This is a genomic window from Desulfofundulus sp. JL263-se, assembly GCF_056316025.1.
On the sequence record NZ_CM149993.1, the window covers coordinates 229,065 to 344,407 of the forward strand.

Sequence of the window (115,343 nt, forward strand, 5' to 3'; positions counted from 1 at the left end):
AAAGGATTTACGAAACAGACAGCTTGCCCGGCCGCCTGGAACTGCCGGAGGGTATGCGGGATTGGGCTGCGGAAAGGTTCGGCAGCGTGGAGGAAGTGGAAAACCAGAGGATTGTGCGGGTGACCAACCTGGTTACCGGTGAGGGGGTGCTGTTCAATCACCTCCGCGGCCGCCGGCCCCTGGGGGCCCGCCAAAGCAAGAACCTGGACTTCCTGGTGGAGGAACAAAGGCAGGGCTGTCCCTTTTGCGCGCCCGGGGAGCGTACTCCCCGGGACTTGTTCGGGCGCATTCGGGGGGAACACTGTATTACCGCGGCCAACGTGGCCAAGTACGACGGGTATCACGGGCTGGTCATCCCCCGGGAACATCATCCCTTAAAATTTGACGAGGCCATGGTGGAAGATTATTTTCAAGTGGCGGCCCGCTGGTTCTCGGCGGCCCACCGGCATGCCGCCGGGGAGGGCGACAGTACGGCCCGTTATCCCTTTCTCATGTGGAACTGCCTGTGGCCCGCCGGCTCGTCGGTGGTGCACGGCCACCTGCAGCTTACCCTCACCCGGGGGCGGCATTATCCCCGGGTGGACTGGCTGCGGCGGTGCGCCCGGCAATATGCACAGAATTACGGCGATGACTACTTCGAAGACCTGTTTGCCCTGCACCAGGCCCTGGGGCTGGGGTGGATGGAGAACGGCTGCCGCCTGCTGGTGGTACTGACTCCCATTAAAGAAAAGGAAACCTGGATTTTCCTGCCTCCCGGCCCGGTCACCCCGGAAAGACTCGGCCGGGCGGGCCGGGCAGTGGGCGGGGTGCTGAACCGTTTGATAAAGAAGGCCGGGCTCAACAGTTTTAACGCGGCCCTCTGCCTGCCGCCCCTGGCGGGAGATGACGGGGAATGGGCGCAATTTCCCCTTATCGCCCGCCTGGTGGACCGCGGCAGCGTATTCCACCGTACCGCCGACTTCGGGGCCATGGAGCTTTACGCCGCCAGCGTGATTGCCTCCGATCCCTTTGCCGTGGCGCGGCTGCTGCGCTTGGGGAAGGGTTAAAACGGAATTGTGCAAAACCCTTATATAGCAGGAGTTGTGATAATGGTGTAGAATAATAAAAAGAATTGTTGATAAATGTAATCTTTAATTGCTAAGATGTGGCCAAAGGTTGTTGAAAGGAGTTTACTTTATGAAGGCCTTTATAATTGATCATTTGGAAGAGCTGGTGGGCCTGCTTTCGTCGGGCTCTCAGGAAGAGGGGCATTGGCGGGAAATTTTGGTTAGTGCGGCGGAGTGCGGGGATAGCGACGAATTTGAAGCTAAGGTGCTGGAGCCGGTTACCCTCTTGCTGCACGAGCAGGGGGAGGAGGATTTTGCCGGCAAGGTGTTCAAGCTGCGGAAGCGGGTGGAAGGTTTTCCCATTGATCGCCTTTTGCGGGTGGCGTTGAAGCTTAGTGGGGAAATGCGCCTGGTTACCGCCCAGGACAACGAGCTCATGAGCAAGATGATTTCCGAACTGGCCACCCCGGTTATAGACATATGGGAAAATGTACTGCTGGTGCCCCTTATTGGTACCCTGGATAGTGAACGGGCCCAAAATATGGCGGAAAAGGTTTTGGTACATACCTCGAAGAGCGGATCCAAGGTGGTTATTATCGATATTACCGGCGTACCCGTGATTGACACGGTTACCGGAGGTTATCTTATCGAGATGTTCAACGGGATAAAGCTGTTGGGTGCCGAGGTCGTGCTTTGCGGCATAAAACCCGACATTGCCCAAACCCTGGTGAAGCTGGATATTGATCTCACTATGGTTACCATCAAGAGAAATTTGGAGGACGCCCTGTGGTATGCTACCGAGGCCACGGGATATTGGTCGCAGCATCCGATGAAGGAGAAAGGGGCATAAGAATGAAGCGGGTTGTGCCGACCATCAAGTTCAATCATTATCTTCTGGTTCCCATACAGATAGAACTGGACGACAGTACGGTAGATGCCCTGCAGGAACAGGTTTTACGCGAAATTGATGAATATGGTGTGAAGGCCATTATCATGGATGTAAGCATGGTCGACATTATAGATAGTTATATTTCTTTTAGTCTTTCCGAGACGGCTACTATGGCCATGATGATGGGATGTACCATGGTAATTTGCGGTATCCAGCCACAGGTGGCCCTCACCCTGGCCCAAATGGGTGTACAGTTGAAAAATATAAAAGTGGCAAGAGACCTGGAACATGCTTTAGAAATGCTGAGCGATACCGTCCCGGGGTATAAGTAGATGTAAGGGCTGGGAGTGGTAAACGTGTTTAAGCTTGATCCTTCCGAATACGATATTGTGGTAAAGATAAAGGGTGAGGGAGATGTAGCCATAGCGCGCCGTATGGCCAAACAGTTCGTGGAAAATGCGGGATTTTCCCTGGCTGACGTGACCAAGATTGCCACTGCAGTATCTGAGCTTTCCCGTAATATTTACCGTTATGCCGGCAGCGGCGAAGTTTATATGCGAAGGAAGGAAGTGAACGGTGTACCGGTGGTGGAGATAGCGGCAGCAGACCGGGGACCCGGCATTGAAGATGTAGATCTGGTGATGATCAGGGGCTATACTTCCTCCAAGAAGAGTTTGGGCTTGGGTCTTTGTGGTGTGCGCCGGCTCATGGACCATTTCGAAATTACCACGGGAAAGGGGCAGGGTACCCTGGTGGTGGTGGAAAAGAGGAGGCGCAAGTTTTGAGAGATTTCGGAAGGGTCAGGGTTATCTCCCGGGAGGACCTGGTCATCCTGGAGTACCGTCTGGCCAGTTTTTTTATGCCTCCGGGCCGGCAGCAGGGGCGGGAGTGCGTAGAAAAGGTCCGGGCGGTGGCCCGGTGTTTGGTGGAAGCCGGGATACCGGCGGATTTTTCCTTTAAAATTGAAAACTGCAGATTGGTATTGATAGTGGAGAGCCGGGAGGGACTTCCTCCGTCTGGTTTTTTGCGCATATTATGCAACGGTGGCTGGGAACTCGAAGTTAACGCTAGGGAAGAAGGGTGGATGGTAAAGGTAGGTTTTGAGTGTTTCAACCGCGTGACCGGCCAGTGGACGTGGGGGGTTGCCAGCAGGCCTCATTACAGGGAAACAGTGGGAGGAGACCTGGTTGTTTGCAGGCCCTCGGGTGCCGGTCTTCTGGTGGCGGTGGTGGATGTTTTGGGACACGGCAGGGCCGCTCACCGGGTGGCCGCTCAATTGGAGGAATATTTACAGGTTGCGGATGAGGATGTGAGAGGTCTATATTTGAAGCTGAGCCGGATATCGGCTGCGGGTGGCCGGGGCTGCGCCCTTTTTTTGGCGAACCTTGTGCAAGACACCATGTTCTATCTGGGTGTGGGAAACATCCGGGCCTGGCTGGTGGAGAAAAATGGCCATATCAGAGGTATCCCGTTGAAGGCCGGCGTGGTGGGGCGTTTCCAACCGGATGTCCGGGAATCCCGGGAACTGGTGCCGGTGCAGGTTACGCTGGTGGTGTGTACCGACGGTATCAAACGGGGTTTTACTCCCCTGGGCCTGGCCTGGGTAGGCCTGTTGGAGCCCGAGATGGCGGCCAGGCGCATCCTGGGTGAATACGGCATGAAAGAAGACGATGCCAGCGTGCTGGTGGTGAGGAGAGGGGAACCATGATCGACAGAATGTCTGATTTTGTTACCATGTACCGGGATTACCTGGAACGGTACATATTTGGCGGCGGAGCCGAAGACGTTTTGCTGGATGCTTATAACGCGGTGGTTAATTTTCTGGACGAGTCCACCGCCCAGGCGGCGAACATCCTGGATATCCACGACCTGGCGCTGAAAGACGCCCTGGGAGTACGGCGGGATAACGACAAGGTTCAGTGGATTTACATTCGCAGGGCTACTGAGTTTCTGGCTCAAATTCTTATCATCACCGACTCTTTCCTGCTGGCTTTGAGGGACAGCGTGGAGCGGGATCACCTCACCGGGTTGTACAACCGGCTGGCCCTGGAGAGGATTTTTCGCCGCCTGGTAATACGCAAAGGTATGTTTCTGGCCCTGGCCATGCTGGACATTGATAATTTTAAAGATGTTAATGACCGCTACGGCCACCTGGTTGGGGACGATGTGTTGCGCAGGTTGGGGGTCATATTGGCCGGGTCGTTGCGGGGCGACGACGTGGTAGTCCGTTTCGGAGGGGAGGAGTTTGTGCTGCTCTTTCCCGACACCAGTTACGAGCAGGTAGGAATACCTTTGAACCGCATTTTAAATAAAATTGCGGCCGAAGAATTTACTGAAGTGGGTTCCATTACGGTTAGCATTGGTGTGGCGGAACTGGTTGAGGATCAACCCTCAAATCTGAACGAATTATTATATTTTGCAGATAAGGCTTTGTACCGGGCCAAAGTAGAAGGTAAGAACAGGGTTATATACTATCGTAATGTACGGGAGTAGACGGGATGGATTGTCATGGACGTGTTTTGTGATCTAATCAAAACAATGGGTGTTGAGCAGGAAAAGGGCCGGGTTATTGCTGAATTGGATGAAAAGTTGGTAAGCGAAATCATTGTGGACTGTTACCGGGAGATTCTAAATTCTTTGGGCTGTTCGAAATTTGCCTCCAGGGAAGTGGAGCTTTTGGCCGACGGTATTTTGGAAGTACTGCGGGGAGAGCTTTCCAGCAGCGCCTTTGCCCGGCGGGTTAGTGCAGGCCGGGTTTTCGGCCGGTTGGGTTGCGGGGTGGAGTATCTCCCGGCGTTGTATACCAGGGTGCTCCAGCGTTTATCGGCTTTATTGTTGGAGAAAAAACTGAATTGCGAAAGGGCCCGGCCGGTGGTCGACGAGCTTATTAAGAGGTTGGGTTTGGACATGTCGCTTATCATCATTGGCTACCGGGACGCGGTATTGGCCGACGGCGAGCCCCTGTATCAGGTGGATCCGCTTACCGGGCTGTGCAATCGCATACAGTTTGAAAGGAAGTTTTATAACCTGCTTTCTTACTCCCGGTTGAAGGGAGAGCACCTCAGTCTGATTATTGTGGATATTGACGGCATTCGGCTGATTAATAACATTTACGGTTACCCCGTGGGTGATTTGGCCATCCGCGCCCTGGTGGAGACGGTGAGGGAAGTTGTGCCCTGGGCGGATCTGATGGCCCGCATAGGCGGAGATGAACTGGGAGTTGTTTTGTGTGGGGTAAACCTGGATGAAGGTCTGCATTATGGCGAGGAAATCCGCCGGCAGGTGGGGGAAATACGGCTTCGCCCGGGGGGGGACGAAGTGTATTTGACGGCAAGCGTCGGGGTTGCGGAGTATCCCTGTCACGGCGAGGGCATGGAGGATTTGATCAGTGCCGCCGAACTGGCGGTAATCCGGGCCAAGCGCCTGGGCAAGGACCGGGTGGAGACCATTCAGCACGGACGGGGGCCCGAGGAAGTGGCCCTGTTGCACGAAAAAGTGATATACCTCCGTGAAAGGTTACGAGAAAAGGACTGTGTTATCCCTTATTTCCAACCCATCGTAAATTTGGAGAGCGGGGATATTCTGGGCTACGAGGTGTTGGCCCGCATCCGGGACGGGGACAAAGTGATACCTGCCGCTTTGTTTATAGAGGCCGCAGAATACGGCGGGTTGGTGTCGGAGGTTGACAACGAGGTTTTATTTAAGGCCTTCCGAACTAAGCGAGAAGCGGGTCTTACAGGCAAGAAGCTGTTTATCAACGTATCCATGCGCGAGGTAGAGCGGGGGGATATATTAAAGCGCCTGGAGAAGATGGCTTTGTTTCACGACATTGATTTAAGGGATGTGGTGGTGGAAATTACCGAGCGGGAGGCTTTGAGGGACACCGCCCGGGCCCGGAGCTTTACGGAAGTCCTGCGCAAGCGGGGCATGCAGATGGCCATAGACGACTTCGGCAGCGGCTTTTCTTCTTTTTTGTATCTATGGATGTTCAAGTGTCAATACGTAAAGATTGAAGGAAGTTTGGTTAAGGAAATTTGCAACAACGAGAAGAGCAGAGTGATTGTCGAGCATATTGTAGGGCTGGCCAAAAGTATGGGCGTGGAACCGGTAGCCGAGTTTGTGGAAAATAAGCAAATTATGGAGACTCTGCTCGAGATGGGGGTAAAGTACGGCCAGGGCTACTACTTGGGGCGTCCCTCTCCGAAACTGGTAGGGGAGGTACGGGATATTTAGTCATCACTGGTTTCCTTTGACTCCCGCATGGCGTCCGGCCGGGCGGCCTGGGAGGTTCTTATCTGCTAATAGTTGACACACACGGGAGCTTAAAAAGGTTGCATTACAACTTGATATAAATGTAAAATATATAATTAAAAGCTGGCTATTTATGGGGTCGCCCAAAAGGTGCACTCGCAAGTAAGTAGGTTCCAGCAGGCAAGGCTTTGCTTAGCCGTTGTTTGCTGGAAATTTTTATTTTACCGGCAGCAACTCAATTGATTAGACATAATTTTGGGGGTTTCAAAATGGGTTGCAACATGAATTTAAAGTCGGCTGGGGAGCATAATTTTGAATTCAGGGAAGCATTGCACACCGCTTGCTTGATAGCCCTGGCAGTGTTATATATTGGTAGTCACCTGGTTACAAGTCATGTACTTACGACGGTTACGGAAATATTAGCAGTGATTACGTTAGCCGAGTCATTACCATTAGCCCGGGGTATTCCACGCAATATTTCCCTGATACTGTTGGTACTTGGAATTATTTTAATATATTCCAACGATGCCGGCTTGTTTACCTGGCTTAAAGCTTTCGGGCAAAATGTTGGCATAATTACATTACTTGTCCTGGTACCACAGCTGGCTATTCCTTTGCGGTGGGAACGTTATACACATGCCCTGGCTGACTTCTACCGTGCCAGTGTTAATAATAACTGGCGGCTTTACCTGTATTCCACTTTAATGACTCATTTCCTGGGTGTTATATTGAACGTTGGTTCAGTGGTAGTGATGTATAACCTGGTAAAAGATAAACTCTACGGAGACAACGGGCGCATAGTTTTAAATGCAATCAACAGGGGATTTGCCAATTGTGTCATGTGGTCCCCGTATTCTGCCATCATGGCAGTGGTTCTTGGTAAACTGCATGTGACATGGGCTTCGGTGGTGCTCGTGAACTTTCCACTGGCTATGATCGCTTTTGCTGGTGGGTTTTTAATGGTTTTTTTTGGGGGAATTTTTCCACGAAAAAATTACCTTTACCAGGCCAGGCTTGGCTTGGAAAATTTCCCCCAAAATTTTGGGGGAATTTTTCCACGAAAAAATTACCTTTACCAGGCCAGGCTTGGCTTGGAAAATTTCCCCCAGTGGAAAAACCAAAATTCCGAACAAATTAAATCAAAACTTAAACCAGATAATCGCGCCGTTTTATTAACAATGATTTTTACAGGAATGGGTATTACCGTGGCTATGTTATTGGTGGAATGGATAACCGGTTTAAATATGATTTTAATTGTATGCTTAGTTGCTACATTGTTTCCCTTGTTTTGGTCGTTTTTGCCCGGTCATAAAGAGATTTACAAGGAGGGGATGAGAAATTACTTCCAGGTTACTCTCCCCTTGTTGCGCGGGGAAGTGGTTTTGTTCTTAAGTGCCGGTTTTTTTGCTGCTTCCTTTGCTAACAGTGAGGCCGGTAAATATATTATCACCATGTTACAAGTAATGGCCGGTTATGGCCAGCTGGTAATAGAGTTAACCATTCTTTTGGCTATTGTAATATTAGCCATTGCTGGCGTTCATCCAGTGGTTTCCGCTAGTATATTAGCCAGCAGCCTTGACCCGCCGGCAATAGGCTTACCTGCTGAGAGCTTGGCGGCAATTCTTGTTATGAGCTGTGCCATTGCAAATGTAAGTTCACCTTCTACAGCTGTTAACATGATGCTTAGCAGGTTTTCGGGAAGAAACCCCATAGAAATAAGTTTGCGCTGGAATATACGGTACGTGGCTGTAACCGGTTTAATGCTCAGCTTTATTGTCAGTATAATATTTTAAATTTGGGCAGGCCCGGATCTATTAGGATAAGGTGGTGTCCGGTAATGGTAAAATATCGGGAAGTTATTTTGTAGACTTAATTAACTATAGTAAGATTGGTGATAGGGAAGTTGAATATGTTGACAATATAGTAAAACTGTGTTATGTTTTCTTCAAGTTAACTAACTATTTTACAAAAAATATTATAAAAGGAACAGGTGCTTTTACCGGAAGGTAAGGCTTAAAAGGGAAGCCGGTGCAAATCCGGCGCGGTCCCCGCCACTGTGATGGGGAGAGGTTTCACATCAAGTCACTGTTTGGTCCAGCACTCAACGGTTCGCAAAGTATTGTAACGGCGTTGGTTATTTTTTGGGTAATATTCACTTACTTTGAGTAACTAAAAGTATCATTGAGTGCTGGACTGGATGGGAAGACGTGAAATCTCGATGAACCTGAGCCAGGAGACCTGCCTGTTCCGCCAAACTGCCGGCGCCTACGGGTGATGGGGAGGTGGTTGTTTTTATGCCCAGTTAGGGATTGAACCCCCGGCCTTTTTGTAGGCCGGGGTTTTTTGATAGGGGGAGATACCTTGTTAGAGGAAATACCGTGGTTTAAAAAGCAGGTTTCTAGTTGGGGGTTAGAGAAATGTTACCAAGAAAAAATGTTCTTTTAACAGTTGTAGTAATATCAATTTTTTGCTTAGTATTTGCAAATAATGTACAAGCTGCAGATATTAGTAGTTTAACTCAGGAACGAATTGATAAGGCAATAGACTACTTATACGGACAATATAATGAAAATGGAGAGAACATAAGCGAACTGGCGGCGGAAGCCCTGGCGGCAGCCGGGGAAGACCTGGACAGCAGTGGGTGGAGTAAAACGCTAAAAAAACTAATTATCGAAGATGCCAAAAAGATAGATAAAAACAGCAAGGTGGCGACAATTGGCAAGACAATACTGCTGCTGAATACGCTGGGAGATACTTCCGGTGAAAAAGAGAGACTGGCAGGGCTTTTGAAGGATCTGCAGGGGGAAGAAGGAAACTTTGGCGCGACGGTATACGAGCACGTGTGGCCGGTAATGGCGCTATCTGAGATGGGGGCTTTGGACGCAGAGCATCTGGATGTGACAAAAGCAGAAGAATGGCTGCTGGGCCAGCGGCTCAACAACGGTACCGGCGTGTGGGGATATACCTATGGAGGGACAGAATATGAAGATGTGGATGCTACGAGCTGGGCGATAAGAGCGCTGGCGGGTTTTCCGGATGCAATGGAGCAGGGTTCGGACTGCTACCGGGCCATACAGGACGGTTTAGCCTTTTTAAAGAGCAAACAAGGGACAAAAGGAGAAATAAGCAACTGGGACCCGGGAGTATCCACAGCGGAAGCGGTGCTTACCCTGCTGAAACTTGGTATAGACCCGCAGGGAGAGAACTGGACGGTAACGGATGAAGTATACGGTGAAAAAAACCTGATTACCTACCTGCTAAGTGACGAGGCACAAAATGATGACGGCAGCTTTGGGCCATATGCTAACGTGATGGGAACCTTTGCCCCACTCAAGGCGCTGGCAGCGTTCAAAGTGTCAGAATTCAATAATGGAGATTTAAATAGTGAAATAGATACAAAGATTGCCAGTGCTATTTCGTACCTATATAAAAAATTCTGCGAAGACAGAACTAACATAAGTGAACTGGCGGCGGAAGCCCTGGCGGCAGCCGGGGAAGACCTGGACAGCAGTGGGTGGAGTAAAACGCTAAAAAAACTAATTATCGAAGATGCCAAAAAGATAGATAAAAACAGCAAGGTGGCGACAATTGGCAAGACAATACTGCTGCTGAATACGCTGGGAGATACTTCCGGTGAAAAAGAGAGACTGGCAGGGCTTTTGAAGGATCTGCAGGGGGAAGAAGGAAACTTTGGCGCGACGGTATACGAGCACGTGTGGCCGGTAATGGCGCTATCTGAGATGGGGGCTTTGGACGCAGAGCATCTGGATGTGACAAAAGCAGAAGAATGGCTGCTGGGCCAGCGGCTCAACAACGGTACCGGCGTGTGGGGATATACCTATGGAGGGACAGAATATGAAGATGTGGATGCTACGAGCTGGGCGATAAGAGCGCTGGCGGGTTTTCCGGATGCAATGGAGCAGGGTTCGGACTGCTACCGGGCCATACAGGACGGTTTAGCCTTTTTAAAGAGCAAACAAGGGACAAAAGGAGAAATAAGCAACTGGGACCCGGGAGTATCCACAGCGGAAGCGGTGCTTACCCTGCTGAAACTTGGTATAGACCCGCAGGGAGAGAACTGGACGGTAACGGATGAAGTATACGGTGAAAAAAACCTGATTACCTACCTGCTAAGTGACGAGGCGCAAAATGATGACGGCAGCTTTGGGCCATATGCTAACGTGATGGGAACCTTTGCCCCGCTCAAGGCGCTGGCAGCGTTCAAAGCGTCAGAATTCTGCGAGGGCGGAATTGACCAGGGAGATCAAGAAGGGGACAGTGACAGCAATGATAATTCCGAAGGAACAACTTTACCGCAAAGAACAGAGGTTTGGGTTGCCGTTGTAGGAAAACAGGGTAATTTTTGGTTTGCTCCCGGGAAAGTAATTCTTTATCCAGATAATAAATTTGGCATTACAGCAATGGGAGCTTTGGACGCAACCGGCCTGGATTGGGAGTTTTCAAACGAATGTTATGGCTTTGTTGTTAGAATAGAGAGTGATGAGAATGAAGGAATGAGCGGTTGGATGTATAAGGTTAATGATTCTGTACCAAATGTTCTGGCCTGCGATAAAACGATCGATGATGGAGACCGGGTTATCTGGTGGTACAGTACGGACCCAAGTTCCAGCGGCCCGGACTGGGACAGTTTAACCAGCGGCAGTTATAAAGTGGAAAGCCCGGTCACGCTGGAGGACGCTGTCGATAAGGCAGCCGATATACAGAACAGGCTTGCTGCTAAAACAATAAAGCCTTCCGCTGCGGTAAAAGAAATTAAAGAATTATTCAAAACCATAGAATATGAACTCCAGTCTACAGAGATAGATGCTGCAGATGCAAGTACAACGGTCAAGTACATTATGGATAATATAATCGCCTCTTTGCTTGAAGTCGATATTGACCAGGCTGTAGAGGCTTTGAAGTCAGTAATAAGCGAGGGGATAAAAGTTGTACTGGCCAGGCCCGATGCGGCTGATGTGGCAGGGGAACTCAAAAACAGCCTTGCCTCTCAGATCCAAAATATAATCACCAAGACAACTACAATTTCACCGTCGCAGCTGGAAATATCCGGCTCCGATATAAGTCTGCCCGCCGATATTTTGAGACAGAAGTTAGACCAAATTGACCGCCTGCAGCGGGAATTGCCTGACATTCTTAGCGACGGCTTGCAGGAATTGGCCGGGCTGGTCCAAACACCGGCCCAACAACTTGAAATGGATCTTGCCGGGGTTGCGGGACAGGAAGCAAAAATGGAGTTAATAATTGATGATAATGCAGCCAGGGAATTAGCGGAAAGCGGGTTAAAGCTGGCTGTCAGGGTGGACGACGGGCTTGCTATTATGTTGTCCGGAAAAGAGCGGGCTTTTCGTCAAACGGCTTTTATCAAAGATGAATGGATAAAACTGGCTGCCCGGGATGACAGCATTTTGCCCGGCTTGCTTGCATCTGGTCTTGTTTCCCGGAATACAGGAGGTTATGTATTGTCGGTGTCCCGGTTAGATTCTTCCGCGGCAGATAAATTGGCCCGGGATGCAAAAACCAATTCATCATCATACTTAACCCTGCGCCCCGTGGGTAAAGCGTATGTGATAAACATTAAGGACCCGGTGAGTAAAAAGGTTGTTAGAAAGCTGGCCGAACCTATAGAACTACAAATGAGTTACCGGGGATTAACCGAAAACCCAGAGATTACCGGCGCCTACAGGCATGAGGACGGTAAGTTTATATTCGTTGGGGCAAAGCTGGACAAATCCAAAGAAATAATAAGTGCTGAAGCCCGGGCTTGTGGTACCTATACTTTGCTGGAATATGATAGGAAATTTGCTGACCTCGCAGGTCACTGGGCTGAAGGGGATATCCGGGTATTAAGTGCAAGGCACATTGTGGGCGGCATTACTCCTTCTACTTTCGCACCGGCCTTGAAGGCAACCAGGGCACAGTGCGCTGCTCTGCTGGTTCGCGCGCTGGACGTGCCGGAAAATGATGTTAACCCTGGATTTACCGATGTTCCCGATGGTGTGTGGTATGCGGGTGCTGTTGCTGCAGCTGCCGGGGTGGGTATTGTAAAGGGAACGTCAGCCAATACGTTTTCTCCTGACAAGCCTGTTTCCCGGGCTGAGCTGGCAGTAATGCTCAGCCGAGTGCTGGAAAATAAAACAGACCGGGAGGTTCCTGATGTTAATGCAACATTGAGCCAGTATATTGATGCCGGCTTCGTTCCTGACTGGGCCAAAGAGGGAATGGCCCTTGCCGTGGAAAGCGGTATTCTTAACGGTCGCACGGCAGATACCCTTGTTCCGAACGGTATTGTTAATCGGGCTGAAATGGCCGTTGTAATAAGTCGATTACTTGAACAAATTGAATAAATTAAAAGAATTAAAGCACACTGCCAGCTGTATGTAGCTGGTAGTGTGCGTATTGATTCAGTTATTAATTCAGTTGGCAGGGGCGAATATTTTTTTTATAGGTGAGGGCCGGCCAAATCTTGAGTTTAGGTTTAAAGCGGGGAGGGTTAAAATGGACATATTGCCAAAACGTTATTACCGGGTGGTTATGCGCCATGATAACTGGGAAAAGTGGGGCAGGTGTATTCACCTGAGTTTAAGGAAACTGGTGGAAGAAGAAAAGCAGTATTATAAAGGGTGGGAAGATAAAGATGTGCCGACCCACCGGGTAGCTTTTTATGATTTTGAATTTTATCGCGTCTTGGAAGGAAGGATCAAGAAAGAAACAGAAAATATGCTGGTTTTCGATGTGGGCGGAGGAAAAGAGTATGAATTTTCGCTCTTTAAGCCTCTTTCCAGTTAGAAAAATTGACCGAACATGTTGGGGATAATATGCACATATTTCTTTACAATGTTCCGTTTACAAGACAGGGAGGAAACGAGGCAGGGATGAAACGAAATTGCTTGTTATTTTTGTTACCGATTTTCATATTATTAACTTTAACCGCTTGTACAGGTAAGGGACCCGTTGAGGAACCAGGCAGTGTAGTCATTGGTAAGGCGGGGGTGGAGGAAAAGTCAGGGCAACATGCACCCGGTGAAGCTGAAATAAAGGGTGATAGTGCCAGGGAAAAACCAGGTACCCCGGGTAACAATGATGATAAAGAGTCGGCTCAAGCAATAAACTCACGGGAAAAGAAAAACGGTATACAGGAGAAAAAAGGAGATTCCATAACAATTAAAGAAAATCTTCCTGAAAAGCCTGGGACCGCCGGGAGTAAAGTTCAAACTGCAACGGTTCCCAAAGGTGATAATGTAATCCTGTGGGTAACCAGGGATTTTGGAAGAAAATCCATTTTAAATAAAACGGTAGCACTGAAAAAAGATTGGTCAGTGTTTGATGTCCTGGAAGCAAATGCCCGGATAACCACAGCCCACGGCGGCGGTTTTATAGAGAGTATCAACGGGATAAAATCTGATTTCGGCGGTTTCAGCGGCAAGAAAAAGGACTGGTTTTACTACGTAAATGGAGTATTTGCCGACGTGGGGGCACTGGATTATTACCTCCGGCCGGGGGATGTTGTCTGGTGGGACTACCATGGGTGGGAGAGAATGTCTGTATTTCCCGCAGTTATCGGCTGCTATCCCGAGCCCTTTGTGCACGGGTACAGGGGGAAGGCCGGGCCCGCCGTTATCGCGAGTTCTGAAGGTAACAGGGACCTGGCCGGTAACTTGCAGAGGGCATTAAAGGCTCAAGGGGCGGCTTCCGTAAGCGTTAAGAATCTGGATGCCGGACTTTTAGAAAAAAGGCAGGGCCCAACCATTGTGCTGGGAGAGTGGAGTGAATTAAGCCAGGTTGACTGGCTGGCCAATCTAAACAAGGCGTATGCAAAAAACGGTACCTCCGTGCATTTTACCGGTGACGGGGTGGAGCTGCTGGATTACAGGGGACAGGTTGCCCGGACGGTTAAGGGGAGTGCCGGGGTTATAGTGGCCACCGGTGAGGGCAGTGGAGACGGGAATCCCCTGTGGCTGGTCGCCGGTACTGACCGGGAAGGCCTGTGCCGGGCAGTGGAGGTGCTGGTTAAAAGTCCCGGCAGGATTTCCAGAATGTACGGCGCGGTGATTGTAAACGGGGAAGTTATTCAGTTACCGTTACAATAAATTTTAAAGAAACGGGATGAAGCATATGCTGGCCTACCGTGAAAAGGATAACTTGCTTCACAAGCTCCACCCCCTCACGGCGGTGACCTATGTTGCCGCAATTGTTATTTTATCCTTAATTTTTTCCCACCCCGTTTACCTGCTGGGTCTTCTCCTGGCGGTGGGAGCGTCTATTGCCGCTTCCGACAATCTCCGGGAGTGGAAGCCTTACCTGCTGGTAAGCCTGGGAATGGTTGCGGTAATCATGCTGGTTAACGCCGTTTTTGTCCGGGCCGGTTCCACCGTGCTGCTTTACGGTCCGTGGGTTCCCGGGCTGGGTAAAATTAAAATAACCCTGGAGGCCGTATGTTTCGGTGCCGTCATGGGTGTCCGTTTGCTGGTAATTATCAGCGCATTTTGTCTCTATGCCCATGCCGTGCACCCCGATAAAGTATTAAAGTTATTCAGCAGGTTCGGCAGCAAATCCGTTCTGGCCGTAACTCTTTCCACCAGGTTATTTCCCCTGATGGCCCGGGATGCCCTTAGAATAGCCGAGGTACAGCGCTGCCGCGGTGTGAAGCTGGATACGGGCAGCCGGTGGCAGCGGCTTAAAAACCGGCTGCCCATAATAAATGTGCTTTTGTTATCATCTCTGGAGCGCTCCCTTCAGGTGGCCGAATCTATGCAGGCCAGGGGATATGGCAGCGGTAAGAGAACTTATTATTCCCGCGATTTGTGGCGGCCCAGGGATTTCTTGATCCTTTCTGCCGTGGCCGTTTCCCTGGTGGCCGGAATAATGGCGGCCCTGCAGGGGTGGTCCGGTTATACCTATTACCCCCGGTTGGAAGAGTTTCGTTTAGATGAACTCAAAATGGCAATTCTCGTAGCATTAACTTTAACAGTACCGGCGGTGCTGGGCTGGGGGTGGAAAAAATGGCCTTTATTAAAATCAAAGATTTAACGTATTATTACCCAAATACGGACAAACCGGCCCTGAATAAAATAAACCTGGAAATTCCCGGGGGGCAGTTTGTCCTGCTGGTGGGCGGGTCCGGCTGTGGAAAATCTACCTTAATCCGTGCCATAGCCGGCCTCGTTCCGGATTTTTACGGGGGAAGTTACGGGGGCAAGGTTTATATTAATGATAAAGAAGTTCGGCAAATGGAGCGGCGCAGCCTGGTTCAGCAGGTGGGGGTGGTGTTCCAGGACCCGGAGAGCCAGCTGGTCATGACCAATGTGGAACAGGAAATTGCTTTCGGGCTGGAAAACCTGGGCCTGCCCAACAGCCTGATGAAGCGGCGGGTAATGGAAGTTACCGGCGCCCTGGCGCTGTCCGGTTGTTTACACAATTTTATCCCGGAATTATCGGGAGGGCAGAAGCAAAAAGTCGCCCTGGCTTCCGTTTTGGCCATGCAGCCGGAAATACTGGTACTGGATGAACCCACCTCTCAGCTGGATCCCGTGGCCGGTGAGGAAATACTTACTATGGTTAAGCGGCTTAACGAGGAAAACGGCATTACAGTTATCCTGGTGGAACAGCGCCTGGAAAGGTGCTTTCACCTGGCCGACAGGGTGCTGGTTATGGAAAGCGGGCGCATTTTGTACGACGGTGCCCCGGATGCGGCGGCCCGGTGGGCGGTAAAAAACGATTCACCCTTTGTTCCCCCGCTGGCCAGGTTGTTTGCGGGCGCGGGTTACCCGGACGTACCGCTGACCGTTAAGCGGGGAAGGGAAATTCTCAGGTCTTATTACCCGCTTTCGGGCCTGAGTGTGCAGGCTTCAAAGATAAAAAACCCGGGACCGGGCGGGGATGAGTGCCTGGTGGACATACAAAATCTCTGGTTTACTTATCCCAACGGCAAAGAGGCGTTAAAGAATATAAATCTCAAAATCAGGCCCGGTGATTTCATTGTAATAATGGGAGGAAATGCAGCGGGGAAAACCACCCTGCTGAAAAATATAAACGGGCTTTTAAAACCCGGCAGGGGACAGGTGAAAGTTTTAAACCGGGATACCAAAAAGTTATCCGTGGAAGAACTGGCTTCCACCGTGGGTTACTTATCCCAGGACCCCAATGATTATTTATTCCTGTCCACCGTGCGGGAAGAATTGGCCTTTACCCTGAACAATTTGGGCCTGCCCGATAACGGGATCAGTAAAGAAATTCTTAGCCGGCTGCAATTGACTCCCCACGCGGGTGTCTTTCCCCGGGATTTAAGTGCCGGGGAACGCCAGCGGGTGGCCCTGGCTTCCGTTTTGGTAGCCAGGCCCAGGCTGCTGTTGCTGGATGAACCCACCAGGGGGCTGGATTACCGGCTTAAAGCGGCATTGGGAAATATCCTCCGGGAGTTACAGAAAGAAGGAACTGCCATTGTGGTTGTTACCCACGATGTGGAATTTGCCGCGGAATATGCCGATTGTATTGTATTAATGGCCGAAGGTACCATAGTTGCCGGGGGAAGCAAATACCAGATGCTCACCCGCTCCACTTTTTATTCACCGCAGGTTAGTAAGTTATTCAACAATATAGTGGACGGGGTGGTAACCCTCAAGGAGGGCTCCGAGGTACTGGCGCAACTGGTAAAGTCAAGGGAATGTCAAATCTCTTCTGGTTAAGGGGGTGTTCTTCGTGAAAACCGGGAAAAGTATCATTTGCATAAGTACTGTACTGTTGCTGGTTTTTACAATTGCCAGTGCTGCTCTGGCAAATAACCCGTTTCCGAAACAACGGGTCGAACAGAGCATTAAAAAAGCCGTAAACTACCTGCATAATATCCAAAATGATGACGGGGGGTTTCCGGTAACGGAAGGGCGCGGCAGCAGCCCGGCTGTAACTGCCTGGGTTGTGATGGCCCTGGCCGCCGCGGGGGAGGACGTCACCGCTAAAAAGTGGGTCCCTTCCGGGCGAAATCCCGTGGATTACCTGGAGAATTGCGAAGATTTCCCGGAGTCCACCGGTGACTGTGCCCGCACCCTGCTGGCCCTGACGGCTGCCGGCCGGGGTACGGTTTATAAAGGCGTGGACCTGGCCGAAAAAATTACCTCCTTTCAGCAGGACAGCGGCCAGTTTGCTCAGCCGGCCCGGGGAGAGCAGGGTTTTATAAACTATCACATGTGGTCAATTTTGGCCCTTGCCTCAGCCGGGTGGGAAATTCCGAACAGGGAGCGGGCCAGGGAGTGGCTGCTGGCCCGGCAGAACGAAGACGGCGGCTTCGGCTGGGCCGAGGGGGCGGACAGCGACCCGGATGATACGGGGGTGGCCCTGCAGGCCCTGGTTTTGCTGGGTGAGGACCCGAAAAGTTCCCCGGCTGTAAGAGACGCCCTGAACTATTTAAAAAGCTGCCAGGAGGAAGACGGCGGCTTCAGCTGGGAGGGTAATAAGTCCAATGCCGCCACCGGTGCCTGGGTGTTACAGGGGTTGCTTGCCGCCGGTGAAAACCCGGCCGGTGCGGAATGGTCCGTAAACGGAAAAAATGCTGTAGCCCATCTTTTAAGCTTACAGGGTTCTGACGGTTCCTTTAACTGGATGCCCGGGGTAAAATCATCACCGGTGATGATGACGGCCTATGCAATAATGGCTTTGGCCCAAAAGCCGTTTCCGGTAAATATTGATTACAGTGCGGGAATGCCTGAAGTTAAGGCCGCCGGAATATTTTCCGACCTTTCTCCCGCCCACTGGGCTTATAATGCCATCATGGAATTGGCAGAGGAAAAAGTATTAAGCGGGTACCCTGACGGGACCTTTAAGCCGGGGAAGCCGGTGACCAGGGCCGAATTCACCAAATATATGGTTTACGGCCTGGGGTATCAGAGTATAGAGAGTAATGCCGCCCGGAGGTTTACAGACGTGCCGGAGGGCCACTGGGCCCGCGGGGTTATCTCCGTTGCAGTTGATAAGGGATATGCCAGCGGCAGGCCGGGCGGGATTTTTGATCCCGGCGGCAAAATAACCGGGGCGGAGCTGGCCTCCATGCTGGCAAGGGCCTTGCCGCCGGAAAAGCGGGACGGAGTCAAGGCCGGTCCGTACTGGTACTCGGCAAGCGTGCAGTTGGCCGGGGAAAACGGGTTGTTGTATCCCGGCTTTGATGCCCGGGCCAATGCCACCAGGGCCCAGTGTGCCTACAGTATTGCCCGGCTGAGGCATTTATTGAGGGTGAGCCCGTGAAACAGGTATATTTTACCTTATTTATTATATTTACCGGACTGTTGCTGGTCTTAAGTGTAATCCCGGTCAACCCTTTATATGACATTAATTTGGGGGAATTTTTCCACGAAAAAATTACCTTTACCAAGCCAGGCTTGGCTTGGAAAATTTCCCCCAAAATCTGGGTTTTATTTTCTGCGGTGATTATTGGCCTGGCCGTGCTGGCTTTTTTTTGGCGCTTTGAAAGAAGCGGGGCAACATCAAAGGAAGTTGCACTTATTGCAACCATGGCTTCCCTGGCAGCCGTTTCGAGGATACCCTTTGCTGCCATAATGAGTTTTCAGCCTACAACTTTTATTGTCATGATTACCGGTTACGTTTTTGGTGCTCAAACCGGGTTTATGGTGGGGGCCGTTGCCGCCCTGGCATCCAATTTCTTTTTGGGGCAGGGCCCGTGGACGCCCTGGCAGATGTTCTGCTGGGGCCTGTGCGGGGTCTCGGCGGCAGCGCTGGCGGGCAGGCTGAGAGAGTTCAAACCGGGTGCTTTTGTGATTTTGGCCGGGTTGTGGGGCTACCTGTTCGGCTGGATAATGAATATATGGCACTGGCTGGGTTTTGTTTACCCCTTAACGATAAAAACTTTTGCTGCCACTTATGTGGCCAGTTTTTCCTTTGATACTTTACACGCTGCGGGAAACGTTATCTTTTCTGTTTTGCTGGGAAAATCTTTTTACCAAATTTTGATGCGTTTTAAAAACAAAATGTTTGTTACTTATTTTTGATTTTCTCGACAAAAAGAAGGATTTTGTTCATTAAATGACGAAGCATCACTTATTACGAGGACGCTGGATGACCGAAGTCGTCCCATTATACGGCCGAAGCCGGCTTGGTAAGTAATTTCCATAAAAAATCGCAAATTTCGAATAGCTAAAACCATGAAGGTTTTACCTCCAGAAGGGGGTTCCTCATGGTTTTCTTTTTTGGGGCAGTAATCTGAACTGATTAAAAAATCAGAAAATAAATATATGTGCATTATGTCAAAAATGGTTGCGTGCGGAAAAGGAGGCTGATCTAAGTGCTCAAAGCAATTGTAAATGGGTTTTAGTGGATATCGAAGCCGGTGTGGAACATTCGGGCGGGGGATACTGGAAGGCGTTGATGTGATATTGATGGCGGCAGATCCTTCTCACGAAGCAGTCTTGCTGGCCGAAAAGGCGAAGAAACTAGCCGAAGAAGTCCAGAAAAGCTTTAAAGTTGTTTTAAACAAAGCAGGTGATACAACGGAACCTGTTTTGCGCCGGGAATTGGCGATGCGCAGTATTGAGATTGGTTTACCCGGCCGGCATGCTGAATATACCGAGATATTTTTAAGTAAAGGAGAATGATTTATGCATGGTAAGTTAAAATGGTTAAGGCAACTTTTTGCCCTGGGCGTGGTCCTGGGTTTGGTGGTTTTTGCGTTTGCAGGCTGTGGTGCAAAACAGACCGGCAGCGAAAATGCTTCCAGAAGTGGAAAAATCGACGTTTATACTATCGCCGATCCGACCGGAGACTGGGGTTTCCCCTCGCCTTATGCCCATTATTCCCGGGGCCCGGGTTATGTGAGGATGAGCTATATCTTCGATACCCTGGTATGGAAAGACGATCAGGGATACATTCCAGCTCTGGCCGAAAGCTGGGAATATCTGAAAGATGAAAATGCTTACTTGTTTAATCTGCGTAAAAACGTCAACTGGCATGACGGGCAAAAGTTTACCGCCAAGGACGTGGTGTTTACTTTTGACTATACGAAAAAACATCCCTATCAATGGGTTGATCCGGGTATTGTAAAAAAGGCAGAGGCTGTAGATGATTATACTTTAAAGCTTTACTTAAGTAAGCCATATGCTCCGTTTTTACACGCTGTAGCCGGCACGATGCCCATCCTTCCTGAACACATCTGGAAGGACGTACAAAATCCGGAGCAGTTCCAGCAAAAAGAAGCCTTGATTGGAACCGGGCCGTTTAAGCTGGTGGATTACAATAAAGCACAGGGAACTTATCTTTACGAGGCCTGTGATAATTATTACCAGGGCAAACCAAAGGTTGACCGGCTCAAGTTTGTCAAAATAAGCGGAGAAATGGCCGTCAGTGCCTTAAGGCAAAAGCAGGTTAATGCCGTACAGGTACCGCCTGAACTGGTAAAAGAACTGGAAAAGGAAGGATTTAAAGTTCTTGTGGGGTCTCATGACTGGGTTGCCAAACTGATGATTAATCATAAAAAGGAGCCTCTGGCCAGCAAAAAATTTCGCCAGGTACTGGCTTATGCCATTGACCGCCAGGCGCTGGTGGATACCTGCCTGAGAGGTCACGGGCTGGCAGGAAGCCCTGGCTTAGTCCCCTCTGATAATCCCTGGTTCAATCCCGAAATCAAGCAGTACCCGTACAACCCGGAAAAGGCAGGAGAAATTTTGGCCCGCCTGGGATATGTTAAAAAAGGTAATTATTATGAAAAGAACGGGAAGGTTCTGGAACTCGAGCTTTTGGTCGGCGGAGGCGGAATTGGCGTTCCGGGCGCCCCGCGGGAACGTGAAGGCGAGATGATTAAAGAGCAGCTGGAAAAAGCGGGAATCAAGATAAATCTGCGCAGTTTGGAGTCCAAGACATTGGACAGCATGGTGAACGAATGGAGGTTTGACCTTGCTTTGAGCGGCCACGGCGGGCTTGGTGGAGATCCCGAAATTTTAAACAAAGTAATCACCGGAAAGGGATTTAACAGTGTCAGGTACCAGAAAAGTGAAGACCTTACTAATCTTTTGAAACAACAACTTCAGGAAATGGACCAGGAAAGACGCAAAACCCTGGTGGGTCAGATCCAGGAAATTTATGCACAAGAAATGCCCTGCCTGTGCCTGTATTACCCCACCTGGTATTGGGCCCATGACGGTCAGGTAACCCTTTACTACACCAAACAGGGAATTGCTAGTGGTATTCCAATTCCTTTAAATAAGATGTCGTTTGTAAAGTAAGGAGTCCCGGATTAAGATGATTACAAAGGAAATGACAATCCTCAAAATATAGTAGAAAAATACCCTGAAGCTTTAAAAGTGTTTAAGATTTACGATGAGCTTTTTAAAGTTTGTTTCTGCTGTCAATCACTTTTTGATACTCTGGAGCAGGTATGTAATATTTCCAGGGGGGAACCGGGTTATGAACAAAGCAGGTTCTGCTGCTAATTATCTGGTAGCATTTCTCATTATTCTTACCTTAAACTTTTTGTTGCCGAGGTTGATGCCTGGCGACCCGCTGCAGGCCATCTACGGGGATGAAGCGCTGATAGCCATGACCCCGGATTTAAAGGCGGAATTGATCCGGCGATTTTCTTTAGATCGCTCCCTGAGCGAGCAGTTTGGTGCTTATGTTTTGTCGCTTTTGCGGGGAGACCTGGGGTATTCATATTACTACAACGCCCCGGTTTTAAAAGTTATCCTTGGTTCCCTTCCCTGGACGCTTTTACTTGCAGGGCTGGCCGTATTGATTTCGACCACCCTCGGTCTTATTTTGGGAATTGAATCCGGGTACAGGCGCGGCCGGGCCTTAGATGGGGTTTTGCTTACGGGGCTGATGTTTTTGAGCGGGTTTCCCGACTTTTTTGTAGGGATTTTGATGCTCCTCTTATTTGGCGTGGTCCTGGGTTTAGCACCTTTAGCCGGCGCGCTGACCCCTTATGCCGGGAAAAGCGGGCTGGTGCTGGTTTTAGATGCTTTGCACCACCTGGCACTGCCGCTTGCTGCCCTGGTTCTCGTGCGGGTGACGGGTACATATCTTTTGACACGTAATACGATGATTACCACTTTGGGTGAGGCTTTTATTTTAACGGCCATGGCCAAGGGCTGTCATGAGCGGGCCATAAGGTATCGGCACGCCGGGCGAAATTCTCTTTTGCCGGTGGTAACTGCCACGGGTTTGCAATTGGCCCATTCGGTAACAGGCGCCTTATTTATTGAAATTGTATTTTCTTACCCCGGGGTAGGCTTACTTCTTTACAATTCTTTGCTGGCACGTGATTATCCGCTTCTTCAAGGGATACTTCTGATGGTTACGGCTGTGATTTTGGCTACTAATTACTTAGTGGATTTATTATACACAAGACTTGATCCGAGGGTTGCTTATGCACATTAATTACTGGCAGGAGGTAAAGCAAAACAAGTTTGGCAGGATAGGCATTTTGATAATTTTTTTGCTGGCAACTCTGGCCATCTTTGCACCTGTACTCACTCCTTACCGGCCGGTTACTTATACTGGTTCTATTTTCAGTCCCCCGTCAGTACAGCACTTGCTGGGGACCAACGATGTAGGACAGGATATTTGGACACGTCTTCTTTACGGGGCACGCACATCACTTGCAGTCGGGTGCGGAGTTGCTTTGCTGTCTGCATTTTTTAGTACACTGGCCGGGAGTACGGCTGCGCTTTTTGGGGGTCTTTATGATCGTATTCTGATGCGCGTGGTAGATACCTTGATTGTTATCCCACCGGTTATTGTGGTAATTCTGGTGGCGTCCTATCTAAAACCCAACATCTTTCTATTGATTATTTTGCTTTCTACCTTCCTCTGGCCCGGCGGGGCAAGGGTGATTAGGGCTCAGACGCTTTCTTTAAAAGAAAGGATGCATGTTGCGGCGGCCCGCACTTTTGGAGCCGGCTGGCTGCACTTGCTTTTTTACCACATAATCCCCGATCTCGGCCCGGTAATAGTTGCTGCCATGATCCACGATGCGCGCCGGGCGGTGTTCATGGAAGCAGGGCTTTCCTTTTTAGGCATATCCGATCCTGCCATAATAAGCTGGGGCAAAATGATGCAACATGCATTAAAATTTTCATATTTAGATGCCTGGAAATGGTGGCTTTTGCCTGCAGGATTCGCTCTTTCGCTGACCATCATGGCTTTTGCGTTTATTGGTTATGCCCTCGAAAAAGCACTGAATCCTCGCTTGCGAAAAGGGGTAGACCATGCTGGAGATTAAAAATCTGAAGGTTTCTTACAACGGGTTTCCGGTGTTAAAAGATATTAATTTAACTTTAAATAAAGGAGAGTCTTTGTCCATTATTGGGGAATCAGGCACAGGGAAAACCACTCTGGGGTTAAGTATTCTGGGGTTGGTGGAAGGCAGGTGCACTGGTGAGATTATTATTGGAGGCAAAAACATATTGTCCTTATCAGAAGAAGAGCGCCGCCGGATCCGCGGCCGGCAAGTAGCCATGGTTTTTCAAAATGTGGAAGATGCCCTGCACCCGCTTTACACCGTATACGAGCAGATTGTGGAATCCATTCTGGTTCACGGGCAAAAAGATAAGATTTTAGCCGGAAAACGAGCCCGTGATCTATTAACCTTCGTTGGTCTTGATAACCGCCGCGCTAACGCTTATCCTCATCAACTCAGCGGTGGTGAGAAGCAAAGGGCGCTCATTTGCATGGCTCTGGCAAATGACCCTGAAGTTTTAATTTTAGATGAACCAACTGCTGCCCTGGATGCTTTAACAAAAGCAGAAATTATCACGCTGCTTCAAGAAGTGACGAAAGATAAAGCCACGCTGGTGATCTCCCACGATATTTCTGCTGCTGCCAGGCTTACGGACAATATGGCTGTTTTATATGGGGGTAGGATGGTTGAATGGAGTTCCACAAAGGATTTGCTGGAAACTCCGCTTCACCCATATACGCGGGGCCTTTTGCGATCTTATCCGAATATGACTACAACCAAAGATTTGCAGGGGATACCCGGCCGGATGGCGCATACGGTAGCAGGTTGCCCCTTTCACCCCCGGTGCACCCAGAGGATAGCTGTTTGCCGTGAGGAGGTACCGGAACTACAGGCTGCAGGCGGGCGCTTTGTTGCCTGCCACCGGGGCGGCATTGTGCCCTTGCTGGAAATAAAGAAATTAAGCAAGAGCTTCGATCATGTTAAGGCAGTGCAGGAAGTGGGATTTACCCTTTATGAAGGGGAGACTTTAGCACTTGTCGGGGAGAGTGGTTGCGGCAAAACAACTTTGGCCAAAACGATTATTGGCCTGTTTGAACCCGATCAGGGAGAAATATTCCTTGAAGGAGAAAAGGTTGCCCAGAGAAAGAAGGATTTTTATGAGCGTGTGCAGATGATTTTTCAGAACCCCGGGGAGTCCATCAGCCACCGTATGAACGTTTTTCAGGCGGTAAAAGAGCCCTTAGATGTGCAGGGAAGAGGTAATGAGGAAGAGAAACTCGAAGCGGTCAGGCGTGTTTTGGACGAGGTGGAGCTGCCTGCCGGAGATGATTTCTTGAAGAAATACCCTCATCATTTAAGTGGTGGTGAGGTGCAGAGGGTTGCCATCGCCCGCGCCCTGATTTTAAATCCCAAGCTTTTAATTGCTGATGAGCCGACCTCGGCATTAGATGCCAGCGTACAGGCCAAGATTTTAAAACTTCTCCTCAATCTTCAAGAAAAAAGGGGTTTGGCCCTGCTCTTAATCACTCATGACATTGCCCTTGCAAGAAAGGTCAGCGACCGGGTGGCTGTTATGCTGAAAGGGTGTATTGTCGAAGAAGGACCGGCCAGTGAGGTAATAAGCAAGCCCCTGCATCCTTATACGAAGTGCCTGGTGGAATCTGCACCTATCCTGGCAAAAGAACGTTCAGATTCCCAAGTTCTAAACGCGCGAGAAAAATGCAAATGCAGCAAACAAGAACCGGGTGCTGGAAAAGGGTGCCCTTTTACCCGGCGCTGTCCCGGGGCCTTGCCCCGTTGCTTTGAAGAAAAACCCAAATTAAAGGCTTGTTCTGCGCGTCGGGTAGCTTGCTTTCTTATCGAGTGAAAGAGGAAGAGCAGGTGGCAGCCTGTACTAACCAGCGTTCTAAGTTGATCTTGTGCAGATTTTGCGTACCCGGACAGCCGCTCGTTGCCGAGCCCGTTAACCTGTGTCCTTTCTGCGTCCTGCTTGACAGCAATCCGGAACGCGGGCCAGGTGCGCAGTTTGCGCGCGGCCTCTGCGAAGGCTGCTGTGGCTGCAGGGGAGGGGGTTCTTTACACCTGTATGCCGGGCTGGTGTACCTGGCGGTTCTCCTGCAGGTGAGTGGAGAGATCGTAGCCGTGGTGCTGGGCGGCAATGTGGCCCTGCGGCCGCCGGCAGGGGAGGTGGTGGCGCGGCTGGTCCGGGGAACGGGCCTTGACCCGGAAAAGTTTCAGGCGGCATCCGGAGCGATACCCATCTGGCCGGAAGAACGGCTCCGGACTGCCATGGTGCTGGTACAGGCAGCAACGGACACCGTGCCCCGGCAGTCACTAAGGCAGCCGCGTTGAGCGGTGAGGGGGATTCAAAGAGGCTGTGACCAAAAATTGACAATGGATAAACTTTAAGATACTATATATTTATAAATTAGCTTCTCTTGACCAGAGATTTCTGTGGTCCTGCTTTTTCGAGAAGAGGTGAATTTTTATCTTGCTTTTGCAGGCTTTTGAAGAGTTTTTGCCCGGAGTACTGGAGGCCGTTAAGGAGGTGTACGGTGAAAGGCTGGTAACGCTGGCCGTATTTGGTTCGGTGGGCAGGGGTACACCGCGGCCGGACTCGGATATTGATATTCTCATTGTTGCAGAGAGACTGCCCCACGGCAGGTTAAAGAGGGTTGCCGAGTTTGAGCGCGTCGAAAAGGTTTTAGAGGTTTCTTTGAAAAGGCTTGAAGGTGCAGGTATTAACACGTTTCTTTCTCCCGTAATGAAGACCAGAGAAGAAGTTTTAGCAGGAAGTCTTATATTTCTGGATATGCTTGACGATGCCCGCATTCTTTACGATAGGAATAACTTTTTCAGGAATTTCTTGGAACGCTTGCGTACAAGGTTGGAAAAGTTAGGGGCAAAAAAAATAAGGCGGGGCGGTGCCTGGTACTGGGTACTCAAAGAAGATTACAAGATAGGTGAGGTTTTTGAAATATGACTAACCAAACCCTGGCGCAAAGCTACCTGCTTAAAGCAACTAAGCGGCTCAAGGTTTTGGATGTACTTTTGAAAGAAGAAGCCTATTCTGATGTGGTGCGGGAGGCCCAGGAACTGGTTGAGCTGGCTCTTAAAGGGATTCTTCGCCAGCTGGGGGTGGAACCTCCAAAACAACATGATGTGGGGTGGCTGGTAGTTGAATTCAAAGACAGGCTGCCTGCAGAAGTTTCCAGCCAGGCGGAGAGGTTAGCCAGAATTTCAAAGTGGCTGCGCAAGGAACGGGAGTTTTCGTTCTATGGGGATGTTGATTTTATACCTACCGAAGAGTATACTAAAGAAGATGCGGAGAGGGCTAAAAGAGATGCCTTTTTTGTTGTTTCTATGGCCCAAAAAGTTATTACCCTGGATTAATTAAAATTTTTTAAAAGCAGCAGGAATTGGGCCACTAATATTGAATAATAATTTTAAAGGGTGGTAGGAACCACCCGTTGGTTCAGTTGGCTGTTCATGAAGTAAATTATGCCATGAAGGCATTTTACCTGCAGAAGCAGGGGCAAGCTTTCATGGCATTTTTCATTTTAGGGCAGTTCTAAACCTTGGCACTTTGACCTCCTCAAAGTGTTTTCTACTACCGGCTTGGGAGGCGCCGGTAGTAGAAAAATTCCTCCTTTCGACCGGCGTATATAGGGCTAGTTACCCAAACTAGCCCTATACGCCAGGCTTTTTTCTTAACTGTTCTGTCAGGTGAGAGAAAGGTTGGTTTCGATTACCAGCTTTTTTTGTTTATAACTATTCGACTTTAAAATATAAAATCCTGCCAGGAACATTATTTTTTGGCTTCCGCGGCATTGTTATTGTCAAAGTTATTCACTTCATGGATGCTCTGGTAGAAATTAATCTTGCGGGGGAACATAATGGGTAAAAATAAGGTGTACCGCATAGCCGTCGTTGACGGTCAGGGGGGCGGTATAGGTGCTCAAATTGTGGAAAAGTTAGCCCTGGCGCTGCCGGCTGCAAGAGTGGAAATTATTGCCCTGGGCACCAACGCCCTTGCGGCCGGCCGCATGTATAAGGCAGGGGCCAATGAAGTGGCCAGCGGGGAAAACGCAATTATTTACAACGCACGGCGCGTGGACCTGCTGGTGGGCACGGTGGGAATGATTATGCCGTTTGGTTTCAGCGGTGAAATGACGACCGCTGCGGCCGAGGCAGTGGCCCTTGCCCCGGTACCCAAGTATGTTCTGCACCTTAATCGCTCCGGCGTGGAAGTAATCGGCAGTGTATCCGAGCCGCTGCCCCACCTGGTGGATATGTTAGTGGAGAAGGTGCGCGAACTGCTGGGTTTATGATATATAAAGTTTTTTAAATTTGGGTGCAGAAGTTTTTTTGCATAATATGTTATAATATTTCTTGTCTGGAAATCTTATCATGAATATTAATACTTGGGCCATGAAGGCCTTTCCCAACCTGAAGGTTGGGAAGGAGGTTTTTTGTGGCTTTTTTAATGGAGGCGATTATTTGGAGTTAACGGCAATAGGAGTAATTCACAGCCCGTATAAAACTAAAGAAGATGCACCGTGCCAGGGTCGTTTTGCTGAAGAAACAGTGGAACTGGAGATTTACAATGAGTATTCTGCAGGGCTGAAGGACATAGAAGAGGCAACACACCTGATTGTTTTGTACTGGTGTGACCGGTCGAGGCGGGATACACTGCAGACCAAAACACCTTACGGCCCGGAGATTCGCGGCGTATTTGCCTGCCGCTCGCCGTCCCGCCCCAACCCCATTGCCTTCTGTGTGGCCGAGTTATTGCGCCGGGAAGGCAACCGTTTGGTGGTGCGCGGCCTCGACGCAGTGGACGGCAGCCCTCTTATAGACATCAAACCGTATTCCTCTGATATAGACAGTGTTACCGGTGCACGGATAGGGTGGTTTAACAAATAGAATCAAGCTGTTTAAAACTTTGCTGCAAAATATTGAGATAGGAGGCCCTAAGGGATTTGATCTAACTGTCCGGGACGACGGTGAAGGTAATATATTGGAAGAAATTTTTTGAAACCAGTTGACAATAAGAAGGTGCTGCCCTACAATGAAAATGAAAATCATTATTATTTATTCACCATTTAATGATAAAGATTATCATTATCATTAGCAGGGGAGTGTTAATACAAAATATTGGTCATCAAGCCGAGGATAACAAAAGTACCGGAAAGGAGTGGGTATTAGAACATGAGCGTGCAAAAAAACAGTAGCAAATTGAGCGAACTGCCGCCGGGGAGCAAGGGGAAAATAATCCGCATCGGGGCAAAAGGTCCTTTACGCCGCAGAATCCTGGATATGGGCCTGGTTCCCGGGGTGGAAATTGTGGTTAAAGGCGTGGCCCCTTTGGGTGACCCTATAGAAATGCTGGTCAGGGGTTATCACTTGAGCCTTCGGAAACAAGAAGCAGCAGGTATTTTTGTAGAGGTGATATAAATGATGCCTCTCGGGTTTCTTCCCATGGGTTACACCGGTGTTGTAAAGGATATTATAGGGGGAAAAGGTGTACGCCAGAGATTGACGGGAATGGGGCTTGTACGTGGAGCAGTTGTACGCATGGTTAAAAATGATAACTGCGGTCCTTTGATCGTGGCGCTGAATGAAGGGCGGTTGGTTATTGGGCAGGGTGTTGCCCAAAAAGTAATGGTTGAAGAAGTTGGATAATTTTATTGGTTAGTTGGAAAATATTCCAAAGGGCGGGTGAGTTACTTGGAAGCAGCGCAAAAATTGGAAGCAACAAAAGAAATAGTTATTGCCCTGGCGGGCAATCCGAACTCCGGTAAAACGAGCATTTTTAACAATTTAACCGGGGCGCGCCAGCATGTAGGCAACTGGCCTGGTGTTACGGTGGAAAAGAAAGAGGGAAGGCTTATTTATCAGGGGGTGAGTCACAGCGTAATTGACTTGCCCGGCACGTACAGCCTTGGTGCCTACTCAGAAGACGAGGTAATTGCTCGTGATTTTGTTTTAAAAGAAAACCCGAACGTTATTATCAATGTAGTGGACGCTTCAAATCTGGAGCGCAATCTTTATTTAACCACCCAGTTATTAGAGATGGGCGCCAATGTTGTGGTAGCCTTAAACATGATGGACGAGGCTAAGGCCAGGGGAGTGAGCATTAATGCTCAAAAACTTTCCGAGCTGCTGGGGGTGCCGGTAATACCCACTGTTGCCACCAAAAAAGAAGGAATGAATGAGCTTATCGCTCAGGCAGTACAAGCAGCAGGTACGGGCAGGAAAAAACCTTTGAAAATAAATTACGGCAAAGAGGTGGAAGAAGAACTTAGTAAGTTGGAATCAATTATTTGGGCCCATGGCCGGCTGCCAGCAGAGTTACCCCCCAGGTGGCTGGCACTCAAGCTGCTCGAGGAAGATGAAAATATTTATAACGAAGTCAAAGAGTGGACCGGTACCGCTGAACTCACTGCCCAGGCTGAAAAAAGTATAAACCACCTGCTGGATGTTACCGGTGAGGATGCGGAATCCTTGATTGCCGACCGCCGCTACGGTTTTATCGGCGGGGTGGCAAAGCAGGTTGTTGCCAGGCGTGTACCGGCAGAGCAGAGGCTCTCTGTATCTGATAAAATCGACAAAATTGTAACCAGCCGTGTACTAGGAATCCCCATATTTCTTTTAGCCATGTGGGGTGTATTTCAATTTACTTTTACCCTGGGTGACCCTGTGATCGGCTGGATAGAAACCTTCTTTGAATGGCTTGGAGGGGTAGTAGCAGGCGGGCTTGCCGCAGTCCATGCCTCAGAGCTGATTATTTCCTTTGTGGTTGACGGGATCATAGGCGGTATTGGTTCGGTGCTGGTATTTATACCCAATATATTCCTCTTATTTCTAGCTATTTCCTTTTTAGAAGACAGCGGTTACATGGCCCGCGCGGCCTATATTATGGACCGTTTTATGCATTCGCTCGGGCTGCACGGGAAATCCTTCATCCCGCTGCTTATCGGATTCGGGTGCAACGTTCCGGCCGTTATGGCTACGCGCACGCTGGAAAACAAGCGGGACAGGCTGATAACCGTACTTATTAGCCCCCTCATGTCCTGCGGGGCCAGGATGCCGGTGTATGTATTGTTCGCCGGGGCATTTTTCAGCGCCAGGCAGGGCCTGGTAGTCTTTTCAATTTACATGATTGGTATAGTTCTCGCCATAATCATGGGAAAAATTTTCAAAACATTCCTTTTCCCCGGGGAAACATCCCCGTTTGTAATGGAGCTTCCGCCGTATCGTATTCCTACATTGAGGGGTACGCTTATTCATATGTGGGAGCGCGGCAGCGCGTTTGTCAAAAAAGCCGGAACCATAATTTTTGCCATAGTTATCATTATTTGGCTCTTATCCATTCTTCCCTGGGGTGTGGAGTATGCCAGCAGGGAAAGTCTGGTCGGCAGATTAGGAAGCTTTATAGCCCCCATATTTGCTCCCTGCGGGTTTGGCACGTGGGAAGCCGGTGCTGCTTTATTATTCGGGATACTGGCCAAGGAAGTTGTGGTAGGTACGCTGGGTGTAATTTACGGCGTTGGGGAAGATGGGCTTGTTGCAGCGGTGCAGCAATTCTGGACGCCCCTTTCGGCCTATGCTTTCATGGTTATGACCCTCATTTACGTTCCCTGCGCGGCCGTCATCGGTACCATTAAAAGGGAGACCAACTCCTGGAAGTGGACAGCATTTGCTGTAGGATATACTCTGGCCCTGGGCTGGCTGGTGGCATTTATTGTCTACCAGGGCGGGCGTCTCCTCGGCCTGGGTTAAAAAGGGGGCAAAGCCTGCATGGAAACGTTAATATTGGTAGGAGCAGGCATCTTTGCTGTGGCAGCAATAGCCCGGCACATATACAGGGTGGCAAAGGGTATAAGCTGCTATGAACAGTGTAAGGGCTGCACTGTCTGTAGAAGTAATGTAGATAAGAAAAACTTGTAATTATATTGTATCGTTTTTCTCTCCACCGGGGCGGACGCAGGATAAGCGCCCGCTCGCATTCTCCTTTTTGTGCTGTTCGAGGGAATTTTATCAAAAGTAGAGGGATGCCTGGGATGCCATGAGGTCCGACCGTGCCTGCCGCAAAGCCTTACCTGTTGAAACGGGCTTTACGAGAATTACGAGAAGGGGCGGGCATCCAGTTTGACCCGTGGATGGTTTAAAAGTTTCTTGAAATGATACAAGAGCAATCAGGTAGCGGCATGTTTCAGTAATACCAAAATTCAGGAGGTTGTAATGTGTCGGTATTTATTGTCGGTGGAGATGGGCTTGGCAATATTGGTGAAAATCTAAGACGGTTTGGTTTTTCTGAAATAATTCACATAAAGGGCAGAAAGAAGTTCAGCAAAAGCAACTTTTGGATTCCTGGAGAAGCCGGTTTGGTTATCGTGCTTACGGATTATATCAATCATAATATTGCAAAAATAATCAAGGAAAAAGCGAAAAACAGTGCTGTCCCCGTTATATATGCAAAGCGCTCGTGGTCCGCCATATCACAAAAATTAAAAAAATGTTGTATTGACTAATTAACTCGAGGAATTTGTCTTGTTCCAGGTACCATAGTTCTTCCGGGGCATAGCTTTTATGCGGCCGAATAACAGGCCGGCAACAATAGATGTGATGGGAATGGCAAGTACCAGGCCGATACTGCCGGTTAAGGCGCGTATGACTTCTGTAGCTATTAAATCCAGGTTAATTATTTTTAGAAGAGGTGTATTATAGGCCATGAATACCAGTATTAAGGGTATGGCCCCGCCGGTATAGGCCAGAATGAGGGTATTGGCCATTGTGCCCATGATATCTCGTCCCACGTTCATTCCTGCCCGGATTAAGGCGGCTGTTCCCAGGGTTGGGTTGACTTTCTTCACCTCTTCTATTGCGGATGCGATGGACATTCCTACGTCCATTACTGCACCCAGGGCACCGATAATCATTCCTGCAAATAACAAGCCGCGGTAATCGAAATTTACCTGTTGTGGAATATAAAGCAGCATATGCATTTCTTCGCTGCTGAAGCCGGTCAACTGAGCTGCTGTACCCACGAGCATGGCCAGTATTCCGGCTACCAGCACTCCGCCTGTTGTTCCGATAATGGCAGACAATGATTTAATGCTTATTCCTCCGATCATCACCATGGTTATGGTGGCCACTGCGGCAGAGACGAGGATAGTAAGCATAATGGGGTTATACCCCTGAAGCATTAATGGAAGTAAGACCAGAAAAACGCCTGCGCCGGTAATGGCCAGGGAGATAATCGATTTAATGCCTTTCAGGCCCCCTAAAACCACCAGGAGTAGAATAAAAAGTACGGTCAAGTAAAGTAATTTTTTATCCCGCGCATAATCCGTGATGTATGCGCTGCTAAAGGTGTTATCATCGGGTTGTATGCACAGTATCACTTCATCACCGGGATTTATTACAATATCATAGCCGGGCTGGTCCATTATTACATGGGGTACTGTAATCACTTCCCCCTGATATTTGCTGCCGAGTAACTTAACTGTAACAAGCTGTTCCTTTCCTTTCATAAATGAGCCTGAAGATGTTGATATGGAGTTTGTTTTATCTTCAACGTGCAGAACTCTGGCCCGGACCATTTGTTCTTTATCCCAGGATGGTTCTGTGCTATTTGTTTGACAATAAGCTTGTGGCATCTGGAATAAAGTGAAGACCATAATGGTTAGTAACAATAATGATTTTTTCATGAATATCGTTCTCCTTACGGGGTTTTTCTATAATGCCTTATTATAACATAATACCAGGTAAAACTTAGTGCAAAGAAGTAGAATTTACCAATTTTCTATTAGCTTTATAATATTTATAGGGTTCCTGAGCCTGATGTTCCACCGGTACCGGCATTGACCAGAACACATTATAAAAATAAACGAGGGCCCGGCCGAACCACCGAACCCGTAAATAGCTAATATTAATGCAAGCCGTGTTTGCCTGGAAAAGTTTCTCGTAGAGTATCCCAGAAATGATCCTCTTCGTATCCAAGGCGCCAGATGGCGATTCCCGCCAGCCGATATTTTTCCATTGTTCCCAGAGCTAACCCGGCAACCAGAACAATAAACCCGAGAAGTGCCAGGAAAAGAAGCCTTTTATTTTCCGTAACCCGTTCTATAATCCTTTCCATAACCCGTTCCTTTCATAATTTTCTCAGGATTATTGTATCCTGTTATGCAAATCTACCATAACAAAATAGATTATAATCTTGCCGGGGAATTCAGGAAATGAGTGCTGGTATTCCTGGGGTTGATTAACAAATTTTTATTTTTAATTTAAAAAATTTTATAAAGCAGGCAGGAATCAGGTTAGTAATGTTGAATACCAGTACAATAAGGTGGTAGGAACCATTCGTTAATTGCTGAAGAATGGGAAGTAAGAATTTTTAGGTGTTTAAGTTTTCTCAAAGTTAAAAGCTAATATTGTATTTAAAGAATAAATTAACCATGGAGGTTATGGTTTCACAGGGAGTGAAGTTTGCTTCATGGTTTTTATTGTTTTTTGGGATACCAGCGCCCTTGGGCGGGGCATACAGCTGAACAAAGTAAACAATCGTGCCATGAAGGCATTTTGCCTGCTGAAGCAGGTGCAAGCTTTCATGGCATTTTTCATTTTAGGGCAGGCCTGAACCTTGGCATTTTGACCTCCCCAAAGAGATTTCTACTGCCGGCCTGGGTGGCGCCGGTAGTAGAAAAATTCCTCCTTTCGACCGGCGTATATGGGGCTAGTTATTTAAACTGGCCCCATGCGCCAGATTTTTTTAATGCACGTTCGCTAAGAGCCAGATAAACCCCGGGAAATGCCTTATGTGCTGAAAACAGCCAGGCGGATCAAATTATTTCAGATGGGAGTGAGTTAAATGTTAAAAGGCAATGTTTTCCGCGATACCACTCATCTGATGGTGCAGGGCCATGAGGGGTGGCTGGAGGTCAACAAATCTCATTATCACACCGGTTCTTCTGTAGAAGTACCTTTTAAGTGGGGCCATAATATGCAGGTGGACGGGCTGTGCAGGAAAGACAGGCTTACGGCCCGGGTCTTTGGCCCGAAAGGGGACGTAAAAGAACTAAATATTGAAGATAGTGACGGTACATGTTACATAGTTTCTTTTATGCCGGAGTGCGAGGGATACCACCAGGTGGTAGTTGAGCAGAACGGGGTTGTCTCCATTACTAACGACGGGAAACACGTGCTGGCTCCCAAAAAAGACTGTGCCGATGTGTGCGAGTCCCTGGCCTTTACCCAGTTTGCCAAAGCTGTTGTTCCGGTGGGCCACCGTCTCCACGGCACGGTGCCGGCGGTGGGTAATACGCTGGAACTGGTGCCCCAGGGCGGGGTACACTTGGTAGCGGGCGATACCCTGCAGGTAAAGGTATTGTACAAAGGTGAAGCTTTGACCGGCGCTGAAGTTACCTTATCATACGGTGGGCCTTTGGAGGCCTGCGAGCCGGTGGTGGTAAAAACCGCGTCCGGCGGCCTGGCTGAGTTCATTCTGCCGCAGCCCGGCAAGTACCTGGTTTTGGTACGGCAGACAGACTACGATGATGTTGTGGAAGACCAGTACGACCGGAGGCAGTTTACAGCAACCCTGCCGGTGATGGCATCTTTGAGAAAGAAGGAAAACCATTCAGCGTAACTTTTGTTATATCAAGTCGTCTTCCGGAATGGAGGGCAATGAGTGAAATGATACAGTCACAATTAAAGAACGTTGGGATCGATGTTAACATCCAGGTGTTTGAATTGAATGCCGTTAGAGAGAAATGGAAAAAAGGCGATTATGAGTCGGTGGCGGTTACGATATTGTTTTAGCATCGGATGTATTTTACCGCCCTAAAGAAGCGGTTACCGGGGTTATGAGGAAGATTTTTGAGAGCTTAAATGATGGTGGGATTTTTATCCTCAAACAGTGGATGCTTAATGATGAAGGAACCGGCCCCCTAACGGCGGTGCTATTTTGACTTGAAGTTATCGCTTTCCAATAACCAGCACTATTTATATACAAAACGGGAATCCATTGATTTATGCTGGCAGGTTGGATTTAAAGATATACAGGTGATTGATATTTCCATCCCGGCAAAGCCATGTACATTAATTATTGCAAAAAGGAATTCGGAGATTAGTTAATTATTAATTTTTGTTATTTTATTTAAGGCTCAACAAAATCATAATATGGATAACCTGGACACAAAGGTCTTAACCCTCGCAAAAGAGGGGTGGGGCCTTCGTGTTTTTTATTTGAGGTTGCTTTCCTGTTGTTATAACAATTTGGCTTTACCTTGTTATGTGATCCTGGCTGCCGCAGGCCTGAGCTTTCTGGCTTGGGTGCCCAGCCGCCTACCCCGGTGCGGGGCGCCGTGTTGAATAGCGGCAGGGCCTTTATGTGCACGGCTCCTCACCTGACCGCTTTCCCCGGACTTTCCGCGCTCAACCTGCGGATGAGGATTTACGACAGCCTTGTTGAGCCGATGTGGATTCAGCATATTGTCAACGGCCGCCTGGAAGAGAGAAAAAAGGTTTATGAGCTTATTGACCTGGTAGGTCTATATAAGGAGAATTTAAACCGGTATCCCCATGAGTTTAGCGGCGGGCAGGTCCAAAGGGCAGTATTGGTCCGCATTCTGTCCTTGAAGCCGCGTTTCATAGTAGCCGATGAACCTACTTCCATGCTGGATGTTTCAGTGCAGGCACAAGTTTTAAAAGAAATCCAGAAAATGTTTAATATTGCTTATCTTTTCATTTCCTATGACCTTGAGGTAGTGCGCTGGATGAGCGATAGAATGGCGGTTATGTATTGCGGGAATATTGTGGAAATCGGCCCCGCTGAAGAGGTGGCTGAAAAATCCGCTGCACCCGTATACAAAGATGCTGGTAAGAGCCTTTTCACATATCGGCCGGGATATAGAAGTTCTAAAAACAGTACAACAAATAAATTCAGTTGTGGGTGATTTGGGGGCCGGCTGTAATTTTTATCCCCGTTGTCTCGAGGCCGGAAGTGCTTGTAAAATAAAACCTGAACTAAGAGGTTGAAAAAGGCCGTTATGTGGCCTGCCGGCAATAATAGAAAAGGAGGTGTAATTCGGTGGCTTCCGTTATTGAAGTGGACAACTTGACGAAAACCTATGCCGGAGGTGTTACGGCGGTAAAAGAAGTTTCTTTTAAAGTAGAAGAAGGTGAGATTTTTGGTTTCCTGGGCCCTAACGGGGCCGGCAAGTCTACCACCATTATGATATTAACTACGCTGGTTAAACCTACGTCGGGGCGGGCCAGTGTGGCCGGGTTTGATGTGGTCAGGGAACCCAATCAGGTTCGCCTGAGTTTGGGCTATGTATCCCAGGAACTGGCAGTGGATGATAACCTGACCGGCAGGGATAATCTCTTTATACAGGCCGGCTTTTATCACTTGCCAAGAAAGGAAATTGAGGCAAGGTGTGAGGAACTTCTAAAACTTATGGAGCTGCATGAACGGGCTGATGACCTGGTGGAAACCTATTCCGGCGGCATGCGCAAACGTCTTGATATTGCCGCAGGTCTACTGCACCGGCCGAAAGTTTTGTTTCTCGATGAACCGACTTTGGGGCTGGATATTCAAACTAGGCGCCAAATTTGGCAGTATATTAATTACCTGCGGGAAGAAGTGGGTATGACTATTTTTCTGACCACGCATTATATGGATGAAGCGGATGCCCTTTGTGACAGGATCGCCATTATCGATCGAGGGGTTATCAAGGTCGTAGATGCACCTGCCAAATTAAAAAGCCGGATCGGGGGAGATATTATAAATATCCGGTTTGCCGGAGCCGGGCGGGAGAAAATGGCTGCAGCTGTACGGGCTATTAACAGCTTGCCTGTTGTGGACAGCGTTAAGCCCCGTAATGGTGAGTGCATTGTGGTAGTAAAAAACGGCGATGCGGCAATTCCGGAAATATTCCGGGTGATACATCCGCTGGAGGTGTGGATAAGCTCGGTAACATTAAAAAGGCCATCTCTTGACGATGTATATTTGCATTTTACAGGGCGAGAGCTCAGGAATGAATTCGGCAGCAAGGAAGATGCCATGCGCTCGCGGGTGATAATGAGGAGAGTACGGGGATGAGCGGGTGGACCTGGATTTGGGGGAAATTTTCCAAGCTAAGTTCTATTTATATAAAGATAATTTTTCCGTGGAAAAATTCCCCCAAAATAAGTGATATCTACTATGTTTGCTGGCGGGAAATGAAACGCTATTGGGGGCAAAAAACCAGGATTATCATGAGTATTATCCAGCCGCTGGTCTGGCTGGTTCTAATGGGCAATATGATGTCGGGCTTGACAAGTAATCCGTTTGCCGCCCGCATGTTAGGCGTTGATGATTACATTGTTTTTATGACTCCGGGTATCATGATTATGACTACTCTTTTTGGCGGTGTCTTTGGCGGTGTTTCCTTAGTTTGGGACCGGCGCATAGGGTATTTAAATAAAATGCTGTCCGCTCCTATTTGGAGAGGGGCGATTCCTGTAGGTAAAATGACGGCCACGGCGTTGCAGAGTATCTTTCAGGTATTGATTATTGCTCTGACGGCGATGGTACTGGGTGTAAGATTTGCTTCAGGAATTTGGGGTCTGCTGTTGATGCTTTTAATTACAACATTATTTTGTTTTGCAATGGCGGGTATTTCTCTTTCTATTGCGGTGACGGTAAAGTCACACGAAGCGCTGTTTGCTATTATCAATTTTTTGACCATGCCGCTTATGTTTACGAGTAATGCTATCTTTCCGGTAGCTGCCATGCCCGCCTGGCTCAAGGTTATTGCTGTCTGGAATCCCTTGTCCTACGCTGTTACTCCCATGCGGGCCCTGGCCACCGAAGGATGGGTTTGGGAGAAAATCATTCCGGGACTGGTAGTGGTATTCCTGTTTGCGCTATTGATGGTATTCGTTTCTAACAGGCAGTTTAAGCGTTATATTGCCTAGCTTTAAGTTCATTCAGGAGGAGATTTTTCTTGATTTTGGGCATTTAATAACTCAAGCGAACAGGGGTCAAAAATTTTTTGCTAATTTGCAGGAGTTTCTTTGTATATGTCAAATTTGTAATATATCTTGTTTGGGGGAAATTTTCCAAGATAAGTCTTTCTTGTTAAAGGTAATATCTTTGAGGAAAAATTTCCCCAAACCGGGAGGCTTTATTACGAATATTTGGACTTGGGCCACGAAGGCCTTTTTTCCAACCTGAAGGTTGGGGGGAGGTTTTTTGTGGCTTTTTTGTTTTGATATAAAGCCGTATTCTTCGGACTTAGACAGTGTTACTGATGCCCGTATTGACTGGTTTAACAAATAAAACCTTAGGAGGTTGCTTAATGATGAAGAAAAAATTTTACATGTTTTTAATAGGGTTGCTGGTATTTGGTATAGCCCTGGCAGTTGCAGGTTGTGCAGGGGACGGTGGCAGTCAAACGGCGGCGGAACCTGAAGGTTCCGGAGTTGAGAAATTAAAAATAGTTACCACAACATCACTTATAGCAGATATTGTTAAGGCCGTAGGCAGAGACAAAGTAGAAGTGGCAAATATTATTCCCCCTGCTTCATGTCCGGGACATTTTGATGTTAAGCCCCGCGACATGCAGGTGCTGGCCGGTGCCAGGCTGTTTATGCTGCATAACTGGCAAGGGGAAAAGTTTAGTGATGATATGGTTAAATCCGCCGCAAACGAGGAATTAAAAAAAGTTCCCCTTGCCGTGAAAGGTAACTGGATGGCTCCACCGGTGCGGCTTATAGCCATCGATAAGATTGCGGCCGTCCTGGCTGAGGCCGATTCGGAAAATGCTGAGGCCTACAAAGCGGCTGCAGCGGACCTGAAAGATGAGGTGGAGCGCATAGGTCAGGAGCAGAAAGGAAGACTGGAAGAGGCCGGAGCCGGTAATGTAAAAGTCCTGGTCAACGACATGCAGGCCGGGTTTGTGAAATGGGCGGGAATGGATATTGTAGGAACCTTCGGCCGTGCCGAGGATATTTCGCCCAAGGAGATGGAAGAGTTAATTAACCTGGGGCGCGAGAAGGGCGTAACCCTGGTAATCGACAATCTGCAGAGCGGTGATAAGGCCGGGGTGAGTATAGCCAGGGAAATTGGTGCCCGGCAAGTGACCTTGAGCAATTTTCCGGGGGGACTTCCCGGTACCGATAACTGGGCCGATGCCATTACTAAAAATGTTGATCTGATTCTGGAGACACTTGAGAAATAACGGAGGTACACGATGTCTGAGGTGGCCGTTTCTCTGCGGGATGTAGTTGTTTCTTATCGCGAAGACGTGGCCCTGCGGGGGATTTCCCTGGAGATAAAAAAGGGGGAAATGATAGGGATTGCCGGCCCCAACGGGGCCGGCAAGACTACTATTCTTACGGTGGTAAACGGCCTGGGCCGCCTGGTGCGCGGTGAAGCAAGGGTGCTGGGTTACCTGATGAAAGCCGGGCCGCGCGGGCGAGATTTTCGCCTTAGTCCCAAGATAGCCGGGATGCGAAAGATGATCGGGTATGTACCCCAGGGAGGTTCTGTGGACCCGCGCGTGCCTGTCAGCGTGCGCGAGGCCGTTATGATGGGGCGTTACGGGCGCCTCGGGCTGTGGAGGCGCCCGGACAAACAGGATTGGGAAAAGGTGGACCGGCTGCTGGAAATGGTGGAAATGTCGCACCTGGCGGACCGGCCCTTCGGACATTTATCGGGGGGTGAACAGCAGAGGGCAGCCATTGCCCGGGCACTGGCGCAAGAGCCGCGCATTCTGCTGCTGGATGAGCCTACTACATCCCTGGACTGGCGTTCACGAACCGAAATACTTCGTCTTATTGAAAAAATACACCGGGAACATGATTTGACGACCCTGATGGTAACTCATGATCCACGGGAAACTTTCGATATTTGTGACCGGGTGTTATTATTAAAGAGCGGCCGGCTGGCAGCGATAGGTTTTCCGGGGGAGGTCCTGTCGGATGCCAATTTACGGGCTGTTTACGGAGGGAGCCTGTTCTGCTGCCGGGGAGGTCACAAGCATGGAAATATTGGGCTATGAGTTCATGCAGCACGCGCTGCTGGCCGGGCTTTTGGGAGGAGCCGCCTGTTCAGTAATAGGGGTATTGGTTATAAGTATGCAGTTGTCCTTTATTGGTGTTTCCATTTCCCACGCCGCCTTTGCAGGAGGTATTATTGCCGTCTTTGCCGGCTTTAATCCCTTAATTGGAGCTTTTATATTCAGCCTGGTCGCGGCGGCAGCCATTGGGCCTTTGGCCGATAGGGGAGAATTTAATCCTGATACGTCGCTGGGGATAGTTTTTTCCTTGATGCTCGGGCTTTCCTTTCTGTTCATGGGAATGATACCGGGGCCAAAAACGCAGGCCCTGGAACTGATGTGGGGAAGCATACTGACCGTCAGCGAACTTGATTTAAAAATCCTCATGGTGACGGCTGTCTTGGTGGTAGGTACCGTGGCCCTGTTTTATAAAGAGGTGCAGGCAATTATTTTTAACCGCGAAATCGCGCTGTCGGTGGGCCTGCCCGCGTCCTGGATTTTTTACGGCCTGCTGTTTTTAACGGGGATGACTGTGGCGGCGAGCCTGCGGCCAATTGGCGGTTTGCTGATTTTCAGCCTTATTCTCAACCCGGCGGCTGCCGCCTATCAATTGACTTATAATTTAAAACGACTATTTTTACTGGCAGTCTTTTTCGGAGTATTTTCCTGCTGGGCGGGTTTAGCTGTTTCCTATCTCTTTAACCTTCCCAGCGGGGCGGTCATTGTAGTTCTTTCTACTCTTATTTTCTTAGTGGTCAATGCTTTTTCACCCAAGCGTAAAGTTAAGCGTGTGAAATCATTGACGGAGGTAGAGGCCGGTGCTTCTGAAAGAGTATTTTAACCAAATGGCTGCCAAGTGGGATGAAATTATGGGGCCCGGGGTGACCGGCAAGCTGCGGGAGATCGTGGATAAGTGCGGGGTTAAAAAGGGAGCAAAGGTTTTGGATGTGGCCTGCGGGACCGGTATTTTAACTCCGATATTGCTTGAAGCCGTGGGAGAAGACGGCGAGGTGGTGGGAATAGATTTTGCTCCGGAGATGGTGAAGCGGGCCCGGGCCAAAAATTTTGGCCCCAACGCCCGTTTTCTGGTGGCCGATGTGATGGACATGCCTTTTGAGGACGAAAGTTTTGACCAGGTGTTCTGTAACGGTGCCCTGCCGCATTTCCCCGATATTCCCGCATCTCTCTCCGAAATGAAGCGCGTGCTCCGGGCCGGCGGGCGCCTGGTAATATGTCATGCCAGCAGCCGGGAGTACATTAACGAGATGCACCGCAGCATCGGTGAGCCGGTGGCCAATGACTTGCTGCCTACGGCAGCTGAATTAAAGGCAATGTTGAAAAAGGCCGGTTATGTTGATATCAGTTATGAGGATACATCGGACCGGTTTGTGTTTGTGGCGCGCAGGCATATATAAAGCGTGTTGCATGTCCCCGGTCTTTTTGTGGCCGGGGTTTTAAATACCGATTGAATATGGGGGAATTTTTCCACTTGTCTTGGAAAATTTCCCCAAATCAGGAGGGGATTTTTGCTGGAGGAAATATCATGGTTTAAAAACCAGGTTTCTATACCCGGAATAAATTTTTATATACATGAACAAAGAACATTTATTGTATCATCTATCAAGCCGTTAAAAGTGCTCGGTTCCGCCGTCCTGGGAGGAAATTTGCGGCAGGCCAGGTATATAATTAATCATACTGTTGATAAAAACTATCATGGCAGCGATCCCGAGCAAGATCTGAGGCAGGTGGCCGAGCATCTAAAATTGGGGCATGATGTCTTGGGCATGATGACGGCTGTAAACGTTACCTATACCTTTTTAAGTCACGGGAGGTACAGGGATCTTTCAGTAGCTGCCCTTTGTACGGTGGGAATAGGCAATCCGGGAGTGGCAGGTTTACCTGCCAGTAAGATTGCCGGTCAGTACCGGCCGGGCACGATCAATATTATTCTGTTAATTGACGGAAATCTAACGGATTCTGCAATGGTGAATGCTGTAATAACGGCTACCGAGGCCAAAACAAGGGCTTTATTCAAAGCAAAAATCAGCCTGCCGAACGGTGAGCGGATTACCGGTACCACTACGGATGCCATTGTGGTGGCCTGTACCGGAAGGGGACAGCCCATGCGTTATGCAGGTACTGCAACTTACCAGGGATATTTAATTGGACGAACCGTGTACGAGGCGGTTTTACAAGGGATTAATACCTATGTGTCATTATCCGGCGGGGAGTATAAGTTGAAAAGCAGGCATAAGTTTTTGAATTAGGCGGATAATATTCTTTCGGAAATGGGGAAATGGGGCCGCATGGGTACCCGCTAATTCCTGCTGCAGTGGTAATCAATCCCTTTATTTTTAATGCCGGAAAAGGATAGTTCGGAATTGAAGTTATAAATTATAAAATTTACAAAAGCGGCAGGAATTAGTTTAGGCAATATAGAAATAAAAGAACAAGAAAGAAATAACATGAAGGTAATAAATATAAGTAATTATGCCATGAAGGTATTTTACCTGCCGAAGCAGGTATAGCCTTTCATGGCATTTTTCATTTCAAGGAGGATCGCGGAAACCATTCTTGCTCACCGGGCGGTTTCTAAAGCAAAGGCATGATTTTAAGGTTAGAAGAGCCCGCAGCGGGAAAAGACCTGGTAATAAAGCCCGTAATCCTTATACGTGGGCCCTGCTGGCAGCGATTCCGGCGGCCTGTCATTATGTAAAAATTTGATGTTCAGATAGCTCGGGGGGTTAGGTTCGTGAATGTTAATGAGAACATTATTTTTACCGCGGCCAGTTCTTCACTTGTCCCGCAAATAAGGAAATTCATCTTTACAGTTATTACAGAAGACTTTGGTTACTGCTATAACCCGGTATGGCACTATGACCTGGACCATCTCGATGAGGTTTACATAAAGCCCGACAGGAATGTTCTCTTTCTGGCCCTCGGAGGCCTCTCCGGGGAAATTATAGGTACTTTCGGCATCAGAGCATTTGAACGTGACTTCTTCCGGGACCGGTACAGCATGGATACCACGGCGGAATTTACCAGGTGTTATGTTGATAAAAAACATCGACGGAAAGGACTGGGTTCATACCTGGTTGTGAAAGCAGAGAAATTTTGTAGAGAAAGGGGGTATAAAAAAGTTTACCTTCACACGCAGAAGACTGTACCTGGGGCTCTGGAGTTTTGGCTTCATAACGGGTATCAAATAACCGGTTACGGGGATAAAGCCCTTGGGACGGTCCACATGGAAAAGATTTTGCAGAAACCGGCCAGCGGCGATCAGAGTTTTTCAGCCGGGGGTGAAGGGAAAAATCAATTTAGATGATTAAGAAGGGAGAAGTGCAGCATGAAAAAATGGCGTACCGGTATTTTGCTTCTGGTTGGTTTTCTAATCATGGGGATACTAGCGGGCTGCGGCCAGAGGGTTTCCGAAAAAGCGGGAACTCAAGAAGAAACCGAAAAGAAAGCCATAGCTATCGGTGTAACTTTTGCTCCCGGTAACCTGGATCCTGCCCAAAATTATAACGGCTGGTATGTTGTAACATACGGTATAGGGGAAACTCTGGTGAAGACAGGTAAGGATATGAAGTTAGAACCATGGCTTGCTGATTCATGGACAAGAGTGGATGATATAACGTGGAAAATAAAAATCAGGGATAATGTGATGTTTCACAGCGGCAGAAAAGTTACCGGTGAAGCGGTCAAGGCTTCACTCGAACGTCTTGTCGAAATGAACACAAGGGCATCCGGCTTGCTTGACATTGCTTCAATAGAAGCAAATGGCAATGAAATAACGGTAAAAAACAATCACCCAAATCCCTCACTTATAAATGCCTTAGCCGATCCTTTCTCGGTAATAGTGGATGTAGACGCAGCAAATACAATGGGTGAAGAGTTTGCCGAGAAACCAGTATTGACCGGGCCTTTTAAAGTAAAGGAATATGTTAAAGATGTTCAGGTAGTGGTCGAACGAAATGACGATTACTGGGGAGACCGAGCAAAGTTGGATGAGGTTACCTTCAAATTCATTCCTGATGGTAATACCAGGATGATGGCATTACAGTCAGGGGAAATCCAGGTTACTGAGAACATTCCTATAGAGAGCTTAAAAACCTTTACCCAAAATAGGGATTATCAGGTGTTGAGTGAATCTTCTGTGCGCACCCATATGCTCATTTTTAATGTAAAGAGACCGGGTCTTGATGATGTTAACGTGAGAAAGGCTATTAATATGGCTATCAATAGGCAAGACCTGGCTGACAAAGTAATGGAAGGGTACGGCATTCCTGCGGTTGGTCCTTTCCCCCTGGTACTACCTTTTGGAGGCAATGAATTGAAGGGATATATCTATCAACCTGAGGAGGCCAGGAAACTTCTTGAAGATGCCGGGTGGAAACTAGGACCCGACAACGTTCGCCAGAAGAACGGGAATAAGCTGGAATTTACGGTTCTTTGCTATAAAAAGCGACCGGAACTACCGGTTCTACTGGAAACCATTCAGAGCCAACTGAAGGAGGTCGGCATCAAAATAGACATTGTCACTATGGAAAGTGTTACTAAAAAGCTGAAAGAAGGGGACTTTGACGCCAGTATTTACAGTCTGAACACTGCTACGACCGGCGACCCACAATACCTTCTGGAGATTATGTTTAGGACAGGGGCGAGATCCAACTTCGGAAAATACAGCAGTTCCAAGCTTGATGCCCTGACTGATAGACTGAAAACTACTTTTGATACTCAGGAAAGGAATTCTATTGCCCAAGAAGCTCAACAAGTGGTGCTGGATGACGCGGCCTTTGCTTTCTTAGTCTATCCCAAGAGAAATGTGGTCATAAATAATAAGGTCGAGGGTCTTGAGGTGTTTCCATGCGAGTACTATTTGTTGAACTCGAATGTAACTGTTACACCTTAATTAACCCAGCTTGAGGAGATTTTGCGGGCTTTGTATAATGTGCGCCGCGCCGGCGTCAGCGAAAGAATAACTGGCTATACCGTTCACCCTTCCGATTTTACCTGCTGCAGCCGGAGATAGGAATAAAGTAAGCCAATCTAACGATGATTTTTACCTGATTACAAGCAGAGGAGGTTAGTTATGAAAAATTTTAAAAAAAGAGGGTATGTTTTGCTTGTAATAATCCTGGCAGCGGCCGTATTGTTGGGGTGCAGCCAGGAGCAGGAAGCAAGTCTTCCCGCACAAGAGCTGGTAGTGGGTATTGGTGCTGATAATAATAAGCTAAAATATGGTGAAGTAGGTATTCTTTCGCCAAACGCTAGCATTTACGAGAGCCTGGTTAAGCTTAATGCTGATTATCAGGTAGAGCCGCTTTTAGCTACTAAGTGGGAGTACATAGGCAACAATACCTGGCGGTTTTATCTAAGAAAGGGGGTTAAATTCCATAACGGCCAGGGGTTTACCGCTGAAGCAGTCAGGTACACTCTGGAAAAGGCTATTCGTCCCAGTGGAAAATCTATCTTAAAGATAAAGGAAGGTTCTGTGAAGATAGTTGATGATTACACGGTGGATATTGTTACCACTGAGCCCAACATGCGAGTGCCGGAAATCCTGGCTCATCCGCTGTACGGCATCAGGGTGCCTGGGGTGGACCATACCCAAAATCCCACCGGTACCGGACCGTTTTGCTTTGTAAGCTACGAGAAGGACAAAGAACTGGTAGTAGAGCGCAACCCCAATTACTGGGGTATACCGCCTAAAGTGAGCAAGATTGTCTTTAAGTACATTCCCGACCACAACAGCCGCTTGCTGGCCCTTCAGGCGGGGGAAGTAGATGTAATTAAGGAGATCCCCCGGGAGATGATAGGGCAAATCAAGGCAATGAAGGGGATTAACCTATTAACTGCACCGATGGGGCCTTATGTAGCCCTTTCCCTGATGGTCAACGGAAAGCATCCTTACGATATTTTGCAGGATAAAAGGGTACGGCAGGCTATTGGGTGGGCCATTGACCGCAAGGCGATTATCGAAAAGGTATGGGAGGGTAATGCAGAAAGCAGCCAGACCGTGATTCCTTCCGGGATCTTAAGGGAGTACAAGGATGTAGTTAAAGGATTTACCTACGAGCCGGAAAAGGCCAGAAAATTACTGGAGCAAGCTGGTTGGCGACCCGGTCCTGACGGCATCAGGGTTAAGAACGGGCGGCGACTGGAACTCACCCTTGTTTCCGGTTTTCCTTCTGCCAGCGTGCTAAAACCGCTGCCGGAAGTCTTGCAGCAGCAACTTAAAGAAGTCGGCATCGCTATTAAATTGGTGGAGGTTGCGGATAGCGGGCTCTATTACGACAAACTGAAAGAGGGCGAAGGGGATCTGTGGCTGGAGCGAGGGAACCAGAATAACGGCGACCCCACTTTCCTGCCGGAACTCTTGTACCACAGCAGGGGGTATCAGGGGGCTACTTACAACAAGCCGTTTTGGCCTGGAGAGAAGTTTGACCGTCTGGTCGATGAAGCCCGGAATAACCCGGATATCCGAGAAGCTGCACGACTGATGGCAGAAGCTATGTATGTGCTGATAGATGAAGAAACGACGGTGATCCCTATTGCCTCTCTGTTTAATGTTTATGCTGCGCAGAATAAAGTAAGAGGCCTGGCTCCGCATCCGGCAGATGTCAATACGCGCTGGGATAGCGTTTACATTGCCCAGTGAGGAGTGGCACGGTAATGGAAAAAGAGATGTTAACGGAGCCATGTGCGATAGAAGTAAATATTCCCTCTGACGGTGTAACGCTTGCGGGCACGCTGCTTCTTCCTGCCGGCAAGGGCCCGTTTCCTTGTGTGGTTCTGGCGGGAGGAACTATGTCCCACACTCGCGACGGGATGATGGTCCAAGTTGGCCGACCTGTCCCCCGGCGGGATGCCCTAAAACGGCTGGCTGAGAGACTGGCGGCGGCCGGTTATGCCTCGATTAGATGGGATAAGCGCGGTTACGGCGGTACTCCGCCGGGGCCGCGCCCAACAACTAACGAGGACGAGACGGCTGATTTGATTGCCGTGATGCAGTTTGCCCGTCAGCACCCAAAGGTAGCGCGCGTGGTAGTGGCAGGAGAAAGCGCCGGAGCTTATTTTGCCTGCCTGGCGGCCAGGGAGGGGAGGCAGGCCGATGCTTACATCTTCCTGGGGGCTCTGTGCCGTTCCATTGAAAATCTTTACGCTTACAACTACGGCTGTTTACTCGAGTACGCCTCAACGAGTAAGGCAAACCTGCGCTGGGCGGAAGAGACGGCCCCTTTTGCCTTAGCTTTGGGGAAGCATTACAAAGATATGATTGCAGCTGCCCGGCGGGGGGAAGAGAGTTACCTGTTGAAATACGGGAACTGGATGCGGGTGATCCCGCTGGCCAGGATGCGGGAAGAGTTGCTGGAGCCACCGGACGAGCAGTTTCGCTTTATCACTGCTCCGGCACTGATTCTCCACGGAGAGTTGGATATGAATGTGCCGCCGGAGGACGCAGCGCGGGCCGAACAGATAATGAAAGAGGCTGGCAACGGCGATGTCACCCGTATCATTATCCCTCACGCCGACCACAGTTTTCAGGTAGCGGCTTCCGATCCGGAGACCAGGGTTCGCGAGCGGCATTCTTTTGCCAGCTTTCTGCGTCCTTACAGCGAGGATCTTTATGTAGCATTAATGGCCTGGCTTGAGAGGGTTGCCCCTACACCGGTGGAAAGCCGAAAAGCCACGCAATTGGTGGAGAAATGCGGACCGGGGGTAATTGCCTGGAAAGGTGTCCGGGTGGTGGACAACGTTACGGATGCCGCCAGAAATTCCGGTGTGGATACTCTGGAAGGGCGCATTGGCCCTCTCCTGAAGGGGGACGGCTGTAGTGCGCATTACATCGAGATGCCGCCGGGAATGTACTGCGCCGAGCACCCTCACGCCTCGGAGAGTTTTATTTATACCGTGCGCGGCCGCTGGGTATTGTGCAGCGGTGGTCGACGGCACCTGATGCGTCCGGGGTCGCTTTTCTGGTTCGGGGCAGGGATACCGACCGGTTACGAGGTCCCTTTTGATGAGCCGGCATTTATCCTGATCTTTAAAGGGCAGCGCGGAGAAAATGATGAAGTTTTCCTTGAGTACTTGCGGGAGCTTGCCGCCCGGCTAAAGGAGGAGCAGGCCGGGGGGCAGCCATTCCGGTTGGATCAACTGCCGTCCGAGCACCCGGCGCGGGTATTTGCCCGGCGGGTCAAATATGGGGGTGAAAAAACTGACTAGGGAAGGGAGCATTGCTGATTTCACGGCAGGTGCGCTCAAAGAATCCCGTTTCTGGGCGGGTGCCTGGAGCGGGGCACACAAAAATTCCCTGCAGGCCCGGCGCCGCCGCGACCTGGACTCCCTGGATTACTGGAACCGTCTGGCCGGACGGTTTGCGCGCTGGGCAGATCAAGAGCACACCAGAAGGCGCGTAGACAGGGTGTTGGCTTGGCTGGAGCAGCAGGATGTTTTAAATTCGGAAATGGAGGTATTAGATATCGGTGCTGGGGCGGGGGTTTTCACCGTTCCTTTAGCCCGCCGGGTGGCAAGGGTGGTGGCTCTGGAGCCGGCTTCGGCCATGCTGAAAGTGCTTAAAAAGCGGGTAGAAGCAGAAGGGCTGTCAAATGTCGGGTTTTTGGGCCGGGAATGGGAAAAGATTGACCCGGCAACTGAAGGGCTGGCCGCCAGGTTCGACTTGGTCTTTGCTTCCCTCACACCCGGAGTGCGGGATGTGGAGACACTCGAGAAAATGATGGTTTGCTCCCGCAAGTGGTGTTTCCTGTGTGATTTCGCCGGCCGGCGTTTAAGTCCGGCCCGGGAGGAATTGTGGCGGCTGATTTTCGGCGGGGAAATGCCCCTGCCGGGGCACGACATTATCTATCCCCTCAACTACCTGTACGTGATGGGGTACTGCCCTTCTTTACACGTGTGGGTGGACGAATGGGACGAGGAAATGTCTGTGGGAGAAGCGGTGTCCAGCTTGCAGGACCTATTCTGGTCCTATACAGAAATTACCTCGGAAATTAAAAAGATAATCGCCGGTTACGTGGAAAAGCACGCCGTTAAAGGAATCTTTAGAGAAAAGTACAGAGTACGTCTGGGCATGCTTCTCTGGTCGGTAAACATAACCATGTGATAATCAGACTGAAGGAAGTGTTGAGCCTTGCGCTGCAAAAAATCTGCTGCATTCCTGTTTTTAATGCTTCTTGTGCTGGCCGGCCTGCTTATTACCGGCTGCGGTGCTGAGGATCGGGCACAAACGAGAGCGCAGGAACTGGTAATAGGAGTTGGGCGGGATTTTTATTACGGTCCGGAAAGCAGTGATTTTGTTCACGGCAGTACGGGTGTATGGGAAAGTCTCACCTATCTCAACGAAAACCTGGAACCCGTGCCGCAGTTGGCTGAAAAGCTTGTCCCGGATGCTGTGAACAAAACATGGACGGTTTACCTGCGCCGTGGCGTCAAGTTTCACGACGGTACGCCGCTGAACGCTGAAGCGGTGGTAAAGAGCGTAAAGCGGTTAAAAGAACACCCTAAGTTTGATAATTATGGTACGTTTATGCACCTGGTAAAGGTGGAAACCGTGGGCGAGTATGAAGTAAAATTCACCTTTAGTAAACCCGAGCCGGCTTTTCCGGCCAAGGTAGCCTACCACGGCTGTCCTATATTCAGCCCGCAAAGTTTTGATCCTGAAGGCAGGATTATTAGCCCCTGCGGCACAGGGCCCTTTAAGCTTGTCGGGTACAAGAAGGGTGAAGCCCTGGTGGTAACCTGTAATGATGACTACTGGAAGGGTAAGCCCAAACTGGAGAAAGTTACTTTTAAGATTATACCTGACCCTTCTACTCGTCTAGCTGCTTTAAAGACTGGTGAAATTCAGGCAGTGGCTGATGTAGGCGGTATCCTGCCGGAGCAGGCTTCATCTATCAAAGGAGATGATAATCTGGTTTTGCTGTCCCGGCAGGTGACCACGACCCATTACCTCCTCTTCAATAACAAAAAACCGCCTTTTAATGATCAGCGCCTGCGCCAGGCGGTGAGCCTGTCCTTGGACCGCCTGCAACTAGTTAGAGAAATACTCGACGGTTACGGTGAACCGGCGGGTGCTATCTTTACTCCTCTGGCCGGGACGTGGGCGGTTAAAGGATTGTGGACAACGGATAAAGATAGGGCCCGGGAACTGGCCGTACAGGCAAAGGCCGACAGGCCGCACAAAGTGGTTTTTACCGTCAACTCGGCTTTGGCCAACCGCTGGCCGTATAAACCTATTGCGGAGATACTGCAGTCGGAACTTAAAGATCTTGGCTTTGAGGTGGAGTTGAAGATGCTGGAAATGGGAGCATGGAAGGAGGCCTTGAAGCACGGTGAGTTTGACCTGACGCTGACGCCGTATACTTTGATGACCGGCGATCCGGACTTTTTCTTCGGCCGCTGGATTCATTCCCAGGGGCAGATGAATATACAACGGGGTATCGGGTACAGCAATCCTGAAGCAGATAAGCTGGTGGAAACAGCTGCTGCCGAGCAGGATGGGGCCAAAAGACAGCAGTACTACCGTGACCTGCAGCAGTTAGTGGCGAAGGACGTGCCGCTCTGTCCGGTTTACCACGATGTGTGTTTGTACGCCACCCGCAAAGAAGTGCACGGTCTAAAGCTCGATCCTTTTTTCAAGCCAAGCCTGGCAGCAGCTTGGATTGAAAAATAGGAACTGAGAGCCGGGACGGCAGATTTAATCGTCATGATTTAATTTGTACGCCGGTACCCGTAATGTTACGCGCGTTGTAATCCCGCACGCTGCCTGTAGTTTTTAAGTGACAGGCCCGGACCCGAGGCTCGTATTCGTGGGCGGCACTCCTCTGCCGGTTTTACCCGCCCCTGTAATGCTGATTACCTGGCTTCGCCGCATGGTTCCAACGCCAGTAAGGAGGGAGAGAGTATGTGGTCGATAATACGGAAATCGGTAATGTTATCAATATCTGTATTTTTGACGTTAATATTGATAATTAATACAACCGGGTGTACGGTTACCAATAATGAGTCCAACCGGAAAGCTGGAGTTCCGCAGGAATTGGTAGTAGGAGTGGATGCGGACGGTTATAAAACAGAAGGGGACAGGGCAAATTTGGGGGCGTATCCCCTTAATGCAAATATCTATGAACCTTTAGTAAGGTTGACTTCTGATTATAAAGTGGAGCCGCTCCTGGCTACCAGGTGGGAATACCGGGGAGATAATACCTGGCGGTTTTACCTGCGTAAGGGGGTGAAGTTTCATGACGGGCAGGATTTTACCGCAGAAGCCGTTAAATTCACCCTGGACCGCGTAGCCCGGAGAGGCGGTTCCTTTATCTATATAGGTGAGAATTCCGTAAAAATTATAGATAATTATACTATTGATATTACTCCAACTAAGCCAAATATGCGTTTGGTTGAAGGTTTGACCCATCCTTCCTTTGGGATAATGGCTCCCGGTAGCGATCCCGGTAAAGCGCCGGTAGGTACCGGGCCTTTCAAATTTATATCTTACGAAAAAGGTGTACAGCTTGTTGTCGAGCGCAATCCCGATTATTGGGGCACCAAGGCCAAGTTGGAAAAGATAACGTTTAAATTTATTCCGGATAATGCTACCCGCATCATGGCGTTGCAAGCCGGAGAAGTGGATATGATTACAAAGGTGCCGCGAGAATCTGTTGCCCAGCTTAAAGCCAGTACAGGAATACAGGTGTTAACATCAGTACCCGGTTCTTATTCTGCCATTTATTTCAATATTAATGGCAAAAAACCTTATAACCTGTTAACTGACCGTAAATTACGCCTGGCTTTGACTCTGGCTGTAGACCGCGAGGCCATTGTAAATAAAATTTGGGAAGGTAATGCGGAAGTAAACCAAACGATAGTACCTCCAAGTGTTCTCGGTTCAGAAAAAAATAAGGTTAAGGGATTTAGTTTCGACCCGGATAGAGCAGCAAGGCTTCTGGATGAAGCCGGTTGGAAGAAAGGACCGGACGGCATTCGCATGAAAGACGGGCAGAAACTAATCCTTACTTTGGTTTCCGGTTTTCCCTCTGCTGAAAGACACAAACCGTTACCTGAAGTACTCCAAAGCCAGTTACGGGATATAGGAGCGGACTTAAAAATCGTAGAGGCTGGTGATACCGGAGTATATGAGGACATGCTCAAGGAAGGCAAAGGAGACATGTGGCTTGAGGCAGGAAGCCAGAATACAGCTGATCCCACCTTTTTGCCGGAACTGCTTTTCCATTCCAAGGGACTATATAGCACGTTATTTAATGCTCCGTTTGTACCCGGTGGGGAATTTGACCGGCTGATTGATGATGCGAGGTTAACCTCGGATCCGGCGGAAGCTGTGCGACTGACAGCTAAGGCAATGCACGTGCTTATAGATGACAAAGTAGCTGTAATACCCATTGCTTCCATTTATAACATTTTTGCCGCAAGGGATAAGATTCAAGGTTTTGAGCCGCATCCTTCCTGGGTTAATACAAGTTGGACAGGGATATTTATCAAATAAAAATAACTGGGGGGAAGATTTCTTTGGAATCACGTGTTTTTGCGCATTGTGAACTTGATTTTTGGAAGCAGGCCTGGGAGGAGGCTATAAATTCTTCACAGTATGTGAGCAAAAGGATTCGTGATGAAAACGAAGCCATTAAATTTTGGAACAAGTTGGCGCCGAGTTATGGACAGCGCTCCTCTGGGAAGGGGTGGGAACATTTAGAGCAAATTATTGACTTGCTTGAAGAAGAACAAATTCTTACTTCGGAAACAGATATCCTGGATGTCGGTTGCGGGCCGGGGGTTTACGCTTTACCTTTTGCCAAACGTTTTAGGTCTGTTACGGCTCTGGACGGGGCTGAAGAAATGTGTATAATCCTTAAGAAAAAGGCAAAGAAGTCGGGATTAGATAATATTACTGTTTTTGTGCGTATGTGGGAAAAGGTAGACCTGGAAAAAGAAGGCATGGCTCATTCTTTTGACTTCGTTTTTGCTTCTATGCCCCCGGCAGTTGGTGATTGCGAAACCTTGATGAAATTGAATCAGGCTTCGAGAAAGTTTTGTTGCCTTATTTCATGGGCCGGAAAACCTTTCAATCAAGCCAAAGAGGATCTTTGGGAAATTCTTTTTGGAGAAAAAGAAAGTGGCCGGGGTTACGATATTATTTATCCTTTTAACATTTTATATAGTTTGGGGTATTATCCTACCTTGCGGTATTTCGATTCCGGTTGGGTGCAAGAGGAGCCTGTAGAGCGGGCTGTAGGCAGTTTGTGTCATTATTTTTGGTTATATACCGAGATTACCCCTGAGGTAAAAGATAAAATAGCCAACTATGTTCATGAACGGGCCACAAACGGTATCTTTCGCCAGGAAATTAAAGCCCGCCTTGGTGTTATGCTCTGGCGGGTCTAGAAATGAAGTGAAAATAATCATAGTTTGTTGAATAACTGATAGATGTAACGAGTAGTTGATTTTTCTTGGTGTTACACCTGGTGGTGGTTGATGGTGAAGTGTTATCTCCTCAAGCGTTTACTTTGTCTCCTGCCGGTAATGTTGGGGGTTTCCGTCATTACCTTCGGGCTTATTCGCCTGGCTCCCGGAGACCCGGCTGAAATTATCCTCCGGGCCGAAGGAGTGGAGCCAACTCGCGAAGCCGTGGAGGCCTTGCGAGAAGAACTTGGCCTCAATGACCCGGTTTACGTTCAGTACTTGCGCTGGTTATGGAATGTCCTGCATTTTAACCTGGGAACCTCATTTCGCACCGGCCTGCCGGTAGCGGAAGAACTTTTGTCCCGCTTTCCTGCTACTCTGGAGCTGACCCTTGCGGCATTGGCTTTCATGGTTTTGCTGGCTCTGCCCACGGGAATCCTGGCTGCCTTGTACAGGCGTACATTTATAGATCATTTTAGCCGGGTAATTGCCTTAATTGGAGCCTCTATGCCTAATTTTTGGCAGGCGCTTATACTCATTTACTTTTTTGCCGTTGTTTGGGGCATTTTCCCGGTAATGGGAAGGGGCGGGCTGAATCACCTGGTTCTTCCGGCTGTAACCCTGGGTTTTAGCATGGCCGCCGTTTATACTCGTATTTTGCGGGCCAGCATGCTTGACGTGCTGGGGCAGGAGTATATCAAGGTGGCCCGGGCCAAGGGTTTGAAAGAGAAGTGGGTGATAGGGCGGCATGCCCTGAAAAACGCCCTTCTCCCGGCGGTGACCCTTTTAGGTATGAGCATCGGTCACCTGCTGGGAGGTACGGTCATTGTAGAAACCGTTTTTGCCTGGCCGGGGGTAGGTAAGTTTGCAGTGGATGCGATTTTTAACCGGGATTACCCGGTTATCCAGGGCTATGCACTGTTTATGGCACTGGTGTTTGTGCTGGCCAACTTGCTGGTTGACATATCTTATGTATTCCTGGATCCCCGTATTCGCCTGGAGAGGGGGCGCTGAAGGTGAATAGCAGCCTGCGGAAAGAGGGTGGCGTTCTTGCCGGAATACCCGTTCAAAAAAAGGCGGGTCGGTGCCCGAAGAGCGGTGAGGGCCTGCTTGGCTCGGCGCTGAAAAGGTTGCTGGAGGACAAGCTGGCCTTGCTGGGATTGGCTATTATTGTTGCTGTGGTAATCGTTGGTCTTATGGCACCGTACCTGGCGCCCAATGACCCTGAGAAAGTAGTGCTTACCCAAAAACTGGCTTCCCCTTCTGCGGCATATCCTCTGGGTACCGACCACCTGGGACGCTGTCTTCTTTCTCGCCTCATTTACGGGACCCGGGTTTCTCTGAGTACGGCAGCTATCGCTTTAGCGACAATCATGCTCATCAGTATTCCGGTTGGCACCGTTTCCGGTTATGTGGGTGGGCGCATAGACAATTTAGTTATGAGAATAATTGATGTTTTGCTTGCTTTTCCGGGTCTTGTACTGGCGCTTGTTATTGCCGGCATGTTGGGGCCGGGCTTATTGAACGTGATGATTGCCGTTGCATCGGTATGGTGGGTCGGGTACGCGCGGGTTATTCGCGGCATTGTCCTTTCCGTTAAGGAAAAGGAATTCGTACTGGCTGCCAGGAGCAGCGGCACCTCCCACTTTGGTATCATTGTTCGCCATATATTACCCAACGTACTTTCACCCGTCATCGTTTTGGCCACCCTGGATATGGGCAGCCTAATTCTTGCCATTTCGGGGTTATCCTTTTTAGGCCTGGGGGCTCAGCCGCCCACCCCGGAGTGGGGGGCCATGCTTAATGACGGCAGGCCTTACATGCAGGTGGCACCGCAGTTGATGCTCTATCCCGGCCTGGCCATTATGATAGTTGTTTTTGCCTTCAACTTGCTGGGAGATGGATTGCGCGATGCCCTGGACCCGAAGGGGACTGTTAGGAGGTAGAAAAATGTTGGGTTCTATACCTTTTTTGCCAGGAGGTCTTTTTAATGGTCAACTCCGAAAAATTTGGGGGAATTTTCCCACGAAAATATTATCTTTTAATAATAGAACTTAGCTTGGGAAATTTCCCCCAAATGATGGAGGTTTAGTGAATGCCCGACAAAATCGTCCTTAAAGTAAACAATCTGACTACCCGCTTTACTACCCCTTACGGGGTGGTGAAGGCCGTGAACGGGGTGAGTTTTACCGTGAGGACCGGGCAGACCCTGGGTATTGTCGGGGAAAGCGGCTGCGGGAAAAGTGTTACCGCGCTTTCCCTCTTGAGATTGATAGAACCTCCGGGCAGGATTACCGGCGGAGAGGTTTGGCTTAACGGGTATAATCTGCTGGAACTTTCCAAAGAACAGTTGCGGCGTGTGCGCGGAAAAGAAATCTCGCTGGTTTTTCAGGACCCAATGACTTCGCTGAACCCTGTTCTGACTGTCGGCAGACAGGTTACAGAAACCATTCTTGCCCACCGGGCAACCGGTAAAGAAAAAGCACGCCAGGAGGCACTGGAACTTTTGGCCAAAGTGGGGCTGCCGCACCCGGAAAAACTTTTCCACCGCTATCCCTTCCAGCTTTCCGGGGGGCAGCGGCAGCGGGTGATGATTGCCATGGCCCTTTCCTTAACCCCCAAAGTTTTAATTGCCGACGAACCCACCACTGCCCTGGACGTTACCGTGCAGGCGCAGATTTTGGAAGAGCTTTCCCGCTTGAAAAGAGAGTTTAATACCGGGATTATCCTCATTACGCACGACCTGGGTGTTATTGCCGAAATGGCTGATGACGTTGCAGTGATGTATGCGGGTTCTATTGTAGAATACGGCCCCGTGCTTAATATTTTTGAAAATCCTGCCCATCCTTATACCAGGGCCCTTCTCCATTCCGTCCCGCGCCTCGGGAGGAGAGACGAAATGCTCGAGCCCATCCGAGGCCAGCCGCCCAGCCTTCTCGACTTACCCGACCAGTGTGCCTTTGCGTCCCGCTGCCCGCAGGCAGGCAGGAAGTGCACGGAAGGAAAGCCTTCCTTGAGAATGGTTTCCCCCGGCCACCGGGTAGCCTGCCATTATGCAGATAGCCGCCCGTTGGAGGTGATGCCGGTATGAGTCTTCTTGAAGTAAGGAACCTGGTAAAGCACTACCCGGCCGGAACCGGAATCTTTTCCCGGGGGAAGGAAAAGGTGCGGGCAGTGGACAGGATATCCTTTTCGCTTGGCAAGGGGGAAACCCTCGGGCTCGTTGGCGAAAGCGGTTGCGGCAAAAGTACCCTGGGCCGGCTGATTTTAAGGTTAGAAGAGCCCACAGCGGGAAAAATTTTCTTTAATAATATTGATATTACCGTCTTACCAGGCAAAGAGTTGAGGAAATTACGAAAAAAAATGCAGATAATCTTCCAGGATTCGTATTCTTCCTTAAACCCCTGCCGGACCGTGGGCTCGATTATAGGTGAGCCCCTGGCCAATTTCAATGTGGGGACAAAAAAAGAGCAGAAGGAAAGGATATGGGAACTGCTGGAAATAGTTGGCCTTGAGCCTGAACATGATTTCCGGTACCCGCACGAGTTTAGCGGGGGACAGCGGCAGCGCATTAACATTGCCCGGGCCCTGGCCCTTCAACCTGAGCTTATTGTTTGTGACGAGCCGGTTTCTAGCCTGGACGTTTCCATCCAGGCGCAAATTTTAAATTTGCTGAAAGATTTAAAAAAGCAATTTGGCCTGTCCTATATATTTATCTCCCACGACCTGGCGGCCGTGAGTTATATCAGCGACCGGATAGCGGTAATGTACCTGGGTAAAATTGTGGAGATGTTCAAAAGTGAAGACCTGGTGAAAAAAGCCTGTCATCCCTATACGCGGGCCCTGCTGGCAGCGATTCCGGCGGCCGACCCGCGGCGGAGGAGTGGGCGTCAAACTATTGTAAAGGGGGAGCCACCCGACCCGCTTAATCCACCTCTCGGGTGTCGCTTTCATCCCCGCTGCCCGTTTGCGGAGGAAAAGTGCCGCCTTCAAGAGCCACCGTTGAAAGCTGTTGGGGCCGAACATTTGGTGGCCTGTTACCTGGCTGTTGAATTAGGATCGGGAACATTCCGGTGGAAGATGCATAACCTTGTTAAAAAGTTTCTTTGAACGGAAAACATGTTTGCTTTGCCAGTGGATTGGAAAAACCTGTCGCCAAAGAAATCGGCGTGGTTCCCCAGCATATGAGTCTTTTAGCCAGGAACTCACCGCATGGGATGCTGGCCCAGGCCAACCGGGGTATTCTCTACGTGGATGAAGTTAACTTACTGGATGACCACATAGTTGACGTACTCCTGGACTCCGCTGCCCAAATTGCCGTTGAAATGGGAGTGGATCATTGCGAGAGCGGCCGCGGAGGTCTGACTCTTCCAAGGAGGGGTGGGCTTTTCGTGTTTTTTTAATATAGTTTAAAAAAATTTTATAAAGCAGGCAGGAATAAGGTGAGTAATATTGAATACTAATACAATAAATAAGGATGGTAAGAACCATTCATTAAGTCGCTGAAGGATGGTAAGAATTTTTAGGCATTTTAAGTTTTCTCAAAGTTAAAAGCTGCTATTGTATATTTAAAGAGATAAGTTAACCATGAAGGTTATGGCTTCACAGGAAGTGAAATTAGTACTTCATGGTTTTTTGTTATTTTTTGGGGTGCCAGCGCCCTTGCGGAGAGTACTATACAACTGAACAAAGTAAACAACTATGCCATGAAGGTATTTTACCTGCCGAAGCAGGTGCAACCTTTCATGGCATTTTTCATTTTGGGAAAGGCCTAAACCTTGGCAAGGCCTTTGACCTCCTCTAAGTGATTTCTACTGCCGGCCTGGGAGGCGCCGGTAGTAGAAAAATTCCTCCTTTCGACCGGCGTATATGGGGCTGGTTGTTTAAACTAGCCCCATGCGCCAGACTTTTTTCTTAATGTGTATTCGCTAAGAGTCAGATAAACCCCGGAAGTACCTTAATGTGCTAAAATAGCCAGGCGAATCAAATTATTCCAGACGGAGTGTTTGGGGGAAATTTTCCAAGCTAAGCGTGGCTCGGCAAAGATAATTTTTCCGTGGAAAAATTCCCCCAAAATAGTGTGGGGTCAATACTCCCATTTTTTTATGTCCCACATTAAGTCAAATTTCGCTTTCATTTTAACGGGAGGGCCAAGGTTTTTTAGCTTTAACCAAGTGGAAAGGACGGGTCCTGTGGACAAAGGATATAAGCGGGGAAAATCTGGCGAACGAGTACAAGTAGCGCTGATTCATGCAGCTGTGCAATGGAAGGATAAACAGAAAAACCTCGCCAAGTTGCTGACCCTTAATGAAAAAGCTGCCCGGGCCGGCGCTCGGATCATTTTAAACACTGAACTGGCTACTACCGGTTACGCTTTTGAAAGCAGAGCTGACATTGCCCCACTGACCGAAACCATTCCCGGCCCGGCCACCGAGGTATTTGGTGAAATTGCGAAAAAGTATGGATGTTATATCTGCATTGGTTTGCCGGAGGTGGACCCTGAGACGGGTATTTTTTATAATGCGGCTGCTTTAATTGGGCCGGCAGGACGGGTTGTAGGCAAGTCCCGCAAGTTGGCACCGGCCTTTAAAGAAAACTTGTGGGCTGCAAGGGGGAACCTTCCCGTACTGGTGGTGCAGACGGAGTTTGGCAAGTTGGGGGTGTTGATTTGTGCCGATGCCTATTCTTATAAGCCGGCAAGGGTAGCTGCTTTGAAAGGTGCTCGGCTCCTGCTTATTCCGGCCAATTGGCCTCCTGAACATCACAATCCGGAAAAGTTCTGGCGTGCCCGGGCGGCGGAAAACGGGATTTACGTCCTGGTCTGCAATAGAACGGGAAAGGATAAGACCATGGATTGTCGTAAGGCGGAGTCCTTCATTATTGATACCGGTGGAGGGACGGTTAGGCAAATCAGTTCACCGGATGACATAATCGTTTTCGGCACGCTGCCCCTTAAAGGTGGAAAGTTTGTCTCATCAACGGCGGAGGACATTCTGCGCCGAAGACGTCCTCATTGTTACGGGAACATATCTTTGGATACTTTTTCTCATATTAATCCGGAGATGTTGCTCAGTTTACCGGAACCCGCGGATGTCACCGTAGCTACTCTACAATTCCGACCCGCATCCCAAAATTCGGCGGCCAACACGGAGAAAATGCTCAAGCTTATTGATGAAGCCACAGCTGTGGCGGTAGTTCGGGGGATGTCGCTCGATCTGGTTGTTCTTCCGGAATTATCTACCACGGGGATTATTTTTGAGCGGTGGGAGGCGGAGAAATGTTGTGAAGAAATCCCCGGTCCCACTACTAACAAATTTATCCAAAAGGCCAAACAAAAAAATATTTTTATTGTTTTTGGGATGGCGGAGAAACGTGCTGGAAGATTTTTTAATACCGCCGTGTTGATCGGTCCCAACGGGGTGCAGGGGACGTATAGAAAGGTTCATCTACTTCCTTGCGATCAGAGATGGGCGGAAGCGGGAGAGAGCGGTTTTCCGGCTTTTGACCTTCCTTTTGGCAGGGTTGGCATGTTGCTCGGCTACGACCTAATGTTTCCTGAAGGTGCTGATTGCCTGGCTAAATGGGGTACGGATCTTCTCTGCGTTCCCGCCCTTTGGGGGGACCGCGGGAGTAAGTTTATCTGGGAGGCCAGGCTGGGGGAGCAGATGCACCTGGTCATAGCCAATCAGTGGGGTGATTTCGGTAAATTTCATGCTCTGGGGGGGAGCCTTATCTGTAGTTACTCCAGGTATCCAGAAAAACGACTCAAGTTACAATCTGCAGCGGAAGGCGATGAAATTAACATAATGAGGCTCAGCGTGAAAGATGTCAGGGAAAAAAGGTTTATGGAGAATATAAATTACGGTGTTCTGCTGGATTTGGGCGGTTTGGTCTAAATTTGCTTAAAAATATCTCGACAGGAAGGAATTTGGGAGCCGTCGGCGAACTAATTGTTTCAGGTGGCCGGAGCTACTTGGTAGCGGGGAGCTTACATCTGCCCAAAGATAACCTTGGATATTAAACCACGAAGGTTTATTCTTCCTGTCGTAACAGAAATAAGCCTGGCGTGGTTTTTCTTTTTTGAAGGAGGTTTTCTATGATTACCTTCCAGCGAATTGTCTATCCTTTCACTGCCATTATCGGGCAAGAAAAAATGAAAAAAGGCCTGATTTTGAACGCCATCAATCCCCGCCTGGGCGGCATACTGGTTCGTGGGGAAAAAGGTACTGCCAAATCCACTGCCGTGCGGGCCCTGGCGGCCCTGCTGCCGGAAATCGAAGTGGTGCTGGGCTGCCCGTATAACTGCGACCCCGGTGACCCCGCTCGCCTTTGCGACCTCTGCCGTGCCCGCCTCAAAGCCGGGCGCCGGCTGGAAACAATTCGCCGCCGAGTGCAGGTAATCGACCTGCCGGTGTCCGCTACGGAAGACCGGGTAGTGGGGAGCCTGGACTTCGAACATGCCATTAGATACGGAAAGCCGCAATTCGAGCCGGGCATACTGGCCAGGGCCAATCGCGGCATTATTTACATTGATGAAGTAAATCTGTTGGATGATCATATCGTAGACGTACTCCTGGACGCAGCTGCCATGGGAGTTAATGTAGTAGAGCGGGAAGGCATTTCCTACTATCACCCGGCGGAATTCATTCTCGTAGGCACCATGAACCCCGAAGAAGGGGAGCTGCGCCCGCAGCTAATGGACCGCTTCGGCCTGTGTGTGCAGGTAGAAGGGGTGGCGGACCCCAAAGAGAGGGTAGAAATTGCCAAGCGGCGGGAAGCCTTTGATGCCGACCCCCTCGGATTCATTGCCCGGTGGGCGGAGAAAGAACAACAATTAAGAGAGCGCATCGTTGCTGCCCGGCAGCTATTGCCCGAAGTAAACATTTCCCCGGCGCTGCTCGACCTGGTTGCTAAGCTGAGCCTGGAAGCACTGGTGGCCGGGCACCGCGCCGACATCATCATGGAGGCAGCCGCCCGCACCATCGCGGCCTGGCACGGGCGGGCGGAAGTAACGGAACAGGATGTATACGAGGCTGCCGAACTGGTCCTCTTCCACCGCGTCCGGGAGGCACCGCCGCCTCCGCCGGAACAGCCCGAATTAGAACAAGAACCGCCGGAACAGGAACAGGAAGAACAAGAAAAACAGCAGCAAGATAATACCGACCAGCCGGAAGAATTACCTCCTCCGCCGGAGCAGGCAAGCGCGGAACCGGAAGAAACTGACCAGCAGCAGGAACAGGATAAGCAGGAAAATAAAGAACAGCAAAACCGGAACACCCTTCCCCCGGTAGCGCCCCGGGAAACAATTTTTGCCGTGGGCCGGCCCTTTCCGGTTAGGCGCATCACCTATGAACGGGACCGGATACTGCGCAAAGGCTCCGGGCGGCGCTCGCGCACCAGGACTGCCTCTAAGGCGGGGCGCTACGTGCGCAGCACCATGCAGCGCAGAAACAACGACCTGGCATTTGACGCCACCATGCGGGCCGCGGCCCCGCACCAGGTATACCGGCGCCGGGAAGGAGTGGCCATTGCCATCGAATCCAGCGACATCCGGGAAAAAGTGCGGGAAAAGCGCATCGGCAACTTCCTGCTCTTCGTGGTAGACGCCAGCGGGTCCATGGGGGCCCAGCAGCGGATGGTGGAAACCAAGGGGGCCATCCTTTCTCTGCTCCTGGATGCCTACCAAAAGCGGGATAAAATCGGCATGGTGGCCTTTAAAGGAAACACGGCTGAACTTCTCTTGCCGCCCACTAACAGCGTGGAAATGGGGCATAAATTACTGGAAGACCTGCCGACAGGCGGGAAGACCCCCCTCTCGGCAGGCCTGGCCAAGGCCTACGAGGTGGCCAAGGCCCACCTCTACAAAGACCCCAACATTTCGCCACTGCTGATTATCATTTCCGACGGTAAGGGCAACGTAAGCATGGGCAGCGACAAGCCCCTGGCAGAGGCCCGGCGCATGGCCGAAATAATCCGCAGCGAGGAAGGAATCAAAACACTGGTTATCGATGTAGAAAAAAACAGCTTTCTTACTTTCGGCCTGGCCCGGGAACTGGCTGCTGCTTTAGGTGCAGATTACTATAAAATCGATGACCTCAAGGCGGATACCTTGGTACAGGCTGTCAGGCAAGTAGAGTAATGCAAATTGCTTTTAAGTAACCACCATCAAGAAGGTGAGGAATACCGGACAGTGATTGTACTTCAACAACTGGCCAAAACCTATGGAAACATACAGGCCGTCGCCGGGCTGGACCTGCAAATTGCCCGGGGGGAGATCTTTGGCTTATTAGGGCCCAACGGGGCCGGTAAAACCACCACCATAAGAATGCTCACCATGTTAACCCGGCCTACCTCCGGCAGAGCGCTGATAAATGGGTACGAAGTTACCCGGGATCTGGGCAGGGTAAAAAAAGAAATCGGCGTGGTTCCCCAGCATATGAATCTTGACCAGGAACTCACCGCATGGGAAAACCTGGAGCTGCACGGCCGCCTGCACAAGATGTCCAGGGCGGAGCGGTACCGGAGAATCGAGGAACTGCTCGAATACGTTGGGCTGGCCGGTAGGGCCAAAGACCTGGTAAGCAAGTTTTCCGGCGGGATGAAGCGCCGCCTGATGATAGCCAGGGCCCTGATGCACTATCCCAGTGTACTGTTTCTGGACGAGCCCACAGTGGGGCTGGATCCCCAGACCCGCCGCAAAATATGGGACCTGATCAGGAAGATGAACGGCGAAAACATGACCGTCCTCTTGACCACCCATTACATTGAAGAGGCTGAAGTGCTCTGCCACCGGGTCGGCATTATGGACCGGGGGCGGCTGATTGCCTTGGGCACGCCGCAAGAACTTAAACAAAGAGTCGGGGAAATAGTGGTGGAAACTTTACACCAAGGCAATACCAGCTACAGGTTTTTCAAAAGCCGGGAAGAAGCTCTACAATATGCCGGCGCGCTGGCAGGCAACGTGGCCATCCGGGAATCCAACCTGGAAGACGTATTTGTAGAACTAACTGGGCGCAGGGTAGGTGATGAGCAATAGACTTCTACACGGTATTTTGGCGGGACATGCTGGTTTTAAAAAGAACCTTTTTTAAATTTTTTGCTTCACGGCTGGTGGCCCCCCTTCTTTACCTGGTGGCCTTTGGCTGGGGGCTGGGGCGCAGCATTCAAATGAAGAGCGGCACCTACCTGGAATTTGTGGTCCCAGGAATCATCGCCCTGAGCGCCATGAACACCAGCTTTAACGGCGTCGGCACTCCGCTTAACATGAGCAGGCTTTACCACAAGACCCTGGAAGAATATCTGATTGCCCCCATCAGTGCGTTTTCCTTTACTCTGGGCAAGGTACTGGCAGGCAGCGTGCGGGGGATTATTGCTTCTTTAATTATCCTGGTTCTGGGCTTTCTCTTTGGGGCCGAAATAATTCCGGGCTTATGGTTTTTCCTGGTAGTGCTGCTTACCTGCTTTCTCTTTGCCTCGCTGGGAGTGGTGGCCGCCATGACCATCGATTCCCACGAAGACATGGCCAATTTTACTACATTTATAATTCTTCCCATGTCTTTTCTTTGCGGCACCTTCTTTTCCCTGGAGAAAATGCCTAAGGCCATTGCCTGCCTTATTGAGGTTCTGCCGCTGACCCATGCCAGTTATTCCTTGCGCACCCTGGCCCTGGGCGGCAAACTGCCCTGGATTTCCATAGCGGTGCTGGCAGGTTATGCTGTGGTTTTGTTTGTAGCCGGTGTTATTGTGGTACGAAGGGTAAGATAACATCAACTTAAAATACGGGTACTTGATAAAGTGATGGGCATATTAATTTAGATTTCTTAGAAAAATTAAAAAAAGCAGGAATTAAGTTAATTAATGTAGAATAATAAAAAAGAGTAGTAAGAACCAACCGTTAGGCCGCAAGAGAACGGCTATAATGAAAAAAAACTAAGTCAAGTAACCAGCTATGCCATGAAGGCATTTTACCTGCAGAAGCAGGTGTAGGCTTTCATGGCTTTCTTATTTACAAAGGCTTAGCCTTGACAGAACATTAACAATACTTGAAAAGGTGGCTGAAAAATGACCGGTATAAAAAGAGTTTACCCCTTTGCCGCCATTGTCGGCCAGGAAGAAATGAAAAGAGGACTTCTGCTCAATGCCATAAATCCCAAACTTTCCGGCATTCTAATCCGCGGCGAAAAGGGCACGGCCAAATCCACTGCCGTGCGTGCCCTGGCGGCGCTGTTACCCGAGATAGAAGTGGTTTCCGACTGTCCCTTCGGCTGTGACCCCGGTGACATAACCACCATGTGCGCGCAGTGCCGGGAGCGTGCAGAGGCCGGTGAAGAACTACCCCGGGCCCGGCGCAAAATGCGGGTAATCGACCTGCCCGTATCCGCCACCGAAGACCGGGTAGTAGGCACCCTGGACATTGAACAGGCCATCAAAAAAGGGGAAAAACAATTTGAGCCCGGGGTACTGGCCCAGGCCAACCGGGGCATTCTCTACGTGGATGAAGTTAACTTACTGGATGACCACATAGTTGACGTACTCCTGGACTCCGCTGCCATGGGTGTAAACACCGTGGAGCGGGAAGGAGTTTCATTTACTCACCCGGCCAACTTCATTTTGGTGGGCACCATGAACCCGGAAGAAGGAGAGCTGAGGCCCCAGCTTTTAGACCGCTTCGGGCTGTGCGTGAACATTACCGGGATTTCCGACCCGGCCCTCAGGGTGGAAGTTGTCAAGCGGAGGGCCGCCTTTGAAGAGGACCCGGAAAGATTTGCCCTGGAGTGGGAGGCTGAGGAAGAGAAGCTCCGCCGGCAAATCGTAACCGCCAAAGAACTGCTGCCGCAGGTGAACATATCCGATGAAATGCTTTTCCTGATTGCCCAAATTGCCATTGAAATGGGAGTGGACGGGCACCGGGCCGACCTGGTAATAATGAAGGCGGCCAAGACCACGGCGGCATTGAACGGCAGAACAGAAGTTACCGAAGAAGACGTGCGCCAATCGGTTGACCTGGCCCTGCTGCACCGGATGCGGCGCAAGCCCTTCCAGGAGCTGGACATTGACCGGCAAAAGCTGGAGAGTGTGATGGGCGGGCACAGCCGCGCTTATACTCATGCACACCCGCATACTCATACCCATAGCCATGCACACAGCCATATTCACAGCCATTCCCATATACACTCTCATCAACATAATCACCATAAGTAACCAGCGGCCACGAAGGTCTGACTTCCTCCAAGGAGGGGGTAGACTTTTCGTGGTTTTTAAATTGTTAGGGGGGTGAAATGCGGCCGGTGCTTGTTTTGTTAATGAGTGGAAACCAAGACATATATGGTTTCAAAACTAATTTTACACAGGGGGGAAACAAATTGTATAGAATTCGCAATAAACGCTTTTCACTGCTGCTTGCCCTAATATTTGTGGTGACCGTAATACTGCCGGCAGGCACGGTGTTTGGCGCTTCAAGCAAGGTTGATATTTACGGCGGCCCTTACAAGTGTGTAAGTACCGGAGACGGAATTGAGGGCAGCACGGTAACCGTAGTTTATAAAAATGACTTTACAGATGTTAGCGGTTTTGACGGTAATCACAATGATCTTGGCGAACTGGTAATTCAAGTAAGCCTGCCGGACGGCGTGGAATTTGCCGGGACCCCGGATAAAGATAATATTGGTGAACTTGTTACGTATGAGAATCTTTCAGATGGAGTGACCTTTATAACCGCTGACTCAAACTATTGTGAGATTGAAACCAATGCTGCTGACTGGAAAGAGGGCAGTAAAGTCAAATTTGACTTTAGCAAAAACGACGGCCTGGACATTGCTGATGACTTTACCGGTAATGTCGAGGTGACCGTGGAAGTTACTTGTTTTAATAAAAACGGCGAAATTATCTGGACCGAGGATGAAGATGACATAATCGTTGCCAAAGTATCCGGCACTACCACCTCTATAACCGCCGGTGAACCCGAAAAAATAACCTGGGGTGCCGGGCGTGAACTTGCTAAAATCACCCTGCAAGAGGGACAGGCAGGCGAATTCAAGGACGGCGAAGAGATTTACTTCAAAATTCTAACTGATGACGTAACTTTTAGCAACAATATTGGCCAGGTTAACACTGCCAGAGTTAGAGTTATCCAGCAAAAAGACGACGACCAAACCGTTTGTTTAAAAATTTTTCAAGTCTCTGAAGGCCTTCCGGGCAAAATAGAATTTACCCCCGAAGTAGACATTTGCCCTACCGTTAGCGGCGACATCAAGATTAAAGTCTACAGCAATCATGAAGATACCGAATTAGACGATGAAAAGTTAGTTATTGGCAAGGTAATTAATGAAACCGGAACCGTTGAAGAACTTGAAGACAACGACACCGTTGTCTATGCCGGTACTGACAAGAAAAAGCTGGGTGTCAGCTTCAAATACTGGCCGGACGGAGACATCATTACCCTTACCTTGAACAAGGGCAAATTTGTCAGCCCCTTGCCCAAATTTGATGGTAGTAACAGCAATGTTCAAGCCTATAATAACGGCCGGTCCGTATACTATGAGATTGATTCTGACGACGGGGGGCCCGTCGAGATAACAAAAATTCATATTGCGTGCGATAACGACGTTGAACCCGGAGATATTAAACTGATCGTCGGCGGTAAAGATGGGACCGGGGAAGAGATAGTCATCGGAAAAATTGACAAGCCCTTCACCGTAACGGCTGAAAAGCCCGAAATTCGGGCCGGTGCTTTCAGCCAGGCCGCCGGCAACCTGGTCATCACCGAAGCTGAGGACGGAACCATCAGCGAGGCTGTCTACATGGAACTGCCCTCCGGCATTGAATTCAGCGGGACGCCCTCCGTAAAAGTAATCCAGGGAGACATTGACGTAAGCGTCAGCGTAAAAGACGACAACATTCTCGTATTAAGCGTTAGCGAAGAAAGCTCAACTGCCAGCACCATTGAAATTTCTGACATCAAGTACGATACCGGGAGCCTTGCCCTGCCCGGCGATGTGGAACTCAGCATTTATACCGAAAGCGATGACTCCTTGTTCTTCAAGGTAGCCAACGCTACCGTTGTTGACGGCAATGTAATTAAAGTTTTCTTTACCGTTGGAAATGAAGGTGTTCACGTAGTAAACGGCCGCACCCTGGTACAGGTTAACCTGCTCTGCGACCTTCTCGGGCTGCAAAAGAGCTGGGATCCTGCTACTAAAACTGCGCACTTCATCAAGGGCGGCAAGGTTATAGCCTTTCCCGTTGGCGAGAACAAAATATTAATCAACGGTGTAGAAGTGCCGGTTGACCAGGGGGCCAGGATTATAAACGACTATACCTGTGCGACTCTCCGCGGCCTGCAGATGGCTTTCGGGGGAAAACTTGACTGGGATAACGATAATAAGGTGGCTGCTTTTAATTTCGTTAAGTAGTTAGCTTTATTATCACTGCAATCCAGGCGTTAAAAACCGGATTGCAGGTTAGGAGGCAAAAATGATGAAGAAAGTATTTCCGGCTTTAATTGTCATTTGCCTTATAGTTTTTTTACTTGCCGGCTGTTCGCAGACAGTAAAAGAGGGAAAAGAAGAGGTAAAGCCAAAAACTATAACTATCATTTATCATTGACTCGACGTATTGGGGGCCGAAGACAAGATCGTAGGGGTAGAGGATGGTGCAGTAGATTATGAGGATATAGGATCAAAATTTTAAAGATATACCGAGTGTTGGACATTTTAGTGAATTTAATGTGGAAAAGGTAGAGCTAGATCCCGATGTAGTTTTGGGATATGAGACTTCTATAGAAAAGGGCCTTGTAAAAAAGCTTGAGAAATTTGGTATTTCGTTTGTTGTTTGCCCGTCATTTGAAAGGGATATTAGGGTGTTAGGCAAGATAATGGGCAAAGAAAAAGAGCAGAAGAATTCCTTGATTTTCATAACAAAATAATAAATTTGATAACTGATCAAACTAAAAAAGTTAAGCCACCTGAAAAAACGTGGGTATACCTGGAGTGTTCGTGGAAACCGTGGTGCACCTACGGTAAAGACAGATATATGTTATTACCTCGATATCATTGGAGCCAAGAATATCGGTTTAAAGTTATCCGGTGAACTTGTAGAGGTAAGCCCTGAGTGGGTTTTAACGAAAGATCCCGAGGCTATTTTTATTGCTCTTCCAGTAATAAAGTAGGACCTGACCCAACCTCTCTTAAGGAAATACGAAACGAAGTCATGCAGTGGCCGGCTTTCCAGAAAGCAAACATTATTGCGACCGAGAAAGGCAATGTGCATGTTCTCGGTTGGAGAGTGTATAAGGGAGCAAGATTTGCTATTGGGTTACTTCGCATGGCTAAGTGGTGTCACCCACAGTTGTTTACCGACGTCGAGCCTGAACAAATTCACGGGGAATTGATGCAAAGATTTATGGGCATAGAGCTGGAGAATGTTTGGATTTATTAGGGTGAACCCTTAAACAGGTTAAAAGCAAAAGGGTAAGGGGGTAAAGAGTGTGGAGTTGCGGAAAGAGATAAGGAGAAAATTTATGCCTGTTATGGTGATATGTATAATCGCCATATTTGTAAGTTTTACTTTTTCTTGTACCCCGGCGAAGGAAGAGAAAGCGCTTCAAGAGGTTAATACAAACTACCCCAGAACAATTGTTGATTCTCTTGGGAGAGAGGTAACGATAGAAAAGCCTGTAGAAAGGATAATTGTTCTTGGTAATTACCGCTGTGAGGCGGTTAAAGTGCTTGGAGCAACTGACAAAATAGTGGGCATAGATACAAATTCAAAGGAATACAGCCCTTATTACTTTCCCGAACTGCTTGATAAACCGGATGTTGGAACTTGGTATGAGCCTAACGTTGAAGTAATTGCTAGTCTATACCCGGATATAGTCGTTACTTCTGCACCCCAGGAACGGCTTTTAAAACTTGAAGAAAAGCTTAAACCTTTTGATATCACGGTAATTGGGCTAGATTTCTATAGGGATAATCGTATCAAAGAAGAAATTAAAAAGCTGGGACATCTTCTGGAGAAAGAGGACAAAGCGCGAGAGTACCTTCAGTGGCGGGAACATTATGAAAAGATAATCAATGAATATATCAAGGGGTTCAGCGAAGGAGAGAAGCCGAAAGTATACATGGAATGGGGACATGAAGCAGGAAGGAGTTACGGCAGGGGTTCCAGTGGGCAAACCATGTGCACCTTTGCCGGCGGCAGAAATATAGCTAGCGAACTATCTGAATTTCCGACTGTGAGCATGGAGTGGGTGGTAGAACAAAATCCCGATGTGATAGTAAAAAGCATCAACTTAAACGGAAGATGGGGTTGGGATAACAGAGAAGAGCCAGAGAGGATAATTGCTGAGCTTAAGAGCCGCCCCGGTTGGAACGTTATATCTGCCGTTAAGAATAATAGAGTATATATATTCAGTTCAGAGATTAGCTGGGGATTGGATAGTATTGTCGGCACTGCTTATTGGGTTGAGTGGTTCCACCCAGCATTGGATATAAATCCACAAAATATTTACAGGGAATATCTCGAACGTTTCCTCGAAGTCGAGTACCCACAAGATTTAATATTCGCTTATCCACCGGCAGGTTAATTAGAAAGAGTAGATAAGTTGATGTAGAGAAAGCCAGAAAGTTCGAGTGAGAGCTCAAGGAACTCTGGGGAACTCAGCGGACTTTCGAGGAGGAATGGCAGGTATTAAAGAAAGGCTGTAAAGTATATGTTGATAGATACCATGGGCCAGGTCGGTAATTCACAATGCTATAGTTGTAATCTTTATTGTTGGCTTGGTTGTGTTCTGGTAGGAAAAAGAGCGCGGATTTTTTGCCGGCGATAATATTTCTTGGCAGGCATTAGGGGCCCGCCCGAAAAATTATTGACATTAATTTTTAAACCCGGCAGGAATTAAGTTAATTATTAAAGAAATAACAATAAAAGTGTGGTAACCACTTATAGGCCGAAGAAGGGTGGGAAGTTGGTTTAATTTGCTTCGCAGGGGGCGAAGCGAAACTTAAAAATTGACCTAAACAATTAAAGACGGAAAAACAATGCCATGAAGGCATTGTACCTGCAGAAGCAGGTATGAGCTTTCATGGCATTTTTTGTTGGCAAAGAACTCTACGCCAAGTTTAAATTGAGGGAGGAAAAAAAGAAATGAAAATAAAGAAAATGATATCTATAATAGCAATAATGATAATTGCCTTGCTGGCAACTTTTACCTCCTCTTGCACTTCAGTAAAAGAGGAAAAAGCACAGGCAAAGACTATTACCATTACGGATTCGGCGGGGAGAACGGTAGAGATACCTCAGCCTTTGGAAAGAATTGTTGTCCTTTCTTTTGACCACGCCGTGGCCTTGAAGTGCATTGGTGTGAGCCCTGACGAGGTTGTCGGAATTAGCAAGTATATGGCTGGTGATGAGCCAATTTTGCCCGAAATTAGTAAAAAACCCCAGGTAGGTTCAAGTTTTGAGCCGAACCTCGAGAAAATAGTTGAGTTAAAGCCGCAAGTAGTGTTTACTTATGTGAAATGGCCGGATCCGGAGAGACTGGAGAGAAAACTTCCCGATGAAATAAAAGTGGTGCGTCTCGATCTTTACAATCCGGAGACAATGGAAAGAGAGATCAAGTTGTTGGGAAGAATTTTTGGAAAGGAAAAAGAGACAGAAGAATACGCTGAATTTTGGTTCAGCAAGATCAGGGCGATCGAGGAAAAAGTAAAAGATTTGAAAGAAGAAGAAAGAGTCCGTGTTTATTATGAGCACGGATCAAAACCATATCATACTTGTTCTCAAGGTTCAGGATACCACCAGTTGATAGAAATGGTTGGAGGTATCAATATTGCCCGTGGTCTTGTTGGAGGTTATCCCGAGGTTGATCCTGAGTGGGTAATTCAACAAAATCCCGATGTGATAGTTAGGGATCTTTATGAACATAATGGTTTTGGGAATCCTGATCTTCAGCCTCTTCAGGAAGCAACCGAGAGCTTAAAAGAAAGACCGGGATTTGGTGAGATCAAAGCAGTAAAAGAAGGGAGAGTTTACACCTTTGCTCATTCGCTTTGGGGTGGAGCCTTTAAGAACATTGGGGCTTGTTTCTTAGCGAAGGTGTTTTACCCTGAGCTTTTTAAAGACCTCGATCCGGAGGAGTATCTCAGGGAACACCTGGAAAAATATCTGCGAGTGGAATATGAAAAAGTAAAAGGGGCTTTTATATATCCGGAACTTAAATAAAAGGAGACAAGCCTATGGCAACGGAAGTCAAGGAAATTGAAGTCCCTGAAATAAAGGAGCTTTACTCCAGGTTCACCGCCAGGAAGGTTATTTTTATCCTGGGCAGCCTTGGTGTTCTTATAGTTTTATCCTTATTTGCCACTACTTTAGGTGCTGCCCGTTTAGGAGTAAATGAGGTTTCCAACGCCATCATGGCCAGAATTGTTCCCTTTGCCGGAATTGAAACAACACGTTTTGCCGATGTTGTGGTATGGAATCTAAGGCTTCCCAGGATTGTTATGGGAATTGTTGCCGGGGCAGGTCTTGCCGTATCCGGTGCAGCGATGCAAGGGATAATGCGAAATCCTTTAGTAAGTCCCTTTACCATAGGAGTTTCCTCCGGTGCGGCCTTGGGGGCATCTCTCGCCGTCGTCCTTGGATTTAATCTTGTCGGGGGCGAAAAGGCCGTAGTAGTAACCAATGCTTTTATCTTCGGCCTGCTTACCGCTTTTCTGGTTTATGGTCTTGCCAGGATGAGAGGGGTGACCGGGGAGACTTTAATATTGGCCGGAATTGCAATAATGTATCTTGCGAGTGCTGCTACTTCGCTGCTCCAATACATTGCTACCGAAGAGGAACTTCAGGCCGTGGTCTACTGGCTGTTTGGCAGTCTTACGGGGGCAAGCTGGGGAAATATATTGGTAGTAACTGTAATGCTCTTTTCTTGCCTTCCCCTTTTGATGAGGTACTCCTGGGATTTAAACGTAATGGCCTCCGGGGGAGATGAAGTTGCCACAAGTCTCGGTGTTAATGTACCCCGGGTGAGGGTAGTAACCCTCATTTTGGCAACCCTCATTACCGCCGGGATAATCTGCTTTACGGGAATAATAGGTTTTGTTTGCCTTGTCGCTCCTCATATAACTCGTTTGCTAATTGGTGCAGATCACAGGTTTCTAATGCCTTGCTCTTGCATTCTCGGAGCCATTCTCCTGGTCGGGGCCGATACTATAGGAAGGACTGTTTTTTCACCTGTCGTCATTCCGGTAGGAATTGTACTTTCCTTCATTGGCGTTCCTTTCTTTATTTTTCTCCTTATGACCAGAAGAAAGGAGTATTTCTCATGATAATTGAGGTCAAAAGGCTTCACTTCAGTTACGGGAGCCGCCCTGTTTTGGAGGATGTAACCCTGGAGGTAGAAAAAGGGGAAGTGGTAAGCCTTGTGGGGCCCAACGGCTCGGGGAAAACCACCTTGCTGAAGTGCCTCAATAAAATTCTGAAGCCAAAGATGGGGACATTGCTCTTATCAGGGAAGGATATAAGCAAAATGAAGTTAAAGGAACTTGCCCGGCTTTCAGGCTATGTTCCTCAAAATACCGCCCGGTCCTTCCCTTCTACCGTCTTTGACACCGTCCTTTTGGGAAGAAGACCCCACATAGGGTGGGGAGTAAGCCCCAAGGATAAGGAAATAGTCTCGAACTTGCTCAAGTTAATGGGCCTGGAAGAAATGGCGCTGCGAGATTTTAACGAGCTCAGCGGCGGAGAGAAACAAAAGGTTCTTTTTGCCCGGGCTTTTGCCCAAGAGCCGGAAGTCCTTCTCCTTGACGAACCTACCAGCAACCTTGACCTGAAGCACCAGCTGGAGGTCATGAATTTAATCTCTTCCACGGTGAAAGAAAAAGGCATAGCAGCAATAATATCAATACACGACCTGAACTTGGCTTCCCGCTTCTCCGATAAAATGATTTTTCTGTGTAAGGGGAGGATTTGCGCCGCCGGCAGGCCTGAAGAGGTACTTATCCCTGAAAACGTAAGGGCAGTTTACGGCGTGGAAACAGTTATCAATAAAGATTTGGGGAAGCCTCATATTATACCGATTGCACCTGTTCAAGCGTAAAATTGGGAAAAAGCGGGCGCGGTTATTTTTGGGGGAAATTTTCCAAGCTAAGCATGGCTTGGCAAAGATAATTTTTCCGTGGAAAAATTCCCCCAAAATCCTGAAACGGTAAGAAAAGGGGGGAAGATACATGAAAAAGATTACCGCTGTTATGTGGCACAGCCATACCACTACCATGCGGCGGGCCAGGGAGCTAGTGAAAGATGTGCTGGAAGTGAAAGTATACTCGGCCCGCTTTCTGGATGAAGGTAAGGAGGATCTGGCGGGCGCGCTTGAAGATATGGCCCAATCCGACTTGATCTTTTTCTACCGGTCTGCATCTGAAACTATTTGGGTCGAGCTGGAAGAGGCCGTTAAAAAGATGGATAAGCCCGTTATTTGTACTGCCCATGACCCGGCCTTATGGGGCCTTTCTACGGTGGATGCGAAGATCATTTCCCGGTGCTACACGTATATAGCTTACGGCGGGGCGGAAAACTTCGCCCGCATGCTCCGGTACGTGGCGGCCGGGGTTTTGGAGATGGATGTAACCTATGATGAGCCCCTTCCCCTCCCGTGGGAGGGCATCTATCACCCCCGGGCTGAAGATTACTTCACCAGTGTAGAAGATTACCTGGCCTGGTACAAGCCCAAACCCGCCCCTGCGGTAGGGCTGCTTTTTTCCCGGGGCCACTGGGTTAACGGGAACGCAGCGGTGGAGGATATGCTGATACGCCTGCTGGAAGAAAAGGGGTATAATGTTATTCCGGCCTTTTGCTATTCTCTGAAGGACGCCGATTTGGGAACAAAAGGTTCGGGGGAGGTAGTGCGGGAGTACTTTTTCGATGCGGAAGGACGTCCTCGCATAGCCGCCCTGGTGAAGCTGGTGGCCTTCTTCCTTGAGGCCGGGGCGAAAAGTGATGATTTCCTGCAAGAAAATGTAGCTTCTGCAGGGGTGACTTTGCTGCAGAAATTGGGTGTTCCCGTCTTTCAGCCGGTAACCTCGTTTTACCGAACGGTGGAGGAATGGGCGGAGGACCCGCAGGGACTGAACCGGGATATCTCGTGGACCATTGCCATGCCGGAGTTTGAAGGCGTTATTGAGCCCATCTTTATTGCCGGGGCAAGGCGCGAAGGGGAACTGGAGATACGGATGCCCGTTGAGGAGCGGTGTCGGCATTTAGTTGACCGGCTGGCCAACTGGATAAAGCTGGTCCAAAAGCCGGTGAACGAGAGAAAAGTAGCCTTTATCCTGCATAACAACCCCTGTGCTTCGGTGGAGGCCACCGTGGGCGGCGGTGCCAACCTGGATACGCTGGAAAGTGTGGCCAGGTTGTTGCAGCGGATGAAAGATGCGGGTTACCGGGTAGAGCCGCCGCAAAACGGCAAAGAACTCATTGATACCATTATGGACAGAAAAGCTATTTCTGAATTTCGCTGGACCACGGCGGACGAAATTATCAGCAAAGGCGGCGCCTTAAAACTCATTCCGGTAGAAGACTACCGGGCCTGGTTTGACACATTGTCTGCCCGGGTGCGCCGGCGGCTGACCGAAGCGTGGGGAGAGCCCCCGGGAGAGGAAAGGAACGGGGTGCCCCCGTCTATGGTGTATGATGGTAAGATTATCGTTACCGGGGTATCCTACGGAAATGCCGTTGTATGCGTCCAGCCGAAAAGAGGCTGTTCCGGGGCGAGGTGCGACGGGCAGGTTTGCAAGATTTTGCATGACCCGGATATTCCGCCGCCGCACCAGTACCTGGCCACCTACCGCTACCTGGAGCGGGATTTCGGTGCAGACGTGCTGGTACACGTAGGTACGCACGGTAACCTCGAGTTTCTGCCCGGCAAGGGCACAGGCATGTCCGGCGACTGCTTCCCGGATCTGGCCATAGGTTCTCTCCCGCACCTGTATATTTATAATGCCGACAACCCGCCGGAAGGAACCATTGCCAAGCGGCGCAGTTATGCTGTCCTGGTGGATCACATGCAGACCGTGCTTATCCAGGGCGGGCTTTACGATGAGCTGGCCGAGCTGGAGCGCTATTTAGAAGAATATGAGAAGGCCAAAGTTGCTGACCCGGCGCGCGCCCATACTTTGGAACACCTGATCATTGAAGAAATCCAAAAGACAAACCTGGATAAACAAATACCGGTAAGCCATAATCACGGCTCCTTTGCCGGGATTGTGGAAAAGGCCCACGCGGTGCTTTCCGTGATCCGTAATACGCAGATTCAAGACGGCCAGCACATCTTCGGTGAAATTCCTACCGGAGAGAGGCGGGTGGAATTTATCAATTCCATCCTGCGCTTTGACGCTGGGGAGCAGGTTTCCCTGCGCCGCGCGGTGGCCGGGCTGATGGGGCTTGAGCTTGGCGAGCTGATAGCCGACCAGGGGCGGGTTTCCTTGCGCTACGGCAAGTCCCACGGCGCTCTCCTGGAAGAGATCGACGCGGCCGCCAAAGCCTTTATCGGGAGGTTCCTCAAGGGTGAACAAGTAGATGCCGGCTTTGCGCAGGAAATCCTGAAAGACAAGTTCATTTGTCCCGAGGTCCTGTCCGAATTAAATGCGGTATTGCCCCGCGTAGCCGACCTGGATGCCCGCATCGAGGCGTCCCGGGAAATTGAGGCCCTGCTTTCCGGCTTTGAGGGAAGATATATTCCTGCCGGGCCCTCCGGCCTGATAACCAGGGGCCGGGACGATGTCCTGCCCACGGGAAGAAATTTTTACTCCCTCGACCCCCACCGGGTGCCTACTAAAGCTGCCTGGGAAGTGGGCAGGCGTTTGGCCGAAAAGGTGCTGGCCAAGCACCTGGAAGAAGAGGGCCGTTATCCGGAAAACATAGCATTTTACTGGATGTGCAACGACATCATGTGGGCGGACGGCGAAGGGCTGGGCCAGATGCTTTATCTCCTCGGCGTGCGCCCGAAGTGGCTCCCGAACGGGCGCGTGGCGGGTATCGAAGTTATCCCGTTGGAGGAACTGGGGCGCCCGCGGATTGACCTGACGGTACGCGTATCGGGCATCACCCGCGATAACTTTCCCAATTGTATCGAGCTCCTGGATGAAGCCGTCCAGGTGGTGGCTGCCCTTGACGAGCCGGCGGAGCAGAACTTTATCCGCAAGCATACTCTGGCCCAGCTGGATGGGGAAAGCAGCCGCGAGGCCTGGCGGGATGCCACCCTGCGCATATTTGCCTCCAAGCCTGGCACCTATCAGGCTGGTGTTAACCTGGCTGTTTACGCCTCGGCCTGGAAAGATGAAAAGGACCTTGCCGATATCTTTGTCTACTGGAACGGTTACGCTTACGGCAAGGGCGTGTTCGGCAAGGAGGCCTTCCGGCAGCTGCAGTCCAATCTGAAAACGGTGGACGTTACCTATAACAAGGTGGTTACTGACGAATATGACCTCTTCGGTTGCTGCTGCTACTTCGGTACCCACGGCGGCATGACCGCGGCGGCGCGGGTGTCTTCCGGCAAGGATGTAAGGACTTATTACGGCGACACCAGGGAGCCGGGGCATGTCGAGGTGCGCACCCTGGCTGACGAAGTGCGGCGGATAGTCAGGACGAAGCTCTTGAACCCGAAGTGGATTGAGGGGCAGAAGCGCCACGGCTATAAGGGGGCCGGGGACATCTCCAAGCGAGTCGGCCGGGTCTATGGCTGGGAGGCCACCACCCAGGAGGTTGACGACTGGATTTTTGATGATATTACCAGAACTTTTATCATGGACGAGGAAAACCGGCAGTTCTTTGAAGAGCATAACCCCTGGGCCCTGGAGGAAATTGCCCGCCGCTTGTTGGAAGTCCACCAGCGCGGCCTCTGGGATGCCGACCCTGAAGTACTGGAAAGTTTGAAGGAATACTACGTGGAAATTGAAGGCTGGCTGGAAGAAAAAATGGGCGACGTTAAAGGTGAATTTCAAGGTGGCGCCATTGACATTCTCACTGCTGAAGAGGTGGCCGATTGGGGGGTCAAGATGCGGGAGATTAAGGCCAAGCTGGGGGAGTGAATCGAAAAAGGGGACGGGTTACTTTTTCATCACGGAGGGTCTGCTTTAAAGTTGCGAGGTGGCGAGATGTCTGCGGCGCCCCCTGCTGTAATGGAAATAGAAAATGTAGTCAAACGCTGCGGTAATATGACGGCCGTTGGACCAACCTGGAAGATGTTTTTGTGGAGCTAACGGGGCTTACGCAAGACCTTGGAATATGAAGTTCGGGGGACTGGCGGGTGGAAGTACAGCTTCAAAGATAACAATGTTATAGAATAATATAGCGAAAAATTTTTAACAGTGAGGAAGGAATTTGTGAATTAATATAGAATATTAACAAAAATTAGGATAACGGCGGAATGGATCCGTCATTTTTTAACAAAAAAGTTGGCGTTAAGACAGGTAAAATAAGGAGAGGAAACATACCACGGAGGTATTTCCCTGCAAGAAGCAGGGAGTGCTTTCGTGGTTTGTTTTTTTCCAGCGCTGGAATTGAATTGATCAGGGTAAGTGCCGGTGACCGGTAAAATTACATCGGAGGAGGCAAAGATATGAAGAGATTGCTTTTCGGCGCAGTAATTTTCATCTTTTTGGCGGCTGTCCTTTCCGGCTGTGGTAGCGGCGGCACGGGCGAGCAGCGGGGCGGAGAGAAAACTGAAGTAGCGAAAACCGGAACATTGCAGTTTACGGCCAACGGTGAAGATTTTATCAGGCAGGGCTTTACCTCCAAGGACGGCTGGGAACTTACTTTTGACCATGTGTACGTCAACCTGGTTGATGTTACTGCTTACCAGGCCGACCCCCCTTATGACGCCGATAAGGGCGGCGAGGTTCAGGCCGGGACCAAGGTCGGCCTTCCGGGAACCCATACCGTGGATTTGGCAGAGGGCGATGAAAATGCCCCGCCCATTCTGGTTGGTGAGGTAAAGGACGTGCCTGCGGGCCATTATAATGCCATTTCCTGGAAAATGCTAAAGGCAGCGGAAGGTCCCGCCAAGGGCTATTCCCTGGTTATTATCGGCAAGGCTGTAAAGGACGGCAAAACTATTAATTTCACCATAAAGAATGAGCAAGAGTACAGGTATACTGGCGGGGAGTACATTGGTGACGAGCGCAAGGGTATTGTTACAGAGGGCGGTACTGCAGATTTGGAGATGACCTTCCATTTCGACCACATCTTCGGTGATGCCGGGACGCCTGCCGACGATGAGCTCAATGTGGGTGCGCCGGGCTTTGAGCCCTTTGCTTCCCTGGCCGAAGACGGCGTTGTGGATGTTAACATGGCCGAGCTCAAGGAAAAACTTTCACCCGAGGCTTATCAGAAGCTGGAGGAGATGCTGCCCACTCTGGGCCACGTGGGTGAGGGCCACTGCCATTGTGAGGTACTATAAGTAATTTGGAGCGGGTGTGCACGTACTAAAGTAGGTGACTTTTGGGCCCTTGAATTAGACGGGATTAACAGGATATACAGGATTATAAGTAATTATAAATTTTGTAACCCCCTTTAAAATATCTTGGTTTTTTAGAAATAAATTAATTATTTAGCTAAATCTTTATCTTTAGCTGTTAATCCCGTCTGAAGTATTTTATTTATGCTCATTAAAAGCACTAATTGGTTATTTTTTATCCTTTGCCCGGCCGCGAAGCGGCAGGGTGGACGAGGAGGTTAGGTAATTAGACAATGAAAAACAGATTTTTTATTATTTTATCGGTTATTTTGCTTACCCTGGGCCTGCCCGCGGCGGCCTTCGGTCACGGGGTAGAAATTAACTACCAAACTACAAAGGCAATAAAGATAACAGCCGCTTACGACACAGGGGAGCCGGTGAGTGAGGGCCAGGTGATTATCTACGCCCCGGATAATCCTTCCGTCCCGTGGGCTACGGGAAAGTGTGATGAAAAGGGCTGCTTCACCTTTACCCCGGACCCGTCCAAGCCGGGGACCTGGGATGTGCAGGTGCGTAAAGCCGGTCACGGCGGAATGATTCATATTCCGGTGGGTGAGGATGAAGTGGCTGCGGGGAGCACCGGTTATACTACACCGCAAATTATACTGATGGTAGCCTCCGTCACGTGGGGGTTGATAGGTACTGCCTTATTTTTTTCGAGGAGGAAAAGCTGATGCATATTCCGGACGGTGTTCTGCCTACTGCAGTCTGTCTCGGCGGGTATGCCACTGCCGGGGCCGCCACCTGGTTTTCGCTCCGTAAAATCAGCCAAAAAGAAAATCCCCGGGAAGGTATTCCCAAGGCGTCACTCCTTACCGCTGCTTTCCTGGTGGCCTCCTGGATTCACATTCCCGTACCTCCTGCCAGCGTTCACCTGGTATTAAACGGGCTTTTAGGGGTGGTGCTGGGCTACTACGCCTTTCCTGCCATTCTTATCGGCCTTTTTTTCCAGGCGGTGATGTTTCAGCACGGCGGCCTGACGACTTTGGGAGTAAACGCTACTGTCATGGGGGTGCCGGCTCTTTTGGCCTATTACCTGTTCCGGCTCCGTAATACCTTTGGCAAGGACAGTCGGGTGGGGACCGGTCTTTTTGGATTCCTGGCTGGTGCCGGGGGGATAGGGCTTGCAGCCGTTACCGTCTTTGTTCTTCTTGTTACTACCATACCGGCCCATATGGATGTGGAGGCGGAGCGGGCAAGTATTTATGCCCTGACCCTGGCGCACATCCCGGTCATGATTATAGAAGGTGTTTTTACTGCCGTACTGGCACTTTTTCTGCAGCGGGTTAAGCCGGAATTGCTGGAGGGTGACTCATGAAACTTCAGCTGGACGAATATGCATACCTGAATACTCCCCTGCACCGCTGGGACCCCAGGTATAAACTTACGGGCTTTATGATCTTGATCTTTGCCTTTTCCTTTGTACACTCTTTACATCTTTTACCGGCAATGGTGGCGGTGAGCGGCACCCTTTACATTGTTTCCTGCCTTCCCCTTTCGTTTTTGCTGGCCCGGCTGTGTCTGCCCGGCTTTTTTCTTTTAATGATGGCCGTTTTACTGCCCTTTCTCTCGGGGCAGACTGCCCTGTTTTACATAGGCCCTCTGGCTGTAAAGCAGGAGGGGTGCCTGGATCTGCTCTTGATTTCAGTTAAATTTTTATGCATACTTACCTTGGGAATAATTCTGTTTGGCACCACACCTTTTTTAACCAGTGTTAAAGCCATGCGGGCCCTTGGACTTCCGTCCATACTGGCCGATATGATCCTTTTTTCTTACCGGTATCTCTACGATATTGGCGACAAGCTGAAAACCATGGAAGCGGCCATGAAATTACGGGGCTTTCGCGGGCGTAACCTGAAAAGCCTGGGCACCCTGGCTTCTCTGGCTGGAACCATACTGGTGCGCAGTTACGAGCAGTCGGACCGGGTCTACAAGGCCATGATTTTAAGGGGCTACGGTCAGGCCGGCGGTGCCCGGGGCGAGCCCCGGCGGGACGAATTTCAAGCCTATCCCCGTGACTTGGCCGGGCTGCTGGTTCTCGTCACGGTGGCCGTATTATTTGTTGTTGCCGAAATTTATTTGCCCTGAATCGGAGGTTTGTCAATGAACTCAAAGGAGCCGGTACTATTGGTTTCCAACTTATCATTTAGTTATCCGGACCGCTCCCTGGTGTTGAAAGATTTAAATCTAAAAGTGTGGCCGGGGGAGCGGGTGGGCATTATCGGTCCCAACGGAGCGGGGAAAACCACCTTTTTTATGTTAATTTGCGGGGTGCTCAAAACAACTTCCGGAGAAATCCGCCTTTTCGGGAAGCCGGTGGTGCCGGGAGAATTCCGCCCTGAGGTGGGGCTGGTTTTCCAAAACCCCGATGACCAGCTGTTCTGCCCTTCGGTAAGGGACGATGTGGCCTTTGGCCCCAGGAATTTGGGGTTGCCGGAGGAGGAGGTGGAGGCCAGGGTGCGGGAGGCCTTTGCCGTAACCGGCATTCAAGAATTAGGTGATTACCCGCCCCACCATCTTTCCGGCGGCCAGAAGCGGATGGCGGCCATCGCGGGGGTACTGGCCATGCGCCCCAGGCTGGTAATCTATGATGAGCCTACCTCTAACCTGGACATCCGCTACCGGCGGCGCCTTATCCGTTTTCTCCGGGGTGCACGGGAAACCATGCTTATTGCCTCCCACGACCTGGAATTTATCCTGGAGGTGTGTGATCGCGTTATTTTGATAGATGAAGGGCGAATTGCTGCTGACGGAATCCCCCGGGAAATAATGGGTGATGTGGACTTAATGGAAGCCCACGGCCTGGAAAGGCCCCATTCGCTTGTTCCCCACGTTGAGCCGCACCACGGGTAAAATTTGTTAAGGGGCGGTCTCCTTTTTAAAATTGTTTTGCCTGTAATAATATGGTATACTAGGCCCACGGGGGTGAGGTAAATGACCGTGGTGAACCCGCACATTAAATTTACTTACGATGATTACTGCCAGCTGCCAGAGGACCGGCGCTGCGAACTTATCGGGGGAGAGTTTTTTGTGGTTCCGTCGCCTTCCGTTATTCACCAGCGGGTAGTCGCCAATTTAGGGGACCTTTTACGTCGATATGTTCAAGAGAAGGACTGCGGGGAAGTTTTATACTCGCCCCTGGACGTGGTATTGTCCCCCCAGGATGTGGTTCAGCCCGATATAATGTTTATTTCCCGCCAGCGCTCCCATATTGTTACCGATGCCAATATTCAGGGAGCGCCGGACCTGGTGATAGAAGTTCTTTCCCCCTCCACGGCGGAAAGGGACCGCACCCTTAAGAAAAAGCTTTACGCCCGGCACGGGGTAAAAGAACTGTGGCTGGTCAACCCGGGGGCCCAGACCGTGGAGATATTCTCACTGGCCGAAGGGGAGGAAAAGCCGCCGCGTTTGTATGCCCGTGCCAGCCGCCAGCCCGTGCTTTCACCTTTGTTGAAAGATTTATCCATAGACCTCGACCGGGTGTTTTAAATGAATAGAGAGAGACATATTATAAAACACCGTCCGGTATGGGCGGTGTTTTAGTATTTTAAACCAAAGTAACCAGATATTTTTTGCTGTATATTTTTGAAATTCAGCAACTAATACTAAAGAAAAAAAACATCCGTGGTTGCTTATGAAAAATTTTGCCGCAATTGTCGCTGCCATGATTTTCATTTCTGCCCTTTATGCCTGCAGCCAGGGGGGTAAAATTCAAAGGATCAATGATAAGCCGGCAGATGCGCCTCCCTTGGTGGGAGCGGCAGTTGCAGAGGGCATTAAGCTGGTGGGCGGCAATAAAATTTACCTGGTAGAACTTAAACCTGAATTAAGGCTGCTGTCTTATCCCAATCCGAGGACCGGCGGGGACAAAATTATCATTGATAAAAGTAAAAATATCCTTTATTTGTACAAAAGGGGCGAGTTATATAAAACTTATCCCGTGGCCACCGGCAAGGATCCCGATTACACGCCGGAGGGGAATTTCAAAATTGCCAACAAAATCGACGGCCGTGAAAATGAGTTAGAGCCGCAGCTGGGGGAGCGCTGGATGGGCCTCAGCGTACCCTGGGAAAAGGATAAGCGGGCCCGCAGGGATAAAAGGGCCCCGGCGGGGCACAAGTACGGCATTCACGGCACCGATGAGCCGGAATCCATCGGGAGACACGCCTCCGGCGGGTGTATAAGGATGAACAATAAACAGGTTATTGAACTTTTTGATTTGGTGGAAACAGGTACGCCGGTGGAAATCCGGGGAAATTCCAGGTAATCTTTCCCTGAAAAAATTCCCTCAAGCCTGACCCATCCATTGCACCAAAGGCTTGAACAATGCTTCAACGAGCTTGCTGGGGTTGGGCACGGCAATGCCCAGCACTTGCGGGATGCTGAGGGCCATGCCGGTTAACAGGAGTACGGAAAAGGCTATTAATTCCCGCCACATTTTCTTTTTTACCAGGTCCGGAACTTCCAGCCAAATGATGCTCAGAAATAACAGGAGCAATAAAATAATCATTATGTTACCTCCCGAATACCCGTTATTACCTGGGAACGGAAACTCTTTTAGTTGCCAGCCCGGTGTACCTTATATGAGCTTCCGCGGCAATATTAACATCAACACCGGTAAATACTTCGTTCCACCGGTCTTTTATAGTGTTCCACTCTCGTTTATATTTCCTGTGAAAGGCCTCTCCGAAGTCAAAAATGTCCACTCCGTAATCAAATTGAGCTTTTTCCAGGGCACTCCGGGCCCGGGCCTCAATGTCCCGGGCCACTTCATTTTCAATGGTTTTAAATACGCCGGGATCGGTTAAATCCTCTGTGGATTGTTGTTCCAGCAAATCCCCTGCTATGTTCATTTTTACATCAAACCAAATATTTTGCCCGTCAAAAAAAGGTTCCACCTCCGTAATGCCCCGGACCAGGCGTACGGAGATGTTTTTATCCGGGTCGGTTGGGGAAGGGACGGTAATTACCCCTTTTTCCGTCAGGCATTTCAGCCACAGCATCCCCCTGGTTTCTGAAATATTAAGCCAGCCTACCAGTTTATCGTCTTTAAATACTCCCGTTCCGGTGACGGTAATCTCTGCGTGTCTTATTTCTGATGGTTCCTTGGGCTTTGGGACACCTGGTATATTTTCTTTCATTCCTGCCCCCTGGGGAGTGCCCGACGGGGTCAATTCGATGCGGGGCAGCACCAGGTTGGTTCCCTTGCTCGCCAGCATCATTCTCAAGTCCTTTAACGTTACCGGCGCCCCTACAGCCATCCTGGCCATGGCCCCTGCAGCTTGCGCCGAGGTATTTTCCAGTTGGGAATGGCTGTCTAAAAGTTTTTCTGCTTCCCCCCGGGCCAGAAACAGCCAGGTGGTTTCCCGGATCGCCGGGGAACGGGAGAAAAAGTTTATAACCTTGCGTATGCCTTCCCTGGCTGCTTTCTCGCCGAAAACCAGGATAATATTGTGGCCCCAGTAAATTTCCCGGGATAACTTTCTTTCCAGCGATCTCTGGGCGTCGAGCACTGTCCGGCCCGTTCCGGAAACCACCCAGACATTATTTTCCTTGGGGGCGCCGGCCTGCTTTTCCGCGCCGCCGCCAAAGACCCGGGGCCTGACTATTTGTAAGGTCAGCCGGATATTGTCGCCGGGGGCGCTGTCAACTCCGGCCGCCAGGACTATGGCCAGTTCGCTTAATTCCCTGCGGTCCCAGCAGCCGGCCTGGGAAAGGCAGCAAGCAACCAGCAGCAGACAAATACTCTTTTTAATCACTTGCCGTTTCCTCCCTGTCGCCTGAACAAGGCAATAATCAAAAGGACGAGGGGGATGGCCCCTTCAAAAAAAGAACCGTAAAAGGGGAAAACATAGGCAATAAAATGAATTATTTCCAAAATATTTTCCCCGACAGCTATGGAGAGGGAAACCAGGAGCACTCCCATGGGCATTACCAGGGGGCGGGAATCTTTTAGTTTAAGCCACTGGGCGCTGCCCAAAACCGCTATGTAATAGAAAAAAGTAATTTTTACAAAAGCCCCTGTTATCCATAAAGCCATTATCAGAGGTTCCGGCCGTTCTATAAATTTGGCAATGGCGATTAGCCTGGTTACATTTAGGAGCGGGTAAGGCATGGAATCGATAATGGGCCCGAAGATAACCAGGCTGCCAACGATCAGGAATATGAAAATCAACCCCACTGCAAGCGTGGATTTTATTGCAATTTTCCCTGCTTCTCCGGGCTTGTTCAGGAAGGGAATGATCATCGCAAAGGCGAAAATTTCTCCCTGCCATGCCGCCGGGGCGAAGGAGCCCTTAAAAATATTAACGATACCGGTGTCAAAAACCGGCAGGAGCCTTTTAAAATCCATTTCCGGCAATACCAGTAAAAGTATCAGGACAATGGAAAATAAAATCAGCGGTAAAAAAATCTGGTTAATCCGGGCCAGTACTTCCAGCCCCTGTTTAACAGTGTAGGCGGCCATAGCTATTATCACCATGTGTAAGACTATAAGGGGAGTTTTCGGCATAAAAAGTTCATTCAGAAAGTCACCGAATTCCCTGACCATATACGAACAAATATGAACAAAATAAAACAGGTAGAGAAAGCCGAGAAGCTTGCCCGGCCACCGGCCCAGTATGTCTTCCAGGTATTCAATGAGGGTTTTCCCCGGAAAGAGGGAACTGAGCTTTACCGTAAGCCAGGCTATGGCCAGCCCGAACAGTGTGGCCAGCAGAGAAGATATCCAGCCGTCCTGCCCGGCCTGGGCGGTGACAATAGCGGGAACCCCGAGGAGGGCAGTGGCTATAATATAAGTAATGTTAAGATATACGGCTTGCCTGCCGTCGATTTTGCCGCCTTCCGGCAACTTTCTCACCCCTTTTGGGGGAACTTTCCCACGAAAGTATTATCTTTAATTAAGTAAGACTCAACTTGGAAAATTTCCCCCAAATTACCGCCGCCGGGATCCGGGCGGTTCCGGCTTCAGCCCGGGAACCTCCCGCCGCGGGTTATTTTGCCCCACCAGCCGGGGGCGCCTTCCCATTGCCCACCAGGGCGCCCGTACTACGGAATCCTTCAGGTCCCCTGGGACGACCGGGGCCACCGGTTCCAGGTAAGGTGTCCCGAAGGAGCGCAGGGAAGCCATGTGTACCACCATGACGATTATGCCGCAAATCAGCCCGAACAGCCCGAAAGATGCGGCCAGGAACATAAGGGGAAAGCGCAGCATGCGAAAAGTGAGGCTCCCGCTGTAATATACGGTAAAAGAGGCCATGGCCGTAAGGGCCACCACGATGATGGTGGATGCGGCCACCAGCCCGGCCCGTACCGCAGCCTCGCCGATAATCAATGCTGCCACGATACTTACCGCCATGCCTACGGGGCGGGGCAGGCGGATACCTGCCTCCCGGATAATTTCAAAGGCGATTTCCATGAACAGGGCCTCTACGAATACCGGCATGGGTGCCGCTTCCCGCTGGGCCGCTATGCTCAAGAGTAGGGGTGTGGGCAGCATTTCGTGATGAAAGGAAATAACGGCTACATACAGAGAGGGCAGCGTAAGGGCCAAAATGAGGCTCAACACGCGCAGTCCCCGTACCAGGGACATAAAGATTGCGCGTTCATAATAATCTTCCGGCGTGTGGATGGCTTCCATAAAAACGTGGGGAGCCGTCAGCACGTCGGGGGTCCCGTCGACCAAAATGGCTACCCGGCCCTCCAGCAAATGGGCGGCCACCCTGTCTGCCCGGTCGGTGTGGGCAACGGTGGGGAAAGGGCTGTAAGGATTATCCGAAATGAATTCTTCAATGTAGCCCGATTCCAGGATGACGTCGGTTTTAATCCTGGAGAGCCTCTCTCTGGCTTCTTTCACCAAGCCTTCATTAACAATCCCTTTTATGTAAACCAGGGCCACATCGGTCTTGGTAATTTCCCCCAGTTTTAACATTTCTACCTTTAAGTCGGGGTTTTTTATTCTCCTCCGGATTAAGGTAATATTAGTTTTCAGCGTCTCTACGAAGGCTTCGCGGGGGCCCCGCACCACCACTTCTTTTGACGACTCTTCAATACTTCGCGACTCCCATTTCCTGCTGTCGTTGATCAGGGCAGTGGTATGACCGTCCACCAGCAGCACGGTGTCTCCAGACAAAACGGCGTTAACCACATCTGCTATCTTTTGGCTTTCCTTTACATCATGCAGGCACAGGCCCCTCATTTTAACATAATGCAGGGCGTTGGCCCTGGTAATCCCTGCATTGGACGTGGCCATGGGCACTTCCAGGGCCAGGGCCTTCATAACCTGGTTACTCACCTGGCTTTTATCCGCCAGCCCGTCGGTGTAGACCAGGGCCAGCTTTATTTGTTCCTTTTGGGCAAAAAGAAATTCCCTGAACACTACATCGCTGCAGTCCTGGAAAATGGCTTTCAAGTATCTTAGATTTTCTTCAATGTCGTCGCTTAAAAGCGAGTCCTGGGATAGTAGAGTAGCTTCCTGGATATCATTAGCCAGCTTTTGTCTGTTTTTCCGCCACCTGCGCATTTTAATCCCTTTCATAAAAAAGTATTTGCAGTTATTTTGTTTATTTTTTGTTTATTTATGAGCTTTTTGACTAAAATTTGGGGGAATTTTCCCACGAAAATATTATCTTTTTAAGTAGAACTTGGCTAGGGAAAATTCCCCCAAAACACTATCTTTAATAAGTAAGACTTAACTTGGAAAATTTCCCCCAAAAAAAAGGGGGTAGTCCATTTAAAAAATGGACTACCCCCCTTTGCCCGGTAGCGGGCGGTTAAATTTAATTTTTTATTGATATTATTCCGAATATTTAATACCAGGATATGTAATAACTAAAAACAGCAGCCTGTCGGGGCCGCTGTTTTAGCTTGCGCAGTTGGAGAGGGTAAGCACCATATTAACTTCTCCCTGCTCCTTGGCCGCATTAAAAAGGGATTTCAGGCCGTTCCATACTTCTTCCTCCGTCCCCTGTATGCGCGTGGAAATAGAGCCTATATTGGTTTGTAGATTATATTGTTTCAGGGATTCCAGGGAACTGTTAATAATCTGGCCGGCATTTGTAGTTTTTTGCGGGTAAAGGGATACTTCCGCCGTGAGCAACGTTTTAACACCTCCGTATTTGGGGGAAATTTCCCAAGCCACATCCTGCTTATTAAAAGATAATGTTTTGGGGGAATTTTCCCCAGCCAGGTTCTACTTAATTAAAAGATAATGTTTTCGTGGGAAAATTCCCCCAAATTTCCCCCAAATATTGCAGTATTAATTCTATTGTGTAAAAGGCGGTACTTTTTTATGCATTTGGGAGATAAGACTAACCTGGATATGATTAGGGAGAAACTGAGTGACAGCATGAACCTTACTACCCGGGAGTTTAAAGTAGGGGGGTCCGGGCAGCGTATATTGAGGCCTTCATCGAGGGCGCCGTTATAAAGAGGGCGTGTTGGATTTTTTAATAAAACTTATAAGTTTAACATAACCATTATAAAAGTCCCTGGATTTCTTTGCCAGCACCGGGCTGACAAAGGTCAGCAGTAGGACGTATAGGGCGGCAAAGGCGGGGAGAATTTGATTTACCCCGGCGGAGGCAGCCAGGCTGGCCGCGATAATGGCGAATTCTCCCCTGGCTATAATGGTGAAGGCCACGTTGAAAGCGCGCCTGGCCTTATACCCGGCAACCCACGACGCCAAAAGTCCCGTTAAAACATTGCCCGCTACGGTCATAAGTACCGCGGCCAGGGTGATATATGCGGCCCCCCCAAAAAGTTTGTAATCGATGCCCAGCCCGAAGGAAAAAAAGAATACGGCGCCGAAAAGGTCCCGCATTGGCGTTACAAATTGAATGACCCGTTTGGAATGGACGGTTTCAGCCAAAACCAGCCCCAAGAGCAGGGCCCCTATAGCCTCGGCGATGTGTATGGTTTCCACCAGAATTGCGGTCAGTAATAAAAGAGTGAATACCATTACCACGAAAGCCTCGGCGGATTTGACGGAGAGCCGCGGTTCCAGCAGGGCCCCGATGCGGCGCCCCAGGACGATAATGGAAATAACAAAGCCCAAAATAATGATTACATTCGGGATTATCTCCCTGATGTTTATATCACCGCCGCTGAACAGCAGCCCGGAAAGCACCGAGAGATAAACGGCCAGGAAAACATCTTCGAAAACCATTATGCCTAAAATAAACTCCGTTTCGGGGTTGGCGGTTCTTTTAAGGTCCAGGAGCAGCTTGGTAATGACGGCGCTGCTGGATATTCCCGTTATGCCGGCCACAACGAAGGCCTCCGGCCAGGCGCCGAAGAACACCCAGCCAAAGACCAGCCCCCGTACGAAATTAAGTCCCACGTACACGATACCGCCTTTAAACAGGGAGGGCCCGGAGGAAGCCAGTTTTCCGGCGGAAAATTCCAGGCCCAGGTAAAAAAGCATCAAAAGAACCCCCAGGCGGGAGAGAAGCTCTATGGATTCCGTTTGACTGACCAGGGATAGAGATATCCCTTGAATTTCAGGGGCGTGGGGGCCCACCAGCATACCGAAGAGGATAAGAAAGGGTATGGATGAAAACTTTAATTTTCCCGCCACATAAATGGCAATGCTTATAAAAGTAAAGGCCAGGCCGAGGTTAAAAATCAGGTCAGGGCTCAATTATCATCTTTCCCTTCGCTTTCCCCCTTGTGGCCGAGCATTTCCTCGAAAAGCTGCATTTTTTCCTTGGTTCCCGCCGCCACCACGGTGTGGCCGGGGGTAAAGACATAACCGGGCCCCGGGTTGATGCGGGTGTTCCCCTTGCGCATTTTTTTGCTCTCAATGGCGGCAATTATAATAATGCCGTGTTCCTTTCTGAGTTTCAGCTCACCAATACTTTTCCCGGCAAGCTCGGAATTTTCTTTAACCTTAATCCACTCGATATGCAGGTCGGCAACCGCCGCTTTCAGTTTTTCCAGCATTTTGGGCTGGTAGAAGGACCCTCCGATGATGGAACCAAGTTGCCTTGATTCCTGGTCGGTCATGGTTATTACCGATGCCGGATCCTCTTCTCCCTCGGGGAAATAATATATTTCCCTGGTCCCCTCGTCGTGGATAATTACCGTCACCGCATCTCCGCTTTCCAGGGTAACTTCAAATTTTTTCCCCAGACCGGGTAGTTCAGCTTCTTTGATGACGGACATTTTGAAACCTCCAGGGTGTAGATCTTTTTTGGAATGTTTTTCTTCATTATCATATCATATGCTTGCCCAAAATGCAGCGATTTTTCACCAGCCGGATTGAAGTGGAAAGTTTCCTTCAAAACCGGAAATCCTCCAGATCGTTATCGGAAAAATATACTCCGCTGGCGGGCACCAAGGCATGGTCTCCGAAATTATCTCCCACACCGCGGTTCACCTTGTTATGGCTGCTGGTTTTCGTGGGAAGGTTTATGCCGATGTTAAGCATGGAGGCGGTTTGTATCACGTTTATTTTAATAATGCCAATGTTGATCACCGGATACGGAATAAAATTTCTCATAATAATCATTTCCTTAAGGAACGTTTAAATCATTGTCGTTCGCTAAGTAATCAAAGAAATCATTATCTATCAGGACGGAGCATATTTTCGGCACAAGAGAAGCATCCCCGAAATTGTCTCCCAACCTGTTCACCTTGTTATGACTGTTAGTTCCTACCGGAACATTGAATGATGATATATTTACCATACCGCTGGTTGCTACCTGATTTATTTTTATGATCGGGCACGGCAGGGCCAAAATTATTCCCCCTTAAGTTACTTTATAACCATTTTATGATTGGCCCGGCAAATAGTGAAAGGAACCATTATGTTAACTTACTAAAATTTACATAGTATAAAAATGCCACCCGCAAATTTGGGGGAATTTTCCCACGAAAACATTATCTTTTAATAAATAGAACTTAGCTTGGGAAATTTCCCCCAAAATTTGGGGGAATTTTCCCACGAAAACATTATCCTTAATTTAAGAAGGATTTATCTTGGAAAATTCCCCCCAAATAGGGTGGCAAGCAGTCCCACATATCACTTTGGGCTTGACATCTTTCCGTAATTGTAGAGCTCGTCGAAGCACGCCCTGAAGAATCCCTTTGTTTTTTCGGTCCGGTGCTTGAAGCGCACCCCCTGGGTGACGATGACGGTGGGAGTGGTGTCGCTTTTAACTTCTTGCACTTTAAATTCTACAAGGGTCATGGCTTTGTTGGCATCCATGGGTTCCTTGGCGACCCTGGCCGTGCCCTTTATGCCCACCGCTATATCTTCGCCGTCCAGGGCGGTTATCATGGCCTTACCGTTGTTCTTGATGTTTTGCGTTGTTTGGTGATTTTTTACCAGGGCCATGAGCACGGTTTTTTCATCGGGCGCGCACAGCAGGTGTACCGGCATGGCGTGGGGGTATCCTTCCGGGGTTACGGTGGACAGCACCACGCTGGTGGTTTCCTGGTTAAAGAGGTCCTTGACTTCTGCAGGCAGTGTATTTCCGAGGATTTTGGACAAGTTATTCTCCCTTTCAAAGTAAATTAACTGAGGCTTAGTTTTAAGGGTTACCGGAACAATACCGGTTTTCTTTTTTATATTTGATATATAACCTTATTTTTCCTTGGGAATTCATGTCGAATTTTAAGATTTTTTATAGTTTGCGGTGGTCTATAACCCGCTTGGCCTTGCCTTCACTGCGGGGAAGGGTTTTGGGTTCCACAAATTTAATGCGGGCATTGATATTTAAAACGCTCAATATCCTGGAGCGGATGCGGTTTTCCAGTTCTTCCAGATTGCGGACCGTATCCGAGAACATTTTTTCCGAGAGTTCCACCTTTATTTCCATGGTATCCAGCTCGCCCTTCCGGTAAACTTCGATCATATAATGAGGCTCGGTTTCGCCGAATTCCAGCAGGACGCTTTCCACCTGGGAGGGGAATACATTTACGCCCCGGATGATGAGCATATCGTCGGTCCTGCCGGTTACCCGCTTCATGCGCACATGGGTTCTCCCGCAGTCGCACTTTTCCGCGTGCAGGGTGGTTATGTCCCTGGTCCGGTAGCGAATGACCGGCAGGGCTTCCTTGGTGACGGTGGTTATTACCAGCTCCCCTTCCTTCCCGTAGGGGAGGGGCTCTCCGGTATCGGGATCTATAACTTCGGCGATAAAGTGGTCCTCGAAGATGTGGGCACCTTGCTTGGCCGGGCATTCCATGGCCACTCCGGGGCCCATAACCTCGCTGAGGCCGTAAATATCCAGGGCCGTTATATCCATTTTTTCTTCAAGCTGTTTTCGCATATTTTCCGACCACGGCTCCGCGCCGAAAATACCCGTTTGCAGGGGAAGGGAACGAAAATCTATTCCCATCTCCTTACCCGTGTCGGCCAGGTAGAGGGCGTATGAAGGGGTGCAGGCGAGGATGGTGGTTCCGAAGTCCTGCATCAACATTAGCTGCCGCTGGGTATTTCCGCCCGACATGGGAACCACGGTGGCGCCCAGGCATTCGGCCCCGTAGTGGAGGCCCAGGCCGCCGGTGAACAGCCCGTACCCGTAGGAGACTTGGACGACACTTTTTCTGTGCCCGCCTCCCATGACCAGGCAGCGGGCAATCAAGTTGGCCCAGGTTTTGATATCCCGCTCGGTATAACCCACTACCGTAGGTTTTCCGGTGGTTCCTGAGGAGGCGTGCAATCTTACTATTTCGTCCATGGGCACGGCAAACAGCCCGTAGGGATACTGGTCCCTGAGGTTCTGCTTAGTGGTAAAGGGCAAATGTTTAAGGTCGTCAAGGCTTTTAATGTCTCCCGGCTCCAGGCCCTTGTCCTTGAATGTTTCCCGGTAAAAGGGGACTGCGTCATATACCCTCTGAACGGTTTCCTGCAGGCGTTTGAGCTGCAATTTTTCCAGTTCTTCCCGGGACATGGTTTCATGCTGTTTATCCCAGTATTTCACGTGCCTCACTCCTCTGTTTTTGTCTAAACTAAAAAAGCCCGTAACCTTCAAGGACGAAAGTTACGGACTTCCGCGGTACCACCTTGGTTGGTAATATAATAACCCGCTCTTTAGGGGATTTGGGGGCCCCAAAAAAGGAACTTTTTGGGGGGAAGTTAAACATTATCTTTTAATAAATAGAACTTAGCTTGGGAAATTTCCCCCAAAATTTGGGGGAATTTTCCCACGAAAACATTATCTTTTAATAAATAGAACTTAGCTTGGGAAATTTCCCCCAAATCGGTGACCTTACAATTAAAAAAGCTTTTCATCCCAAGGGACGAAAAGCTTCGCGGTACCACCCTTGTTGGCTAAAAAAGGCCCGCTCCTTATACCCCCTTCCTTTTAACGGTGGAAGTTTCCGTCCGGACCTACTTTCCCTTGAGGGTTTCAGCCCGGCAGCTCGGGGGAGAACTTCAACGGGTCATTCCCTGGAAACGCTTCCAGTCGCGGCGCTTCCTCCCTGGAGGGATGGTGCCCGCCTACTTTTCCCCGTCATGGCCTTTACTTATATTTGTGGCTAATGATACAGATATTCGCCTTCCATGTCAATGATAAATTTTGGAAAGGGGACGTTACCCGGCCTGTCGGCCGGGTATCCGTATTATACCACAGGTGATTCTGTTAGCTATGCTTAGCAAGATGGACAAAACAGGTGTTCCCGGGCTGATTTGGGGTGTTAACGGCGGATTACGAAAATGGACTCCGGCGCAGCTTGGCATGTAAAATAGAAGGGAACATAGGTTTGGCAAAAGGAGGTGCTTTTAATGCCCGGCAAAAAAATCCGCCAGTTGAGAATATCCCGGGGACTTACCCAAAAACAGCTGGCCCGGGAAGTGGGCTGTACCGACAGCCACATAACCCAGATCGAGCGGGGACAGGTAAACCCGTCCTTGAAACGCCTGCGCATGATAGCCGGTGTTTTGCAAGTGCCGGTGGCCAAGCTCCTGGAAGAGGAAAAGGGTGACGGGGGAGAGTGATGGCTATGGATAAAAGTTCGCTCAGGCGGGATTTGGAGGAGGTATGTCCCCTCCGGGCCCGGGCCGTGATGGATGAACTGGAAAGGGGCGGTTCTTTGGCGGCCGCCCTGTCCTGTCTGAAGGCGGCTGAGGATGATCTCAGGTTTTTCCAGCGCCACGGCTGCCTGCCTGTATGGCCTGAAACTTTGCAATGTTTATACTTCGCCCGCCGTCTTTTAGAGGAGGGGCTTAAAAGGGGCGATTTCGCTGAGCGAAATTATCTGAACAGCCTTAAGCCTTGACATGGCCTAACTAATTATAATTTGGGTATTGACATCATGCTATACAGGTATTACGCTATTGCTAGAGCCGGCGAAATTAACACCGGTACCGGTCTGGAAAGGAGGGACATGCTGTGGCAGTGGTAAGCGTACCGTCCGAATCAGTGCTGCGCCTGCGGTTTCAGGTGGGGGTAGACGGCGACGGAAATCCCCTGTACAGGAACAAGAATTTTTATAATATCAAGCCCGATGCCCTTGACAGCGATTTGTTTGAAGTGGCCCAGGCACTGGCCGGCTTGGTTCAGGATACCCTGGAATCGGTAACGCGCATTAATACTGCCGAACTGGTTAACCAGTAGGTAAGTAAACTTTATGCCGTTTCCGGCGGTAAATTAGATTAATGAAAATAGCACCTGAAGGCAGGTGGTACCCGAAGTGGGGGTGCCGCCTGCCCTAAAATGGAAAGGAGGGAGAGCATGGCTGTCACCAGCAGCCGTACCTTGCGCATGGTGTTCAGGAGCCAGGGGGGCACCAGCATGACCATCAGTTTGGACAACCCCCGTGCAGACCTGACCGCTGCCGAGATTGAATCGGCCATGGATCTGATTATCGCCAAAAATATTTTTAACACTAATGGCGGGGATTTGGCATCCAAGTACGACATTAAAATTGTGGACCAGACTACCAACGACCTTTACGATCCGGTATAGTACTTTTGAGGAAAATTTCGGTCCGGGAGGGGGCAGCCCTCCCGGATTATTTACTAATTGGGGAGGGACATATTATGGAAGAAATACTGCAGGGAATTGCCAATGTGGGTTTCCCCATTGTGGTGGCGGTATACCTGCTGGTGCGTATTGAGGGTAAGCTGGAGGCCCTTTCGGCCAGTATTCATGAGCTGGCCCGGGCGGTGAGCGAGAAATGGGAGGCGGGGAGAATAGGATGACAAAGCGCACCTATATTATAGTGCATCATACCGGTGCCGGGGAAAAGGATGCCGCGCAGGTCAGGCGGTACCACTTATCCCTCGGGTGGAGGGACGTGGGATACAACTATATTATCGAGCGGAGCGGGCGGGTGGTGAAGGGACGTTCGCTGGATATATCCGGGGCCCACTGCCGGGCCGGGGAAATGAACCACCGGGGCATTGGCGTAGCCCTGATTGGCAATTTGGATCTCCACCCGCCCACCCGGCAGCAGGTGGAATCGCTACCGGCGTTGCTGAGGATGCTTATGGGGGCCCATGGAATTCCACCCCACCGGGTTTTGGGCCACCGGGAGGTTTGGGGTGCCGCCACTGTATGTCCGGGGCGGTTCGTAGACATGGCAGCGCTGCGTTTGAGATTGGGCGGTTCGGCCGGGCCGAAGCCTGCTTCTCCGGGGCTCTGGCGGGTGCAGGCCGGGGCTTTTAAAAGCCGGGAGGCGGCCGAGCGTCAGGTGCAAAAACTTCGCTCCCTGGGTATCGATGCCTTTGTGGTTTAAAAATTACAGTTAACAGTATCACGTATAACTGTACAAATTTCCGGCATATAGTGTATAATATTGAAGGGGTGGTTACCATTGGGGAAGTAAAATATAAGATAGGTGAAATTGCCAGGCTGGCGGGGGTGAGTAAAAGAACCATAGATTATTATACTAACTTGGGCCTGCTGAATCCCGTAAGGTCGGAAAATAATTACAGGTATTATACCGAGGAGTCCCTGGTCCGGCTAAAAATGATTGAAGGTATGAAAAAGAAAAGGTTTACTTTGGATGAAATCAAAAAACAATTGAATCTTTTAGATAATGTTAGCCCGCAGGAAATGGAAAAAGCAGCCGGTGAGGGGACTGTTAATGTTGATTTGCTGCGCAAACAAATTAAGCAGCTGGAAGAACAGCTGGTTCAGCTGCAGTCGGTGGCGGCAATTAATACAAAACAGGCCCTTCAATTGAAAAACAGGATTATGGCTCAAAGCATGGTGTTGATCCAGTCGCTGTTGATGTACATTAATGAAATAACTTCTGGTTTATAATTTCTTTAAGGTAATCTTTTTGGGGGAAATTTTCCAAGTTAAGTCCTACTTAATTAAAGATAATGTTTTCGTGGAAAAATTCCCCCAAATTTTGGGGGAAATTTTCCAAGTTAAGTCCTACTTAATTAAAGATAATGTTTTCGTGGAAAAATTCCCCTAAATTGCAAGGAGGTGCGACAAATGAATACCTTAAAAGCCTGGCTGTTAATGGGCGTGCTGACTGTTTTACTTGTGTTGATGGGCGATGCCATTTTCGGCCAGTCGGGGGCAATGTTATTTTTCCTTATAGCGCTGGGGATGAACTTTTTCGGGTACTTTTACAGCGATAAAATCGCCATTCAAATGACCCGCTCGTATCCCGTTTCCGAAGCAGAAGCGCCTGAGCTTTACGAAATAGTCAGGAGGCTGTCCGGGCGGGCCGGTATTCCCATGCCCAGGATCTACGTAACACCGTCGGCCCAGCCTAACGCTTTTGCCACGGGGCGCAACCCCTCCCACGCGGCAGTGGCGGTAACGGAGGGACTTATGCGGTTGTTAAATCGCTCCGAGGTAGAAGGTGTACTGGCCCATGAACTGGCGCACATAAAAAACAGGGATGTTCTGGTGGGCACTATGGCAGCTGCCCTGGCCGGCGCCATAACCATGATGGCCAACGCTTTTCAGTGGGCGGCCATATTTGGTATGGGCAGGAACGAAGATGAAGAGGGCGCCGGCATGTTAGGAGGCCTTGTTATGGCCTTTCTGGCTCCCATAGCAGCCATGATTGTCCAGCTGGCCATTTCCCGTTCCAGAGAATACCTGGCCGATGCCACCGGGGCCCGCATTGCCGGGACGCCGGACGGGCTGGCTAGCGCGCTGCTTAAACTGGAGTCGGCGGCGCACCACATCCCAATGGAGGCTAATCCCGCTACTTCCCATCTCTTTATCGTAAACCCCCTTTCGGGAGCTTCCCTGGCCAGGCTATTCAGCACTCACCCGCCCATTCAAGACAGGGTGGAAAGACTTCGCAGTATGAGGATATAGTGGGCTCGTAAGAGCTCTTATTTTTTTAGTTTAAATAAATAAAAATTTTTAAAAAAATTATAAATTTTGTCGTTTATCTGCTATTTAGGGTTTGGCCGGTACCAGTAGAATAACATCCAGGGCATAATCCAGTTTTGAGGGAATTTTCCCTAGCTAAGTTCTACTTATTAAAAGATAATGTTTTCGTGGGAAAATTCCCCCAAATTGCGGATAAATAATTTCAAAGAAATGGAAGGGAGAGGTTTCGGTGGTAAATGTTTTAGTTTTTCTGCTGGTACTGGCCGTTGCCCTGGCAGTATTCGGATACAGTTTAAACAAACGCATAGGATACTTGCGGCTGGGCCAGCCGGAAAACAGGTTGGATAACACCGGGGAAAGGATTAAAGGACTACTGGTTTATGTCTTCGGGCAAAAGAAATTGCTAAAGGAAAAATTTGGTATAGTTCACTTTATTATTTTTTGGGGTTTTATTGTAATATCCTTCGGAACCCTTCAGTTTATCGGAGAAGGATTGTCTAAAAGTTTCTTGCTGCCGGTTTTGGGGAGTAACCCGTATTTTTACCTGGTGAAGGACATTTTTGGAGTGCTGGTACTGGTGGCACTGGCGGCTGCCGCTTTCAGGCGTTATGTAATTCGCCCCGAAAGAATAGAGGCCAATTTTGATGCGGGAATTATTTATCTTTTCATTACCGGCCTTATTCTCACCGAGTTCCTGGCCAGCGGCATCAAAACCGCCTTAAATCCTTCACCCCACACCGCCCTGGCGCCTGTGTACAATGTTGTTGCCGGTTATGTAAGTAATTCGGGAGCGGCGTATTCTTCCCTGGTTTCCTGGTACGTTATTTTGTGGTGGGCGCATGTTATCTTATTGCTGGGATTTCTAGTTTACCTTCCCTTTTCCAAGCACATGCACCTCATGATTGCACCGTTTAACATCTTTTTCCGGAATCTTAAACCCCGGGGCGGTCAAATCAATCCCATGGACCTGGAAGATGAGGACCGGGAGGATTTCGGGGTGAGCCGCCTGGAGCTTTATACCTGGAAGCAACTTATGGATTCCTTTGCCTGCGCCGAGTGCGGCCGGTGTCAGGATAACTGCCCGGCCCATTTGAGCGGCAAGCCCCTTTCTCCCAAGCAAATGATACATAAGTTAAAAGATCATATCCTGGAAAAGGGGGAGGTTTTAATCCGCCTGGGCACCAGTTCCAGTGAAGAAGCCCTGGAAAAAGCCGAGGCGGCTTCCGATAAAACTGCCGTGGAAGTACTGAACAAAAGGCTGATCGGTGATGTAATATCGGAAGATGAAATTTGGTCCTGCACTACCTGTTATTCTTGCCAGGAACAGTGTCCGGTTCTCAATGAGCACGTCAATAAAATTATCGACCTGCGCCGCAGCCTGGTAATGGAAGAAAGCAACTTCCCCCAAGAGGCCCAGCTGGCCTGTCGTAACGTGGAAAAGAATTTCAATCCCTGGGGAATCGGCTGGAGCAACCGGGCAGATTGGGCTTCGGATTTGGGGGTCAAGATAATGGAAGAAGACAGCAGCGTGGATATTCTTTACTGGCCCGGCTGTGCCGGTGCTTTTGACGACCGCAGCAAAAAGGTGGCTGTATCCTTTGTAAAGATCCTGCAGGAGGCGGGGGTTAATTTCGGCATCCTGGGGACGGAAGAAAAGTGCTGCGGTGACTTCGCCCGCCGCATCGGCAATGAATACCTGTTCCAGATGGTGGCTGAAGAAAACATTGAAACCTTGAACGACTACGGTGTAAAGAAAATAGTTACCACCTGTCCCCACTGTTTCAATACCTTGAAGAACGAATATCCTGAATTTGGGGGCAGGTACGAAGTTATTCACCATACTCAGCTTATCGCCCAGCTAATTGACGAGGGTAAACTCAAATTCCGCCCGGACATGCCCGGCATGGATATTGTGTACCACGATTCCTGTTATCTTGGCCGGTATAACGGGGAATATGATGCCCCGAGAAAGATTTTGCGGTCCATTCCGGGCGTTAATTTATTGGAAATGGAGCGCAGCAGGGGCCGCAGTTTCTGCTGCGGGGCCGGCGGCGGCCGCATGTGGATGGAAGAACGCCTGGGTGCGCAGATTAACCAGATGCGTGTGGACCAGGCCCTTAAATCCAATCCGGAAGCAGTGGGATTAAACTGCCCCTTCTGCCTGACCATGATTGAAGACGGGCTCAAGGCCAGGGAGGTTAATGAAAGGGTGGCTGCGCTGGATGTGGCCGAAATTGTGGCCCGGGCCCTTGAATCATCCGGTGCTGCGGAACATTAAGATTCATTAAAGGTGAGGTTAAAGAGGGGATTACCTCGTTCGCTTTAGAGGCGTTATAAAAAGCCTTTCCAATGTTAAGATATTTTAAAGCTTTACTGCTAACGGCCGGGCCTTTATAATTATTTATGAACTGGCCTATTAAACATTGGAAAGGAATTGTTAGCTATGGAAAAAATCTATTCCAAAGAAGAAAAGTTTAAATTTTCTTGCCGCAGGGGGCTGGAATGTTTTAATTCCTGCTGCCGTAATGTAAACATTTTCCTGAGCCCCTATGACGTTCTGCGGATGAAAAACAAGCTGGGGATGAAATCGGGGGAATTTCTGGACCGCTATACCACCCGCCTGGATAAAGGGAACGTTCCCTTTGTGCTGCTTAAGATGAGGGAGGATGCCGACCTGGCCTGCCCTTTTGTTGCTCCTGAAGGCTGCAAGATTTATGACGTGCGTGCCTGGTCCTGCCGCTTGGCGCCCGTGGATCTTAGGGATAATGGCTATACCTTTATTTATGACAGCTCTTTCTGTCACGGACTCAACGAGGATAAAGAGTGGACGCTGGAGGAGTGGATGAAAGACCAGGGGCTGGATGTTTACGAGGAAAAGGAGAAGCTTTTCAAGAAGCTTCCTTCCTTCATAGCATTTACCGGTTTGAAGAACCTGGATAACCACATCAAAGAAATGATTTATATGGCTTGCTACGACCTGGACCGTTTCAGGAAGTTTATTTTTGAAACCAGGTTTTTGGAAGTTTTTTGGGTGAAGCCGGAAGAAGTGGAAAAAATCAAGCACGATGACGAAGCGCTGCTTCAGTTTGGCTTCCGCTGGCTGATGGAAGATTTCGATGTGGGGGAAACCCTGGAGCTAAAGGATGAGCTTTGAATTTTTCCACGAAATTATTACCTTTAACAAGCAGGACTTATCTTGGAAAATTTCCCCCAAAATTTGGGGGAATTTTTCCACGAAATTATTACCTTTAACAAGCAGGACTTATCTTGGAAAATTTCCCCCAAATAACCCCGAACTGTGTTCGGGGTTTTTCCTTAGGAGTGACCCGGATGTTCAAAAGTATAGACGATGTCTTAGAAAAATTCACCCAATGTGAATACATAGCCGACCGCCGGCTGGCAACTACCGTTTATCTGGCGGATAAACTGAACAAGCCCCTTCTGGTGGAGGGGCCCGCGGGAGTGGGCAAAACAGAGCTGGGCAAGGTACTGGCCAGGGTAACCGGCACCCTCCTGGTCAGGCTCCAGTGTTACGAGGGATTGGACGAGGCAAAGGCCCTGTACGAGTGGGATTACCAAAAGCAGCTTCTCTACATCCAGAGCTTTAAAACAGAAAGAAAAAATTCCTGGGAAGCACTCAAGCAGGACATTTATACAGAGGACTTCCTGCTGCCGAGACCAATATTGAAAGCCTTTATTGCCGGGGAAAGAGTTACCTTGTTGATTGACGAGATTGATAAGAGTGACGAGGAATTTGAGAGCTTCCTTTTAGAGGCCCTTTCTGAAAACCAGGTAACGATTCCGGAATACGGCACCGTCAGCGCCAATTACCAGCCTCTGGTGGTATTAACCAGCAACAACCGGAGGAGTTTAAGCGATGCGGTGAAAAGAAGGTGCCTGCATGTATATATAGATTACCCGGACTTTCACCGGGAAATGGAAATTGTAAAATTAAAGGTGCCGGGGATAAGCCAAAAACTCGGCGAGCAGGTGGTCAAATTCGTGCAGTCGGTGCGAAACATGCAGTTCGCCGGCAAAACCGGCCTTAAGAAACCTCCCAGCGTTTCCGAAACCATTGACTGGGCCAGGTCCCTGCTCCTGCTGCAGGTGGAAAATTTGGACCGGGAAGTTGTGTCGGCCACCATAAATGTATTGCTAAAGTACCATTCCGACGTTGAACAGGTGGAAAAAAGGCTGGCTTCCTTTTTATCCGGATAGGTGATCCCTTATGGTCGCTAGCATTATAAATTTTGTAAAACTCCTGAGAAAAGCCGGCCTCAAGGTTTCTCCCGCTGAAGTGCGGGACTGCCTGCAGGCCGTGGAAATAACGGGTTTTAGGCGGGAGGAGTTCAAGGAGGCCCTCAGGGCCACCCTGGTTAAGGAAGCCAAGGATATCAAGGTATTCGACAGGTTATTCCGTTTATATTTTACGGGTTATCCTTCCGCTGCCGGGGCGGCCGGCAGTGGGTTTACAGTTCTCTTGCCAAACAAGACTTCCACCCGTGACGGTAGGGGGCTGGGGAAGAGCGGCGCCGGCGGGCCGGCGCCGGATTTGTTGCAAATGCTGGCAAAAGGGGACGATGCTTCTCTGGCGGAGGCGGCGCGGGCTGCTGTGGAAACCCTGGGAGACTTGAAGATGGAAGACCTGGATTCCCTCCGGGACAAGGTTCGCCGGGTCCTGGTCGGCCTGGACTGGTACATGGTGCTTCACCACATGGAAAAAATGTACCGTGAAGGTCAGATTGACTGGCCCGCCTACCAAAAATGGCAACATAAACTTAGTATATTGCAAGAAGAAATTGAGGAAAGTATCAAAAAATTCGCAATCAGCAGGTACGGCCAGGTGGCCCTGGAAAGGATAGCCGAGTTGGAGAATATTAGCGAAAGGGATTTTATTGAGCTGGATTCCCGGGAGGCGGAACTAGTAAAACAACAAGTCTACCGGCTTGGAAGGCGCCTGGCCAGCAGAAAATCCCGCCGCTATAAGCCTGCCCCCGGAGGAAAGACAGACATAAAGCGGGTGGCCAGGAAGGCCATGGCCCGGGGCGGAATCCCGCTGGAGCTGGCCCGTAAAAGAAGAAGGATTGAGCGGCCCGTGCTGATTTTGATTTGCGATATTTCCAACTCGGTGGCGCCCTTCAGTACTTTTATGCTGCAGCTGGTATATGCGGCACAAAATTGTTTTACAGATATCCATTCCTTTGTTTTTGTGGACCATCTCAGTTACGTTACTCCCCTTTTCAGAAGGCTGGAGCCGGAAGATGCCCTGCTGGAAATGAAATACCTGGCCGGCGTTTCTGAAACGGGATACTCTCATTTTGGCCAGGCTTTCTTTGAATTTTGTGCCGGTTACCTTTTTCTGGTTACCGATAAGAGTACGGTAATTATCTTGGGGGATGCCAAAAATAACTGGCGGCCTTCCGGGGTTGATTATTTGCAAAAATTTGCCGCCAGGTGCAGAAAATTATACTGGCTCAATCCCCAGCCCCGGGAAGAATGGGATAAAGATGACAGCATTATAAGCACCTATGCCCCCTGGTGCACCGGAGTTTACGAGTGCCGCAATTTAAGGCAATTGGAAGAAGTAGTTAACATGATATTTTAAAAAGAAGAACTCATTGACGGGATCGAGGTCGGCGGAGTGGCTGCCTACCTGGGTGAGGCCGGACAGTCCAATGTGAACCTGAAAAACCAAACAGCCCGTAGTTATATTGCAGCGCTCAAAACCTGTTGCTTACATTATCGAGGCCAAGACTTATGAAGAAATTCAAAAGAAGCTGGAAAAAGCGGAGCAATGACAAAAAACCGAAGCGGCAAAAAAATCATTGCAGCGCCTTGCTAAATTACGCAGTGAAATGAAAAAGCAACCCGACTCCACCCTTCTTATACGGGAATTGAGGGAAGGAGACGCGCGAGGGGATGAGTGACTGTATTTGCCTTAACAGCAGTGTTCTGGTTAAAGTGCTTGTTTCAGCTGAAGAGTAACATTCTTGCGGTACAAACTTGCGGGGAGCCCATTCCATGTCGTTTTAATGTTGCCAGATGTGCTCGGGATATGGTTAAAAAGAATTTTCAAAGAGCTGCAGGATGCCAGCTGGAATACATGGTGGGTTTATAGAAGAAGTAAGAAAATAAAACTCAAAAACCCCTGGCAATAATGTAAATTTTTTACCAGGGGTTTTTAAAATATTTTATCCGCTGTTGTTTACCAGTGCACTAACTCCTTTAGTTTATTTTCTGGTACGTCAAATACAAGACCGTTATTAGGTAAACTTTCAGTTCGGAAAAAGAGTGGCAAATCATTTTGTCCCGCACCGATACCAGCTTTTTCATTAAATGCCACTTCAGTTTTCAAGACTTCACGGGCTTTTTCTTTTAGCACATCTTCAGTAATATCATAACCTTTAAAAGCTGAAGCAAGTGCCGCGAGGCTAGGTATAGTTTCAGGTACCGGACCGACAAAAATACAAAACCCTAATATATCGCAAACGGTAGAAAGTAGCTGTATATTTTTTGAAAGTTCTATCTGCCCTTCTGCCTTGTGACAATCTATATCACCTCTACCTGGTAGACAGTTTCCAGCGGTATGGTCTGCACCCATTGGTGAGGTAGCGTAAGTTACACCAGTACCTTTAAGTGATCTGGGATCGTATGCAGATATGCTCTGTCCTTTGACCACTGGTACCCGATCTACACCTAATACACGTGCCGTAATCTCTGCACCCTGTCCTAATACTTTACCTAATATACTGTCCTTGATTATTTGTTCGATACTTTCTTTCATTTTATTATAATCCCCGAATGGAATTAGACCTGCTTCCATAGAGATTGCTAGAGTTACTCCTACTTCCATAGTGTCTATGCCAAGGTCGTCACAAAGCCGGTCGAGTTTTGCAATACTATCCAAATCATTTAGCCCACAATTTGATCCTAAGAGTGCAATAGTTTCATATTCTAAGCCTGAGGTTACATATTTACCGTTCAAATCATGAAAAACATTTGAGCATTTTATAACACAGCCACGAGAGCAGGGATGGCCGGTGGTCCCTCCACGGTTATTACATAATTCATAAAGTTTTTCCCCACTTATTTCTAATGCCTTTTCATTTACGCCTGTCCTGAAATTTTTTGTTGGTAAGCCGCCATTTTCATTTATAACATTAACAAGTACTGCGGTTCCATACTTGGAAAGGGCTTTTTTGGATTGCTGCATGTTATAAGCAAATTCTTTAACCAATTTTTTGAATGTCTTTGTCTTAATTGCCGGAAGTATAGGTTGTGAGGGACGAGAAATAACAATTGCTTTTAAACCCTTACTACCCAGAACTGCGCCAATCCCACCACGACCTGCATGGCGGGAAGGCCTGCCCTCTAAGTCTGTTACCGCCACCGAAGCTAATGCTGCTTTACGTTCGCCTGCCGGGCCAATGGATATAATTGCATTGTCGGAACCGTATTCTTTTTTGAGTACATCCACGGTATCATAATTGCCCAATCCTGTAAGGCTAGGTTTTTCCTCTAAGCGAATGCCCTGATCATTAATTACTAATACTCTTAAAATATTATCTTTGGGTTTACCTTCAATGATCAAAGCTTTTATGGCATGACCAGCCAAATATTGACCAGCTAATCCCCCAACATTACTTTCTTTAATAGTGCCAGTAAGGGGACTTTTAGCTCCAAATGAGGTGCGTCCAGAGCACGGTGCGGCACTACCTGTTAGGAGTCCGGGAGCAATAACCACTTTGTTATCTGTTTCCAAGGGGTGAATTCGAGGATTAACTTCTTTGAAAAGTAGTTTAGAAGTAATACCTCTACCTCCAAACATATCATATTCAGAGGGAGTTTTTTCAAGATTTATTTGTAATCGGGACATGTCTATCCTGACAAGTTTCATTAAAAAGATCCTCCCGTAGATTATTTAAAAACTACATGGCGCGGAGGTATAATTCTTCTACATCTTTTTGGGTAGTTTGACGCGGATTTACTAAAATGTTACCGCTTTTCATTGCATCTGCAGCCATTTGTGGTATGGATTCTTTTGTTACACCTAATTTAGATAAACTTTCAGGGATACCAAGTTCGGCTGATAGCTGTCTTATTTCTTTAACCAGAATATCTGGAGTAAATCCCGTTACTACTTTTCCGTCTTTAATGAAATTAAAAATCTTTTTATACTTGCCCCGATCAGCTAAAGCATTATATTCCATAACAACAGGTAAAAGTACTGCATTGGCAATACCGTGAGGGATATCAAAAAATCCCCCTAGCGGGTGAGCCATGGCATGAACGTTTCCAAGCCTGGCCCAGGAAAAGGCTATACCAGCAAACATGCTACCCAGGAGCATGTTTGCTGCCGCTTCGACATTCGCCCTGTTGGCTACAAAGTTTCTAATATTATTACCTATAAGTTCCATAGCTTTTTCACTCATAGCATCTGAAAATGGTGAAGATGCTAAAGAAACATATGCTTCTATGGCATGGGTTAAAGCATCCAGGCTAGTGGAAGCTGCCACTAAAGATGGCAACGTGGCAAGTAGTTCAGGATCTAAGATAGCGTGTTTAGGTATTATTTCATAACTAAATATTGTTAGTTTATAGTTCTTGTTGCGGTCAGTAATTACAGCAAATGGTGTTACCTCACTACCGGTGCCTGCTGTGGTAGGAATTGCAATTACTGGTACTACAGGCCCCTTAACCTTGTGTGCACCTTCGTATTCCTGAATTTTTCCGCCATTGGTTACTAATACCGAAATGGCCTTGGCGGTATCAATTGGACTTCCGCCTCCTAAACATACAATAGCTTCGAGCCCGTTTTCTTTAAAAATTTTAGTTCCTTTTTCAACGGTGTCGGTGGAAGGGTTAGCTTCAATATCAAGAAATTTTACGTATTCAATTCCATCGTATAGTAGCAAATTTTCTACTTTTTGAACTAAACCAGCTTTTTCAATGTCATGGTCAGATGTAAGTAATACTTTTTTGATATTTTTCCCTTTTAGTTTTTTAACTAAATTTGAAAGACTTCCTGGTCCAAATGTTACTTTGCCGGGAACTTGAAACGAAAAAGGCTTTATGGCCATTACATACCACAACCTTTCAAATTGTTTCGATTTGTTTAAATGTTAAGCCAATTATTAACTAATTAGTTTGTTATAGTTTTACCCTTTGTAATTCTGCTATTTTCTGCCCAACACCAAACTTTTGAATTAGTAAATATAAAATAACTCCTGCAGCTAGTCCATAAGTGGGGCCTGCAATTGCCAAAATGGCTCCAGTGATACCACTGACGCCTCTTTCTTCATTGGTCGAAATCATTTCCATAGCGATATAAAAACATGCGAAACCTTGAACCATAATAGTAAGAGCAATCGCAATAGGTAGGCCCGGCTTAAAAATAGCAACTAAAGGTAAGAACATTACACAGATAAATTTCATGATATTGAAAGTTCCCGAACCTCCAAAAATGGAGTCCATTGCCTGGCGTCCCTGTTTGTAACGTTCTGCTACTGCTACTGTCATGGCTGCCCAAAGGGGTCCTGCAAGGGTAACGGTAGGTGCTAAAGTACCTTCAATAAGATTTCGTACACCACACAGAATATTAGTCCTATTGGGATTCATATCAATATATTCATCTTTTCTGTTTTCATTCGCTTTTTCAATAACCGTTTGTCCAATAACAAGATCACCAAATGCTATAATATAAGCAACTAAAGCCATTGGTAACGCGGCGATAAATGTTTTTAATGAAGGAAAACCAATACCAAATGCAGAGACTGTTTTGAAAACCTCGCCAAAGCGTGGGACAAAAAAGCCCCATTGGTCGATGACAGGTAATGGTATTTCCTTTACCAGGAAACCTACAATCATAGCCACGATTATTCCTGGTACCATACCATATTGGGCTACTATTGAAATAAAGGAACCACCTCTTTTTTTCATTTCTTTAAAACCTTTAGCGTATAATAAGAAAAATGCAATGAGCATTCCGATGGTTATAGAAATGGGGTACTGAGCAAATCCAACACCGCCCGCATCTGCAGGTTTGAATCCGTATTTTCCTGTTACGGCAGCTATACCTGCTCCTAATACAATTCCTGATTTAATTGAATTGGGCAAATTATCAATAATCTTTCTGGCTAAACCGGTAATGCCTAGTATTAGAAAAAGTATGCCTACTGTTATTTGTAGGGCGATTAAGGCCTCTATGCGCTCGATGCCCATAGTATATTTCGAAAGATAAGCTATTGTTAGTGGGATAGCTGGGGTAATCCATCCGGATATAATGGGGCAACCTAATAATTGATGTAAACAATAAGTAATTTCATGGAAAAGTACGATGGTAAGAGCAATTTCAAATGGAAAGTCAAACATATCCTGAAGAAATCGTGTAGCTGCTAAGCCTGTAACAAACATAAACACTGCTTGTATTAATTCAGGAAGTTCTACTCCGTAGTGAATAAATGGTAGTCTTAATTTAAAAATTCCCAATGGTATATAAGGCTGTTCGGCTCCGTCTTTACGTCGAGCAGAAGACAACATAATTGCCATATTTCAACATCCCCCTTTAAAAAATTATTTTTTAATACTTCACCTCCGTTCTTTTTGTTAATTTTGCAAAATATCTGCCAATAAATAATTTCTTTAATATTTCAAAATTTTAAAATTAAAAAAATATAACCTTGATTCCATATGGAATCAAGGTTATAAAAAATATTATTTCTTCAATATAATGTGCTGTTGATTCCATGTTAATTCTTTGATTCTAAACAGAATCAATTTTTTTCGTTGTCCAGAATTTATTCCATGAAATACCTAATCGTTTTGCTTTTTTTACTAAAGCTGATTGACTAATTTTAAGTGATGATGCAGCTTTTCTTGTTGTACCATATTTTTGTAATGCTTTTAAAATTAAAGTTTTTTCATAGTAATCAAGTGCTTCTTTGAGTGAATCGAATGGTTGATTATCGGTACGAATACCACCATTTTGTTTGAGGTGAACAGGTAAATCAGCTGGAACAATAACATCATCTGTAACAGTTACAACCATGCGTTCTACGAGGTTAACAAGTTCTCGAACATTACCAGGCCAATTATAGTCTAAAAGTATTTCAAGAGCTTGGGGCGAAAAACTTTTACCTGTATTATATTTTTTATTGAAGTGGTCCAAATAATGAACTATCAAAGCGAGGATATCTTCCTTGCGTTCTCGAAGTGGCGGGATAGTTATAGGAACGACATTTAATCTAAAAAGAAGATCTTTTCGAAACAATCCTTCATTTGCCATTTTTTCCAGGTCTTTATTTGTAGCTGAAATAATTCGGACGTCAATATTACGAACCTTAGTACCTCCAACTTTTATGAGTTCTCCTTCTTGAATAACTCGTAGCAATTTGCCCTGTAAATTTAGGGGAAGGTCGGCTATTTCATCCAAAAACAGAGTGCCGTTATGTGCAAGTTCGAATAAACCTACCTTACCACCTTTTTTTGTCCCCGTGAAAGCACCTTCCTCATAACCAAATAATTCAGATTCCAATAGATTTTCTGGGATTGCCCCGCAATTTATTTTTATATAATCGCCTTTTTTGGCACGAGGGCTGTAATCGTGAATTAACTGGGCAATAATTTCTTTTCCAACACCGGATTCACCAAGTATTAAGATTGTAGTATCCACCGAAGCTACTCTTTTAGCCATTTCCAAAACATTTTGCATTTCTTTGCTTTGGGCTATAATTTTGCAATAACCTTCATATTTCTTTTTTAATTCAGAAAGTTCTCGCTGATAACGTTCCTTAAGTTCGCGGGAGCACTCTAATTGTTTATGAAGATTGTATAATTCAGTCATGTCACGTACATTTGTAACAACTTTACTTATTTGTCCTTGGTCGTTTAAAATAGGGGTTCCAGTAACAAGAATTTCTTTTCCAGTACTAATGGTTTGTTTTATGGTTAATGCTTTTTTATGCTTAAGAATTTTAAATGTTATCGACTCACTTATTAATCCCTGATTTACAATGTCCTTGATATTTCGTCCTATAAGCTGTTCGAGTGGTAACCCGGTAATACGTTCATAAGCCTTATTAACCCTTAAAGTTTTACCAGTTGCATCAGTAACATAAATGCCGTCGTAGGAATTTTCAAAAATAGCGTTTAATTCAGCCGCCATTTCTCGTACAGTTTTTAATTCATGAGATACCTTTTCAAAATCAGATATATCTTGAAAAATGGAAACAGCCCCAACCAACTGATTATTAATTTTTATTGGGCTTTGATTGGCTAAAACTACAATATTCCCTAAGCGTAATTTCACTCCTGCTCTTGGTTTCCCTGTTTTTAAAATATTAGGTAATTGGCTTTCAGGTAAAATATCATTAATGGGATAACCCAATACGTTTTGTTCTTTTACTCCAAAAATTCTTTTTGCTGTTTTGTTGAATATAACGATTTTTTTAGATGTGTCGATCACAATTACTCCATTATAAATTGAATCAAATAATTCTGACAATAAAGATAAATCAAATAAAGATTCTAAATTTTTAAGTTTAGAGCCCTTCCCCATTCATACAAACCTCCTAATAAGCTTTAACAGCTGAATTACGTTGGCAAGGGGTTTACATATTGGGAAAAAATAATAGCTCTCTTGTATTATTTAGTTCAACACGGAAATTTACACACAAAAGTTGTACAACCATATAGAGAAAGAAGGCCTCATCACTAATCTCTTATAAGTGGAAAAAGAAAATTGGCGTCAAGAGATGAGATTTTAATCAATATTTTATAACATATTCAAGATTATTTTCTACAAATTGGTGAAAATATTTTGAACTTGTTGGAAAATGGTATTGGTTGTGGTAATATTTAGGAAAGAATTTAAGGCAAGAGAGGGAGGCATGTGCTGCAGATTAAGGTTTTCGTAACCAGGCCCCTGGGAACGGATTGCCGCAGGTTAATCTATTTGACCGGGGAAATTGCGTCCCTGTTCCCCGGTGATGTGGAAGTGGTAATTGATGAAAATACGGCCTCGGAAGTCGATGCGGAACAACCGAGGCCATATATACAAGTAGATGACTATATTATTGGAAAGAACGTAGAACCGGCTAAGCTGGAACAAATTATTATGGGAAAATTAAAAAATTGTCCTGGGAAAGGTGGTTGACCCGGCAGCTTATAGCCGTTATATTTATGGGGAAACTCTATTATTTGCGGGAGGTGAGGTCGTCCTGTCCGTATTTAACAACTTGAAATATATTTTTAACCGGCTGGCCGGGCGGTTTCACGTCCCGCCCGGGCTTATAAATTCCACGGAAAGTAAAATAGTACACATCAGTGATACGCCCACTACCCTGTATCCGGCCATTGAGTCCCTGCTATATACCCTGGAGCCGGATGTGGTAATTCATACCGGGGATCTGGCCGACGATATTAAGCTGGAACTGGATCCCCAAAATATAGCTGCCTATGACAGGGCTGTTGCCCCATTTATAGAAATGTTGGAGAGTTCACCTGCCGGGGAAATTTATGTCGTGCTGGGCAATCATGACGACCCTGAAGTTATTGGCGCGCACGTTAGGAGGACCCGCCTTGTGGCTGAAGGGGAAGTGCTTTCGGTAAAGGGCATGTCCCTGGGGCTTGCGCACGTGGTGGGCAGGCTGCCCGGGATTTCTGAATACAAGCTGTACGGGCATGATTTTTCCCCGGGAGGGCAGGGGGGGTCCCTATACTTAAACGGCTTAAAAAGTGTTAATGTCATACTCAGCCCCTCGGGGCGGGTGGAGAGGATTCCTTATCCCCCGGCAACTAATTATGACCGAAAGATGGGCAGCCTTTACGGCATTCCCGGGACGGTTTAACCGGGAGGGGTGGCATCAATGATTTTTGTTCGTACCGGCCCGCGCATGTTGTTTTTACGTACCGCAGAGGGGGAGCTATTAAAGGAAAAGCTCATGCAAACTTTGCAGGGAAAAATATTATCTTTTTCTTCTGCTGTGGAAATTTCCGGGGAAGCAAATACTATAGTTTTTATCACCCCTCCGGACAGGCAGGAGGATGGCATTGATAGCGGAGAGGTTATACTGCTCCCCGTGGGCTCTTCGGTTACCCTCACGCACCTGCTTAATGAAGGCCTGGGAAGAATAATATCCCGGGCAGACCTGGGCCCCGGCCTGCTGGTGCAGCGGCTCCCCCGGGGCGGGCAAAGGGTAATTGAAGCCATACGGGAATATTACGGGGCAAAGGGCCTTAAGCTGGTGGATGCCGTTGCCCGGGGCAAGGCCGGTGATACCGTAATTGTATTTACCGACCGGCCCCTCAATAGGCCCGTCCGGCTGGGGGAGGTCCTCGAGCCGGTCTTGCTGGTGAGACGCCAGGTGCCCGTAATGTACCGGGAACTCAGACAGGAGGCCGTTCGTTATTTTACCGAGGGGCTGGAAGGCGGGCAGTGGCACGAGGTTAGGATAAACATTTACGATGCCGGGGAAAAATACAAAATTCATTATAGAAGGCTGGTGCTGACCCTGGAGGACCTGGAAGCGGGGTTAATCCTGGGAGAGGTGTGGACCAGGGACCATGCCCTGGCCCTGTTTTCAGTGGTGGCCTATCAGGTAAGGCTGTTTACCACTTTGGAGCCGCTGGAACTGAAGCGGGTATTGCTTGGCCTGGAGTATGACGCCCGGGGCCAAAGGTTCGTGGATATGGACCTGTATTACCGGCGCAGAAAAGTAGAGAAGACCGAGGTTCTTAAAGGCCTGTCCGGGGACTTCCGCGGCGGCATGTATTTCCGGGAGCAGCTTTTCAGCCGGCTGTCCCCTGAAACCAGGGAAAAGATATTAAGATTGGAACAGCTGTTGACTGATTAATTTGGGAAATTTTCCAAGATAAGTTCTACTTATTAAAAGATAATGTTTTCGTGGGGAAATTCCCCCAAAATTCCATGGAAAAATTCCCCCAAATCCGGTGCTGGAAATGGCAGCGGCTTTTTTGTTTTGCTGCCCCGGGTAAAATATAATGTTGTCTAAAAAAATTTAGGAGAGGTATCGATGCCTGCAGGTGTGACATTCAAAGTTATCAATTTCGGCTGTCCGGTCAATCAGTATGAGGCCGAGGCACTGGAATCGGCAATGAAAAAGGCGGGGTTTGTCAAGACTACCGGGCCGGCGCAAATTTATATTGTTAACACCTGTGTGGTCACCGGCCCGGCGGCTGCCGAGGCCCGCCGGGTTCTGAGGCGGGCTAAGCGGGAGAATCCCCAGGCCCTCACGGTCATTGCTGGCTGCTATCCCCAGGTCTACCACCGGGAAATACAGGAGAAATTGCCCGAGGCCGATATAATAATCGGCACCACCGGCAGGTCACAGCTCTCGCAAATTATCCGGGAAAGGCTGGAGCGGGGCGGGGAGGGCCAGGAAAATCTGGTAAAGGAACATAACGGAACTGAAAAATTTGAGGATATGTCGGTGGAATTCCGTTACAGCCGCACCAGGCCGGTGGTGAAAATTCAGGAAGGTTGCGACGAATTTTGTACATACTGTATAGTTGCCCGAGCCCGGGGCAGGTCCAGAAGCATGGCCCCGGAAAGGGTAATCGCACAGGTGCGGCATTTCTTGGAACTGGGGTACCGGGAGGTTATTTTGGCGGGAAATCACCTGGGCATGTACGGCAGGGACATACCCGGGTGGAACCTGGTGAGAGTAATTAAGGAGCTGGAAAAAATACCCGGCAAATTCCGCATTAGATTGAATTACATAGAGCCCATGGACGTACATGAGAATTTGCTGGAGACAATGGCGGGCAGCGAAAAAATCTGTCACCACTTGTACCTCCCCCTCCAGAGCGGCTCCGACCGGATACTTAAAAGGATGGGCAGAAGGTACAGTACGAAGGATTTTTCCCGCATGGTACGCCGGGCCCGGGAATTAATGCCCGACGTATCCGTTTTTACAGATATTATTGCGGGTTTTCCCGGGGAAACCGAGGAAGATCACCGGGCCACGGTGAACCTGGTAAAGGAATTGGCATTGAGCCGCCTCCATGTTTTCCCTTACTCCCCCAGGCCCGGCACTCCTGCTGCCGGGTTTAAAGAAACTGTCCGGCCTGACATTAAAAAGCGAAGGGTGGAAGAACTCCGGGCGCTGGATAAAAAGCTGGCGACCAATTTCCATTCCGGAATGGTGGGGAAAATCCTGGAGGTATTACCGGAGCGTTTGGTGGAATTTGAAGGGCGCACCTGTGGTGACGGCCTTTCAGGTAACAATGTGAGGGTGAAAATACCCCTTACCGACAAATCTTTATTGGGGGAACTTATCCTGGTCAAAGTCACCGGAGCATTTAGCTGGGGCGTGGTGGGGGAAATACTGCCGAATTTATAAAAAATTACGACGGAAGCTTTTTTCTCACCGTTTCCGGTGTTAAAATAAAAAACAGATCTAAATATGTTGCAGCAGGAGGATAAAAAGTGCTTGACAACCAGCTTCACATCTTTGTTACCGTAGCGGAAAAAAAAACTTTTCCCGGGCGGCCGAGGCATTAAATCTTTCTCAGCCGGCTATAAGCCAACACATACATAATCTGGAAGCTTATTACGGGGTAAAACTTTTCGAGCGCTCCAGCAAGCGGGTTGAACTGACCCAGGCTGGCGCCACATTATATAAGTACGCCAAGGAAATACTGGAGATGCACGGTATTGCCAAGCGGGCCGTGGCGGACCTGGTGGAATTGGTTACCGGCAAGCTAACCATAGGGGCCAGCCTTACCATAGGGGAGTATGTTTTACCTAGGATTCTGGCCGCCTTTTCCAAGAGGTATCCCGATGTAAAATTCTCCGTAATAATAGGTAACACCGAGGAAATGCACGAAAGGGCCCTGGAAGGTAGTATTGATCTGGGGCTGGTGGAAGGTGAGCTTGAGGACCCTCACCTGGCAGTAACGGAATTTCTGCAGGATGAGCTTGTTTTTATTGTTTCCAGGCAGCACCCCATGGCCAAAAAAAATGTGGTTGACGAGAATATATTAAAGGATAGCACCTTTATATTGCGGGAAGAAGGTTCCGGAACCAGATTGGCTGTGGAAAAAGCCCTGCAAAAACTGTCCGCCAAGCCGGCAAAGCAAATCGTTCTTGGCAGTACCCAGGCCATTAAGGAAGCGGTGGAAGCCGGATTGGGCATCAGCTGTTTATCTAAGTGGGCACTGCGTAAAGAGGTGCAGCTTGGCAGCCTGAAACCCTTGAGAATAAAGGGATGCAATATCACCCGGAAATTCTACCTCATCCGCTCCAAGGGCAAATTTGAGTCCAAGGCCTGTGCGGAGTTTGGCAAATTTATTTTATCCGGTGATATTATGCAGTATTTTGGATAAATATTGATATTTCGGAGGCCGCAGACCATCCAGCGGCCTTTTTCGTCTTTTTTATTGACTTTTCAAACATTATATCATAATATACAAATATAAATTTCGTTTTATTTTTTTAAATTAGGGGTTGGTTAAATGGAAGTAAAGAAATTCGAACAACAGGCGGAACTTCTTAAAGCACTGGCTCACCCGACACGCCTTTGCATAGTAAATGGTCTTTTGGAGCGGGAACAATGCAATGTTACAACCATCCGGGAGTGCATGCACCTGCCCCAGTCTACCATTTCCCAGCAGCTGGCGGTACTGAGGGCCAAGGGTATTGTGGAAGGGAAGCGCAAAGGGCTGGAGGTCTGCTACCGGGTCGTTGACGAAAGGGC

At 48.7% G+C, this 115,343-nt stretch carries 108 protein-coding genes, 3 pseudogenes, 1 riboswitch and 1 other annotated feature (2 of these 113 cut by a window edge); of the genes and pseudogenes, 94 read left to right on the forward strand and 17 right to left on the reverse strand.

Annotated elements, in window-relative coordinates; all coding sequences use genetic code 11:
- From ACX4JR_RS01200 to ACX4JR_RS01345, 30 genes are all read left to right on the forward strand, one after another.
- Positions 1 to 1,046 carry the 3' portion of a hypothetical protein gene (locus ACX4JR_RS01200; protein WP_476059237.1) on the forward strand. It extends 64 nt beyond the left edge of the window, so 1,046 of the gene's 1,110 nt are visible here — the last part of the coding sequence; its start codon lies off the left edge, out of view; its stop codon occupies positions 1,044 to 1,046.
- 130 nt (positions 1,047 to 1,176) lie between these two features.
- Positions 1,177 to 1,896, forward strand: a complete 720-nt coding sequence (locus ACX4JR_RS01205) for an STAS domain-containing protein (RefSeq protein ID WP_476059238.1) — start codon at positions 1,177 to 1,179, stop codon at positions 1,894 to 1,896.
- Positions 1,833 to 2,267 (forward strand): STAS domain-containing protein, encoded by a 435-nt coding sequence (locus ACX4JR_RS01210; RefSeq protein WP_476059239.1) that lies wholly within the window; start codon positions 1,833 to 1,835, stop codon positions 2,265 to 2,267. The genes ACX4JR_RS01205 and ACX4JR_RS01210 overlap by 64 nt, the downstream gene beginning before the upstream one ends.
- Positions 2,268 to 2,291: 24 nt before the next feature.
- On the forward strand, positions 2,292 to 2,720 hold the full coding sequence (locus ACX4JR_RS01215) for an anti-sigma regulatory factor (RefSeq protein WP_476059240.1): 429 nt from the start codon (positions 2,292 to 2,294) through the stop codon (positions 2,718 to 2,720).
- The gene (locus ACX4JR_RS01220; RefSeq protein ID WP_476059241.1) at positions 2,717 to 3,643 is read left to right on the forward strand and encodes a PP2C family serine/threonine-protein phosphatase; all 927 of its coding nucleotides are present in this window, start codon (positions 2,717 to 2,719) and stop codon (positions 3,641 to 3,643) included. Before ACX4JR_RS01215 ends, ACX4JR_RS01220 begins: the two co-directional genes overlap by 4 nt.
- Positions 3,640 to 4,428 (forward strand): GGDEF domain-containing protein, encoded by a 789-nt coding sequence (locus ACX4JR_RS01225; RefSeq protein ID WP_476059242.1) that lies wholly within the window; start codon positions 3,640 to 3,642, stop codon positions 4,426 to 4,428. Before ACX4JR_RS01220 ends, ACX4JR_RS01225 begins: the two co-directional genes overlap by 4 nt.
- A 15-nt stretch (positions 4,429 to 4,443) precedes the next feature.
- Positions 4,444 to 6,168 carry an EAL domain-containing protein gene (locus ACX4JR_RS01230; RefSeq protein ID WP_476059243.1) on the forward strand — a complete coding sequence of 575 codons (1,725 nt, stop codon included), beginning with the start codon at positions 4,444 to 4,446 and terminating at the stop codon, positions 6,166 to 6,168.
- A gap of 287 nt (positions 6,169 to 6,455) precedes the next feature.
- Positions 6,456 to 7,979, forward strand: coding sequence for a hypothetical protein (locus ACX4JR_RS01235; RefSeq protein ID WP_476059244.1), 1,524 nt, complete (start codon positions 6,456 to 6,458; stop codon positions 7,977 to 7,979).
- 178 nt (positions 7,980 to 8,157) lie between these two features.
- Positions 8,158 to 8,446, forward strand: a riboswitch (cobalamin riboswitch).
- A gap of 157 nt (positions 8,447 to 8,603) precedes the next feature.
- Positions 8,604 to 12,551: an S-layer homology domain-containing protein gene (locus ACX4JR_RS01240; protein WP_476059245.1), complete on the forward strand. Its 3,948-nt coding sequence runs from the start codon at positions 8,604 to 8,606 to the stop codon at positions 12,549 to 12,551.
- A 151-nt stretch (positions 12,552 to 12,702) separates the two neighbouring features.
- Positions 12,703 to 12,993: a hypothetical protein gene (locus ACX4JR_RS01245; protein WP_476059246.1), complete on the forward strand. Its 291-nt coding sequence runs from the start codon at positions 12,703 to 12,705 to the stop codon at positions 12,991 to 12,993.
- Positions 12,994 to 13,079: 86 nt separating this feature from the next.
- Complete coding sequence (locus ACX4JR_RS01250; RefSeq protein ID WP_476059247.1) at positions 13,080 to 14,294, forward strand: DUF4430 domain-containing protein; 1,215 nt, start codon at positions 13,080 to 13,082, stop codon at positions 14,292 to 14,294.
- Between the two features lie 16 nt (positions 14,295 to 14,310).
- Positions 14,311 to 15,234, forward strand: a complete 924-nt coding sequence (locus ACX4JR_RS01255) for an energy-coupling factor transporter transmembrane component T family protein (RefSeq protein ID WP_476059248.1) — start codon at positions 14,311 to 14,313, stop codon at positions 15,232 to 15,234.
- Positions 15,207 to 16,889, forward strand: coding sequence for an ABC transporter ATP-binding protein (locus ACX4JR_RS01260; RefSeq protein WP_476059249.1), 1,683 nt, complete (start codon positions 15,207 to 15,209; stop codon positions 16,887 to 16,889). The genes ACX4JR_RS01255 and ACX4JR_RS01260 overlap by 28 nt, the downstream gene beginning before the upstream one ends.
- A gap of 13 nt (positions 16,890 to 16,902) precedes the next feature.
- Complete coding sequence (locus ACX4JR_RS01265) at positions 16,903 to 18,438, forward strand: S-layer homology domain-containing protein (protein ID WP_476059250.1); 1,536 nt, start codon at positions 16,903 to 16,905, stop codon at positions 18,436 to 18,438.
- Complete coding sequence (locus ACX4JR_RS01270) at positions 18,435 to 19,199, forward strand: ECF transporter S component (protein WP_476059251.1); 765 nt, start codon at positions 18,435 to 18,437, stop codon at positions 19,197 to 19,199. The genes ACX4JR_RS01265 and ACX4JR_RS01270 overlap by 4 nt, the downstream gene beginning before the upstream one ends.
- A gap of 312 nt (positions 19,200 to 19,511) precedes the next feature.
- Positions 19,512 to 19,802: a hypothetical protein gene (locus ACX4JR_RS01275; RefSeq protein ID WP_476059252.1), complete on the forward strand. Its 291-nt coding sequence runs from the start codon at positions 19,512 to 19,514 to the stop codon at positions 19,800 to 19,802.
- Positions 19,803 to 19,805: 3 nt separating this feature from the next.
- Positions 19,806 to 21,425: an ABC transporter substrate-binding protein gene (locus tag ACX4JR_RS01280; protein WP_476059253.1), complete on the forward strand. Its 1,620-nt coding sequence runs from the start codon at positions 19,806 to 19,808 to the stop codon at positions 21,423 to 21,425.
- Positions 21,426 to 21,606: 181 nt separating this feature from the next.
- Positions 21,607 to 22,578, forward strand: coding sequence for an ABC transporter permease (locus ACX4JR_RS01285; protein WP_476059254.1), 972 nt, complete (start codon positions 21,607 to 21,609; stop codon positions 22,576 to 22,578).
- Positions 22,568 to 23,422, forward strand: a complete 855-nt coding sequence (locus ACX4JR_RS01290) for an ABC transporter permease (protein ID WP_476059255.1) — start codon at positions 22,568 to 22,570, stop codon at positions 23,420 to 23,422. Before ACX4JR_RS01285 ends, ACX4JR_RS01290 begins: the two co-directional genes overlap by 11 nt.
- Positions 23,409 to 25,247 carry an ABC transporter ATP-binding protein gene (locus ACX4JR_RS01295; RefSeq protein WP_476059256.1) on the forward strand — a complete coding sequence of 613 codons (1,839 nt, stop codon included), beginning with the start codon at positions 23,409 to 23,411 and terminating at the stop codon, positions 25,245 to 25,247. Before ACX4JR_RS01290 ends, ACX4JR_RS01295 begins: the two co-directional genes overlap by 14 nt.
- The gene (locus ACX4JR_RS01300) at positions 25,244 to 25,732 is read left to right on the forward strand and encodes a PocR ligand-binding domain-containing protein (RefSeq protein ID WP_476059257.1); all 489 of its coding nucleotides are present in this window, start codon (positions 25,244 to 25,246) and stop codon (positions 25,730 to 25,732) included. The genes ACX4JR_RS01295 and ACX4JR_RS01300 overlap by 4 nt, the downstream gene beginning before the upstream one ends.
- 145 nt (positions 25,733 to 25,877) lie before the next feature.
- A complete protein-coding gene (locus tag ACX4JR_RS01305; protein WP_476059258.1) occupies positions 25,878 to 26,363 on the forward strand; it encodes a nucleotidyltransferase domain-containing protein in 486 nt (161 codons plus the stop codon).
- Positions 26,360 to 26,773, forward strand: coding sequence for a HEPN domain-containing protein (locus ACX4JR_RS01310; RefSeq protein ID WP_476059259.1), 414 nt, complete (start codon positions 26,360 to 26,362; stop codon positions 26,771 to 26,773). Before ACX4JR_RS01305 ends, ACX4JR_RS01310 begins: the two co-directional genes overlap by 4 nt.
- A 503-nt stretch (positions 26,774 to 27,276) precedes the next feature.
- A complete protein-coding gene (locus tag ACX4JR_RS01315) occupies positions 27,277 to 27,711 on the forward strand; it encodes a DUF3842 family protein (RefSeq protein ID WP_476059260.1) in 435 nt (144 codons plus the stop codon).
- A gap of 61 nt (positions 27,712 to 27,772) precedes the next feature.
- Entirely contained in the window at positions 27,773 to 28,306 is a 534-nt protein-coding gene (gene tsaA, locus ACX4JR_RS01320; protein ID WP_476059261.1) for a tRNA (N6-threonylcarbamoyladenosine(37)-N6)-methyltransferase TrmO, read from the forward strand.
- Between the two features lie 285 nt (positions 28,307 to 28,591).
- Positions 28,592 to 28,837: a FeoA family protein gene (locus tag ACX4JR_RS01325; RefSeq protein ID WP_476059262.1), complete on the forward strand. Its 246-nt coding sequence runs from the start codon at positions 28,592 to 28,594 to the stop codon at positions 28,835 to 28,837.
- Positions 28,838 to 29,065, forward strand: coding sequence for a FeoA family protein (locus tag ACX4JR_RS01330; RefSeq protein WP_476059263.1), 228 nt, complete (start codon positions 28,838 to 28,840; stop codon positions 29,063 to 29,065).
- A gap of 45 nt (positions 29,066 to 29,110) precedes the next feature.
- Entirely contained in the window at positions 29,111 to 31,165 is a 2,055-nt protein-coding gene (gene feoB, locus ACX4JR_RS01335; RefSeq protein ID WP_476059264.1) for a ferrous iron transport protein B, read from the forward strand.
- Between the two features lie 18 nt (positions 31,166 to 31,183).
- Positions 31,184 to 31,333: a hypothetical protein gene (locus tag ACX4JR_RS01340; RefSeq protein WP_476059265.1), complete on the forward strand. Its 150-nt coding sequence runs from the start codon at positions 31,184 to 31,186 to the stop codon at positions 31,331 to 31,333.
- Between the two features lie 296 nt (positions 31,334 to 31,629).
- Entirely contained in the window at positions 31,630 to 31,917 is a 288-nt protein-coding gene (locus tag ACX4JR_RS01345) for a DUF2325 domain-containing protein (protein WP_476059266.1), read from the forward strand.
- Here ACX4JR_RS01345 and ACX4JR_RS01350 read toward each other — a convergent pair whose 3' ends face one another.
- Complete coding sequence (locus ACX4JR_RS01350) at positions 31,918 to 33,096, reverse strand: YibE/F family protein (protein WP_476059267.1); 1,179 nt, start codon at positions 33,094 to 33,096, stop codon at positions 31,918 to 31,920.
- A 221-nt stretch (positions 33,097 to 33,317) separates the two neighbouring features.
- A complete protein-coding gene (locus ACX4JR_RS01355) occupies positions 33,318 to 33,527 on the reverse strand; it encodes a hypothetical protein (protein ID WP_476059268.1) in 210 nt (69 codons plus the stop codon).
- A 354-nt stretch (positions 33,528 to 33,881) separates the two neighbouring features.
- Here ACX4JR_RS01355 and ACX4JR_RS01360 point away from each other — a divergent pair, with 354 nt between their 5' ends.
- The 44 genes and pseudogenes from ACX4JR_RS01360 (at position 33,882) to ACX4JR_RS01575 (ending at position 83,633) form a co-directional block, all read left to right on the forward strand.
- Complete coding sequence (locus ACX4JR_RS01360) at positions 33,882 to 34,025, forward strand: hypothetical protein (RefSeq protein ID WP_476059269.1); 144 nt, start codon at positions 33,882 to 33,884, stop codon at positions 34,023 to 34,025.
- Between the two features lie 231 nt (positions 34,026 to 34,256).
- A complete protein-coding gene (locus ACX4JR_RS01365) occupies positions 34,257 to 35,033 on the forward strand; it encodes a DUF4198 domain-containing protein (protein WP_476059270.1) in 777 nt (258 codons plus the stop codon).
- Complete coding sequence (locus ACX4JR_RS01370) at positions 35,000 to 35,206, forward strand: ABC transporter substrate-binding protein (RefSeq protein ID WP_476060447.1); 207 nt, start codon at positions 35,000 to 35,002, stop codon at positions 35,204 to 35,206. The genes ACX4JR_RS01365 and ACX4JR_RS01370 overlap by 34 nt, the downstream gene beginning before the upstream one ends.
- A gap of 626 nt (positions 35,207 to 35,832) precedes the next feature.
- Positions 35,833 to 36,048 (forward strand): annotated as a pseudogene (locus tag ACX4JR_RS01375) (ATP-binding cassette domain-containing protein); the annotation flags it as partial.
- A gap of 211 nt (positions 36,049 to 36,259) precedes the next feature.
- The gene (locus tag ACX4JR_RS01380; RefSeq protein WP_476059271.1) at positions 36,260 to 36,424 is read left to right on the forward strand and encodes a hypothetical protein; all 165 of its coding nucleotides are present in this window, start codon (positions 36,260 to 36,262) and stop codon (positions 36,422 to 36,424) included.
- Between the two features lie 52 nt (positions 36,425 to 36,476).
- On the forward strand, positions 36,477 to 37,490 hold the full coding sequence (locus ACX4JR_RS01385; protein WP_476059272.1) for an ATP-binding cassette domain-containing protein: 1,014 nt from the start codon (positions 36,477 to 36,479) through the stop codon (positions 37,488 to 37,490).
- Positions 37,487 to 38,347 (forward strand): ABC transporter permease, encoded by an 861-nt coding sequence (locus tag ACX4JR_RS01390; protein ID WP_476059273.1) that lies wholly within the window; start codon positions 37,487 to 37,489, stop codon positions 38,345 to 38,347. The genes ACX4JR_RS01385 and ACX4JR_RS01390 overlap by 4 nt, the downstream gene beginning before the upstream one ends.
- A 383-nt stretch (positions 38,348 to 38,730) precedes the next feature.
- A complete protein-coding gene (locus ACX4JR_RS01395; protein ID WP_476059274.1) occupies positions 38,731 to 39,612 on the forward strand; it encodes a metal ABC transporter substrate-binding protein in 882 nt (293 codons plus the stop codon).
- Between the two features lie 12 nt (positions 39,613 to 39,624).
- Positions 39,625 to 40,434 (forward strand): metal ABC transporter ATP-binding protein, encoded by an 810-nt coding sequence (locus ACX4JR_RS01400; protein WP_476059275.1) that lies wholly within the window; start codon positions 39,625 to 39,627, stop codon positions 40,432 to 40,434.
- On the forward strand, positions 40,415 to 41,272 hold the full coding sequence (locus tag ACX4JR_RS01405; protein WP_476059276.1) for a metal ABC transporter permease: 858 nt from the start codon (positions 40,415 to 40,417) through the stop codon (positions 41,270 to 41,272). The genes ACX4JR_RS01400 and ACX4JR_RS01405 overlap by 20 nt, the downstream gene beginning before the upstream one ends.
- The gene (locus ACX4JR_RS01410; RefSeq protein ID WP_476059277.1) at positions 41,250 to 41,846 is read left to right on the forward strand and encodes a class I SAM-dependent methyltransferase; all 597 of its coding nucleotides are present in this window, start codon (positions 41,250 to 41,252) and stop codon (positions 41,844 to 41,846) included. Before ACX4JR_RS01405 ends, ACX4JR_RS01410 begins: the two co-directional genes overlap by 23 nt.
- A 111-nt stretch (positions 41,847 to 41,957) precedes the next feature.
- Positions 41,958 to 42,698, forward strand: a complete 741-nt coding sequence (locus tag ACX4JR_RS01415) for an adenosylcobinamide amidohydrolase (RefSeq protein WP_476059278.1) — start codon at positions 41,958 to 41,960, stop codon at positions 42,696 to 42,698.
- Between the two features lie 485 nt (positions 42,699 to 43,183).
- Positions 43,184 to 43,756: a GNAT family N-acetyltransferase gene (locus ACX4JR_RS01420; RefSeq protein ID WP_476059279.1), complete on the forward strand. Its 573-nt coding sequence runs from the start codon at positions 43,184 to 43,186 to the stop codon at positions 43,754 to 43,756.
- A gap of 21 nt (positions 43,757 to 43,777) precedes the next feature.
- Positions 43,778 to 45,343 (forward strand): ABC transporter substrate-binding protein, encoded by a 1,566-nt coding sequence (locus tag ACX4JR_RS01425; protein WP_476059280.1) that lies wholly within the window; start codon positions 43,778 to 43,780, stop codon positions 45,341 to 45,343.
- 180 nt (positions 45,344 to 45,523) lie between these two features.
- On the forward strand, positions 45,524 to 47,092 hold the full coding sequence (locus ACX4JR_RS01430; RefSeq protein WP_476059281.1) for an ABC transporter substrate-binding protein: 1,569 nt from the start codon (positions 45,524 to 45,526) through the stop codon (positions 47,090 to 47,092).
- A gap of 14 nt (positions 47,093 to 47,106) precedes the next feature.
- Positions 47,107 to 48,657: an alpha/beta fold hydrolase gene (locus ACX4JR_RS01435; protein ID WP_476059282.1), complete on the forward strand. Its 1,551-nt coding sequence runs from the start codon at positions 47,107 to 47,109 to the stop codon at positions 48,655 to 48,657.
- Entirely contained in the window at positions 48,635 to 49,552 is a 918-nt protein-coding gene (locus tag ACX4JR_RS01440) for a class I SAM-dependent methyltransferase (RefSeq protein WP_476059283.1), read from the forward strand. The genes ACX4JR_RS01435 and ACX4JR_RS01440 overlap by 23 nt, the downstream gene beginning before the upstream one ends.
- Before the next feature lie 63 nt (positions 49,553 to 49,615).
- Positions 49,616 to 51,121: an ABC transporter substrate-binding protein gene (locus ACX4JR_RS01445; protein ID WP_476059284.1), complete on the forward strand. Its 1,506-nt coding sequence runs from the start codon at positions 49,616 to 49,618 to the stop codon at positions 51,119 to 51,121.
- 231 nt (positions 51,122 to 51,352) lie between these two features.
- Entirely contained in the window at positions 51,353 to 52,945 is a 1,593-nt protein-coding gene (locus ACX4JR_RS01450; protein WP_476059285.1) for an ABC transporter substrate-binding protein, read from the forward strand.
- 23 nt (positions 52,946 to 52,968) lie between these two features.
- Positions 52,969 to 53,841, forward strand: a complete 873-nt coding sequence (locus ACX4JR_RS01455; protein WP_476059286.1) for a class I SAM-dependent methyltransferase — start codon at positions 52,969 to 52,971, stop codon at positions 53,839 to 53,841.
- A gap of 90 nt (positions 53,842 to 53,931) precedes the next feature.
- On the forward strand, positions 53,932 to 54,873 hold the full coding sequence (gene nikB / locus ACX4JR_RS01460; RefSeq protein WP_476059287.1) for a nickel ABC transporter permease: 942 nt from the start codon (positions 53,932 to 53,934) through the stop codon (positions 54,871 to 54,873).
- A gap of 2 nt (positions 54,874 to 54,875) precedes the next feature.
- Positions 54,876 to 55,805 (forward strand): nickel ABC transporter permease subunit NikC, encoded by a 930-nt coding sequence (gene nikC / locus ACX4JR_RS01465; protein WP_476059288.1) that lies wholly within the window; start codon positions 54,876 to 54,878, stop codon positions 55,803 to 55,805.
- Between the two features lie 149 nt (positions 55,806 to 55,954).
- Positions 55,955 to 56,950 (forward strand): ABC transporter ATP-binding protein, encoded by a 996-nt coding sequence (locus ACX4JR_RS01470; protein ID WP_476059289.1) that lies wholly within the window; start codon positions 55,955 to 55,957, stop codon positions 56,948 to 56,950.
- Positions 56,947 to 57,969 (forward strand): ABC transporter ATP-binding protein, encoded by a 1,023-nt coding sequence (locus tag ACX4JR_RS01475; protein ID WP_476059290.1) that lies wholly within the window; start codon positions 56,947 to 56,949, stop codon positions 57,967 to 57,969. The genes ACX4JR_RS01470 and ACX4JR_RS01475 overlap by 4 nt, the downstream gene beginning before the upstream one ends.
- Positions 57,966 to 58,262, forward strand: coding sequence for a hypothetical protein (locus tag ACX4JR_RS01480; protein ID WP_476060602.1), 297 nt, complete (start codon positions 57,966 to 57,968; stop codon positions 58,260 to 58,262). Before ACX4JR_RS01475 ends, ACX4JR_RS01480 begins: the two co-directional genes overlap by 4 nt.
- A 771-nt stretch (positions 58,263 to 59,033) precedes the next feature.
- Complete coding sequence (locus ACX4JR_RS01485; protein ID WP_476059291.1) at positions 59,034 to 60,755, forward strand: carbon-nitrogen hydrolase family protein; 1,722 nt, start codon at positions 59,034 to 59,036, stop codon at positions 60,753 to 60,755.
- Positions 60,756 to 60,955: 200 nt separating this feature from the next.
- A complete protein-coding gene (locus ACX4JR_RS01490; protein ID WP_476059292.1) occupies positions 60,956 to 62,998 on the forward strand; it encodes a putative cobaltochelatase in 2,043 nt (680 codons plus the stop codon).
- Between the two features lie 6 nt (positions 62,999 to 63,004).
- Entirely contained in the window at positions 63,005 to 63,895 is an 891-nt protein-coding gene (locus ACX4JR_RS01495) for an ABC transporter ATP-binding protein (protein WP_476059293.1), read from the forward strand.
- A complete protein-coding gene (locus ACX4JR_RS01500; protein WP_476060448.1) occupies positions 63,892 to 64,623 on the forward strand; it encodes an ABC transporter permease in 732 nt (243 codons plus the stop codon). The genes ACX4JR_RS01495 and ACX4JR_RS01500 overlap by 4 nt, the downstream gene beginning before the upstream one ends.
- Positions 64,624 to 64,920: 297 nt before the next feature.
- Entirely contained in the window at positions 64,921 to 66,060 is a 1,140-nt protein-coding gene (locus ACX4JR_RS01505) for a magnesium chelatase ATPase subunit I (RefSeq protein ID WP_476059294.1), read from the forward strand.
- 161 nt (positions 66,061 to 66,221) lie between these two features.
- A complete protein-coding gene (locus ACX4JR_RS01510) occupies positions 66,222 to 68,270 on the forward strand; it encodes a copper amine oxidase N-terminal domain-containing protein (RefSeq protein ID WP_476059295.1) in 2,049 nt (682 codons plus the stop codon).
- A gap of 314 nt (positions 68,271 to 68,584) precedes the next feature.
- Positions 68,585 to 68,782 carry a hypothetical protein gene (locus ACX4JR_RS01515; protein ID WP_476059296.1) on the forward strand — a complete coding sequence of 66 codons (198 nt, stop codon included), beginning with the start codon at positions 68,585 to 68,587 and terminating at the stop codon, positions 68,780 to 68,782.
- Positions 68,783 to 69,343: 561 nt separating this feature from the next.
- Entirely contained in the window at positions 69,344 to 70,441 is a 1,098-nt protein-coding gene (locus ACX4JR_RS01520) for an ABC transporter substrate-binding protein (protein ID WP_476059297.1), read from the forward strand.
- 560 nt (positions 70,442 to 71,001) lie between these two features.
- Positions 71,002 to 72,078, forward strand: coding sequence for an ABC transporter substrate-binding protein (locus ACX4JR_RS01525; protein ID WP_476059298.1), 1,077 nt, complete (start codon positions 71,002 to 71,004; stop codon positions 72,076 to 72,078).
- Between the two features lie 14 nt (positions 72,079 to 72,092).
- Positions 72,093 to 73,181 carry a FecCD family ABC transporter permease gene (locus ACX4JR_RS01530; RefSeq protein WP_476059299.1) on the forward strand — a complete coding sequence of 363 codons (1,089 nt, stop codon included), beginning with the start codon at positions 72,093 to 72,095 and terminating at the stop codon, positions 73,179 to 73,181.
- A complete protein-coding gene (locus tag ACX4JR_RS01535; RefSeq protein ID WP_476059300.1) occupies positions 73,178 to 73,951 on the forward strand; it encodes an ABC transporter ATP-binding protein in 774 nt (257 codons plus the stop codon). The genes ACX4JR_RS01530 and ACX4JR_RS01535 overlap by 4 nt, the downstream gene beginning before the upstream one ends.
- A 130-nt stretch (positions 73,952 to 74,081) precedes the next feature.
- Positions 74,082 to 77,939: a cobaltochelatase subunit CobN gene (gene cobN, locus ACX4JR_RS01540; RefSeq protein WP_476059301.1), complete on the forward strand. Its 3,858-nt coding sequence runs from the start codon at positions 74,082 to 74,084 to the stop codon at positions 77,937 to 77,939.
- 530 nt (positions 77,940 to 78,469) lie between these two features.
- Positions 78,470 to 79,309, forward strand: coding sequence for a DUF4382 domain-containing protein (locus tag ACX4JR_RS01545; RefSeq protein ID WP_476059302.1), 840 nt, complete (start codon positions 78,470 to 78,472; stop codon positions 79,307 to 79,309).
- 290 nt (positions 79,310 to 79,599) lie between these two features.
- On the forward strand, positions 79,600 to 80,040 hold the full coding sequence (locus ACX4JR_RS01550) for a carboxypeptidase regulatory-like domain-containing protein (protein ID WP_476059303.1): 441 nt from the start codon (positions 79,600 to 79,602) through the stop codon (positions 80,038 to 80,040).
- Positions 80,040 to 80,684: a cobalt transporter CbiM gene (cbiM, locus tag ACX4JR_RS01555; RefSeq protein ID WP_476059304.1), complete on the forward strand. Its 645-nt coding sequence runs from the start codon at positions 80,040 to 80,042 to the stop codon at positions 80,682 to 80,684. The genes ACX4JR_RS01550 and cbiM overlap by 1 nt, the downstream gene beginning before the upstream one ends.
- Entirely contained in the window at positions 80,681 to 81,454 is a 774-nt protein-coding gene (gene cbiQ, locus ACX4JR_RS01560) for a cobalt ECF transporter T component CbiQ (RefSeq protein WP_476059305.1), read from the forward strand. The genes cbiM and cbiQ overlap by 4 nt, the downstream gene beginning before the upstream one ends.
- Positions 81,455 to 81,469: 15 nt before the next feature.
- Positions 81,470 to 82,219, forward strand: coding sequence for an energy-coupling factor ABC transporter ATP-binding protein (locus ACX4JR_RS01565; RefSeq protein ID WP_476059306.1), 750 nt, complete (start codon positions 81,470 to 81,472; stop codon positions 82,217 to 82,219).
- A gap of 81 nt (positions 82,220 to 82,300) precedes the next feature.
- On the forward strand, positions 82,301 to 82,855 hold the full coding sequence (locus ACX4JR_RS01570; RefSeq protein WP_476059307.1) for a Uma2 family endonuclease: 555 nt from the start codon (positions 82,301 to 82,303) through the stop codon (positions 82,853 to 82,855).
- A gap of 145 nt (positions 82,856 to 83,000) precedes the next feature.
- Positions 83,001 to 83,633 carry a L,D-transpeptidase gene (locus ACX4JR_RS01575; protein WP_476059308.1) on the forward strand — a complete coding sequence of 211 codons (633 nt, stop codon included), beginning with the start codon at positions 83,001 to 83,003 and terminating at the stop codon, positions 83,631 to 83,633.
- 21 nt (positions 83,634 to 83,654) lie between these two features.
- Here the strand turns inward: ACX4JR_RS01575 and ACX4JR_RS01580 are convergent, their stop codons facing one another.
- From ACX4JR_RS01580 to ACX4JR_RS01630, 11 genes are all read right to left on the reverse strand, one after another.
- Entirely contained in the window at positions 83,655 to 83,876 is a 222-nt protein-coding gene (locus ACX4JR_RS01580) for a hypothetical protein (RefSeq protein ID WP_476059309.1), read from the reverse strand.
- Positions 83,877 to 83,901: 25 nt separating this feature from the next.
- Positions 83,902 to 85,125, reverse strand: coding sequence for a Ger(x)C family spore germination protein (locus ACX4JR_RS01585; protein ID WP_476059310.1), 1,224 nt, complete (start codon positions 85,123 to 85,125; stop codon positions 83,902 to 83,904).
- Positions 85,122 to 86,225 (reverse strand): GerAB/ArcD/ProY family transporter, encoded by a 1,104-nt coding sequence (locus ACX4JR_RS01590; protein ID WP_476059311.1) that lies wholly within the window; start codon positions 86,223 to 86,225, stop codon positions 85,122 to 85,124. Before ACX4JR_RS01590 ends, ACX4JR_RS01585 begins: the two co-directional genes overlap by 4 nt.
- Positions 86,226 to 86,300: 75 nt before the next feature.
- Positions 86,301 to 87,902 carry a spore germination protein gene (locus tag ACX4JR_RS01595; RefSeq protein ID WP_476059312.1) on the reverse strand — a complete coding sequence of 534 codons (1,602 nt, stop codon included), beginning with the start codon at positions 87,900 to 87,902 and terminating at the stop codon, positions 86,301 to 86,303.
- 324 nt (positions 87,903 to 88,226) lie between these two features.
- Positions 88,227 to 88,463 carry a YkoF family thiamine/hydroxymethylpyrimidine-binding protein gene (locus ACX4JR_RS01600; RefSeq protein ID WP_476059313.1) on the reverse strand — a complete coding sequence of 79 codons (237 nt, stop codon included), beginning with the start codon at positions 88,461 to 88,463 and terminating at the stop codon, positions 88,227 to 88,229.
- Positions 88,464 to 88,787: 324 nt separating this feature from the next.
- A complete protein-coding gene (locus ACX4JR_RS01605; RefSeq protein WP_476059314.1) occupies positions 88,788 to 90,005 on the reverse strand; it encodes a cation:proton antiporter in 1,218 nt (405 codons plus the stop codon).
- Positions 90,002 to 90,529 (reverse strand): cation:proton antiporter regulatory subunit, encoded by a 528-nt coding sequence (locus ACX4JR_RS01610; RefSeq protein WP_476059315.1) that lies wholly within the window; start codon positions 90,527 to 90,529, stop codon positions 90,002 to 90,004. The genes ACX4JR_RS01605 and ACX4JR_RS01610 overlap by 4 nt, the downstream gene beginning before the upstream one ends.
- Positions 90,530 to 90,644: 115 nt before the next feature.
- A complete protein-coding gene (locus tag ACX4JR_RS01615) occupies positions 90,645 to 90,866 on the reverse strand; it encodes a hypothetical protein (protein ID WP_476059316.1) in 222 nt (73 codons plus the stop codon).
- Positions 90,867 to 90,879: 13 nt separating this feature from the next.
- Positions 90,880 to 91,104, reverse strand: a complete 225-nt coding sequence (locus ACX4JR_RS01620; protein WP_476059317.1) for a hypothetical protein — start codon at positions 91,102 to 91,104, stop codon at positions 90,880 to 90,882.
- A 284-nt stretch (positions 91,105 to 91,388) separates the two neighbouring features.
- The gene (locus tag ACX4JR_RS01625; protein WP_476059318.1) at positions 91,389 to 91,859 is read right to left on the reverse strand and encodes a pyridoxamine 5'-phosphate oxidase family protein; all 471 of its coding nucleotides are present in this window, start codon (positions 91,857 to 91,859) and stop codon (positions 91,389 to 91,391) included.
- Between the two features lie 133 nt (positions 91,860 to 91,992).
- Positions 91,993 to 93,264 (reverse strand): phenylacetate--CoA ligase family protein, encoded by a 1,272-nt coding sequence (locus ACX4JR_RS01630; protein ID WP_476060449.1) that lies wholly within the window; start codon positions 93,262 to 93,264, stop codon positions 91,993 to 91,995.
- 342 nt (positions 93,265 to 93,606) lie between these two features.
- Positions 93,607 to 93,841: a binding site (T-box leader), on the reverse strand.
- 259 nt (positions 93,842 to 94,100) lie between these two features.
- Here ACX4JR_RS01630 and ACX4JR_RS01635 point away from each other — a divergent pair.
- From ACX4JR_RS01635 to ACX4JR_RS01700, 14 genes and pseudogenes are all read left to right on the forward strand, one after another.
- Positions 94,101 to 94,313 (forward strand): helix-turn-helix domain-containing protein, encoded by a 213-nt coding sequence (locus ACX4JR_RS01635; protein ID WP_476059319.1) that lies wholly within the window; start codon positions 94,101 to 94,103, stop codon positions 94,311 to 94,313.
- On the forward strand, positions 94,313 to 94,594 hold the full coding sequence (locus ACX4JR_RS01640) for a hypothetical protein (protein WP_476059320.1): 282 nt from the start codon (positions 94,313 to 94,315) through the stop codon (positions 94,592 to 94,594). The genes ACX4JR_RS01635 and ACX4JR_RS01640 overlap by 1 nt, the downstream gene beginning before the upstream one ends.
- Positions 94,595 to 94,707: 113 nt before the next feature.
- Positions 94,708 to 94,932: a DUF1659 domain-containing protein gene (locus ACX4JR_RS01645; RefSeq protein ID WP_476059321.1), complete on the forward strand. Its 225-nt coding sequence runs from the start codon at positions 94,708 to 94,710 to the stop codon at positions 94,930 to 94,932.
- 117 nt (positions 94,933 to 95,049) lie between these two features.
- A complete protein-coding gene (locus tag ACX4JR_RS01650) occupies positions 95,050 to 95,283 on the forward strand; it encodes a DUF2922 domain-containing protein (RefSeq protein WP_476059322.1) in 234 nt (77 codons plus the stop codon).
- A 74-nt stretch (positions 95,284 to 95,357) separates the two neighbouring features.
- Positions 95,358 to 95,519 (forward strand): YvrJ family protein, encoded by a 162-nt coding sequence (locus ACX4JR_RS01655; RefSeq protein ID WP_476059323.1) that lies wholly within the window; start codon positions 95,358 to 95,360, stop codon positions 95,517 to 95,519.
- The gene (locus ACX4JR_RS01660) at positions 95,516 to 96,055 is read left to right on the forward strand and encodes an N-acetylmuramoyl-L-alanine amidase (protein WP_476059324.1); all 540 of its coding nucleotides are present in this window, start codon (positions 95,516 to 95,518) and stop codon (positions 96,053 to 96,055) included. Before ACX4JR_RS01655 ends, ACX4JR_RS01660 begins: the two co-directional genes overlap by 4 nt.
- A gap of 50 nt (positions 96,056 to 96,105) precedes the next feature.
- Positions 96,106 to 96,585, forward strand: coding sequence for a MerR family transcriptional regulator (locus ACX4JR_RS01665; protein ID WP_476059325.1), 480 nt, complete (start codon positions 96,106 to 96,108; stop codon positions 96,583 to 96,585).
- A gap of 180 nt (positions 96,586 to 96,765) precedes the next feature.
- The gene (locus tag ACX4JR_RS01670; RefSeq protein ID WP_476059326.1) at positions 96,766 to 97,608 is read left to right on the forward strand and encodes a zinc metalloprotease HtpX; all 843 of its coding nucleotides are present in this window, start codon (positions 96,766 to 96,768) and stop codon (positions 97,606 to 97,608) included.
- Between the two features lie 247 nt (positions 97,609 to 97,855).
- Positions 97,856 to 99,904 carry a (Fe-S)-binding protein gene (locus tag ACX4JR_RS01675; protein ID WP_476059327.1) on the forward strand — a complete coding sequence of 683 codons (2,049 nt, stop codon included), beginning with the start codon at positions 97,856 to 97,858 and terminating at the stop codon, positions 99,902 to 99,904.
- Positions 99,905 to 100,069: 165 nt separating this feature from the next.
- Positions 100,070 to 100,780 carry a YkgJ family cysteine cluster protein gene (locus tag ACX4JR_RS01680; protein WP_476059328.1) on the forward strand — a complete coding sequence of 237 codons (711 nt, stop codon included), beginning with the start codon at positions 100,070 to 100,072 and terminating at the stop codon, positions 100,778 to 100,780.
- Positions 100,781 to 100,956: 176 nt separating this feature from the next.
- Positions 100,957 to 101,844 (forward strand): AAA family ATPase, encoded by an 888-nt coding sequence (locus ACX4JR_RS01685; RefSeq protein WP_476059329.1) that lies wholly within the window; start codon positions 100,957 to 100,959, stop codon positions 101,842 to 101,844.
- A 10-nt stretch (positions 101,845 to 101,854) separates the two neighbouring features.
- On the forward strand, positions 101,855 to 103,231 hold the full coding sequence (locus ACX4JR_RS01690; RefSeq protein ID WP_476059330.1) for a vWA domain-containing protein: 1,377 nt from the start codon (positions 101,855 to 101,857) through the stop codon (positions 103,229 to 103,231).
- A pseudogene (locus ACX4JR_RS01695) lies at positions 103,232 to 103,312 on the forward strand (DsrE/DsrF/DrsH-like family protein); the annotation flags it as partial.
- A 16-nt stretch (positions 103,313 to 103,328) separates the two neighbouring features.
- Positions 103,329 to 103,424, forward strand: a pseudogene (locus ACX4JR_RS01700) (type II toxin-antitoxin system prevent-host-death family antitoxin); the annotation flags it as partial.
- A gap of 407 nt (positions 103,425 to 103,831) precedes the next feature.
- On the opposite strand, the gene ACX4JR_RS01705 reads toward ACX4JR_RS01700, so the two are convergent.
- The 4 genes from ACX4JR_RS01705 to ACX4JR_RS01720 all read right to left on the reverse strand — a co-directional run bounded on the left by ACX4JR_RS01705 (position 103,832) and on the right by ACX4JR_RS01720 (position 110,182).
- Positions 103,832 to 105,523, reverse strand: a complete 1,692-nt coding sequence (locus ACX4JR_RS01705) for an aldehyde ferredoxin oxidoreductase C-terminal domain-containing protein (RefSeq protein WP_476059331.1) — start codon at positions 105,521 to 105,523, stop codon at positions 103,832 to 103,834.
- Positions 105,524 to 105,554: 31 nt separating this feature from the next.
- Positions 105,555 to 106,706, reverse strand: a complete 1,152-nt coding sequence (locus tag ACX4JR_RS01710) for an iron-containing alcohol dehydrogenase (protein ID WP_476059332.1) — start codon at positions 106,704 to 106,706, stop codon at positions 105,555 to 105,557.
- Between the two features lie 70 nt (positions 106,707 to 106,776).
- Positions 106,777 to 108,174, reverse strand: a complete 1,398-nt coding sequence (locus ACX4JR_RS01715) for a hypothetical protein (RefSeq protein WP_476059333.1) — start codon at positions 108,172 to 108,174, stop codon at positions 106,777 to 106,779.
- Between the two features lie 214 nt (positions 108,175 to 108,388).
- A complete protein-coding gene (locus ACX4JR_RS01720; RefSeq protein WP_476059334.1) occupies positions 108,389 to 110,182 on the reverse strand; it encodes a sigma-54 interaction domain-containing protein in 1,794 nt (597 codons plus the stop codon).
- A 333-nt stretch (positions 110,183 to 110,515) separates the two neighbouring features.
- On the opposite strand from ACX4JR_RS01720, the gene ACX4JR_RS01725 reads away from it, so the two are divergent.
- From ACX4JR_RS01725 to ACX4JR_RS01750, 6 genes are all read left to right on the forward strand, one after another.
- Positions 110,516 to 110,779, forward strand: coding sequence for a hypothetical protein (locus ACX4JR_RS01725; RefSeq protein ID WP_476059335.1), 264 nt, complete (start codon positions 110,516 to 110,518; stop codon positions 110,777 to 110,779).
- An 82-nt stretch (positions 110,780 to 110,861) separates the two neighbouring features.
- Entirely contained in the window at positions 110,862 to 111,473 is a 612-nt protein-coding gene (locus ACX4JR_RS01730; RefSeq protein WP_476059336.1) for a metallophosphoesterase, read from the forward strand.
- Between the two features lie 18 nt (positions 111,474 to 111,491).
- Positions 111,492 to 112,478, forward strand: coding sequence for a hypothetical protein (locus tag ACX4JR_RS01735; protein WP_476059337.1), 987 nt, complete (start codon positions 111,492 to 111,494; stop codon positions 112,476 to 112,478).
- A gap of 180 nt (positions 112,479 to 112,658) precedes the next feature.
- On the forward strand, positions 112,659 to 113,987 hold the full coding sequence (mtaB, locus tag ACX4JR_RS01740; RefSeq protein WP_476059338.1) for a tRNA (N(6)-L-threonylcarbamoyladenosine(37)-C(2))-methylthiotransferase MtaB: 1,329 nt from the start codon (positions 112,659 to 112,661) through the stop codon (positions 113,985 to 113,987).
- Between the two features lie 304 nt (positions 113,988 to 114,291).
- Positions 114,292 to 114,972 (forward strand): LysR substrate-binding domain-containing protein, encoded by a 681-nt coding sequence (locus tag ACX4JR_RS01745; RefSeq protein ID WP_476059339.1) that lies wholly within the window; start codon positions 114,292 to 114,294, stop codon positions 114,970 to 114,972.
- Positions 114,973 to 115,101: 129 nt separating this feature from the next.
- Positions 115,102 to 115,343, forward strand: the 5' portion of a protein-coding gene (locus ACX4JR_RS01750) for an ArsR/SmtB family transcription factor (RefSeq protein ID WP_476059340.1). The gene runs 52 nt beyond the window's last position; only the first 242 of its 294 coding nucleotides appear in the window; the start codon lies at positions 115,102 to 115,104; its stop codon lies beyond the right edge, outside the window.

Coding starts and splice junctions, on each gene's coding strand:
- ACX4JR_RS01205 (WP_476059238.1), top strand. CDS start 1,177: ATGAAGGCCTTTATAATTGATCATTTGGAAGAGCTGGTGGGCCTGCTT.
- ACX4JR_RS01225 (WP_476059242.1), top strand. CDS start 3,640: ATGATCGACAGAATGTCTGATTTTGTTACCATGTACCGGGATTACCTG.
- ACX4JR_RS01230 (WP_476059243.1), top strand. CDS start 4,444: ATGGACGTGTTTTGTGATCTAATCAAAACAATGGGTGTTGAGCAGGAA.
- ACX4JR_RS01235 (WP_476059244.1), top strand. CDS start 6,456: ATGGGTTGCAACATGAATTTAAAGTCGGCTGGGGAGCATAATTTTGAA.
- ACX4JR_RS01240 (WP_476059245.1), top strand. CDS start 8,604: ATGTTACCAAGAAAAAATGTTCTTTTAACAGTTGTAGTAATATCAATT.
- ACX4JR_RS01245 (WP_476059246.1), top strand. CDS start 12,703: ATGGACATATTGCCAAAACGTTATTACCGGGTGGTTATGCGCCATGAT.
- ACX4JR_RS01250 (WP_476059247.1), top strand. CDS start 13,080: ATGAAACGAAATTGCTTGTTATTTTTGTTACCGATTTTCATATTATTA.
- ACX4JR_RS01255 (WP_476059248.1), top strand. CDS start 14,311: ATGAAGCATATGCTGGCCTACCGTGAAAAGGATAACTTGCTTCACAAG.
- ACX4JR_RS01260 (WP_476059249.1), top strand. CDS start 15,207: ATGGCCTTTATTAAAATCAAAGATTTAACGTATTATTACCCAAATACG.
- ACX4JR_RS01275 (WP_476059252.1), top strand. CDS start 19,512: ATGGGTTTTAGTGGATATCGAAGCCGGTGTGGAACATTCGGGCGGGGG.
- ACX4JR_RS01280 (WP_476059253.1), top strand. CDS start 19,806: ATGCATGGTAAGTTAAAATGGTTAAGGCAACTTTTTGCCCTGGGCGTG.
- ACX4JR_RS01285 (WP_476059254.1), top strand. CDS start 21,607: ATGAACAAAGCAGGTTCTGCTGCTAATTATCTGGTAGCATTTCTCATT.
- ACX4JR_RS01290 (WP_476059255.1), top strand. CDS start 22,568: ATGCACATTAATTACTGGCAGGAGGTAAAGCAAAACAAGTTTGGCAGG.
- ACX4JR_RS01295 (WP_476059256.1), top strand. CDS start 23,409: ATGCTGGAGATTAAAAATCTGAAGGTTTCTTACAACGGGTTTCCGGTG.
- ACX4JR_RS01310 (WP_476059259.1), top strand. CDS start 26,360: ATGACTAACCAAACCCTGGCGCAAAGCTACCTGCTTAAAGCAACTAAG.
- ACX4JR_RS01315 (WP_476059260.1), top strand. CDS start 27,277: ATGGGTAAAAATAAGGTGTACCGCATAGCCGTCGTTGACGGTCAGGGG.
- ACX4JR_RS01325 (WP_476059262.1), top strand. CDS start 28,592: ATGAGCGTGCAAAAAAACAGTAGCAAATTGAGCGAACTGCCGCCGGGG.
- ACX4JR_RS01330 (WP_476059263.1), top strand. CDS start 28,838: ATGATGCCTCTCGGGTTTCTTCCCATGGGTTACACCGGTGTTGTAAAG.
- ACX4JR_RS01340 (WP_476059265.1), top strand. CDS start 31,184: ATGGAAACGTTAATATTGGTAGGAGCAGGCATCTTTGCTGTGGCAGCA.
- ACX4JR_RS01350 (WP_476059267.1), bottom strand. CDS start 33,096: ATGAAAAAATCATTATTGTTACTAACCATTATGGTCTTCACTTTATTC.
- ACX4JR_RS01355 (WP_476059268.1), bottom strand. CDS start 33,527: ATGGAAAGGATTATAGAACGGGTTACGGAAAATAAAAGGCTTCTTTTC.
- ACX4JR_RS01360 (WP_476059269.1), top strand. CDS start 33,882: ATGGTTTTTATTGTTTTTTGGGATACCAGCGCCCTTGGGCGGGGCATA.
- ACX4JR_RS01365 (WP_476059270.1), top strand. CDS start 34,257: ATGTTAAAAGGCAATGTTTTCCGCGATACCACTCATCTGATGGTGCAG.
- ACX4JR_RS01380 (WP_476059271.1), top strand. CDS start 36,260: ATGCTGGTAAGAGCCTTTTCACATATCGGCCGGGATATAGAAGTTCTA.
- ACX4JR_RS01390 (WP_476059273.1), top strand. CDS start 37,487: ATGAGCGGGTGGACCTGGATTTGGGGGAAATTTTCCAAGCTAAGTTCT.
- ACX4JR_RS01395 (WP_476059274.1), top strand. CDS start 38,731: ATGATGAAGAAAAAATTTTACATGTTTTTAATAGGGTTGCTGGTATTT.
- ACX4JR_RS01400 (WP_476059275.1), top strand. CDS start 39,625: ATGTCTGAGGTGGCCGTTTCTCTGCGGGATGTAGTTGTTTCTTATCGC.
- ACX4JR_RS01405 (WP_476059276.1), top strand. CDS start 40,415: ATGGAAATATTGGGCTATGAGTTCATGCAGCACGCGCTGCTGGCCGGG.
- ACX4JR_RS01425 (WP_476059280.1), top strand. CDS start 43,778: ATGAAAAAATGGCGTACCGGTATTTTGCTTCTGGTTGGTTTTCTAATC.
- ACX4JR_RS01430 (WP_476059281.1), top strand. CDS start 45,524: ATGAAAAATTTTAAAAAAAGAGGGTATGTTTTGCTTGTAATAATCCTG.
- ACX4JR_RS01435 (WP_476059282.1), top strand. CDS start 47,107: ATGGAAAAAGAGATGTTAACGGAGCCATGTGCGATAGAAGTAAATATT.
- ACX4JR_RS01440 (WP_476059283.1), top strand. CDS start 48,635: ATGGGGGTGAAAAAACTGACTAGGGAAGGGAGCATTGCTGATTTCACG.
- ACX4JR_RS01445 (WP_476059284.1), top strand. CDS start 49,616: ATGCTTCTTGTGCTGGCCGGCCTGCTTATTACCGGCTGCGGTGCTGAG.
- ACX4JR_RS01450 (WP_476059285.1), top strand. CDS start 51,353: ATGTGGTCGATAATACGGAAATCGGTAATGTTATCAATATCTGTATTT.
- nikB (WP_476059287.1), top strand. CDS start 53,932: ATGGTGAAGTGTTATCTCCTCAAGCGTTTACTTTGTCTCCTGCCGGTA.
- ACX4JR_RS01470 (WP_476059289.1), top strand. CDS start 55,955: ATGCCCGACAAAATCGTCCTTAAAGTAAACAATCTGACTACCCGCTTT.
- ACX4JR_RS01475 (WP_476059290.1), top strand. CDS start 56,947: ATGAGTCTTCTTGAAGTAAGGAACCTGGTAAAGCACTACCCGGCCGGA.
- ACX4JR_RS01490 (WP_476059292.1), top strand. CDS start 60,956: ATGATTACCTTCCAGCGAATTGTCTATCCTTTCACTGCCATTATCGGG.
- ACX4JR_RS01505 (WP_476059294.1), top strand. CDS start 64,921: ATGACCGGTATAAAAAGAGTTTACCCCTTTGCCGCCATTGTCGGCCAG.
- ACX4JR_RS01525 (WP_476059298.1), top strand. CDS start 71,002: ATGAAAATAAAGAAAATGATATCTATAATAGCAATAATGATAATTGCC.
- ACX4JR_RS01530 (WP_476059299.1), top strand. CDS start 72,093: ATGGCAACGGAAGTCAAGGAAATTGAAGTCCCTGAAATAAAGGAGCTT.
- ACX4JR_RS01535 (WP_476059300.1), top strand. CDS start 73,178: ATGATAATTGAGGTCAAAAGGCTTCACTTCAGTTACGGGAGCCGCCCT.
- cobN (WP_476059301.1), top strand. CDS start 74,082: ATGAAAAAGATTACCGCTGTTATGTGGCACAGCCATACCACTACCATG.
- ACX4JR_RS01545 (WP_476059302.1), top strand. CDS start 78,470: ATGAAGAGATTGCTTTTCGGCGCAGTAATTTTCATCTTTTTGGCGGCT.
- ACX4JR_RS01550 (WP_476059303.1), top strand. CDS start 79,600: ATGAAAAACAGATTTTTTATTATTTTATCGGTTATTTTGCTTACCCTG.
- cbiM (WP_476059304.1), top strand. CDS start 80,040: ATGCATATTCCGGACGGTGTTCTGCCTACTGCAGTCTGTCTCGGCGGG.
- cbiQ (WP_476059305.1), top strand. CDS start 80,681: ATGAAACTTCAGCTGGACGAATATGCATACCTGAATACTCCCCTGCAC.
- ACX4JR_RS01565 (WP_476059306.1), top strand. CDS start 81,470: ATGAACTCAAAGGAGCCGGTACTATTGGTTTCCAACTTATCATTTAGT.
- ACX4JR_RS01570 (WP_476059307.1), top strand. CDS start 82,301: ATGACCGTGGTGAACCCGCACATTAAATTTACTTACGATGATTACTGC.
- ACX4JR_RS01575 (WP_476059308.1), top strand. CDS start 83,001: ATGAAAAATTTTGCCGCAATTGTCGCTGCCATGATTTTCATTTCTGCC.
- ACX4JR_RS01580 (WP_476059309.1), bottom strand. CDS start 83,876: ATGATTATTTTATTGCTCCTGTTATTTCTGAGCATCATTTGGCTGGAA.
- ACX4JR_RS01595 (WP_476059312.1), bottom strand. CDS start 87,902: ATGAAAGGGATTAAAATGCGCAGGTGGCGGAAAAACAGACAAAAGCTG.
- ACX4JR_RS01610 (WP_476059315.1), bottom strand. CDS start 90,529: ATGTCCGTCATCAAAGAAGCTGAACTACCCGGTCTGGGGAAAAAATTT.
- ACX4JR_RS01615 (WP_476059316.1), bottom strand. CDS start 90,866: ATGAGAAATTTTATTCCGTATCCGGTGATCAACATTGGCATTATTAAA.
- ACX4JR_RS01630 (WP_476060449.1), bottom strand. CDS start 93,264: ATGTCCCGGGAAGAACTGGAAAAATTGCAGCTCAAACGCCTGCAGGAA.
- ACX4JR_RS01635 (WP_476059319.1), top strand. CDS start 94,101: ATGCCCGGCAAAAAAATCCGCCAGTTGAGAATATCCCGGGGACTTACC.
- ACX4JR_RS01640 (WP_476059320.1), top strand. CDS start 94,313: ATGGCTATGGATAAAAGTTCGCTCAGGCGGGATTTGGAGGAGGTATGT.
- ACX4JR_RS01650 (WP_476059322.1), top strand. CDS start 95,050: ATGGCTGTCACCAGCAGCCGTACCTTGCGCATGGTGTTCAGGAGCCAG.
- ACX4JR_RS01655 (WP_476059323.1), top strand. CDS start 95,358: ATGGAAGAAATACTGCAGGGAATTGCCAATGTGGGTTTCCCCATTGTG.
- ACX4JR_RS01660 (WP_476059324.1), top strand. CDS start 95,516: ATGACAAAGCGCACCTATATTATAGTGCATCATACCGGTGCCGGGGAA.
- ACX4JR_RS01670 (WP_476059326.1), top strand. CDS start 96,766: ATGAATACCTTAAAAGCCTGGCTGTTAATGGGCGTGCTGACTGTTTTA.
- ACX4JR_RS01680 (WP_476059328.1), top strand. CDS start 100,070: ATGGAAAAAATCTATTCCAAAGAAGAAAAGTTTAAATTTTCTTGCCGC.
- ACX4JR_RS01685 (WP_476059329.1), top strand. CDS start 100,957: ATGTTCAAAAGTATAGACGATGTCTTAGAAAAATTCACCCAATGTGAA.
- ACX4JR_RS01690 (WP_476059330.1), top strand. CDS start 101,855: ATGGTCGCTAGCATTATAAATTTTGTAAAACTCCTGAGAAAAGCCGGC.
- ACX4JR_RS01705 (WP_476059331.1), bottom strand. CDS start 105,523: ATGAAACTTGTCAGGATAGACATGTCCCGATTACAAATAAATCTTGAA.
- ACX4JR_RS01710 (WP_476059332.1), bottom strand. CDS start 106,706: ATGGCCATAAAGCCTTTTTCGTTTCAAGTTCCCGGCAAAGTAACATTT.
- ACX4JR_RS01715 (WP_476059333.1), bottom strand. CDS start 108,174: ATGGCAATTATGTTGTCTTCTGCTCGACGTAAAGACGGAGCCGAACAG.
- ACX4JR_RS01720 (WP_476059334.1), bottom strand. CDS start 110,182: ATGGGGAAGGGCTCTAAACTTAAAAATTTAGAATCTTTATTTGATTTA.
- ACX4JR_RS01735 (WP_476059337.1), top strand. CDS start 111,492: ATGATTTTTGTTCGTACCGGCCCGCGCATGTTGTTTTTACGTACCGCA.
- mtaB (WP_476059338.1), top strand. CDS start 112,659: ATGCCTGCAGGTGTGACATTCAAAGTTATCAATTTCGGCTGTCCGGTC.
- ACX4JR_RS01745 (WP_476059339.1), top strand. CDS start 114,292: ATGCACGGTATTGCCAAGCGGGCCGTGGCGGACCTGGTGGAATTGGTT.